At 64.2% G+C, this 115343-nt stretch carries 82 protein-coding genes, 1 tRNA gene and 7 pseudogenes (2 of these 90 running past the window's edge); 45 read left to right on the top strand and 45 right to left on the bottom strand.

Annotated elements, in window-relative coordinates; all coding sequences use genetic code 11:
• Window positions 1-752, top strand: the 3' portion of a protein-coding gene (locus K1X41_RS10805; protein WP_220174609.1) for a Sir2 family NAD-dependent protein deacetylase. 61 nt of this gene lie to the left of the window's left edge; 752 of the gene's 813 nt are visible here — the last part of the coding sequence; its start codon lies off the left edge, out of view; its stop codon occupies window positions 750-752.
• A 97-nt stretch (window positions 753-849) separates the two neighbouring features.
• Here the strand turns inward: K1X41_RS10805 and K1X41_RS10800 are convergent, their stop codons facing one another.
• The gene (locus K1X41_RS10800; RefSeq protein ID WP_220174608.1) at window positions 850-1887 is read right to left on the bottom strand and encodes a YeiH family protein; all 1038 of its coding nucleotides are present in this window, start codon (window positions 1885-1887) and stop codon (window positions 850-852) included.
• An 82-nt stretch (window positions 1888-1969) separates the two neighbouring features.
• On the opposite strand from K1X41_RS10800, the gene K1X41_RS10795 reads away from it, so the two are divergent.
• On the top strand, window positions 1970-2215 hold the full coding sequence (locus K1X41_RS10795; protein ID WP_220174607.1) for a LysR family transcriptional regulator: 246 nt from the start codon (window positions 1970-1972) through the stop codon (window positions 2213-2215).
• Window positions 2163-2900: a LysR substrate-binding domain-containing protein gene (locus K1X41_RS10790; protein WP_220174606.1), complete on the top strand. Its 738-nt coding sequence runs from the start codon at window positions 2163-2165 to the stop codon at window positions 2898-2900. Before K1X41_RS10795 ends, K1X41_RS10790 begins: the two co-directional genes overlap by 53 nt.
• Window positions 2901-3199: 299 nt before the next feature.
• Here K1X41_RS10790 and K1X41_RS10785 read toward each other — a convergent pair whose 3' ends face one another.
• From K1X41_RS10785 to K1X41_RS10775, 3 genes are all read right to left on the bottom strand, one after another.
• Window positions 3200-4573, bottom strand: coding sequence for a ferredoxin--NADP reductase domain-containing protein (locus K1X41_RS10785; RefSeq protein WP_132201338.1), 1374 nt, complete (start codon window positions 4571-4573; stop codon window positions 3200-3202).
• A 122-nt stretch (window positions 4574-4695) separates the two neighbouring features.
• The gene (locus K1X41_RS10780) at window positions 4696-5706 is read right to left on the bottom strand and encodes a polyprenyl synthetase family protein (protein WP_220175837.1); all 1011 of its coding nucleotides are present in this window, start codon (window positions 5704-5706) and stop codon (window positions 4696-4698) included.
• A 41-nt stretch (window positions 5707-5747) separates the two neighbouring features.
• The gene (locus K1X41_RS10775; protein ID WP_258566502.1) at window positions 5748-6860 is read right to left on the bottom strand and encodes a class I SAM-dependent methyltransferase; all 1113 of its coding nucleotides are present in this window, start codon (window positions 6858-6860) and stop codon (window positions 5748-5750) included.
• Window positions 6861-6967: 107 nt separating this feature from the next.
• Between K1X41_RS10775 and K1X41_RS10770 the strand changes: the two are divergent.
• Window positions 6968-8295, top strand: a pseudogene (locus tag K1X41_RS10770) (isochorismate synthase).
• An 18-nt stretch (window positions 8296-8313) separates the two neighbouring features.
• On the opposite strand, the gene K1X41_RS10765 reads toward K1X41_RS10770, so the two are convergent.
• The 3 genes and pseudogenes from K1X41_RS10765 to K1X41_RS10755 form a co-directional block, all read right to left on the bottom strand.
• Complete coding sequence (locus K1X41_RS10765) at window positions 8314-9186, bottom strand: PPK2 family polyphosphate kinase (protein ID WP_396426476.1); 873 nt, start codon at window positions 9184-9186, stop codon at window positions 8314-8316.
• Between the two features lie 172 nt (window positions 9187-9358).
• A pseudogene (menD, locus tag K1X41_RS10760) lies at window positions 9359-11108 on the bottom strand (2-succinyl-5-enolpyruvyl-6-hydroxy-3-cyclohexene-1-carboxylic-acid synthase).
• Window positions 11109-11131: 23 nt separating this feature from the next.
• A complete protein-coding gene (locus K1X41_RS10755) occupies window positions 11132-11656 on the bottom strand; it encodes a PLDc N-terminal domain-containing protein (RefSeq protein WP_220174604.1) in 525 nt (174 codons plus the stop codon).
• A 92-nt stretch (window positions 11657-11748) separates the two neighbouring features.
• On the opposite strand from K1X41_RS10755, the gene K1X41_RS10750 reads away from it, so the two are divergent.
• Together K1X41_RS10750 and K1X41_RS10745 are read left to right on the top strand one after the other, a co-directional pair.
• Entirely contained in the window at window positions 11749-12102 is a 354-nt protein-coding gene (locus K1X41_RS10750) for a DUF4229 domain-containing protein (RefSeq protein ID WP_258566501.1), read from the top strand.
• 9 nt (window positions 12103-12111) lie between these two features.
• Window positions 12112-13272: an FAD-dependent oxidoreductase gene (locus K1X41_RS10745; protein ID WP_220174603.1), complete on the top strand. Its 1161-nt coding sequence runs from the start codon at window positions 12112-12114 to the stop codon at window positions 13270-13272.
• 424 nt (window positions 13273-13696) lie between these two features.
• Here the strand turns inward: K1X41_RS10745 and K1X41_RS10740 are convergent, their stop codons facing one another.
• Together K1X41_RS10740 and K1X41_RS10735 are read right to left on the bottom strand one after the other, a co-directional pair.
• On the bottom strand, window positions 13697-15514 hold the full coding sequence (locus K1X41_RS10740; protein ID WP_220174602.1) for an ABC transporter ATP-binding protein: 1818 nt from the start codon (window positions 15512-15514) through the stop codon (window positions 13697-13699).
• Window positions 15511-17352: an ABC transporter ATP-binding protein gene (locus K1X41_RS10735; protein WP_133615388.1), complete on the bottom strand. Its 1842-nt coding sequence runs from the start codon at window positions 17350-17352 to the stop codon at window positions 15511-15513. Before K1X41_RS10735 ends, K1X41_RS10740 begins: the two co-directional genes overlap by 4 nt.
• A gap of 291 nt (window positions 17353-17643) precedes the next feature.
• Between K1X41_RS10735 and K1X41_RS10730 the strand changes: the two genes are divergently transcribed.
• From K1X41_RS10730 to K1X41_RS10720, 4 genes and pseudogenes are all read left to right on the top strand, one after another.
• Window positions 17644-19005 (top strand): sensor histidine kinase, encoded by a 1362-nt coding sequence (locus K1X41_RS10730; RefSeq protein WP_220174601.1) that lies wholly within the window; start codon window positions 17644-17646, stop codon window positions 19003-19005.
• On the top strand, window positions 19002-19673 hold the full coding sequence (locus K1X41_RS10725; protein ID WP_133615386.1) for a response regulator: 672 nt from the start codon (window positions 19002-19004) through the stop codon (window positions 19671-19673). Before K1X41_RS10730 ends, K1X41_RS10725 begins: the two co-directional genes overlap by 4 nt.
• Before the next feature lie 165 nt (window positions 19674-19838).
• Window positions 19839-20189: pseudogene (locus K1X41_RS16155) on the top strand (acyltransferase family protein); the annotation flags it as partial.
• Window positions 20190-20326: 137 nt separating this feature from the next.
• A complete protein-coding gene (locus K1X41_RS10720) occupies window positions 20327-21295 on the top strand; it encodes a hypothetical protein (RefSeq protein WP_396426475.1) in 969 nt (322 codons plus the stop codon).
• On the opposite strand, the gene K1X41_RS10715 is transcribed toward K1X41_RS10720, so the two are convergent.
• The 3 genes from K1X41_RS10715 to K1X41_RS10705 are packed head-to-tail and all read right to left on the bottom strand — an operon-like array spanning window position 21259 to window position 24385.
• The gene (locus K1X41_RS10715; protein ID WP_133615384.1) at window positions 21259-22215 is read right to left on the bottom strand and encodes a 1,4-dihydroxy-2-naphthoate polyprenyltransferase; all 957 of its coding nucleotides are present in this window, start codon (window positions 22213-22215) and stop codon (window positions 21259-21261) included. The two genes, K1X41_RS10720 and K1X41_RS10715, sit on opposite strands and share 37 nt — an antisense overlap.
• Complete coding sequence (locus K1X41_RS10710) at window positions 22212-23615, bottom strand: AMP-binding protein (protein ID WP_220174599.1); 1404 nt, start codon at window positions 23613-23615, stop codon at window positions 22212-22214. Before K1X41_RS10710 ends, K1X41_RS10715 begins: the two co-directional genes overlap by 4 nt.
• Window positions 23612-24385, bottom strand: coding sequence for an IclR family transcriptional regulator (locus K1X41_RS10705; RefSeq protein ID WP_132201316.1), 774 nt, complete (start codon window positions 24383-24385; stop codon window positions 23612-23614). Before K1X41_RS10705 ends, K1X41_RS10710 begins: the two co-directional genes overlap by 4 nt.
• A gap of 134 nt (window positions 24386-24519) precedes the next feature.
• On the opposite strand from K1X41_RS10705, the gene K1X41_RS10700 reads away from it, so the two are divergent.
• The gene (locus K1X41_RS10700; protein ID WP_220174598.1) at window positions 24520-26775 is read left to right on the top strand and encodes a malate synthase G; all 2256 of its coding nucleotides are present in this window, start codon (window positions 24520-24522) and stop codon (window positions 26773-26775) included.
• Between the two features lie 228 nt (window positions 26776-27003).
• On the opposite strand, the gene K1X41_RS10695 is transcribed toward K1X41_RS10700, so the two are convergent.
• The gene (locus K1X41_RS10695) at window positions 27004-27918 is read right to left on the bottom strand and encodes a 1,4-dihydroxy-2-naphthoyl-CoA synthase (protein WP_132201312.1); all 915 of its coding nucleotides are present in this window, start codon (window positions 27916-27918) and stop codon (window positions 27004-27006) included.
• Between the two features lie 94 nt (window positions 27919-28012).
• Window positions 28013-28750, bottom strand: coding sequence for a VIT1/CCC1 transporter family protein (locus K1X41_RS10690; protein WP_220174597.1), 738 nt, complete (start codon window positions 28748-28750; stop codon window positions 28013-28015).
• Window positions 28751-28975: 225 nt separating this feature from the next.
• Between K1X41_RS10690 and K1X41_RS10685 the strand changes: the two genes are divergently transcribed.
• Complete coding sequence (locus K1X41_RS10685; RefSeq protein ID WP_220174596.1) at window positions 28976-29992, top strand: o-succinylbenzoate synthase; 1017 nt, start codon at window positions 28976-28978, stop codon at window positions 29990-29992.
• 618 nt (window positions 29993-30610) lie between these two features.
• Here K1X41_RS10685 and K1X41_RS10680 read toward each other — a convergent pair.
• The 4 genes and pseudogenes from K1X41_RS10680 to K1X41_RS10665 all read right to left on the bottom strand — a co-directional run bounded on the left by K1X41_RS10680 (window position 30611) and on the right by K1X41_RS10665 (window position 37482).
• Window positions 30611-31812: pseudogene (locus K1X41_RS10680) on the bottom strand (cobalamin-independent methionine synthase II family protein).
• A gap of 156 nt (window positions 31813-31968) precedes the next feature.
• The gene (locus K1X41_RS10675) at window positions 31969-33768 is read right to left on the bottom strand and encodes an AMP-binding protein (RefSeq protein WP_220174594.1); all 1800 of its coding nucleotides are present in this window, start codon (window positions 33766-33768) and stop codon (window positions 31969-31971) included.
• A 5-nt stretch (window positions 33769-33773) separates the two neighbouring features.
• A complete protein-coding gene (locus tag K1X41_RS10670) occupies window positions 33774-36869 on the bottom strand; it encodes a DUF2207 domain-containing protein (RefSeq protein WP_220174593.1) in 3096 nt (1031 codons plus the stop codon).
• Window positions 36870-36915: 46 nt separating this feature from the next.
• The gene (locus K1X41_RS10665; protein ID WP_133615376.1) at window positions 36916-37482 is read right to left on the bottom strand and encodes an adenine phosphoribosyltransferase; all 567 of its coding nucleotides are present in this window, start codon (window positions 37480-37482) and stop codon (window positions 36916-36918) included.
• A gap of 123 nt (window positions 37483-37605) precedes the next feature.
• Here K1X41_RS10665 and K1X41_RS10660 point away from each other — a divergent pair.
• Window positions 37606-37679: transfer RNA gene (locus K1X41_RS10660), tRNA-Arg, on the top strand.
• A gap of 508 nt (window positions 37680-38187) precedes the next feature.
• Here the strand turns inward: K1X41_RS10660 and K1X41_RS10655 are convergent.
• Entirely contained in the window at window positions 38188-38550 is a 363-nt protein-coding gene (locus K1X41_RS10655; RefSeq protein WP_220174592.1) for a hypothetical protein, read from the bottom strand.
• 1441 nt (window positions 38551-39991) lie between these two features.
• Here K1X41_RS10655 and K1X41_RS10650 point away from each other — a divergent pair.
• The 3 genes and pseudogenes from K1X41_RS10650 to K1X41_RS16150 all read left to right on the top strand — a co-directional run.
• On the top strand, window positions 39992-40507 hold the full coding sequence (locus tag K1X41_RS10650; RefSeq protein ID WP_220174591.1) for a hypothetical protein: 516 nt from the start codon (window positions 39992-39994) through the stop codon (window positions 40505-40507).
• The gene (locus tag K1X41_RS10645; RefSeq protein WP_220174590.1) at window positions 40504-41010 is read left to right on the top strand and encodes an RNA polymerase sigma factor; all 507 of its coding nucleotides are present in this window, start codon (window positions 40504-40506) and stop codon (window positions 41008-41010) included. Before K1X41_RS10650 ends, K1X41_RS10645 begins: the two co-directional genes overlap by 4 nt.
• 444 nt (window positions 41011-41454) lie before the next feature.
• A pseudogene (locus K1X41_RS16150) lies at window positions 41455-41877 on the top strand (phenazine biosynthesis protein PhzF); the annotation flags it as partial.
• 170 nt (window positions 41878-42047) lie between these two features.
• Here the strand turns inward: K1X41_RS16150 and K1X41_RS10635 are convergent.
• From K1X41_RS10635 to K1X41_RS10620, 4 genes are all read right to left on the bottom strand, one after another.
• Window positions 42048-43247: an ABC transporter permease gene (locus K1X41_RS10635; RefSeq protein WP_258566482.1), complete on the bottom strand. Its 1200-nt coding sequence runs from the start codon at window positions 43245-43247 to the stop codon at window positions 42048-42050.
• Window positions 43244-43936 (bottom strand): ABC transporter ATP-binding protein, encoded by a 693-nt coding sequence (locus tag K1X41_RS10630; protein WP_220174589.1) that lies wholly within the window; start codon window positions 43934-43936, stop codon window positions 43244-43246. The genes K1X41_RS10635 and K1X41_RS10630 overlap by 4 nt, the downstream gene beginning before the upstream one ends.
• The gene (locus K1X41_RS10625) at window positions 43933-44640 is read right to left on the bottom strand and encodes a peptidoglycan-binding protein (RefSeq protein WP_220174588.1); all 708 of its coding nucleotides are present in this window, start codon (window positions 44638-44640) and stop codon (window positions 43933-43935) included. Before K1X41_RS10625 ends, K1X41_RS10630 begins: the two co-directional genes overlap by 4 nt.
• 443 nt (window positions 44641-45083) lie before the next feature.
• Window positions 45084-45623 (bottom strand): hypothetical protein, encoded by a 540-nt coding sequence (locus K1X41_RS10620; protein WP_220174587.1) that lies wholly within the window; start codon window positions 45621-45623, stop codon window positions 45084-45086.
• Window positions 45624-45785: 162 nt separating this feature from the next.
• Here K1X41_RS10620 and K1X41_RS10615 point away from each other — a divergent pair, with 162 nt between their 5' ends.
• Together K1X41_RS10615 and K1X41_RS10610 are read left to right on the top strand one after the other, a co-directional pair.
• A complete protein-coding gene (locus tag K1X41_RS10615) occupies window positions 45786-46451 on the top strand; it encodes a response regulator transcription factor (RefSeq protein WP_220174586.1) in 666 nt (221 codons plus the stop codon).
• On the top strand, window positions 46448-47761 hold the full coding sequence (locus tag K1X41_RS10610) for a sensor histidine kinase (RefSeq protein ID WP_220174585.1): 1314 nt from the start codon (window positions 46448-46450) through the stop codon (window positions 47759-47761). Before K1X41_RS10615 ends, K1X41_RS10610 begins: the two co-directional genes overlap by 4 nt.
• A 239-nt stretch (window positions 47762-48000) precedes the next feature.
• On the opposite strand, the gene K1X41_RS10605 is transcribed toward K1X41_RS10610, so the two are convergent.
• Window positions 48001-48654: a GntR family transcriptional regulator gene (locus K1X41_RS10605; RefSeq protein WP_133615350.1), complete on the bottom strand. Its 654-nt coding sequence runs from the start codon at window positions 48652-48654 to the stop codon at window positions 48001-48003.
• 361 nt (window positions 48655-49015) lie between these two features.
• Between K1X41_RS10605 and K1X41_RS10600 the strand changes: the two genes are divergently transcribed.
• Window positions 49016-52459 carry an SdrD B-like domain-containing protein gene (locus tag K1X41_RS10600; RefSeq protein WP_220174584.1) on the top strand — a complete coding sequence of 1148 codons (3444 nt, stop codon included), beginning with the start codon at window positions 49016-49018 and terminating at the stop codon, window positions 52457-52459.
• 792 nt (window positions 52460-53251) lie between these two features.
• A complete protein-coding gene (locus tag K1X41_RS10595) occupies window positions 53252-53650 on the top strand; it encodes a hypothetical protein (protein ID WP_220174583.1) in 399 nt (132 codons plus the stop codon).
• A 1209-nt stretch (window positions 53651-54859) separates the two neighbouring features.
• Here K1X41_RS10595 and K1X41_RS10590 read toward each other — a convergent pair.
• The 3 genes from K1X41_RS10590 to K1X41_RS10580 all read right to left on the bottom strand — a co-directional run bounded on the left by K1X41_RS10590 (window position 54860) and on the right by K1X41_RS10580 (window position 57911).
• Window positions 54860-55465: a DUF998 domain-containing protein gene (locus K1X41_RS10590; protein WP_220174582.1), complete on the bottom strand. Its 606-nt coding sequence runs from the start codon at window positions 55463-55465 to the stop codon at window positions 54860-54862.
• Window positions 55466-56202: 737 nt separating this feature from the next.
• Window positions 56203-56574, bottom strand: coding sequence for a hypothetical protein (locus tag K1X41_RS10585; protein WP_220174581.1), 372 nt, complete (start codon window positions 56572-56574; stop codon window positions 56203-56205).
• A 278-nt stretch (window positions 56575-56852) separates the two neighbouring features.
• Complete coding sequence (locus K1X41_RS10580) at window positions 56853-57911, bottom strand: helix-turn-helix transcriptional regulator (RefSeq protein ID WP_220174580.1); 1059 nt, start codon at window positions 57909-57911, stop codon at window positions 56853-56855.
• 63 nt (window positions 57912-57974) lie between these two features.
• On the opposite strand from K1X41_RS10580, the gene K1X41_RS10575 reads away from it, so the two are divergent.
• From K1X41_RS10575 to K1X41_RS10555, 5 genes are all read left to right on the top strand, one after another.
• Entirely contained in the window at window positions 57975-58928 is a 954-nt protein-coding gene (locus K1X41_RS10575) for an alpha/beta fold hydrolase (RefSeq protein WP_220174579.1), read from the top strand.
• Between the two features lie 9 nt (window positions 58929-58937).
• Window positions 58938-59522: a YdeI/OmpD-associated family protein gene (locus K1X41_RS10570; RefSeq protein WP_220174578.1), complete on the top strand. Its 585-nt coding sequence runs from the start codon at window positions 58938-58940 to the stop codon at window positions 59520-59522.
• Between the two features lie 717 nt (window positions 59523-60239).
• On the top strand, window positions 60240-61640 hold the full coding sequence (locus tag K1X41_RS10565) for a glutamate decarboxylase (protein WP_243735943.1): 1401 nt from the start codon (window positions 60240-60242) through the stop codon (window positions 61638-61640).
• A 223-nt stretch (window positions 61641-61863) separates the two neighbouring features.
• A complete protein-coding gene (locus K1X41_RS10560) occupies window positions 61864-62484 on the top strand; it encodes a hypothetical protein (protein ID WP_220174577.1) in 621 nt (206 codons plus the stop codon).
• Window positions 62477-63679: a linear amide C-N hydrolase gene (locus K1X41_RS10555; RefSeq protein WP_309478047.1), complete on the top strand. Its 1203-nt coding sequence runs from the start codon at window positions 62477-62479 to the stop codon at window positions 63677-63679. Before K1X41_RS10560 ends, K1X41_RS10555 begins: the two co-directional genes overlap by 8 nt.
• A gap of 78 nt (window positions 63680-63757) precedes the next feature.
• Here K1X41_RS10555 and K1X41_RS10550 read toward each other — a convergent pair whose 3' ends face one another.
• The 6 genes from K1X41_RS10550 to K1X41_RS10525 all read right to left on the bottom strand — a co-directional run bounded on the left by K1X41_RS10550 (window position 63758) and on the right by K1X41_RS10525 (window position 75620).
• Complete coding sequence (locus K1X41_RS10550) at window positions 63758-65857, bottom strand: RCC1 domain-containing protein (protein ID WP_220174575.1); 2100 nt, start codon at window positions 65855-65857, stop codon at window positions 63758-63760.
• Window positions 65858-66458: 601 nt separating this feature from the next.
• On the bottom strand, window positions 66459-68162 hold the full coding sequence (locus tag K1X41_RS10545; RefSeq protein WP_220174574.1) for an Ig-like domain-containing protein: 1704 nt from the start codon (window positions 68160-68162) through the stop codon (window positions 66459-66461).
• A gap of 345 nt (window positions 68163-68507) precedes the next feature.
• Complete coding sequence (locus K1X41_RS10540) at window positions 68508-70505, bottom strand: MSCRAMM family protein (protein WP_220174573.1); 1998 nt, start codon at window positions 70503-70505, stop codon at window positions 68508-68510.
• 168 nt (window positions 70506-70673) lie between these two features.
• Window positions 70674-71777: an alanine racemase gene (locus K1X41_RS10535; RefSeq protein WP_220174572.1), complete on the bottom strand. Its 1104-nt coding sequence runs from the start codon at window positions 71775-71777 to the stop codon at window positions 70674-70676.
• Window positions 71777-72853, bottom strand: coding sequence for a DUF1611 domain-containing protein (locus K1X41_RS10530; protein WP_220174571.1), 1077 nt, complete (start codon window positions 72851-72853; stop codon window positions 71777-71779). Before K1X41_RS10530 ends, K1X41_RS10535 begins: the two co-directional genes overlap by 1 nt.
• Before the next feature lie 517 nt (window positions 72854-73370).
• Window positions 73371-75620, bottom strand: coding sequence for a putative Ig domain-containing protein (locus tag K1X41_RS10525; RefSeq protein ID WP_166644274.1), 2250 nt, complete (start codon window positions 75618-75620; stop codon window positions 73371-73373).
• Window positions 75621-76184: 564 nt separating this feature from the next.
• Here K1X41_RS10525 and K1X41_RS10520 point away from each other — a divergent pair.
• Window positions 76185-77159, top strand: a complete 975-nt coding sequence (locus K1X41_RS10520; protein WP_220174570.1) for a hypothetical protein — start codon at window positions 76185-76187, stop codon at window positions 77157-77159.
• A 379-nt stretch (window positions 77160-77538) separates the two neighbouring features.
• Here the strand turns inward: K1X41_RS10520 and K1X41_RS10515 are convergent, their stop codons facing one another.
• Together K1X41_RS10515 and K1X41_RS10510 are read right to left on the bottom strand one after the other, a co-directional pair.
• Window positions 77539-77967, bottom strand: a complete 429-nt coding sequence (locus K1X41_RS10515; RefSeq protein WP_220174569.1) for a hypothetical protein — start codon at window positions 77965-77967, stop codon at window positions 77539-77541.
• A gap of 51 nt (window positions 77968-78018) precedes the next feature.
• Window positions 78019-78894 (bottom strand): 3-hydroxyacyl-CoA dehydrogenase family protein, encoded by an 876-nt coding sequence (locus K1X41_RS10510; RefSeq protein WP_220174568.1) that lies wholly within the window; start codon window positions 78892-78894, stop codon window positions 78019-78021.
• A 96-nt stretch (window positions 78895-78990) separates the two neighbouring features.
• Here K1X41_RS10510 and K1X41_RS10505 point away from each other — a divergent pair, with 96 nt between their 5' ends.
• Together K1X41_RS10505 and K1X41_RS10500 are read left to right on the top strand one after the other, a co-directional pair.
• On the top strand, window positions 78991-79659 hold the full coding sequence (locus tag K1X41_RS10505) for a TetR/AcrR family transcriptional regulator (RefSeq protein ID WP_220174567.1): 669 nt from the start codon (window positions 78991-78993) through the stop codon (window positions 79657-79659).
• Between the two features lie 58 nt (window positions 79660-79717).
• Window positions 79718-81484, top strand: coding sequence for a 3-hydroxyacyl-CoA dehydrogenase NAD-binding domain-containing protein (locus K1X41_RS10500; RefSeq protein ID WP_220174566.1), 1767 nt, complete (start codon window positions 79718-79720; stop codon window positions 81482-81484).
• Window positions 81485-81501: 17 nt separating this feature from the next.
• Here the strand turns inward: K1X41_RS10500 and K1X41_RS10495 are convergent, their stop codons facing one another.
• On the bottom strand, window positions 81502-82368 hold the full coding sequence (locus tag K1X41_RS10495; protein WP_220174565.1) for a helix-turn-helix transcriptional regulator: 867 nt from the start codon (window positions 82366-82368) through the stop codon (window positions 81502-81504).
• Window positions 82369-82559: 191 nt separating this feature from the next.
• On the opposite strand from K1X41_RS10495, the gene K1X41_RS10490 reads away from it, so the two are divergent.
• From K1X41_RS10490 to K1X41_RS15740, 7 genes and pseudogenes are all read left to right on the top strand, one after another.
• Window positions 82560-83567, top strand: coding sequence for an ABC transporter substrate-binding protein (locus K1X41_RS10490; RefSeq protein ID WP_220174564.1), 1008 nt, complete (start codon window positions 82560-82562; stop codon window positions 83565-83567).
• A gap of 25 nt (window positions 83568-83592) precedes the next feature.
• The gene (locus K1X41_RS10485) at window positions 83593-85359 is read left to right on the top strand and encodes a siderophore-interacting protein (RefSeq protein ID WP_220174563.1); all 1767 of its coding nucleotides are present in this window, start codon (window positions 83593-83595) and stop codon (window positions 85357-85359) included.
• Window positions 85356-85904, top strand: a complete 549-nt coding sequence (locus K1X41_RS15750) for an iron chelate uptake ABC transporter family permease subunit (protein ID WP_258566457.1) — start codon at window positions 85356-85358, stop codon at window positions 85902-85904. Before K1X41_RS10485 ends, K1X41_RS15750 begins: the two co-directional genes overlap by 4 nt.
• A complete protein-coding gene (locus tag K1X41_RS15745; protein WP_258566456.1) occupies window positions 85898-86395 on the top strand; it encodes a FecCD family ABC transporter permease in 498 nt (165 codons plus the stop codon). The genes K1X41_RS15750 and K1X41_RS15745 overlap by 7 nt, the downstream gene beginning before the upstream one ends.
• 56 nt (window positions 86396-86451) lie before the next feature.
• A pseudogene (locus tag K1X41_RS16145) lies at window positions 86452-87421 on the top strand (FecCD family ABC transporter permease).
• Window positions 87418-88251: an ABC transporter ATP-binding protein gene (locus K1X41_RS10465; RefSeq protein WP_220174560.1), complete on the top strand. Its 834-nt coding sequence runs from the start codon at window positions 87418-87420 to the stop codon at window positions 88249-88251. The pseudogene K1X41_RS16145 and the gene K1X41_RS10465 overlap by 4 nt, the downstream one beginning before the upstream one ends.
• Window positions 88252-88343: 92 nt before the next feature.
• Window positions 88344-90845: a helix-turn-helix transcriptional regulator gene (locus K1X41_RS15740; protein WP_258566455.1), complete on the top strand. Its 2502-nt coding sequence runs from the start codon at window positions 88344-88346 to the stop codon at window positions 90843-90845.
• Window positions 90846-91207: 362 nt separating this feature from the next.
• Here the strand turns inward: K1X41_RS15740 and K1X41_RS10455 are convergent, their stop codons facing one another.
• The gene (locus K1X41_RS10455) at window positions 91208-91666 is read right to left on the bottom strand and encodes a MarR family winged helix-turn-helix transcriptional regulator (protein WP_133616494.1); all 459 of its coding nucleotides are present in this window, start codon (window positions 91664-91666) and stop codon (window positions 91208-91210) included.
• Between the two features lie 139 nt (window positions 91667-91805).
• Here K1X41_RS10455 and K1X41_RS10450 point away from each other — a divergent pair, with 139 nt between their 5' ends.
• Entirely contained in the window at window positions 91806-93062 is a 1257-nt protein-coding gene (locus tag K1X41_RS10450) for an MFS transporter (protein ID WP_220174559.1), read from the top strand.
• 37 nt (window positions 93063-93099) lie between these two features.
• Window positions 93100-93933 carry an aldo/keto reductase gene (locus tag K1X41_RS15735; protein WP_258566444.1) on the top strand — a complete coding sequence of 278 codons (834 nt, stop codon included), beginning with the start codon at window positions 93100-93102 and terminating at the stop codon, window positions 93931-93933.
• A gap of 492 nt (window positions 93934-94425) precedes the next feature.
• Here K1X41_RS15735 and K1X41_RS16140 read toward each other — a convergent pair.
• Window positions 94426-95145 (bottom strand): annotated as a pseudogene (locus tag K1X41_RS16140) (Ig-like domain repeat protein); the annotation flags it as partial.
• Window positions 95146-95693: 548 nt separating this feature from the next.
• Window positions 95694-96368, bottom strand: coding sequence for a TetR/AcrR family transcriptional regulator (locus tag K1X41_RS10440; protein ID WP_220174557.1), 675 nt, complete (start codon window positions 96366-96368; stop codon window positions 95694-95696).
• A gap of 96 nt (window positions 96369-96464) precedes the next feature.
• Here K1X41_RS10440 and K1X41_RS16000 point away from each other — a divergent pair, with 96 nt between their 5' ends.
• The 5 genes from K1X41_RS16000 to K1X41_RS10420 all read left to right on the top strand — a co-directional run bounded on the left by K1X41_RS16000 (window position 96465) and on the right by K1X41_RS10420 (window position 101983).
• Window positions 96465-97082: a cytosine permease gene (locus tag K1X41_RS16000; protein ID WP_309478046.1), complete on the top strand. Its 618-nt coding sequence runs from the start codon at window positions 96465-96467 to the stop codon at window positions 97080-97082.
• Window positions 97066-97911, top strand: a complete 846-nt coding sequence (locus tag K1X41_RS15995; RefSeq protein ID WP_309478045.1) for a cytosine permease — start codon at window positions 97066-97068, stop codon at window positions 97909-97911. Before K1X41_RS16000 ends, K1X41_RS15995 begins: the two co-directional genes overlap by 17 nt.
• Window positions 97908-99074 carry a serine hydrolase domain-containing protein gene (locus tag K1X41_RS10430; protein ID WP_220174556.1) on the top strand — a complete coding sequence of 389 codons (1167 nt, stop codon included), beginning with the start codon at window positions 97908-97910 and terminating at the stop codon, window positions 99072-99074. The genes K1X41_RS15995 and K1X41_RS10430 overlap by 4 nt, the downstream gene beginning before the upstream one ends.
• 227 nt (window positions 99075-99301) lie before the next feature.
• Window positions 99302-100072 carry a DUF1266 domain-containing protein gene (locus K1X41_RS10425; protein ID WP_220174555.1) on the top strand — a complete coding sequence of 257 codons (771 nt, stop codon included), beginning with the start codon at window positions 99302-99304 and terminating at the stop codon, window positions 100070-100072.
• Window positions 100073-100198: 126 nt separating this feature from the next.
• Entirely contained in the window at window positions 100199-101983 is a 1785-nt protein-coding gene (locus K1X41_RS10420; protein WP_220174554.1) for a cation:proton antiporter, read from the top strand.
• A 15-nt stretch (window positions 101984-101998) separates the two neighbouring features.
• Here K1X41_RS10420 and K1X41_RS10415 read toward each other — a convergent pair whose 3' ends face one another.
• The 6 genes from K1X41_RS10415 to K1X41_RS10390 all read right to left on the bottom strand — a co-directional run bounded on the left by K1X41_RS10415 (window position 101999) and on the right by K1X41_RS10390 (window position 111725).
• On the bottom strand, window positions 101999-103408 hold the full coding sequence (locus K1X41_RS10415; protein WP_243736040.1) for a pyridoxal phosphate-dependent decarboxylase family protein: 1410 nt from the start codon (window positions 103406-103408) through the stop codon (window positions 101999-102001).
• A gap of 234 nt (window positions 103409-103642) precedes the next feature.
• Window positions 103643-105133, bottom strand: coding sequence for a sensor domain-containing diguanylate cyclase (locus K1X41_RS10410; protein ID WP_220174553.1), 1491 nt, complete (start codon window positions 105131-105133; stop codon window positions 103643-103645).
• On the bottom strand, window positions 105130-105963 hold the full coding sequence (locus tag K1X41_RS10405) for an alpha/beta fold hydrolase (RefSeq protein WP_220174552.1): 834 nt from the start codon (window positions 105961-105963) through the stop codon (window positions 105130-105132). Before K1X41_RS10405 ends, K1X41_RS10410 begins: the two co-directional genes overlap by 4 nt.
• A gap of 54 nt (window positions 105964-106017) precedes the next feature.
• A complete protein-coding gene (locus K1X41_RS10400; protein ID WP_220174551.1) occupies window positions 106018-107175 on the bottom strand; it encodes an HTTM domain-containing protein in 1158 nt (385 codons plus the stop codon).
• Window positions 107172-107990, bottom strand: coding sequence for a DUF5819 family protein (locus tag K1X41_RS10395; protein ID WP_220174550.1), 819 nt, complete (start codon window positions 107988-107990; stop codon window positions 107172-107174). Before K1X41_RS10395 ends, K1X41_RS10400 begins: the two co-directional genes overlap by 4 nt.
• Window positions 107991-108089: 99 nt before the next feature.
• Window positions 108090-111725, bottom strand: coding sequence for a choice-of-anchor G family protein (locus tag K1X41_RS10390; RefSeq protein ID WP_220174549.1), 3636 nt, complete (start codon window positions 111723-111725; stop codon window positions 108090-108092).
• A gap of 311 nt (window positions 111726-112036) precedes the next feature.
• Here K1X41_RS10390 and K1X41_RS10385 point away from each other — a divergent pair, with 311 nt between their 5' ends.
• The 3 genes from K1X41_RS10385 to K1X41_RS15720 form a co-directional block, all read left to right on the top strand.
• Window positions 112037-114577, top strand: a complete 2541-nt coding sequence (locus K1X41_RS10385) for a helix-turn-helix transcriptional regulator (protein ID WP_258566437.1) — start codon at window positions 112037-112039, stop codon at window positions 114575-114577.
• Window positions 114578-114587: 10 nt separating this feature from the next.
• Window positions 114588-115208 (top strand): GNAT family N-acetyltransferase, encoded by a 621-nt coding sequence (locus K1X41_RS10380; protein ID WP_220174547.1) that lies wholly within the window; start codon window positions 114588-114590, stop codon window positions 115206-115208.
• Window positions 115209-115319: 111 nt separating this feature from the next.
• Window positions 115320-115343: the 5' portion of an MMPL family transporter gene (locus K1X41_RS15720; RefSeq protein ID WP_258566436.1), read on the top strand. The gene runs 2310 nt beyond the window's last position; the window shows 24 of its 2334 coding nt (coding positions 1-24); the start codon lies at window positions 115320-115322; its stop codon lies off the right edge, out of view.

Here is a 115343-nt window from a genome sequence, read left to right as displayed (position 1 = left end):
GAGCCGGCGTGAGCACGGACTCTGGCATCCCGGACTATCGGGGAGCTGGAACGCCGCCGCGCACCCCCATGAGTATTGCCCAGTTCACCGACGACCCGGCGTACCGGCGCAGATTTTGGGCGGGTGCCAGAGTGGGAGCCGAGCCGTTGAGCGCGATCGATCCGAACCCCGGCCACTTCGCCCTCGCACAGCTCGAAGCTGCTGGCCGCGTTGACGGGGTCATCACACAGAATGTCGACGGACTACACCGCCGTGCCGGTTCCAAAACTGTCGTGGAGCTTCACGGCAGCGGCTCCGCCATCCGCTGTGTCGAGTGTCACTCCCGCTGGACGCGCGTCGAAGTGCTGCACTGGTTCGACGTCGGCAACCCCGGCTATGCGGAGGAACACGCGGGTGCGCGGATCAACCCCGATGGAGACGCGGAGGTGGGTGATCTTGACGGAGTGCGAGTGCCGCAGTGCCCCGTGTGCGGTGGCATGCTGCGACCGGACGTCGTGTACTTCGGCGAGGTTGTGCCGACACACGTATTCGCCGCAGCCGAGCAGCTCGTGTCCGAGGCAGGCGCACTGCTGCTCGCGGGCACCTCGCTCGCGGTCAACACCGGGGTGCGTCTCTTGCATCGCGCCGAGCGGCGTGGGATCCCGGTCGCTGTGATCAACCGCGGGCCTACTGCCGCCGACAGTCGCGCCGCAGTGCGCATCGAGGGCGGTACGACCGAGACGCTCACCGCGCTGGCCCGGCTACTGCTCTAGCCGGAGTACCCGGATCTGGAGTGCGGCTCCGCTGTCGGCACCGTGGTTCAGCGTCAGTTGCGTTCCGGATCAGGGCTGGGTGCTCGCGTCGCTGCGCCTAGAGTGCGCCCGTCGCCGCCATGACACTGAGCGTGGTCACCGCAACGAGCAGCGAGAGGATCCCTCCCAGCAGCAGCGGTTTGAGGCCGGCAGTACGGATCGCGCCCAGGTCTGTCGAGAGCCCGATTCCAGCGAGGGCGGTAGCCACAAGAAACACGCTCACAGTGGTGAGTATCCCCGATGCGGTCTCGGTGATTGCGCCAAACGATGTGAGCGTGGCGACGACCAGGAACCCGATGAGGAACCAGGGCACGAGCTTCAGGATCCGAGCGGGGGTGAGCCGCTCCGAGCTGCCAGTGCGGCGGCCCTCGAGCACTGCGAGGCCGACGCTGATCGGGATGATCATGAGCGTGCGTACGAGTTTCACGACCACGGCGAACCCGAGCGCTGAAGCGCTAAATACGCTCGCGGCGGCGACCACCGAGCTCGTGTCATTCACTGCGGTCCCGGCAAACAGGCCAAAGGCGTGCGGACTCATGCCGAGCGCATGCCCGATCACGGGGAAAATCAGCACCGCGAGAATGTTGAACAGGAAGACTGTGGAGATCGCATAGGCAATGTCGGCACTCTTCGCGCGGATCACCGGCGAAATCGCAGCGATTGCTGAAGCGCCGCAGATCCCGGTGCCGACGCCGAGCAGCACGCGCAGATCTCGATCCACTCCGAGGACGCGCCCGATCACCCAGGCCCCGAGCAGGCACACCGCCAACGAGCTGAGCATCACCGGCAGCGACTCAGCGCCCACACGAATAATGCTCGCGAGTGAAAGCTGCGCGCCCAGGAGAACGACGGCGCACTGCAGCACAAACTTCCCCGCATAGCCGATCCCTGGCGCGAGCCGCGCGGCTGGCTTCCGGATCATGGCAACCAGGACACCGATCACGACAGCGGGAATCGCCGAGCCGACGAGTGGCACCCACGCCCCGATTACGGTGGCGATGGCGGCGATGAGCGCGCACAGCAACACCCCTGGAAGCACGTCGATGCCACGGCCGGCGAGTCTGCTGGGCAGTGTGGGAATTGGGGCGAGCTGCATGGCTCCAGTCTCTCGGACTGCCAAGCTGCCCGGTACCGGGCAACTCATTGGGGGATCCAAGCAGAGCTTGTATCCTGAGGGGGTGTCCTCACCCGATCTGATCGACCTACGCTGTTTCGAAGCAGCCATTCGCACGGGCAGCATCTCCGCTGCTGCCCGCGAACTCGGGGTATCGCAGCAGGCCGTCTCGGCGCGGCTGCGAAGTCTTGAACGGCTTGTTGGCATCACACTCATCCAGCGCTCCCCCTCCGGAGTGGCGCCGACGCCCGCTGGCGATGCTCTGCTCGCCTGGGCAGCGCGAGGTACTCGCCGCGGCCGCCAAACTTGACGAGGGCATCGCGAGCCTCGCGGGCCACGCCGGGCGCTCCGTTGCCATCGGCGCCAGCCAGACTGTTGCTGCGCACCTACTCCCCGGCTGGCTACTCGAATTGCGCCGTGCACAGCTCGCCGCGGGCCGCTCACCGAGCGAAACCGCACTGCGGACCGCGAACAGCACCGAGATCGTCGCCGCGGTGCGGGCGGGAGAGCTCGACCTCGGGTTCATCGAGTCGCCCGATGTGCCTGCCGGGCTGGGGTGTGCTGTGGTGGGCCGGGACCGAATGGTGTGCGCGGTGGCGCCGGATCACGCCTGGGCCGAGCGCGACAGTGTGTCCCTGGGCGAGGTCGCAGCCGTGCCGCTCGTGACCCGCGAGGTTGGCAGCGGCACGCGCGCCGCGTTCGAAACCGCGGTGCGCCAGCTGGAATCCGGATCTGCGTCGCCCGCACACGCTCTCACTCCTGCGCTCGTGCTGGCCACGGAGGCCGCCGTGCGCTCCGCCGTAGCTGAGGGAGTCGCCCCGGCGGTGCTGAGCGAGCTGACCGTGCGCGACGATGTGCGGCTCGGCAGGATCGTCGCGCTCCCGTTCGCCCCGGATCCGCTCGAACGCCCGTTCACGGCGGTGTGGCGCGGCTCGGCGCGCGACCTCGCCGGGCCTCGGCGCGAGCTCGTGGCCCTCGCCAGTCACAGGCGCTGAGTCCGGCACCTCCTGCTGAACGAACTCCGCCCACCTCGCGTGCCGCACCCGCCTCGCGTGCCGCACCCACCTCGAGTGCCGCACCCGCACGTGCTCACGCAGGAAATCCGAGCTCACGCAGGATGGATTCGGGGAATCGTTTCTGCGCGAGCTCGGATTTCCTGCGTGAGCTCAACAGCGGGCGGCCTGAGCTCAACAGCGGCTACTCAGCGAGGCTGAGCTCAACGGCGGGCGGCTTGAGCCCAACAGCGGGCGAGCGGTGCCCGGCGCTACGCGCCGCCACTCGCCATCACTCGGTGTTACTCGCCGCGGGAGACGCGGGTCATCTCATCGCGCGGGACCACCTTGATGCGTGTGCGGCCAGCTTCCTCGCCCAGCGCGAGCTCGTGCTCGTCCAGCCGACGCCAGCCCTCGATCGTCGTGTACGGCACCTGACGCTCGTGCAGCAGCGCCGGGATCGCGTCGGTCTCAGCAGTCTCCGGCGTCCACCACGTCGCTCGATCCTCGATCAGGCACTCAAGGGTCTCCATCGCATCGGACTTTGTGTGCCCGATCAGGCCGATCGGTCCACGCTTGATCCAGCCCGTCGCGTACACGCCCGGGATCTGGTGTCCCGCAAGATCCTGGACGCGGCCCTGCGTATTCGGGATCACGCCCTTCGCATCATCAAACGGGATCTCATCAACCGGGGACCCGAAATAGCCGACCGCGCGGTACAGCGCCTGCATCGGAATGATCTCGAACTCTCCGGTGTCGATCACGCCACCCTGGCCGTCGGGAGCCGTGCGTTCGATCTTGAGTCCAGCAACGCGGCCATCCTCAACAACGACCTCGACCGGCTTCGACCAGAAGTGCATATGGAGCCGCCGCGAAGCGTGCTCGCCCGATGCTTCACGCTCGCGCTGCTCATCGCGCCACTTGTTCATAATGCGCGTGATCACCGTGATCTGCTTATTCTTACCGAGCACCTCGTCGGCGTACGCATCGTCCTGATCAAAGTCCCGCTCGTCGACGATCATGTCCACGTCGCGTACCTCACCGAGTTCACGCAGTTCGAGCGGCGTGAACTTCACGTACTTCGGGCCGCGGCGTCCGAAGAGGTGAAGATCCTGGATCGGGTTCTCCTTGAGTCCCGCATATACGTTGTCGGGAATCTCAGTGGGGAGCAGATCATCAGCGTGCTTGATCAGCATGCGCGAGATATCGAGAGCGACGTTGCCGTTGCCGATCACGCCGACCTCTGCCGCCTCAAGCGGCCAGGTGCGAGGCACATCGGGATGACCGTCGAACCAGCTCACGAAATCGGCTGCACCGTACGACGACGCAGCATCGATGCCGGGGATGTCCAGACCGGCATCCCGGATCGCGCCTGTCGAGAAGATCACCGCGTTGTAGTGACGCTTCAGATCCTCAAGTGTGATGTCGCGGCCATAGCGCACGTTGCCAAAGAACCGGATCTGCCCGCTGTCGAGCACGTCACGGAGCGCCGTGATGATCCCCTTGATACGGGGGTGATCCGGTGAGACACCATAGCGGACGAGCCCGTACGGCGCCGGGAGTTGCTCAAACAGATCGATTTCGACTTCGAAGTCACGCTCGGCCTTCAACAGCAGGTCCGCAGCGTAGATCCCCGCGGGACCTGCCCCGACAATCGCCAATCGCATCTTGCTCATCGCACTCCTACTTCCAGTTTGTGCCGTCAACGGTATTCTCCGCACGGCTCGGTACGTCCTGCCGCCCGCACACTCTCGTGCGGATCAGTATTGCTCTGCGCGCTCAGACCGAACGCGCGTGGTCATCCCTCGCGGGACACGATCGAATCAGCCATGCGCTCAAGTGCGCGCTTCACGGGTGACTTCGGCAGCACATCGAGTGCAGCAACAGCCTCGGCTGCCCAACGCCGCGCCGTCTCCTCAGTTTCGCGCGTCACTTCGTGCGCGCGCAGCGCCTCAACCGCAGCGTCGAGCACCCCGGCGTCAGCGCCGCCCTCGATCGCGGCAACACCTGTTTCAATCTGCTCGAGGAGCTCAGCATCAGCGCCGCCGGCCTCGGCGCGCTGCTGCAGGAGCAGCAGCGGCAACGTGGCGACGCCGGCGCGCAGATCAGTGCCAGCGCGCTTGCCAGTCTGTTCTTTCTGCGGCGAGAGATCAATCACGTCGTCAATGAGCTGGAAGGCGACGCCGATCCGCTCGCCGTACTCCATCACCGGATCGGCGAATTCGGCGGGACCGTTGCCGAACATGACCCCCATGCGCGCAGCGGTCGCGATCAGCGCGCCCGTCTTATCTGCGAGCACCTGGATGTAGTGCGCGATTGGTTCATCTTCTGGCTGCGGCCCCACGGTTTCGTGGAGCTGGCCTAGGCAGAGGCGTTCAAACGTCTGTGCCTGGAGGAGGATCGCTTCTTCACCCATCCCAGACACAAGTGAGGACGCACGAGCAAACAGCAGGTCACCTGCGAGGATCGCGACCGAGTTCGACCACACGGTCTGCGCGGCGGGCACCCCGCGGCGCAGCTTCGCATCGTCCATCACGTCGTCGTGGTACAGCGAAGCAAGGTGGGTCATCTCGACGGCCTGCGCAGCGCGGCGCACGAGCTCGTTGGGCCCCTCGCCGAGCTCACTGGTGAGCAGCGTCAGCATCGGCCGAATCCGCTTTCCGCCTGCCCGCATCAGGTAGCGGGCGGGCGCGTCAGCCACGGGGGACGCGAAGCGCAAGTGCTCCATGAGTCCAGACTCGATCAGCTCAAGCTGTTCCTGCAGCACTTTGGCGTGACGCCGATCCTGCGCACCGCGGAACAACCGCATCGGCAGCGCCTGCGTGGCAGTGTCTTCCGCGATGGGGCGGCTCACTCGGTACCTCCGGTGTCATCGGACGTGCCGGTTGCGGCCGTCTGGGGTTTGGCTGACGCGGGCTTCTTCGCGGCAGGCTTCTTCGCAGCCGGCTTCGCAGATGTGCCCCGGGCCGCGGCAGACTTCGCAGCCGTGGATTTCTGTGCGGCAGCAGGCTTCTTCGCGGGGGCCGCAGGCTTCTTCGCGGAGGCCGCAGGCTTCTTCTCGGCGGCAGCGGGCTTCTTCTCGGCGGCAGCAGGCTTCTTCGCCGGAGTAGCAGCGGGTTTGGCTGTCACGGATTCGTCTGCGGGGGCGGACTCTGCTGCAGCAGATTGTGCAGCCGCAGGCTTCTTCGCGGCTGCCTTCTTCGCAGCCGGCATCTTGGTGGCGGGCTGCTCCACCGCGGCGGCTGGGCGCGCCTCTCGTGGCACGAAGCCACGGTGCAGCGCCACAATCCCCAGCGTCAAGTTGCGGTAGGCAACCCGTTCAAAGCCGGCATCGCGCAACCAGCCAGCCAGCGCATCCTGGTTTGGCCATGCCTCGATCGAGTCGTTGAGGTAGCGGTATGCGTCGGCTGCGTCGCGGTTCAGCGCGGCAGCCACGCGAGGCAGGACGTGCCGCCCATAGAACGCGTAGGGCCCGCGTACGACGGCCGACGGGGGTGTCGAGAACTCAGCGATCACGATCCGGCCACCCGGTTTCACTACACGGAACATTTCCACGAGCGCCGCGCGCGGATCGCTCACATTGCGCAATCCGTAGGAGATTGTTGCAGCGTCAAAGCTGTTGTCCTCGAAGGGAAGCGCGGTCGCATCGGCGTGTACGAACTCGATCAGCTCGTTGTCGGCGTGCCGTTTCCGCCCCTCTGCGAGCATGCCCTCCGAGAAGTCTGCGGCCACCACGTTCGCCCCGTGTGCGGCGAGCGCAGCGGACGAGGTGCCCGTACCTGCCGCGAGATCGAGGATCCGCATGCCCTTCCGCGGCGCAACGGCCTTCGTCGTGGCGATACGCCAGAGGCGGTCGTTGCCAACGGTGAGCACATCGTTGATGAGGTCGTAGCGGGGCGAAACCTCATCGAACATGCTGGAAACGTCTGCGGCGTGCTTGGTCGCGGTGTCGGGTCGGATCACCCCCCTATGGTAGCCCGTCTCCCCTGTGCGCACAGCGGGGAGTCTTCTCGGCGCGGCCAGGATCGGGGTGAGAGGTCCTGCTCAGCCCGGAGGAGTACATTGGTCGGGTGACGAGTGAAACCGCCGTACCCCGCTTGCGCGCGGTCACCCGACCCCTCGATCGAGCGCCGGATCTGCTGGCGCTCGCCGATCCGTCCGATCCACTCCTGTGGCACCGTGGAGATCGCGGCTGCGTGGGGATCGGCGAGACCCTGCGCCTGCACTTTCGTGGCGCAGAGCGGTTCCGCGACGCCGCGACTGCCTGGCGAAAGATCGCCACAGCCGCCAGTGTCGACGACCCGGTCTCGCTCCCTGGCTCAGGCCTCGTCGCCCTCGGAACCTTCGCATTCGCAGATTCGAGTGCCGCCGAGAGTGTGCTGATTGTGCCGCGGATCCTCGTGGCACGCCATCGCAACCGGTGGTGGATCACGGAAACGACTGCTGCACCAGATCGTGCCGGCGACCACGCCGATCCTGAACTCGCAACCGAAGGGTTGGCCTCCGTTCCCGCTCCCCAGGCGGCTGGTTCGTGGCCGGGTGTCGAGTTTGTTCCACGGCAGCTCCCTGGCGACCCCGAGACGGCAGGCTCAGTTGACTCCTATCTCGATGGGGTGCGAGAGTCCGTGCAGCGAATTGAGCGTGGCGCAGCCGAGAAGATCGTGCTCGCACGGCAAATCGAGGGCCAAGTTGCCGCAGGATCCGATCTGCGTGTGCCGCTCACACGACTCGCGGAGCGTTACCTCGACTGCTGGACCTTCGCAGTAGACGGCATGATCGGGGCGAGCCCGGAAACACTCATCCGCTCAACCAACGGCGCCGTCTCAGCACGTGTCCTCGCGGGTACCCGTGCGCGCCACGCAGACGCGCCCCAGCGCGATGCGCAAGCGCGCGACGAGTTGCTGACCAGCAGCAAAGAACAGCACGAGCACGCATTTGCCGTGCAGAGCGCGTAACCGCGCTGTCGCCTCATGTGCGCGAGCTGCGGACGAGCGAGGAGCCGTTTCCGCTCCAGCTGCCAAACGTATGGCATCTCGCGACTGACCTCGGCGCGAGCCTGGACGAGCACAGCTCCGCGATCGAGCTCGTCGGTGCGCTGCACCCCACCGCAGCAGTCGCGGGCACGCCGACCGCCGCTGCGGTCGCCGCAATTGCCGAACTCGAGCCGTTCGATCGTGGTCGCTACTCCGGAGCCGTCGGCTGGATCGACGCAGCCGGCGACGGCGAGTGGGTGATCGCGCTGCGCTGTGCCCAGCTCGGCGCCACTGACCCGACCACCGGCGTGCGCTCTGTCACCGCGAGTGCAGGCGGAGGGATCGTGGTGGGATCAGATCCGGAGCATGAGTTCGGCGAGACCGTCTCAAAATTCCGTCCGGTCACTGAGGCGTTTGCGGCGTAGCGTGCTGCGGGGCAAACGCTAGTTCGGCCAGCTCAGGCCCAGCGTCGCCTCGACCCGAGCACGCTCTGCGGCAACGTCGAAGTCGACCGCCGGCCACTCTGGCCCGATCCGCTGCAGCTCTGAGATCACAATCCGCTGCACCGCTGCCCGGGCGTACCACTTTGCGTTTGCCGGGACCACGTACCAGGGTGCGTGCGGGGCGGCCGTGCGCTCGATCGCGAGCTGGAACGCATCCATGTATTCAGGCCACAGGAGGCGCTCGTCCACGTCGCCAGCGTTGTACTTCCAGTGCTTCTCCGGGTCGCCCAGCCGATCGAGCAGGCGCGCAGCCTGCTCTTCCGGAGAAATGTGCAGCATGATCTTGACGATCCTGACTCCGTCGTCTGCGATCCGACGTTCAAAATCAATGATCGCACCGTAACGGCGCTCGATTTCCTCCGGAGGCGCAAAACTCCGAACGCGCTGGATCAAGACATCTTCATAGTGGGATCGGTCGAACAACCCGATCAAACCGGGACCCGGCACGTGCGGCTCAACCCGCCACAAGAAATCATGGGCCCGCTCTTCTTCGGTCGGCGCCTTAAACGCCGCGAGGGCGAGGCCGTATGGTTCCAGCTGGGCGAAGACGTGGTTGACGATGCCGCCCTTGCCCGCAGCGTCCATCGCCTGCAGCACCACAAGCACACGGTCACGAGCTCCCACGCGACTCTGGGCAAAGAGTTTCTCCTGGAGCTCGCGCACTTCCTGTGCAGACCAGGCAAGTTCGGCTTGACCGCCCCGCTTGTTGGCATTCGTGCCAGGGGTCGATCCGGGATCAACCTCGCGCAGCGAGAACTCCTTCCGCACTCGCAAGAGCTCGGTCACGTCGTCGGTCCAGAACTTGTGCGCCATCGTCATCTCCCCTGTTGTGCACCCCACTGTATGGCTTGGGCGCGGTCAGCGCGACGCTTCCGAAAGGAATGTGGCTGCAGCGAGTCGCGGACCGGCGCAGGGCGGGCCGGTCAGGGCAGAGCAGGACAGGGCAGGGCAGGCCGGGGCCGACGAGCCAGGCACGCAAGCAGCGCTAGCGTGCGAGCGGGGCCTCGACCAGGCACGGCCCGGTCACCGGTTCGGTCAGCAGTCGCTCGAGTTCGCTGCGAGTTTCAATTCTGCGGTATTCCCAGCCGTAGGCAGCGGCGAGCTCTGCAAGCGCCACGCGCTGCGGCGCAAACATCACGCGGTCGAAGGCCTCGCGATCTGCGGCGCCCGCAACCTCGAGTCCGTCAAAGATCGTCCCGCCGCCATCGTTCCCCACAATGAGTTGGATCCGGATCGCTGTCTCCCCTCTGGCAGCAGCAGCGACCCAGCGTCGTGGAGCAGGGCGAGGTCGCCGATGAGCACGCGGGTAATTCCGGCCGCACGCGCAGGATCGGCGTCCCCTTGACTCGCAGCCGCAACGCCGATTGCCGTCGCGATCGTGCCATCGATCCCCGCGAGCCCGCGGTTCGCGTGCACGGTGAGCTTGCGACCGGCAGCGAGCGCGTCAAGCACACGCACGAGACGTGAGGCCGCGAGCACGAGGCGGTCGTGCGGCCAAGTGGCGCGCCACACCGACTCCGCAAGCAACTCGCGCGTGATCGGCTCGCGCATCGTGGCGACCTCAGCGCGCGCATATGCGTTGCGCTCCTTGTACCCCGTGGCGGTCGCGGCGGAGAGATCTGGCTCGTGCACAGTGGTGCGCGCGCGTTGCAGCTCCCGATCGGGGAGCACCCAGAGCCCGAGCCACCGGTGCAGGGTGCGCGGACTGAACCCTTCGGCCACCGTCGCCTCGCGCACAATGCGAGCTCGATTGCCCGGGTTCACGTGGTCAACCCCGGGCCGGTGTGTGGATCAACCACGATCACCTCAACGTCTTCACGCAGCAACAGCGCGGTGACCTGGCGCGTCAGCGTCGGGTGGCCGAACACGACGGCACGCTCGGTCAGCCCGCCGATCTCCGGGTCATCGAGCAGCGTCGCGTAGCCCGTGATCGTCTCACGCCCAAAGCGCGCGCCGCTCACCACCTCCGCGAGCAGCGGAGCTCCAGCCGCGTGCGCGAACGCCTCAGCCTCGGGTCCAGCGTCGGCGCCAGCGATCACGACGGTGAGGGCGTCGCCACCGTGTTCGTAGCGCTCGCTCCGGTCAAAGCCGGGGTGCGGATCAGCGCGCAGCGCGGTGCCCGCCACGGCTTCTTCACGCGCCGCGGCGAAGCCGTCAGCAATCATTGCGTCGAAACCGGCGGTGCCGGAGAGCGGCTCGCGGAATGCGAGGTTGAGGTGCACGGGGCCTGCGGGGGCCGCGCCAGGCGCACCGGTGGCTGCGGCGAGCGCCCGCGACGCAAGCACGCCGGGATCCCGCACACCGTCTCGTCGCAGGTCGCCGCTCTCCGAAAACTCAGGCGCAGGCACGTCGAGCATGAGCCGCGTTGCGCGCAGCAGGCCCGGCTGAGCGGTGGTCTGATTGCTCCGGATCCCGCGCAATTCCGCTGGACGGTCCGCAGTGAGGAGCAGCATTGGGACGCGGGCCTCGTATGCTTCGAGCGCTGCGGGCAAGAGATTCGCCACCGCTCCACCGCTCGTCACGATCACGGGTGCGGGGATCCCGGTTTCGCGCGCGATGCCGAGCGCGAAGAAGCCCGCTGAGCGCTCGTCGAGCCGCACGTGCAGGCGGATCGCTTCGGAGCGTTCAGCCGCGGCGGCCGCGAGCGCGAGAGCCTGAGAGCGGGAGCCCGGGCACACGACGACGTCACGAACGCCGCGGCGGATCAGCTCCCCGAGGAGTTCAACCGCAAAGATCGAGGCCGGAGCAGGAGCAGCGCTCACGGTTTCGGTGCGTCGCCATCGGCTCGAGTGCCGCCCTCGCGCCGATCGGGGTCGCGCGGGCCGGGCTCGGGGGCCTTCGGCTGTTCGGTCGGATCATCCGTCATCGCTGGCCGCTCAGTTTCCGGAGCGTCAGCAGCGTCGGTGTCGCTCGCCTCACTGCGATCCTGCGACGGCTGGACCGGGTTTACCGGCTCTTCACCCGGGAAGGTTTCACTGTCGAGCTCACGCAGGCGGTCTTCCAGATCGCGCATGTGCGCGTCGAGATCAGCATCCGACAAGCGAGTCGCCGTGAACCGTGGGTCATCATCTGGAGCGGACTGCCGTACGGGCGGACGTGGCTGCCCCTTGCCGATGAGGAACCAGAGCACACCGCCGATCACGGGCAGGACGACAACGATCAGCACCCAGACCGGCTTGCTCACGCCGCGGGCACGCGATCCATCAGTCATCGCCGCGTCAACGAGCGCGTACAGCGTAAACGCCACGGCGATGACGATACCGATAATCACGAATCGCACCATACTCCTCATGGTACTCGTCGCCGCTCACGACCCGCTGGACATCAGCCGTTCACTTCAGCCCGAGCGCAGGAGCCCCGGGTAGACTCGGGCGCGTGAATAACCCCCGCACCGCCTGGATCGTATACACCGTGCTGCGTCTGCTCTTCTTCGCAGTGCCGTTTGCCGTGCTCTTCGTGCTGGGCATCTGGCCCTGGCTGGCAGCGATCTTTGCGGCGCTGATCGGGGTTTCTCTCTCCATCATTTTCCTCTCGCGTCCGCGCGATACCGCGTCGGAGAGCATCTACGACTGGCGCAATCGAGAGCGCACTCCCGACAGCATCGTCGAGGACGAAGCCGTCGAAGCTGGAGCAGCGCTCCAGTCGAACGAACCGGATACTTCCGCTGAAACTTCTGCGGCTCACCTGGACCCCCGCGGCGATTCCTCCGCGCCGAGGGAAAGCGCCTAGGGCCGCCCCGTGAGCGAGCGCTTCGACCACATCGTCGTGGGCGGGGGCGTCATGGGCCTCGCCGCAGCCTGGCAGCTCGCGTTGCGCGGCCGCAGCGTCGTGCTGCTCGAGCGATTCGGCAGGGGTCACACCCGCGGCGCCTCACACGGCGCCACGCGCAACATGAACAACGCGTATGACGAAGAGCTCTACTTGGATCTCTACGACGAGGCCTTCGCCCTCTGGGGTGAGCTCGCTGAGGCCTCAGGCGAACAGCTCCTCACGCTCTGCGGGCTCGTCACCCACGGCGATCCAACGGCCGTCACGAACGCTCACGCTGCCCTTCTGGCGCGGGGTGCAGCAACCGAGATCATCACGCCGGACGAGGCGGCCGCTCGCTGGCCCGGAATGCGCTTCGAGGGTGCGGTCCTCGTGAACCGTGACGCTGGGCGTGTGCACGCGGCCACGGCACTCGAGGTCTTTGCCGCAGAGGCCAGCAGGCACGGCGCAGACCTTCGCTTCGAGCACCGCGTCGCGGAGATCACGCTCACAGAAGGCGGCGCCGTGGTGAGCGGAGCGAACGCGGCAGGAGAATCGTTCCAGCTCCAGGCCAGCGGGGTCGTGGTCGCCGCTGGTGCGTGGAGCCGCGAATTGCTGCGAGATCACGTGGTTCTGCCACAGCTCACCGTCACTGAGGAACACCCCGCTCACTTTCAGCCGCAGCCGCGGTTCCGGGAGCCAGGGGCCGAGACCTGGTGGCCCTCGTTCAACCATGTGCGCAGCATGCAGGATCGCGACGAGGACAGCGACGGCGCCCGAGCACGCACCGGGTCGGTCTACGGAATGCTCACGCCCGGTGAAGGAGTCAAAGTCGGGTTCCACGCTGTGGGTGACGAAGTCGATCCCGACGATCGCCGCTTTCGTGCTCCGGACCTCGCGCGCGCCGCGCTCCGCGACTATGTGGCGGAGTGGTTCCCCGGCCTCGATCCAGACACGGCTGCGGAGATCAGTTGCACCTACACGTCAACGGCCTCCGGGCGCTTCGTGCTCGATCGAGTAGGTCCGATCACGGTTGCAGCCGGGTTCTCCGGCCACGGCTTCAAGTTTGCGCCTGCGATCGGCCGAGTGCTTGCTGACGCCGCGCTCGGCGTCGCGTTCCCGCCGGCCCCGTTCCGCCTCGCCGCGCACTGAACGCGCGACGACGCGGAGCGCGCCCCCGCGCCCTTCACACCCGCAAGCCCCACACCCGGCCGACCCCTGCACCCTGCAGCCTGCCCCGTGCACCCTGCCCCCTGCCCCCTGCCCCGTGCCCCGTGCACCCTGCACCCCCGCTCGCCCCGCTCGCCCCGTCGTGTGAGCGCAAGTGGCTGAATAGACCGGGGTATTCGACCACTTGCGCTCACAGCAGGATGGGCACAGGGAGCATGGGGATGGGGATGGGGATGGGGATGGGGATGGGGATGGGGATGGGGATGGGGATGGGGATGGGCACGGGCACGGGCACGGGCACGGGCACGGGCACGGGCACGGGCACGAAGGATGCTCTCGCACGGGATCACGGGAGCGGGATCACGGGAGCGGGATCACGGGAGCGCAGGCGCCCCCGCGATGAGGCCTACGCCTGCGACGCCTCCCACCCTGCATTGAGCGCGGCATAGCGCCCGCCAGCCGCGATCAGCGTGGCCGGGCTGCCGTCCTCTACCACTCGGCCGTGCTCCATCACGAGCACCCGATCGGCGATCGCGACCGTCGAGAGTCGGTGCGCGATGATGATTGCCGTGCGATCCGCGAGCAGCCGCTGCAGTGCATCCTGCACGAGCCGCTCGCTCGGCAAATCCAGCGACGCCGTCGCCTCATCCAGGATCAGCACGCGCGGATCAGCGAGGAAGGCGCGCGCAAAGGAAATTAGTTGCCGCTGGCCGGCTGAAACTCGCCCACCGCGCTTGTTCACGTCCGTGTCGTAGCCCTCGGGGAGTGCGGAGATGAATTCGTGTGCTCCGACGGCCGTCGCAGCCGCACGGATCTCCGCAACGGTCGCATCGGGCCGCCCCAGCGCAATATTCTCGGCCACTGTCCCGCTAAACAGGTACGCCTCCTGGGTCACCATCACGATGGCACGGCGCAGATCAGCCGGATCCAGTTCACGCAGGTCCACTCCGTCCAGGGAAACACTGCCCTGAGTCGGATCGTAGAACCGCGCCACGAGCTTCGCCAGCGTCGATTTCCCCGCGCCGGTCGTCCCAACGAGCGCGACGGTCTGGCCCGCGGGGATCACGAGTGAGCAGTCGGTCAGCACGGTCCGGCCGGCGCCGTAGCCAAAGCTCACGTCTGCAAACTCCAGCTCGCCACGGGCCTCAGGGAGGCTCGCTGGCACCGCTGGATCCTGCACCGACGGATCCTCTTCGAGCACGCCCGACACCTTCTCGAGTGCCGCGGTGGCCGATTGATAGGAGTTCAGGAACATGGCCACCTCTTCGATCGGTCCGAAGAAGTTGCGCACGTACAGCACCGTGGCAAGCAGCACGCCAATGGCGAGGCCACCGTCGATCACGCGCAGCGCTCCCCAGAACAGCACGATCGCGATCGTCACATTCGCGAGCAGGATCAGGCCGGGATCTAGCACGCCAAAGAGTCGGAACACACGGAGATTCGCACGCCGGTAATCGTCAGATACCCGCGCGAATTCGTCGCGGTTGCGCTTCTCACGACGGAACGCCTGCACGGCACGGATCCCGGTCATGGTTTCGACGAACTGCACGATGAGCCGTGCGCTGACAACGCGCGTCGAGCGGAAGCCCTTCTGCGATTCCACCACGAACCAGCGCATGAGGATCACGAGCGGAATCCCCATGCCAAGGAGCACGAGACCGCTGCGCCAATCGATCAAGAACAGCATGAGCAGCGTGAAACTGCCAATCAAGATTGCGTCAATGAGCTCGTTCAGGCTGCCGTCAAGCAGCTCCTGGATCGACTCAAGATCGCTCGTCTGCCGCGCAATGATGCGGCCGGAGGTATAGCCCTCATGGAACTCGAGGCTGAGGCGCTGAGTGTGCCGGAAGATCCGGGTGCGCAGTTCCATCATGACGGCCTGTGTGAGCTTGGCGATGAGCACGACATACCAGCCGACGAATGCCGCCCCGACACCGCCCGAAACGAGGAACGCGAGACCCACTCCAATAGCCGGCCCCCAGTCGCCCTGGTCAACAGCGCGCGGGAGTGCCTCATCGATGCCAAAAGCGATGAGCGTCGGCCCGATCGCGCGCATTGCGGTGGATACGACGATCACGATCGCCGTGAGGAGAATCAGGAGCTTCAGCGGTTTGAGGATCGAGCCAAGCAGGCGCAACGAGCGGCGCCGGATGGCACGGCTTTCCTCTCTGGTGTACTGGTCGCGGTCTTCGCCGCGGGTACCGCGAACGGTCTCGGGGCTCATGCGCGGTCCTCCGTCTGGTCAATCGTTGCAATCAAGTAGCGGTAGTGCTCGTTCTCACGCAGCAGCTCAGCGTGAGTGCCGACGGCCTCAATCCGGCCATCCCAGAGCACCGCGACCCGATCCGCCATCGCCACCGTCGAAGGACGGTGCGCCACAATCAGCGCCGTGGTGTTGGCGAGCACGCGCCGCAGCGCAGCCTCGACGAGCGCTTCAGTGTCGACATCGAGAGCAGACAGCGGATCGTCGAGCACGAGCACGTCGGGGGCAGCCGCCACCACGCGCGCGAGCGCGAGTCGCTGCCGTTGCCCGCCGGAGAGCGACAGCCCCTCCTCCCCCACTTCGGTGTCAACGCCGTCAGGCAGCTCAGTCGCGAAGCCGGCCTGCGCAACGTCAAGCGCCTCAGCGAGCACTGCGTCAGCTTCTGGGCTCATCGGATCGAGATCCGCTCGCCCGAGCAGCACGTTTTCACGCACCGAGGCGGAAAACAGGATCGGCTCTTCAAACGCGACGCCGATCCTGCGGCGCAATTCTTCGAGCCGCAACTCGCGCACATCGACGCCGTCGAGTTCCACCGCACCACCTGTCACGTCGAACAGCCGAGTCGGCAACGTGGTGAGTGTCGTCTTCCCACTCCCAGTGGTGCCCACCACAGCCATCGTCTCGCCCGGCCGCAGCACGAGGTCGACCCCCGTGAGCAGATCGGGCGCACCCGCCGCGTCCGGGTAGTGGAAGCGAACACCCCGGAACGCGAGCTCGCCGCGTGGCTCCGTGATGGTGCGAGGCGTGGCCGGATCCGTGATCGTGACCGGTGCGTCGAACACATCGAAGACGCGATCCGTCGCGGTCCGCGTATCAATCAGCAGCGAGTAAAGGTAGCCGAGCGAAGACATGGGCCACTGCAGCGCAGCAGCCATAGCGAAGAACGCGAACAGCTCACCAACGGTCAGGAGGCCGTGCACAGCAAGCCAGACGCCTGTGATGAAGCAGGCACCGAGGGCGAGGATCGGCACCAGCTCGTGCGAGAACCAGAGCAGGCCCATCTCGCTCGCCTTGCGCATTTCCGTCTTGCGCAGCGTCTCTGCGCGGCGTGTGAACTGCGAGAGCGCGTGGCTTCCGCGCCCGAAGGCCTTCAGCACACGAATCCCGTGCACACTTTCCTCAACCGCAGTCGCGAGATCGCCGGACTGATCCTGGCTGCGCCGCGAGAGCACGCCGTAGCGCTGCTCGAAGCGGTAGCCCAGGATCCAGAGCGGGATCGAACACGCCACGAAGACGGCGCCGAGCGCCCAGTGCCAGCGAAACAGCAGGACTGAGCCGATCACGATCGTCAGCACATTGATGAGCAGCAGGATCAGCCCGAACGCCAACCAGCGCCGGATCGTACCGATGTCCTGCATCATGCGGCTCAGCAGCTGCCCCGACTGCCATCGATCGTGGAACGCGACCGGCAACTGTTGCAGTCGCTCGTAAAACGCCTGCCGCACTCGATACTCGATCCCCGCGGCCGGAGTCATCACGAAGCGACGGCGCAAGAACACCATCAGCGCCTCGACCACTCCGAGGGCGAGCACCGCGAGCGTGGCCCACAGGATCTGCGTGCGGTTTCCCGAGGTGATGGGTCCGTCGACGGCCCACTGCAGCACGAGCGGAATCAGCAGGCTCGCGACAGCGGCTCCGAGCCCGACCAGCGCACCACCAATGAGGCGGGGCAGCGCCGGGCGGGCGAAAGGGAACAGCCGCGCGAGCGCACGTGCCGTGGACAAGCGAGGGGCCGTCCCGGGTTCCGGAACGGGTTCGTGATCGTCAGCAGACGAGGGTGAAGCGTGAAAAACAGTCATGATCCCTGAAAAGAATGCGCACGCGAAGAGGTGCGGAAGAGGCTGGAAACAAAAGGTGTGCGGCGGGCCAGATGGCGGGCCGCGTGAGAACTAATGTCCGGTCAGCGGGGCGCCCGGACGAGGAAGATCAAATGCGATGCGGTTGATGCGTTCCATGATCTTCTCCTCTCCGGGTCGTAGGGATACCGTCAATAACCCTATCCAGATGGGAGATTGCCACGCAAGCCTCAGTTTTGGGTGATCGTGGCGCTGCCCCCGTTGCGGTGAGGCTCGGCGCGGTAGCCTTGCCGCATGTTCCTCTCGCGACGCCTGACCCCGTGGGTGTGGGCCGGCGCCGTTGCTGCTGCGCTCGCGCTGCTTGCGGTGACCGCATCGCTCGGAGCCACGGTGTACGGCATGCCCGTTGCTTCGAGTCTCGCGTGTGGCCTCGCCCAATCCCTCGGCGTGCTGCTGTCGCCACGTTTCCCCCGCTGGGCACTCACCCTGGTCGCGATTGCCGGGCTCAGCGTAGTGACACTCGCGCAGCCCACCCCGACGGCGCCGTGGCCGATCCCGGTCGCCACGCTGCTGGCCACGCTCTTCGTGCTCGCTGCGGCCTCACTGCACGGACAGTGGATCGCTGCAGCAAGCGCCGCCGTGATCGTCGGCATCACCGCCAGTGGCGTCGCGTCGGCCTTCGGCTCGGATATTCCCGTCGGGCCTGTCATCGCGAATCTGATTGTGAGCCTCGCACTCTTCGTTGCGGTCATCGGAGGCGCGACACTCGTGCGCGCAATCCGCACCACTCGCGGCGAGCTTGCGGCAGTGAAAGAAATCTCCGAGTTGGAGCTCGCCCGCCGCCAGGTCGTGGAAGAGCGGACCCGGATCGCGCGCGAGATGCACGATGTTGTGGCACACGGCATGTCAGTGATCCAGGTGCAGGCCGCCAGTGCCCGCTATCGCTACCCCGAGCTGAGCCACGAGGTCGCCGACGAATTCGACGCGCTCGCCGCGACCGCCCGAACCGCACTGGGCGAGATGCGCTCACTTCTCGGTGTGCTGCGCGCCGACAACGACGCCGAGCAGGCGCCGCAGCCTGGACTCGCGCAATTGCCTGAACTCGTTGCCCGGTCCCGCGCCGAACTCGTCGATCGGGTGCCGGCGCACGTGCGCTCCGGCGTCGATCCAGTGTGCGAACTCGCTGTCTATCGGGTGGCGCAGGAGTCGCTCGGCAATGCGGCCAGACACGCGCCGGGCGCTGAGACCAGCGTGGAACTGGCAGCGGCGCCTGCTGCCGTTGCTGGAGCGCCAGCCCGCCTTCGCATCACGATCGAAAACGTGGCACCGGCCCAGGCCTCCGGCGCTGCAATTCTCACCGCAGACACCAGTGGACACGGTATCCGTGGCATGCGTGAGCGAGTCGCCGCGCTCGGCGGCGAGCTGAGCGTAGGGCCGACCGAAGCTGGCGGCTTCCGGGTCGTCGCGATTGTGCCGGTGTTGCCAGGGGCACCGCGGGCGCTCGGTGATTCGGAATCAGTGATCGAATCTGCCGCAGCTATCGAGACCGGCCAAAGCATCAACTCTGGTTTCGTAGCCGGGCCCGATCCGGCAGCTGATCCTGGGCCACAAGTCGCCGCACCCCGCTTCCCCACTGACTCGGAGCCAGCCACATGACCGTATCCATTTTGATTGCCGACGACCAGGGAATGGTGCGCGCTGGCTTCGCCGCAATCCTCGATTCCCAGGCGGATTTCACCGTCGTGGGCCAGGCAGCTGACGGGGTCGAGGCTGTCGCGCTTTCGCATCAACTGCGCCCGGATGTCGTGCTCATGGACGTGCGGATGCCGGGCATGAACGGGCTTGAAGCGACGAGGCTGCTGATGGCACCGACACCGCGCACCCCGCACGTGCCCAAAATTGTGATCCTCACCACGTTCGATATCGATGAGTACGTGCACGATGCCCTCGCAGCTGGCGCAAGTGGGTTCTTGCTCAAGGACGCGCCACCGGCGGACCTGGTGCACGCAGTGCGGGTGGTTGCGGCAGGGGACGCGCTGCTCGCGCCGAGTGTGACGAAGCGGCTCCTGCAGCGGTTCTCAGAGCAGCGTCCGCCGAGCGACCAGCACGCGTTGCGGCTGGCGGAGCTCACTGAGCGGGAGCGCGAGATTCTGGTGCGGATCGGGCGGGGAATGGCGAATGCCGAAATTGCAGCCGAGCTGTTTATCGCAGAGCAGACGGTGAAATCGCACGTAACGCGGATCTTCACAAAGTTGCGGCTGCGGGATCGGGTGCAGGCAGTGATCCTCGCCTACGATGCCGGGTTAGTGTCGCCGGATCGGTAGCAGGACGGGCGGCTAGGCGGCCTGCACCCGGCCTGGCGGCGAGCACCGACACGTTGCGGTGCCCACCCCCTACCCGGGTAGGGGGTCAAATGCGCTCCGCAGAGTGATGCAGCGGGCGTGAGCTGCGCGAGACGGTACTTCCAGCACACCGGAAGGACCGTCCCCATGACTCTCGTCGCCCCAAGCTCTGCCGTCTCAGCAGCAGCACACCCCACCAGCACCACTGCCCCCGCCACGCGCGACCGCGCCACCCGCGACCGCGCCGTCGATCTCGTCCGCGCGGCCTGCTTGATCGCGGTCGTGACGGTGCATGCGCTCATGGTTGGCGCGAGCGTGAGCGGCGGCGATGTCGTGCTCGAGAACGCCCTCGAGGGCTGGGATCTGTTTACCCCGTTCTCCTGGTTCGCACAAATGATGCCCTTGTTCTTCATCCTCGGCGGCTTCGCATCCGCCACGCACTTCCGACGGATGCGGCAGCGTGGGATGGGCGCAGCGGACTATGTCGCGCTCCGGCTGCGCAGGCTCCTCCCGGTGCCGCTCGCGGCGGCGCTCGCGGTCGCGACAGTGCTTGGTGCGATGACCCTCACCGGGCTCTCCCCGAGCTGGTCGCGACGGCGGGGTGGCGAATCAGTCAGCCCCTGTGGTTCCTCGGCGTGTATGTGCTGTGCTCGGCGTGTGTGCCGCTGGCACTGCGTGCCCACGAACGGGCACCGCGGTGTGCGCTCGCCATGCTCGGCGGCGCGGTGCTGCTCGTCGACGGAGTGCGCTTCGCAACAGGCATCGACGCCCTCGGCTTCGCGAATCTGCTGTTCGTGTGGTTGTTCGTGCAGCAGCTCGGATTCTGGCTCGCGGACGGCCGGGCACCGAAGCTGCGGCTCGCCGGGTGGGCCGTCGCAGGGATCGTGGCGCTCATGCTGATCGGGGCGAGCCCCGTGAACCTGTTTGAGGCACTGAACCCGCCCACAGCGCCGCTCGCACTCCTGGGGGTCGTGCAGTTTGCGGTGTTCGCCCGACTCCGTCCCCGTCTGGCCCAGTGGGCTGAGCTCCCTCGCGTGCGCACGGCCTCTGACGTCATCAACGGCACCGCGATGACGATCTACTCGTGGCACATGCCCGTCGTCGTGCTGCTGGCCGGTGTGCTGCTCGGTGTCGAGCCGCTCCTCGCTGAGGGCGCTGGCACACTGTTGCCCGTTCCGCTGTCAGCCGAGTGGTGGGCCAGTCGTCCGCTGTGGCTCGTCGCCGCTGGCCTCGCAGTTGCTGGGGTGGTCGCTCTCGTCGCTCGACTCGAGCGGCGACCGGGCACGGTGGCGGCAGGATCAGCATCCGGATCCGGCGCAGGGTCCCGAGCCGATTCCGGCGCAGGCTCCCGAGCCGATTCCGCAACAATCGCCGGTCCAGGGACTCGGGACTTCGCAGCCCTCAGCACAGGCCGCGCCACGCTCGCGGTGCTCAGTGGGGCAGGAGGTGTCCTCGTGATTCTCGCCGCGACCGGGGCGCTGTGGGCTTGGCTGGTCGGCGTGCTCATGTTGTGGATCGCGATCCAAATGACACGCCCCGAGCCTGCGGCCCGATCACTCCCAGTGCGTCAGAACGCGAATCCGATCCCCAGCAGCACGCCGTAGGCGAGCGCCGCGAGACTGGTGAGCTGCAGCACCAAGATCAGCTCGCGCGGTGTTTTCGCGGTGAGCACGATCAGCACGCACGGAAGCACGATGATGAGCACGAGCCACACGAGCAACAGACCGGGGTTCGCAAAGCCGAACAGCGCGGGCACCGCAAACGGCAGCAGCACGCAGAGTACGAACAGGATGCGCGACGCGCGATCCCCGATCCGCACCGAGAGCGTATTCTTGCCCGCCAACCGATCGGTGGGGATGTCGCGAATATTGTTGACGACCAGCACGGCCACCGCGAACAGGCCGACTCCCGCGCCAGCGAACCAGGCCTCCTGGGTCCGCACATCAGTCTGCAGCCACACGGTCCCGACAGTTGCAACGAGACCGAAGAAGATGAACACGACGACTTCGCCGAGGCCCGCATATCCATACGGGCGCTTCCCTCCCGTGTAGAACCAGGCAGCGATAATCGCGACGACTCCGAGCCCGAGGAACCACCAACGGCCGCTGAGCACCACTGCGACAACACCGGACACTGCAGCAAGCCCGAAGAAAATGAGGGCAAGCATGAGCACGCGCTTGGGATTCACGAGACCGGAGCCGGTGAGGCGCGCCGGCCCTACCCGGAAGGCGTCGGTGCCTCGCACCCCGTCCGAGTAGTCATTGGCATAGTTCACCCCCACCTGGAGGAACACCGCGACGGCGAGCGCGAGCAGTGTCAGCGGCCACGAAAAGCCCTGCACCATGTGCGCGATCCCAGCTCCCGCTGCGACGGGAGCCACGGCGAGCGGGAGCGTGCGCAGTCGCGCCCCACCCACCCAGTTGCGCCACGTGATCCTGGGCTCTGCGCCACCGGAGACACGTCGCTCGGCCGCTGCTCGCACAGCGGGATTGCCCGACTTGCGTCGATCCTTCGCCTGGTTCACGCCTGTTCCTCTCCTGCTGCGCGGTGCGCTTGGTCTCCTGTGTGGCCTGGCACGCCGACGACATCAGTTGCCTCGATAGCGTCGGCTGCTTCGACGGCGTCAGCGGCGTCAGCGGTGTCAGCCGTGCCGACGGCGTCAGTCACATCGGCGCCTGCATCCGGCGCTGCATGTTTGGGGGCCCGGCGCGTCTCGCGAAAGCTGTCGCGCAGTCGGCCCAGCCACTCACCCAGTGCGATCAGATCTGGTTTGCCTCCCGCAAGGCGCGGGATCTCAGGCGTTTCGGTGACCCACTCCGGCAGGGCGGCAACGCCGAGACGGGCGCGCACCTCCTCGCGGACCCGCTCAAAGCTTGCGTGCGCTGCATCCGCGCCAGCGTCGCTTTGGGCCTGGTCAGATGTCTCCAGCACAAGCGTGACGCGCTCGCCCCATTCAGGGTGTGGTGCGGCGAGGGCGACCGCGCTCGCCCAGCCAGGCTGCTCACGCACCACGCGCTCAACCTCATCGAGTGAGACGTTAATCCCACCTGAGATGAGCACACGGTCGATCCGGCCCGTCACGGTGAGCATGCCGCCCAGGAGCTCGCCAGCATCGCCGGTGCGATACCAGCGCGTCTCGGTGCCAGCGCTGTCGGTCTCGGTGATGAAACGATCAGCGGTCAGCTCGGGATCCCCGACGTAGCCGAGCGCCAGAGCCGATCCCGCGAGTTGTACTTCGCCAGCGCGAATCCGCACCAGAGTGTCGCCGATCTCAACGCCATCGTAGACACACCCCCCAGCAGTCTCGGTCATGCCGTAGCTCCGTTTGAGTGCCACACCAAGTTCGTGACAGCGCTGGCGCAGCGCGACCGTGATGGCCTGGCCCCCCACGAGCACTGCATCAAAGCGCTGCAGAATCGCTGCTGCCTCAGGGTCTGCCGCGGCGTGATCCAGCAGTCGAGACAGCTGCACCGGCACCAGCGAAACATAGCGTCGTTCAGCAGTCATCAGTTCGGCAGCGGCGAGCAGGCGCGCCGGATCGAATGCCCCGTCGACGAACACGGGTTCCTGCTCGGCAATGGCGCTGCGGATGAGCGGCTGAATACCGGAGATGAGGTTGCTCGGGAGGGGAACGAGCCACTGACCCGGCCCGCCAAACGCCTCGTGAGTTGCGTTCGCACTCGCGCGAAGGGCCGCTGCGGACAGCGCGACGGCCTTCGGGATCCCGCTTGATCCGGAGGTGCGCACCACGAGCGCCGTGCCCTCCGGGAGCGGCGTGTGTTGCAGTGCGAGCACCACCTCGGGACTCGTGTCCGGTGCGAGGGGAAATACCGGCGCACCACCAGCGAGGGCGTCTTGAAGCGCTGCGATAAGCCAGGCGCGATCCTCAGTGGGGATGGCGCGGAGTCCGTTGGGCTGTGTCACCCCTCCAGGGTACCCGCTGCCCGCGTGAGCTCTTCGACCGCACGCTTCACGATCGCGTCGGTCATCCGTGCGCTCGGGCCCGAAATGGAGAGCGCCGCTGGGGGCGTCGCGCCCGGCACTGCTACCGCGATGCAGCGCACGCCCACCTCCTGTTCCCCGTCATCAATCGCGAAGCCGCGGTGACGTGTGTCCCGCAGATCGGCAAGCAGGGCGGGAACGCTCACCAGAGTGGTTGGCGTGTAGCCCGGGAGCCCTGTCCGGTTCAGGATCTCTCTGACGCGACGCTCTGGCAATGTGGCGAGCATCGCTTTGCCGACCCCGCTTGCGTGTGGCAGCACTCGTCGACCCACCTCAGTGAACATGCGCATCCGGTGTCGCGAGGGAACCTGTGCGATGTAGGCCACGAGATCTCCGTCGAGCACTGCAAGATTGGCGGTCTCCTGCGCGATGTCTTCGAGGTGCACGAGTGCAGGGCGCGCAGACTCGGCGAGCGGCGGAGTGGCGCGCTCCCCGAGGCCGATCAGTGTTGGCCCCAGCCCGTAGTCGCGGTTGTCGCGCTGTCGGGCCACTCCGAGATCGAGCAGGGTGCGGAGCAGCCGGTGGGCGGTTGGGACCGCGAGTCCGGCGCGTGCTGCGACCTCCGCAAGCGGCAGCGAAGCATTCGCTTGGGCGAGGACCTCCAGCACCGCGAAGGCACGGGCGACCGATTGCACGTGTCCCCCCGATGCAGCGGGCAGCGTGTGCGCCTTGGAGCTCTCGCGTTCACTCATGACTCCACTATACGGAATGGATACTCCATTTTATTGCGCACCCTCCTATCGTGGAGCACAGCCGAGCAGATCCGCGAGAACGAACCACCGCATCGCGCTCTGCCCCACCACGTCCCCGCAGCATTGGAGCTCGTATGACTGCCTACGCCCCCCGCGCCGACCTCTCCGTCGCGAAACCCATCCTTGCGTTCGCCGAAGAAAGCCTCGCTGCACACGGGCTCAACGCCGAGGAATTCTGGGCCGGAGTCAGCGCGATCGTGCACGAGCTCGCGCCGCGCAACGCCGAACTGCTTCGCAGGCGGGATGCACTCCAGCTGCAGATCGACGAATACCACCGAGCCACTCCGGGAATCCCGGACCCCGCAGCGTACCGCGCGTTCCTCACCGAAATCGGCTACCTCAGCGCCGTGCCACACGAGGTCCGCGTCACGACCACACACGTCGCGCCAGAAATCGCCCTGTGCGCCGGGCCCCAGCTTGTCGTGCCGATTCTCAATGCGCGCTTCGCGCTCAACGCAGCGAACGCACGCTGGGGTTCACTCTACGACGCCCTCTACGGCACCGATGCGATCCCCCACGAAGGCGACCTCGCACCTGGCGCGGGCTACAATCCGGCCCGCGGCGCCGCGGTGATCGCACGCGGCCGCGAACTGCTCGACCTGATTGCGCCGCTACAGGCACTCGAGGGGATCTCCCTGAACGCTGAGGTGCCCAGTGCACCCGAGTGGTCACACTCAGCGGCGACTCGCTACTCAGTGCAAGACGGCGAACTGCGAGTCGAACTCGGAGACTTCACCGTCTGCGCGCTCGCCGATCCGGCCGCCCTCGTCGGATACACCGGATCCGCCGAATCCCCAGACTCGATCCTGCTCGTGCATCACGGACTGCACGCAGAGATCGTGATCGACCGAACCGGCCAGATCGGATCGAGCGACGCCGCCGGGGTGCAAGACATCGTGCTGGAAGCTGCGCTCACTACGATCATGGACCTCGAAGACTCGGTCGCAGCCGTCGACGCGGAAGACAAGGCGCTCGGCTATCGCAACTGGCGCGGGCTCATGGCGCGCACGCTCTCCGAAGAAATCACGAAGGGCGGCACGAGCTTCACCCGCAGCATGGCCGCTGACCGCACCTATCTCGCACCCGGTGGCGGCACCGTCACGCTCCCCGGGCGCTCGGTGCTGTTCGTGCGGAACGTGGGACACCTCATGTACGGTGACTCGATCCTCGATCGCGCGGGAGCAGAAACACCCGAGGGGATCGTTGACGCCATCATGACCGCGCTGGGCGCGCTCGACGACCTGCGCGGCGACCTCGCGAACTCGCGTACACCCTCGATGTACATCGTGAAACCCAAGATGCACGGACCAGACGAAGCGGCCTTCACCGCTGAGCTCTTCGCCCGCGTAGAGGCGCTGCTCGGTCTGCCTCCGCTCACGCTCAAGATTGGGATCATGGACGAAGAGCGCCGCACGTCCGCAAACCTCGCGGCCTCAATCGCGGCGGCGGCTGATCGCGTGGCGTTCATCAACACAGGATTCCTCGACCGGACGGGCGACGAGATCCACACGTCCATGCATGCCGGACCGTTCCTGCCCAAGGCCGCCATCCGCACTGCCCCCTGGCTCACCGCATACGAGGCGCGCAACGTGACGATCGGCGTGGAGTGCGGCCTCACCGGACACGCCCAGATCGGGAAGGGCATGTGGGCGATGCCGGATCTCATGGCGGCGATGCTCGAGCAGAAGATCGGACACGTGCGCGCGGGAGCCTCCACCGCGTGGGTGCCCTCACCCACCGCCGCGACGCTGCACGCGATTCACTACCACCAGGTCGATGCCTTTGCGGCCCGAGCCGAAGTGTCAGGGGACCGATCCAGCACCGGCACTGGCGCTGGCGCTGGCGCTCCAGACTCGCTTGCCACGTTGCTGCAGGTCCCGCTCGCCGAGCCCGCCGATCTCGACCCAGCGACAGTTGCGGCCGAACTCGAGAACAGTGCTCAGTCGATCCTGGGGTATGTGGTGCGCTGGATCGACCAGGGTGTCGGCTGTTCAAAAGTGCCCGACATCAACGACATTGGCCTGATGGAGGATCGGGCGACGCTCCGAATTTCCTCACAGCTGCTCGCCAACTGGCTCCTGCACGGGGTGATTACCGAAGACGAGATCGATGCGGCGCTGGTGCGCTGCGCGGCCGTGGTGGATCGTCAAAACGCGGCCGATCCCCTATATGAGGCGTTGCTCGGAGCGGACGGGACGACGCCCGGGCTGGCGTTCACCGCCGCGCGCAGGCTCGTGCTTGAGGGGGCTGCGCAGCCGAGCGGCTACACCGAGCCACTGCTGCACGAGCTCCGGCGCGCAAAGAAGGCCGCGCAGGCGCAGAGTCGTTGACCCGTGAGGAGTGGCGCCCCGAAGCTTCGCACTGCGACAAGATTCGGGGCGCCAGCCCTTCCGTGCACTGACGGGTTGAGGCCGGTGTCTGCATACCGATCGACGCCTCCCAGTGAGCCAGCCAGCCAGTCAGCCGGTGCCGGTGCCGGTGCCGGTGCCCTAGCCTGGCGGCCCAACCGCCCAGCCACCGGCCAGCCAGCCGGTGCCGGTGCCGAGCTGGCCCAGACCCTAGTAGTGGTACGGGAACGGGCTCCAGTCAGGCTCGCGCTTCTCGAGGAACGAGTCGCGACCTTCAACCGCCTCGTCAGTGCCATACGCGAGGCGAGTGGTCTCACCAGCGAACAGCTGCTGGCCCACGATCCCGTCATCCACCGCATTCATGGCGTACTTCAGCATGCGGATCGCAGTCGGAGACTTGCCCAGGATCGTGCGCGCCCAGGCAATTCCGGTGCGCTCCAGCTCCGCGTGCGGCACGACTTCGTTGACGGCGCCGATCTCGCGCGCCCGATCAGCCGAGTACTCCTCCGCGAGGAAGAAGATCTCGCGGGCCATCTTCTGCCCCACCTGACGGGCGAAGTAAGCACTGCCGTAGCCGGCATCAAAGGAGCCGACGTCAGCATCCGTCTGCTTGAACTTCGCGTGTTCACGCGAGGCAATCGTGAGATCGCACACCACGTTCAGCGAGTGCCCTCCGCCAGCGGCCCAGCCGGGGATCAGCGCAATTACCACCTTCGGCATGAACCGGATCAGCCGCTGCACCTCGAGAATGTGCAGCCGCCCAGCACGCGCCGTCGCCTCAGGCCCCACCGTGGTCTCGTCGTCGGAATACTTGTAGCCGTCGCGGCCACGGATCCGCTGGTCGCCGCCCGAGCAAAACGCCCAGCCACCATCCCGCGGCGAGGGCCCGTTGCCCGTCAGCAGCACCACGCCAACCTTCGGGTTCACCCGCACGCGGTCAAGCGCGTCATAGAGTTCGTCGACGGTGCGCGGCCGAAAAGCGTTGCGCACTTCGGGTCGGTCAAACGCAATGCGCGCGATCCGGCCATCACGGCTGAGGTGCGCGGTGATGTCGGTGTACCCCACCGCCCCCGGGGCGACTTCCCACTCGGCCTGGTCGAAGAGATCGGAAACCTGCTGCGTCATACCCCCAGCCTATTCTGGGCGGCGACGGATCGCGGTCGCTCACTTCCAGGTTCGGCGCGGTTCGCTGCCGTGCGTCTCGCTTCCGGAACGCGGATCAGGACACCGCAACGCCGAAGAGCAGCCCGATCACGTAAGTCGCGAGCATGGTCGCCACTCCCATCGTCACATTGCGCAGGATCGCTGGCCGCTTCGGGGAGCGGCCGAGTGCAGCGCTGATCCAGCCGGTCAGGAACAACCCCACTACGACCCCGACCGCCGCGACCCACACTCGATGCTCCCCCACGGGGAGCAGGATCATGAGGAGCGGGATCAGTGCGCCAACGGTGAACGAGACGAAGGAGGACAGCGCGGCGGCCCAAGGACTCGTAAATTCCTCTGGATCGATCCCGAGCTCGACCTCTGCGTGTGCCGCGAGCGCGTCACGCGCGGTGAGTTGCACTGCGACCTGGAGCGCCAAATCCTCGGTGAGACCGCGCTGCTCGTAAAATCCAGCGAGCTCCCGCAGCTCTTCCTGAGGTTGCTCGGCGAGCTCGCGTGTCTCTTTCGCGATCAACGCGCGTTCGGTATCACGCTGCGTACTGACGGACACGTATTCGCCGCCGGCCATCGAAAATGCGCCCGCCACGAGCGCAGCGAGTCCCGCGGTCACGATCGCGACCAGGTTGCCGGGCGTGGCTGCCGCAACGCCGATCACCACGCCGGCCGTCGAAACGATACCGTCGTTTGCGCCAAGCACCCCCGCGCGCAGCCAGTTCAACCGCTGCCCCACGTTGGTGTCGTGCGGTTCGTGCGGGGGCTGCCCGGGGACCGTGCTCGTCTGCTCGCTCGCCATACCCTGATTCTCGTCCGGGAGCCGCCCGCCCGCAAGCTTGGTGAGGCGCCCCTTCACCCGGTGAGGCGCGTATGCGTGTCTCACCTAGGTGCGCATGCGCACCCAAGGTACTCGTGGGCGTCCCCGCCTAGGTACACATGCGCCCGCCCCTCAGACGCTGGAGGTCAGACCGGCTTTCCGCGCCGGCACGGTAAGTTCGCGCATCGCCCTCCGTAGACTCGGAGCATGACGCATCTTCCCGCCGAGATTCCCCCGCTCGCCGAGGTGTTCGACACCATCCGCGTCGTCTCGATCCCCACCAGAACTCGGTTTCGCGGGATCACCGTGCGAGAAGCGGCGATCTTCGACGCGCCTCGCGGTCCGAGCGAGTTCTCCCCGTTCACCGAATACGCGGATCCTGAGTCAGCGCAGTGGCTCGCCGCCGCGCTGGACTTCGGCTGGTGTGAGCAGCCGGCGCCGCTCCGCGACCGGATCGATGTGAACGCCACGGTCCCGGCGGTTGCGCCGGAGGAGGTAGCCGGGATCCTCGCCCGCTTTCCCGGTTGCCGCACCGCAAAGGTGAAGGTTGCGGAGCGGGGCCAATCGCTCGCCGAGGACGTCGCCCGAGTGCGGGAGGTGCGAGTGCTCATGGGTCCAACCGCCCGTATCCGGGTTGATGCCAACACTGGGTGGTCTGTGCACGATGCGGTTGCGGCGCTCACGGCGCTCGCCCAGTTCGACCTCGACTACGCTGAGCAGCCCTGCGCAACGGTGCCAGAACTCGTCGAGGTGCGGCAACAGCTGGCTGCAGCCGGAGTGCCGGTGCGGATCGCCGCAGATGAAAGTGTGCGGAAGGCAACGGACCCGCTGGCAGTGGCCCGCGCGGGCGCGGCCGACCTGATTATTGTGAAGGCGCAGCCGCTCGGCGGGGTCTCGCGGGCCCTCGAGATCGTGCGGGAGGCTGGCTTGCCAGTGGTCGTCTCGAGTGCACTCGACACGTCGGTGGGGATCGCGATGGGCGCGCAGCTTGCGGCGTCGCTTCCTGATGGCACGCTGGCCGGGGCCTGCGGGCTCGGCACCGTCGCGCTGCTCGACGGCGACGTCACGGAGACTTCTTTGATCCCGGCGCAGGGGTCGATCCCCGTTGGCCGGCCGGTGCTCTCTCCGTTGCTGCTCGATCGCTACGCGGCGTCGCCTGAGCGCACGGCCTGGTGGCGCGAGCGTGTGGCCCGCTGCCACGCCCTACTCGCTGCGCACGGGTAGGGCGCCGTCGCAGTGTACGAGGCTGCGCTGCGCGCTGGGCGTTGGGTGATGGGTGCTGGGCACTGGTGCTCAGCCCTGGGTGCTCAGCGCCGGACTCCTGCGCCAAGCACTCAACGCAACTCTCTGATCCCGCGCGCTCAACGCAACTCCCTGGCCCTGAACTCATCCGCCCAGTTCGCTCATGGGTCGAAGTTCGGGGCTTCCCAGAGCTGAAGTCCCGAACTTCGACCCATGAATCGTTTCACCGCAGAGAGGGGTGCGACGAGACAGGCAGGCCTACCCGAGCCAGGCCAAGCCAGCCACATCACGAGCACGAGCACGAGCACGAGCACGAGGTGCCGGGGCGAGACGCTGGACCCCGGCGCTGCGCGCTCAACGCATTTCCCTGATGCTGCGCGCTCAACGCATCTCTCTGGCCCTGAGCTCATCCGCCCAGCACACTCATGGGTCGAATTTCGGGGCTTCCCAGAGCTGAAGTCCCGAACTTCGACCCATGAATCGTTTCACCGGAAATTCCGGTGCGAGAAGACAGACAGGCAGGCAGGCAGGCAGGCGCACCCACGCACCTCCCTCGCTCAAGTCCGTGCGTCACTCCCGCAGCGTGGAGCGAGCGGCGCTCTACACTCGCGCGCGACGAGCTCCCTCGCCGAGCGCCTCAAGCTTCGCCCAGGCGATCTGGGGTGCACGCGCCCGCCAAGGCCGCAGTCGGTCGCCGCGATCACACGCTCCGGGCCGACAATCTTCGCAAAGCGCTCAATGCGCTGCGCGACGAGGTCGGGGTGCTCGACGAGGTTGGTCGCGTGGCTCACCACGCCAGGCACGAGAATCAGGTCGTCTGGGATGAGGTCGCTCTGCTCCTCCCACACGGCCCACTCGTGCTCGTGGCGGGCGTTCGCAGCTTCGAACGAGACCTGGCCAACGTTGGCGCTGAGCACCGTTCTGAGGATGTGCTTGAGCTCGATGTCGGTCGTGTGCGGGCCGTGCCAGGACCCCCAGCACAGGTGCAGGCGAATCTGCTCCTTCGGGAGCCCCTCGATCGCCGCGTTGATCGCATCGATTCGGATCTGCGTGAATGCGAGGTAGTCTTCAATGCTCGGCTCCGGGTTGATCTGATCCCAGTTTTCAGCGATCGAGGGATCGTCGAGTTGCAGGATCAGCCCGGCGTCGGTCACTGCGCGGTACTCCTCGCGCAGGGTCTCGACCCATGCGTCAATGTGCGCCTGCTCGCTCGGGTAGAACTCGTTCTCGATCCGGGCGGCAGAGCCGGGTGCGATTGCCGTGAGGAAGCCGCGCTCGCCCGGCTGCAGTGCGGCGACGAGATTTCGAGTGTCATTCGCGATCGCGGCCTGGCCGGTGTACCGGATCGGGCCTGTTGTGGCGGGGAAGGCGGTCGCGTTCTTGCCCACGCTGATCCCGCTCTGCGGATCCTGGTACGCCTCTGAGAACGTGCTCCAGTCGCGGCGATCGGGGAAGGTGGTCAATCGCACATTGCCCGGTTCGGAGCGCACGGGCTCCTGGCTGAAGATGTCCTTCCCCGTGAGTTCGAGACCCGCAGTGCGCTGGAAGGAGTAGGTCCACCAGGCACCGTAGTCGACAGCGTTCGACATCGCTTTCCCGAACTCACCATCGCCCGGCTGCGTGATCCCGGCCTCACGCTGGCGCTCCACCACGTCCCGTGTCGCTTCGGCGACGAGCGCCTCAAACTCGGGAGTGGACTGCAGCGTGAAGCCGTCCTCTGCGAACGTGCGGGCCGCGTTGGCCTCGATCAGGGCCTCCGTGCGGGGGAGGCTGCCAGCGGTGGTGGTCTCAATACGGGTCATAGCTCGAAGCTATCGGCGGCTCACGGCCCGGCCCAATTCGTGACGATTGATGACGCAGTGGGCACGAGCGGCGGAGGGTCTGGCCGCTGCCAGGGATGCTGCCAGCGGTGCTGCCAGTCCTCGCTCAACCGCCAGATCCTGACGCCCCGCAGCTCGCTAGCCTTTGAGCCCGGGGAAGTCCTCTTCACGCCACTCGCCTGCGGTCCGCTCACCGGCGGCAAACGAGGTTTCCTCAGCCTGTCGCAGCTCGACACGGCGGATCTTGCCCGAGGTGGTTTTGGGCAAGTCGGCGAACTGTACGCGGCGCACACGCATGTACGGCGGCAATGCCACGCGAGCGTGTGCGAGGATCTCGCGGGCAGTCTCCTCCGTTGCCGGCACTCCTGCGGCGAGCGCGACATAGGCCTTCGTGACGTTGAGCTTCGTCTCGTCCGGTGCGCCGACCACGGCTGCCTCAGCGACGGCCGCGTGCTCCAGCAGTGCGCTCTCGACTTCGAACGGCGACACTTTGTAGTCACTCGATTTGAAGACGTCGTCCGTGCGCCCCACGAAAGTCAGCACACCGTCTTCGTCGCGGCGAGCTACGTCTCCCGTGTGAAACAGCCCATTCGCGGTCGCGCGGGCCGTCGCTTCCGGGTTGCCGAGGTACTCGGTCATCAGGTTGATCGGCGCGATACGGGTGGCCGCAGCCGCTCCTGACGCGTCCACTTCACTCACAGTAGGGTCGGGGTCCCGAGCCACGATCCGCAGGCAGTTCTCGCCCTCGACCGCCTCGGCACCGGTCACCGGATCGATCAGCACCGCGTCGACGCCTGGCAGCGGCTTCCCCATCGCGCCCGGCACGATCGGGTCGCCGGGCATATTCGCGATGAGCGCCGTCGTCTCGGTCTGGCCGTAGCCGTCCCGGATCTCAAGGCCCCACCACTCGTGAATGCGGGCGATGACCTCGGGGTTCAATGGTTCCCCGGCGGAGACGACCTCTCGGAGCGCGCGCGGCTTCGTCGCGAGCTGGTGCTGGATCAGCATGCGCCACACGGTTGGTGGGGCGCAGAACGTGTTGACCCCAGCTCGGTCCAGTTCTGAGACGAGGAACTCAGCGTCGAAGCGACCATAATTCGCGACGAAGATCGTGGCTCCGACGTGCCACGGACCGAAGAAGCTCGACCAGGCGTGCTTGCCCCAGCCCGGAGCACTGATGACGAGGTGGGTGTCGCCGGGGCGCACGCCCAGCCAGGACATCGTGGTGAGGTGCCCGAGCGGGTAGCTCGTGTGCGAGTGCTCGACGATCTTGGGCAGACTCGTGGTGCCCGAGGTGAAGTAGATCAACGCGGGATCGCCGCTCAGTGTCGCTTTAGGAATGCGTCCGGCGCCAGCCGCACGCGATTCTTCGTAGTGCTCCCACTCCCACAGCGCCGCGCGCTGCTCTTTACTCGCATCGGGCAGGCCGAGGCCGACCCCAATGCCACGGTAGCTGCCCGGCACCTCGGAGAACTTCAGGGCGTCTTCGGGAGCGGCGAACACCCAGTTCACGCGGCCTCGGGCCACACGATCTTCAAGCTCTGCCGCACCCAGCACGACTGAAGTGGGGAGGATCACGATGCCAAGCTTCATCGCGGCGAGCATGATCTCCCAGAGTTCGACGCGGTTGCCCAGCATCAGCATGGCGACATCACCCTTGCGAGCACCCGTCGCGCGTAGCCAGTTCGCCACCTGGTCAGAGCGGCGCTTGAGCTCGGCGAAGGTGAGCTTCTGCTCGCTGCCGTCCTCCTCCGCAATCCAGAGCGCGACAGTGTCGTTGTCCTGCGCGATCACGTCAAATACGTCGTGTGCCCAGTTGAATTCGGGGCCCACGTCTGGCCACTGAAACTCTGCGCGCGCACGTGCTGGGTCACCTGCGCAGGCGAGCAGCTGGTCGCGTGCGGCGAAAAATGCGGCGGTGGCATCGATCTGGGTCATGGGGTCTATTCTCCACCCGCCCGGCCGAGGCGGCGAACCAGGACGACGAACTGGACGACGACTGCAACCCACGTCACCCCGGAGAGGATAAACGCGCCGGTTCCCTGCGCATCGCTGCTGGCCATCGGGCCAACGATCCACCAGAACAGCACACACTGGGCGATGAGCAACAGCGGGATCCCGAGGAATCCGACCAGACTCAGTCCCAGTCCTGGTGCGCGCCGTCGGAGCGCAGCAACGGTGGTGATCGCGATGGCCGCTGCGAGCACTCCCCCCGTCAGCCACATCATCATCGCGTACGGGCGGTTGTATGCGGCGAGCGCGCGTTGCATCGCCCCCTCCTCAACGCCCGCAAAGGTATCTGCCGGGAAGTCGAGCCGCGCACCCAGCTCGGTGTAAGCCCCCACCTGCAACTCGTACGCGCCAAAGTTGTCGTTGACCTCAGGATCGACAGCGAACGAGCCGCCTTCCCCGAGCGCGTCGATCTCACGCGTTTCCACAGCATCGGCGTCAAAGATCAGCACGAGCGCGCCATCTTCGCGGAGAGTCTCTGCTCCGATCCGGAGCTCTCTGCGCTGCCCCGTGTCGTCATACCAGGAGGACTCGACCTGCCACGGGAGTACGGCGTTTCCGACTGCGCCTGGGATGCGCGGGAGGTCGAGATCCAGATCGATCCAGCCGCCCCCACGCAACTCTTTCGCGAGTTCGGGGGCCACAGTGAGTTCCAGCCGGAGCGGGCGCACGACTGCGGAGCCGTCGTACGGGTTGCTCGGATTCGTGTAGTACTCGTCTTCCCAGGTCTCGAGCCAAGCCGCCCAGCGCACCTGCTGAGCTTCGCCCACACCGTCTGACGCCGCGACCGCTGCGCCGTTCAGCGTGTAGCGCACTTCGATCTCATGTGTACCTTGAAGCGCGTCCTGGAACTGGGTCACCACGACGTGGCTGCGCGGCTGCGCAATCTCGCGCACCGGTGCGGCCGCGCCGTCAATGGTGACCGAGGTGAGATCGAAACCGAGATCCTGGCCCAGATACTGCGTCGACCACTCCCGCGCATACTGCGGCACGCGCGAGGAGCCGTCGGCGAACACCACAGTCAGAAGCTCGGTGACCTCCAGACGGGCTCCGCCGTCCGCACCGCGGCCGAGCTCCGCCCGCACATCGAACCCAGCGGTTTCGGTGTACAGGGTGCCGGGGAGGTTACTCGAGTCCTCGGTGTAGTGCTCCGTGTCGTCGTAGGGCGGCGATACGGTCGATACCGTCACGATCGCGCCCGCCAGCACGGCCAGCGCTGCGCCGAGCGCGAGAATCGCGGGGAGCGGCAGGAACCGGGAGCCACGCCAGCCGTTCGTGATCGACGGATCCCCGGTCTCCTCGATCGCGAGGGCCGCGACCCGCTTGCCTGCGCGCCTGGGGGAGGCGAAGAGCACGGCATACGGCAGCAGCGGGTCGGTGAGCGGCCCGCGATCCAGGAGTCGCGTGGCACGAGCGAACACGTGCACGCCTTTCAACTGCTGCACGGCGAGCGCACCCGCGCGGGTAAGCGGGCGCGGGCGACGCACCAGCACGAGTGAGATGATCGCAAACACGGTCGAGAGCAGCACGAACACCGCCGGCCACCAGACGACTGACAAAATAACCTGCTCTGAGAGCTGGCGCAGGAGCCCCCACTGGAACAGCGTTATTGCGACGGGCGCGAAGACGAAGAAGTCGCGCACGTAACTGTCAGGTACCCAGCGCAAGCCTCGGTCGACAACCTCGTCCGGGCGGCGCCAGCGTGAAGCGGCCTCGCGCACGGTTGGAAGGTTGCCCCAGCGGCCAGCCCGTCGGCTTGCACGAGCGAGTCGAGAGAACCATCGCTCCCGTTTCGCGCCGCGACCGGGGACGTCAGCGAGCTCCGCGACCAGCTCAGCGTGCGCTGCTTTGCCGAGCAGCGCAGCCGCGAGGTCTGGTGAGAGCTTCTGTGGTGGCTCGCTCCGTGCAAGGTACCAGGGGTCACCTGCGTTGTCGGCCCAGACCACTCGTCTGGCGGCCGCCGCGAAAAGCGCGAGAGCCGCGAGGACGCCCAGCGGGAGGAGCGGGCCGTAGCTCTGCCACCAGAACAGCGCCGTGGTGTCCGGTTGTGTGAAGGTGCCCTGCTCGAAGCTTGCTCTGATCAGGATGTCCGGGTAAGGCGGGAGGCTCTGATCATTGCTGAAGCTGTAGCGCACCTCGGATCCAGACGTGGAACTGGGTTCCGCCCCTGAGCTCGCTGGGTCCTCAGGCGTCAGCCACTGGGTGGCGCTCGCGAGCAGCCAACCGACGTACGCCTGAGGCTTCCGAATCAGTGCTGCGTCCAGCTCAGCCGGCAGCGTGAGCGAGACCTCGATCCCCTTGGTGGCCTGCGGCCAGAGGGGGCCGAACACCGGCCAGTCCCAGGCGTCAACGATGCTGCCCGTCGCGTCATCGGTGGCGGTGACGATGAGATTGTGGAGCTGGTACGAGACGGCGATCTCGTGCTCCCCCTCAAACTCGGCCCCGTCGGGTTGCGTAATCCGAATAGTGGTGGTGGTGGAGCGGCGTTCAATTTCGGCCGTGACCGGGGTACCGTCCACGGTCACTTCCCCGAGCTCGAACTCGGCGTCGTGCCCCGCGAATTCGGTGACAAGAACCCGCTCGACGCTCGGTTCGGGACCGTTCCGGAAGTCCGCGGTGTACCGCTCGGAGATCGCTGCCGCAAAGCCACCCGATGCGCCACGGGTGACGTCATACTCGACGCTGGCGTCACGCGCCACCCAATCGACCTCATCTACTTTCGCTGAGGCAATGACATCGTCGAAGTCGAGCGGCTTGTTGATGATCGGGCCGAACAGCAACAGGATCCCCACCGCTGCAATCAGGGCCCAGAAGATACGGAGCGCATTGCGCCAGACAGCGTCGCCGCGGGCTCGCAGCCGCGCCTCGACCCCGGTGAGGACTCGGGCGAGCCAGCGAAACAGCGGGGTGTGCTCGGGAGCTGGGTCAGGGATCCGCCCGGAGTTCAGCAGTTCCGGGTCGCTCCCTGCGAGGTCGAAGAAGTCTGCACCGGGCAGCCCCCGGCGTGCTGGCTTCGCGTCTTTGCTCATAGTGCTGGTTCCCCCCGAACCTGTGCCAGACCTCGGACCAGATCCGCTAGCTGTGGAAGACGGTGTGGAGCTGCGGGTCGTTGAGCGCTGCACGGCCGCCGAGATCTTCGATCTCGAACAGCACCGAGGTCCCTGCGACCTCGTATCCCAGTTCGCGCATCAGCGCGTGCGCTGCGATGAGAGTGCCGCCGGTGGCGAGTACGTCGTCGATCAGGAGCACCCGGGATCCGCGAGGGAAATCATCGTGCGCTTCGACAACGGCGACGCCGTACTCGAGTGCGTAGTCAACCTGCGCGGCAGGTCGGGGCAGTTTGCCTGCCTTGCGGACTGGCATGAGCCCGGCACCGCTCGCGTATGCGGCGGCGCTGGCGAACAAGAAGCCGCGGGCTTCCAACCCGGCAACAACATCGAAGGTGCCCGCGAAGGGTGCGATCAGTGCATCGACCGTGGCGCGGAATGCTGGGCCGTCCGCGAGCAACGGCGTGATGTCGCGGAACAGGATCCCGGCTGCGGGGTAATCAGGAACCTCGAGGATCAGCGACTCAGCGCGCTGAAGCGCCGCAGAGTTCGGCGTTGGTTGCGAGCTGGCGGACGTACTGGGGTTTTCAGGCACGAGGACCAGGGTACCGTGCTCACCTCTGCTGGTGGGTGCGTTCCGCACACGCCCGGGATCCCCGCCCGAATTTTCGTTTTCGAATCCGCTCGTGTAATGTCTTTCTAGTTGGGAAACCAACGGGCGCCCCTAGCTCAGCTGGATAGAGCATCTGACTACGGATCAGAAGGTCGGGGGTTCGAATCCCTCGGGGCGCACACAGTATCTGAATCCCCCGTCGCGAAAGCGGCGGGGGATTCGTCGTTTGTACGCAGATGATCCGGTCTGCTGCACTGGAGATCGAATCTCTCGCTATTCTGCAGCGGTAGCGTGCCGCCGTCGACGACCAGGTGAGTCTCCCCCGCGATTCGTTTGGGCAAACTGAGATGCAGATTGTTCCGATCACCATTTCTCAGCGCCCCGATGGGTCGCTTGTTCTGATCGGGGGCCCCAGGGTCTGCATTGCGGGCACGTGCGCTCATGGCTGAGCTCACTGAGCACGAAGCTGCGAGCTCGAGAACACACGAAGAGGTCGAGGAGCTCAAGGTTCTCGAGACAGAACAGTAGCCCCGCAGCCGAACTCACTATGAGGCAGAAACAACTCGCGATCAATTTCGTTGCAGTTGAAGCGGAAGCCCGTGCAGCGAATGGGCGAGCGCCAGGCGACGACCGCACCAGACAGAGGCCTTGTGCGCGCATCGCCTGTCGCTGCTTCCCACGGCAGAGCTACAACTTGTCGGTGTCCTCTAAGTACTGTTGATTCGCTTCAACAGCTCGCCGAGCGGCGGTGACTCGGTCCCGCATGAGCGAGGGCCCCACGAACATCACCACAGCGAGAAGAGTCGCGGCGATCCAGCCAGTGATCCAATACAACGCGACTACGGCGACGATCGAACCGACCCAGTAGTACCACTTGCGGTACAGCCGCGGACCCCCTCCGCGCTTCCAGGAATCGGCGTATTCCAACGCGAGCGGAGCGAGCTCGGCCCGGCTGACGGCATGGCCGAGCTGCACTGAATCCAGAATCTCTTTCCGATCTTCAGGCGCAAGAGCCTGAAGCCGAATCTCAACTGACTCTTGTGCGGTCACCGCCGAACTCCCTGACTAGTTGAAGACTCCACAGGTGGCGAGCACGCCCACGCAGCAAGTCCATACGCGAGGAACGTATCCGGGCCAGGTTGCCCCACATCCGCCGGCACAGACCGGGCAGAAGCCCGCACCACAAGCTGTCCAGTCATCGTAGCTCCCTCGCGCAGCGGCCACGCCCACGGGCCTCAGCTGACCAACACTCACCGTCTCCTCACCGCTCTGGCCTAGTACGACAGCGTTTGGAGGCTTCGACGCAAGCGACCGGATCAGTGCGAGTCGTTTCTGGATCTCGTCATCGAGCGTCAGAACACCACAGACTCAGCGCCGACGGATGCTACAACGTTGTAGCGGGGGAAGCGAGCGAAGCCTTGTCAGATGAGCCGTGCTGCAAGTTCTTGCATCTCTGTTGACTGCTTTGCCACAGCAGTGATTGGGGCTGCGCTCTCGCCTGTAACCCATTCGACAGGTGTTGCAGGACGGGAATGTGCGGACGCGCTCGCACTCGACAGTGCGCCCGCTGCAATGATTCCACCGACCACCACCCCAGGAACGGCGCGAAGCAGGAAGCGCCGTTCGGTTGAGTGGACTTGCTGAGAATGTTTGTAGGACTGACCGATTGCCGAGAGGATTCGTCGCGCATCCGCAATTCCAAAGATTGAGACGAGCTTCATGGCCACACTCGAACCGCTCCGTTTGTGGACGACATCGCCGTCGGCACGGCAAAGGGTTGGTGTCCAAGCCGCGGACCCCAAGCTTGAGGACGGCTTCCTCGCTGATCACTCCCGCGATGCAGGTGACCCGATGACCGATCGAACTGCTTGGCGGACCTACCAAGATGCTCAGCCGTAGCGTCAGTGTTTGTTGGGTTGAAGCTGGCGCGGGGCAGGTGGAAGGGTCCCTGCGCACCTGCGCAGGACGGTCTCGGCAACTACGAGTTCACAGCTGCTCCGAACGAGTTGTGGCCGCCTGACATTCAGTCCGGGCCGAATCATATGTACGTCACATTGATAGATTTTGTATTTCATTTGTCACGTTCTCGCCCAGTCGGCACAGGTACTAGATAACACGTAACCGGGAGCGAGAAGCCATGAATTTACAGCAAGACGCTGCGGATTTTGACGCAAGATTGAAGCGACAGGCACGAGTCACTCCAGAGATTAGTGAGAGTACATGTCGACAACTGGTGAGTCGCGCCGAGGGTGAAGCTCGGACTCGTCAAAAGCGAATCCGTATTGGACTTATCGGATCGTTCGCTGCGGTAGTTGCGCTTGGCGTGCCGTCCGCAGCTGTCGCAAACGTTGTGTTTCAGGCCCAGACCGGACGAATCAATGCGAGCGAGGAGCAACAGCTCCAACCCTCAGTCGATGGACCGGGCGGTGAATCTGACGAGGGCGTCTTTGACCCCGGCAGTGAAGGGGCGCCGGGGGCGGAGTGGATTGACATGGGTGCCAGTGACCTCGACCAGTACATTGCTTCTCGTGCGCCCAGAGATATCGCACTGCCAGATGGTGTGACTTGGGACGATGCGCTGGCCCACTTCTTCAGCAGATTTGATCAAGACGCGTACATTGCCTCAAATGACCTGGGCGGGAATGGGCAAGTGCAGGCTGAAAGCCTCGTCATCGACATCATGCTTGAGAACCAGGCGAGACGCGAGTGGCTCACGGCCTGGTTCGACGCCTACAACCGCAAGGATGGGGCGATGATGAGCAAAGCGGGACTTGTGCTCAGTCAATCAGCTGATTGGCCGGCTGAAGCGGCAAGTACGCGTGGAGCTTATCTGGAGCAAATGCACGAGTGGGGGCGCCTCATTGCAACTGGGGACTACGAAGCTGCGCAGGCTTTTGCCACCTACCACGAGTGGAGCGAATTCTCAGATGGAAAAGACTACTCGGTAGTCACCGGAGACATATTGACAGGCGCACGTGTGGTCGTTCCGGAAGAAGGAAATTCGTGAAACGCGCCACATTCCAGAGCGTCTCCGATACTGACACCTTGAAAGACTCCCTGGCGCGAATGGTGCCAGAACTCGTGGGGTACTTCAATCGGCGGCTGGGCAATTTGGACGATGCCTCGGACGCAGCAGGAGACACGCTCGTCGAGGTCCTCCGTTCTCCCCAGAAGATTCCTTCTGACCCCATCCGCTTTCGGCAATACGTGTTCGGAATTGCGCGTCATGTACTGGCCCGTACTCGGCGTGGCCGGATCCGGAACAATGAGATTGCTGATCGGTTGAAGGCTGAGCTCAAGGGTTCTGAACAGTACGCTGCTATTCCTGAGGATCCACTCCTCGCCGACGCAATCGGGCGTCTCGGGGGGAAGGATCAGGAGCTCCTACTTCTGGTCGCGTGGGAAGGGTTCAGCATCGTGGAGGCGGGCGCCACGCTCGGCCTGAAGCCTGATGCTGCAAGGAAAAGATACTCGCGACTCAAACAAGCACTCAGGGCTCAACTCGGGTGAAGGACGATAGCGTTCCCTCTCCCTCTGTGCGATGAGTGTGCCTTTCGGGAACACCTTCTGACTCGCGGGTCTTCCGAAGTCGCCTGCTGCTCCGAGGCATGCAGACAGCAAAGAGTCTGCTACACGTTGAGGTGAGAGTTTGCTCAGGCAGCGAGCGCGATCAGGCAAGGCTTGTCTCTGCAGCCACGCCAAGTACGCGGCATACGCTTCAACGGGTTGCGAAGACTCACCTGGCGAATGTGCTCGAGTGGATACCGCTCCCCGGACAAGGCCATCGAGGCCACTCCGCAGGTCAGTTCGTGCAATCGGTCTTGTCATGGCGCTCCTCCGAATATCTCCGTACTTTCATCCTGATCTGTCTGTGATAACGAGGGCGTAAACACTGGCCGCGGCACGTCACAACCGCGGCTTCATCCCGGCGTGGCCTTGCCGTGAAATGATCTCCTGTCCTTCCGAACGCCACCGCGAACCCGCTCGGGCCCGGTAAACCCGGCAACAAGGGCTGCCATCACGGATATTCTGGGCGTCGACCCCCAGCACGTTGTTGACGCAGAGTGGCTCGACAACGGTCCCGGTTGGGTCGGGGTCCTGCTCGACACCTCTGCAGCGGTTCTCGCTCTGCAACCCGACGCTTCTCGCCATCCTGGCCGGTGGGATATCGGAGTCATCGCTCCGCAGAGCGAACCCTCAGAGACAGCATTCGAGGTAGGCGCGTTCTTTACCGAGGGGAACGAGCCGCTTCGTGAAGATCCTGTTACGGGGCGCCTGAACGCTGCGGCGGCCGAACGGCTGATTTCCACTCAGCGAGCCCACGCACCATTCATCGCCGCTCAAGGCACCGCGATGAACCGTCAAGGCAGGGTCTATATCGCACAGCGTGACGGTCACGTGTGGGTCGGCGGGCGCACAGACGTGGTAGTCCGCGGGACGCTCACCACGAGTGAGACCCGGTGGTCCCCGGCCGCCTGCGTGCGGTCAACGACCTGGGGCTGGTCCGCACCCATCGGTGCGGACCAGCCCCAGGTTGAGCGTTGGCGTCAGATACTCAGCGCCGCCGTGGGCGGTGTTCGCGCTGCGCGCGCGGCCGGGTACAGACCAGCAACCGCCCCAATGCCCAGGGTGCTTCCTATCGCTGCCCCAAAAAGCCCTGGCGGTACAGAAAAGGGCCAGCCGTTGAGGGCCCCGACTACTGCGACAACGAGGGCGCCCAGTACCGACCCCATTACTCCGCCGAGGGCTGAAAGCAGCAGCGCTTCAGAGAGGAATTGCCGACGAATGTGTGCTCGAGTCGCCCCCAGAGCACGGCGCAAGCCGATCTCACGCCGCCGCTCAAGCACGGAAATGATCATCGTGTTCGCCACCCCAATGCCCCCCACGAGCAGGGCGATTGATCCCAACCCAACCAACAGGCCAGTGAAGGCTTGATCTGCAGCGAACTTGGCTGCGAGTGCATCCGATGGGCGAGAGACTGCCACTTCCTCTGGCGCTTGTGGGTTCACTGATGCTGGCAGCAGGTCGCGTACCTGATCGACAAGCTGCTCGTCGACTCGTTGATACACCGTGGATGGACTGCCATCAAATTCGAACATCGACGTTGCTATATCCAGGCCGATGAGCGCCGCGAGATCCAGCTCGGGAGCCAAAGGCGACGCGGCAAGGATTCCCACGACAGTGAAATACTGCCCACCCAACCAGACTTGACTACCAACGGTATGTATTCCCAAACTCGTGGCCGTGTCGGCCCCCAGAACGACCGCCGGGTACGCAGCGGTGGAAGAGTTCAGCCATGACCCGGTGTCCATCTCCGTCGCGGTCACATCGAGCAGGTCGAGATCCGTCGCGAGTACCGAAATCCCACCAGTCTCAGATTCGTTGACGAGTTCGCTGCGATAGACGTTCACGTTCAGCTTCGCAGTCCCGCTTGCGCTCTCTGCACCGTCCATCTGACGTGCCTTCGGTATCGTGCTGGGTGGAAGCTGTGTCTCGTCTCCAAACATGCTGGTGTTCGCCTCAGCAGTCAGAAGGTTCGTGCCCAGTGCATCGAGCTGAGCATTGAGCTGTGCCTGACTCGACGTGGAAATTCCCACGACAGCGATCATCGCTCCGATCCCGATAGCGATCCCGAGCGCAGACAAGACTGCTCGCAGAGGACGGGTGCGTAACCCGGAACCGCCGAGATGGACAATATCCGAGAACCGCAACCGTGAGCGCAAACGTACTCCGGTCATCGTTTTCATGTGTGCACTCCCACCCGGGAAGAATCATCGACGATTCGCCCATCTTTAATGGTGATCTGGCGGGGAAACTTCTTGGCCAGCTCGACATCATGTGTAATCACGACGACCGTGGTGCCTTGCCGATTCAGCAACTCCAAGAGCTTCACGATGGCCATTCCCGATTGGGAATCCAGATTTCCCGTCGGTTCGTCCGCGAGGAGTAGGAGGGGGTCACCGACAATCGCGCGCGCGATCGCCACACGCTGACGCTCACCACCAGAGAGTTGGTGCGGTTTGTGGTCGTGTCTGTGCCCCAAGCCCACCCGGTCGAGCGCTTTCCGGGCACGACTTCGACGCGCGCTCCGAGGCTCACCGAGGTAGAGCAAGCCATCAGCAACGTTGTCGACCGCGGTGACGCCGTCGCTGAGATGAAACTGTTGGAAGACGAAGCCAATGCGATGCGCCCGCAGTGCGGAGAGCTCCTGGTCACTGAGCGTTTGGACATCGGCGCCACCGATTCTCGCGGTGCCAGCGGTAGGCCGATCCAGCGTGCCAATGAGGTTCAAGAGGGTTGACTTGCCAGAGCCGCTCGGCCCGACGATTGCAACAAGTTCGCCCTCCTGCACCACGAGATCGACCCCAGCACATGCGCGCACAGGTGGCTCGCCATAGGACCGTTCGACGGCGTTGAGCTCGATGATCGGAATCATGAGCCTGGCACCACAACTTCCATCCCAGCTTTGATCTTTTCGCCGGATACTTCTACGCGTCCGCCAGCAAACAGGCCCGTCGTTACCGGAACCTTCGACGTGGTCCCATCCGCATGAGCTGTCTCAACTCCAAACCCGCCGTCCGGCAATGCAATCAGCGCCTCCACTGGCACTGAGAGGACTCCTTCACGAGTCTCCGAGGGGACGTCCACTGTCACGTTGGCTTTTTGGATACCTTGGGCATCCTCCGGTGTGTCGAGCGTGACTGTGAGGGGGATCACCACAGATTTTGAGCCGTTCGATTCACGCTCGGTGGGCTGACCGATACCCGTGATCTTTCCCGTCGTCGCAGCCCCGCCGGGCAATTTGATTTCGACAGGTGTGTCAAGCACGGCCAGTTTCTGGTCGCCGAGCTTCAAGTCGGCCGTGACGGCCTGTTGTAAGGCGGAGAGCTTCACCACTGGAATACCAGGCCCGACCCGGTCTCCCACGCTGGCGAGGACATCCGCGATGCGAACGCTCGAAGCGCTAAAAACGACACGTCCCAGATCAATTCGGCCGGTCTCTGCTTGGCCGGTGGATTCTTGCCAGAGATCGATGGCATTCTTCGTATTCCAGTCAAACTCCTCGTCCGGTGTGTATCCGAAATGCCCTGCCGCGCTGAGGTTCTCCTCTAATTGCTTCACATCAGGGCCATCCGACATCCCAGTTTCAAACGCTCTCCAGGCGGGGAGAGCGCCATTGAATAGGTAGACACCCTGATTATCGACAGAGAACAGGACGCCCCCATGATCAACGGTGCTGCCGGCTGCTGGCGTACCTGTGAGCGTGCCAGCGATCTCCGACGCCTGATCCCTGGTCTGTGCAAAGTCGAGAACACCCGGTATGGTCCGTGACCCGGTCAGGGTCCCTTCCTCGACCGTGGCGGTGTCCAGCGTTGGCTTGTCGGATTCCAGAGTCGGTTCCGACGCGCTTGCGTAGGCCAAATATGAACCGCCACCGCCCAATCCGACAAGGAGTGCGATCCCGGCAAACCACAAGAGCCGTGTGCGCCGTCTCTGGCCGGCACCGTCCTCTTCTGTAGGAGATGCGGCACTGAGCTCATGCGAATCACGGACATTCGACGTCTCCGACGTGCGACGAAACATCACTGCTCGACCCGAGTTGCTGCCTGGCCGCCACCGCACTCTTCCATAACCTCCTGGGGAGCATCCGACGGGAACGACAGCGTCTTACCGTTCGGGTCGGGGTCGGGCATGTCATAGCCGTTCTCTCGGTAGCATTCCGCGGCCTCCGTCGCCCACTTCAAGAACTCCTTGTCCGCGGCTGCCTGCTCTTCCGGCGATGGTGCCGGCGGATCCCCAAGCTTCTCCTGGCACGTTTCCGAAGCAGTCTGCATCGCCTCAGGATCAACGTCTCCCTGCGTCGACATCGATAGTCCGCCGCCAGCACTTTCTTCTGGGTCTGGATAGTCAATCCCCTGTTCGCGCATGCACTCGGCGTAATCGAGTTGCCAGCTCATCGTGTCGCTGGTCTCCGAACTATCGGTCTTGGATCCTCCGGTTTGGGGACTCTCCGTCTTCTCTTGGCCGCCCGGCGCGCAGGCGGCAAGGCTCAACGCGAGAAGTGGGACTGCAATGAGTGCTCCGGCAGAAGCGCCACGGTGACGGTTTTTGCTGATGAACATGGTGGTCTGTCCTTTCGTCGAACAGCGGAAGTGCTGCGTTGGGAACAGTTCACCAACTGGGAGGTAAAACCAGGGTTCAGTCGAAGCTTTACCCCATTCTTATGCGGAGAATGCTTGACTTATGACTCCCCCTCCCCCCCCCCACCTATCCGTTGGAGTGTCATGCGCACATTGATCGTCGAGGACGAGATTTACCTGGCCGAAGCCATTCGTACAGGTCTTCGGCGCGAGATGATGGCAGTGGATATGGTCCACGACGGCCACACAGCAGTGGAGTACCTGTCTGTAAATGACTACGACATCGTCGTGCTTGACCGAGATCTTCCGGGTCTCCACGGAGATGATGTGTGCGCTTGGGTCACTGCACATCGCCCAGAATGCCGCGTCCTGATGTTGACGGCCGCCCATTCGCTCCGCGATAAGGTGGCGGGGTTCGAGCAGGGCGCCGATGACTACCTTGCGAAGCCCTTCGCGTTCCCTGAACTCATAGCGCGGATTCGGGCGCTTGGCCGAAGGGCCGGAGCATCCCACCCACCGGTGTTGGAGGCAGAAGGGATCCGGCTTGATTCCTTTCGCCGGGAAGCGTATCGAGACGGCAGGCTGCTTCGCCTCGCAAACAAGGAGTTCGCAGTGTTGGAGCTTCTCATGTCCGCCGCTGGCGGGGTGCTCAGCACAGAGACCCTGCTGGAGAAGGCCTGGGACGAGAACGCCGACCCATTCACGAACACCGTCCGAGTGACGCTTTCCAATCTCAGAAAGCATCTCGGCGAGCCCGGCTTGATCCACACCGTTGTCGGATCGGGATACCGATTTGGGGCCGCAGAATGAAAGCTTCCACAAGCGCACTCGGGCCGAGCTTCCTTCGTGCATGGCGCCAACGGTTCACCATTCGAACCCGGCTCACGGTTGCCTTCACGGCGCTGCTGGGCGTCGCCGGAGCTGCCATTGTGTTTACCGTCACGGTATTCATGCGAACAGTGCCCGAATACGTCACTGTTGGCGTCCAAGAGGAGCGATCAGGAGACTTCGCTTCCGCACCCGACGTCGGTGCAGCGTCCCTGCGCCTCGGAAGCGATGCTGCTCCAGCGCAAGGGATTGTCCTCAGAGATCCGGCCGCCATCCTCAATACCTCGTTCGTCGTTTCCCTGATCGTTCTCGCAGTCCTCGTCGCCACTGGTGCCGCCGTGGCGTGGGTGATCTCAGGGAAGATGCTTCGCCCGCTTCAAGCCATTAATCAAGCCGCCAAGCTCGCGAGCACCGGGTCGCTCGATCATCGAGTCGCACTGCAGGGCCCGAAAGACGAACTTCACGACCTTTCCGACACGTTCGACATGATGCTCGGGCGGCTCGACGACGCGTTCCAAACGCACCGTCGTTTCGCTGCGAATGCCTCTCACGAACTCCGGACACCGCTGGCTGCGACAGAAACGATGCTCGAGGTGGCATTGTCCGACCCGAATATCACCGCTGAAGAGCTCCGCACTGTGGCCAGTCGCGTGCTCGAAACGAATCGTCGAAATGCAGAGACCGTCGAAGCGCTTCTCGCGCTCACAGAGATCGAGTATCTGCCAAGGACCCACGAGCCGGTCTCCCTCCACACGCTCATCCAAGACGTCCTCGCCTCGACTCGCGGGGAAGCCATGGCGATGGATCTCACGCTTCAGGTCACTCTCACCCCCTGCATGGTGGTTGGCGACGAAGCCGTCCTCCGCCAGGCACTGACGAATCTGATCACAAATGCCATCCGCCACAACCAGCATGGCGGCGTCGTGGAGATTGCCGCCTCTGATGCGACCGACGAGGTGCAGATACTCATCGAGAACACCGGCCATCCCCTCACAAACGAACGCATTCAGCAGTTGCGGGAGCCATTTGCCCGCGGTGACGGGCGTGTTGAAGGGGGACGTCGCGGGCATGGCCTGGGCCTGGCGATCGCCACCACAGCAGTGGAAAGCCATGGTGGCGATGTGTGCCTGACCCCCCGGACTGGGGGCGGCATGACCGCCCTGATTACCTTCCCCACTTCGACGGAGATAGACCTCCCGGCACCCAGGTGCGGGGAGGTGCTCACCAGCAAAGTCACCGCGCGCACGGGAGCAGACACCTCGGCCGAGCTCATCACTCAGGCTGACACGTAGCGTTGAATGCCGGACAACAGTTGGGACCATCACGACGCCTGTCGGGTTTCTTGCTTGAGGTGTTGAACCTCCGCTCGAACCTGTGCGTCATTGCGGCGAAGCCCAATCCTGCGATGCTGGCTTCCTCAGCACCTTGACAACCGGATACCTTGGGGAACTCCTCTACAAGCTCAATTGAAATTGGCCCCGGTTCCACGCCGCGCTGAACGTTGATTCTGAGACGACGAAACAACACATACTCAGCGAGTCGGTGCCGAGAGCCGAAAGACGTGTTCGATCGCGAGTTCGGCGGCGACGGCATCGTCATGTGCGACGGCCGCTCTCAACTCTGGGTACCCCTCCCGGAGGCTCTCCCAGTCTGTACTGCTGTCGGTGCGAGTTGCTGCGAGTTGAAAGGCGAGGCTATCAATCGTCTCGCGTGTAGCGCGCACCAGTATGTGGTTCGGACAGAAATCTATGAAGAGGTCAACAAGCTCCCACCCACGCTGGCCATGAGTGAGCGCATCCTGGGCTTGAACGAGTGGCATGAGATTGTCGAGTGCCGCGAGGATCGTCTCCCGCTGAGGGGCAGTGAGGTCTGGGACGGTGATTCGCACGACACCCCCCATGAGGGCTCCGAGCGTTTGTAAAATGGCGGTTCGGTCCTCGGGCCTTGGCCTCGCAACCCGGGTGTACCGCTGAGGGACCATCTCCACCAGTCCGACACGTGCAAGATCGTTGAGGGCTTCTCGAATAGGCGTGCGTGAGACACCGAGCCATCCTTGAAGCGCTGCATCGTTGAGCGCTTCTCCAGGTTCAAGCGTTCCATCGAAGATCGCAGCCCGTATCTTTTCCTCAGCAACTTCGCGAAGTGTTTTTCTGGATTCTTTCGACGGTGTAGTGGGTACTGGCATTTCGACTCCTCAAGCCGGTGCAACGTGAGCAAATCAGTATCGCCGAGTTTGGTACCGCGCTTCGGCCTATCCACACAACCTATATTTCAGCACAGCCTCAAACTCTGAGAGACAGCGCGATCTCCCTGGTTCTCCGGCTTCCTGGCGAGATACAGCGCCAGCAATCTCCCACGAGATCCGCGGCCCGTGCAGGAGCGGTGATCCCTCGACATTTTGCAAAGTTTCGAAATTGTGATCTTCTGATATATTATATACCGGCGCGTGTGTACGCGGCCACGATTGGGGGGACCAAATGTTATCTAGATTGCTCGGAGGAACTTCAGCCGCACTGGCTGTTGGTATAGCCCTGTTGGGTGTCGCAGTGCCTCAAGCGGCTGCCACAACCTCCGGCGACGCCTCAGTGTCGCTGGCGACAAGTGTTGAAGAAGCTATTCCCGACTCTGCTGACGGTGACAGCGGCTCGGCCAACACGAGGAACCCGGCAGCCGCGGAGAATCACACAGCGGAGGACGCGGGGCCCGAAGACATCGTCACCGCGCTTGCGGTATCCATCGATATGGACATCAGCGTGAACCGCGACGGGATGGGCAGCTTCAGCGACGCAGGAGACATCGGCCCGGGACTGGATGACAGTGCGACCAACGGGATTGTGCGCACCGGCGATTCGATCGAGTACAAGGTGTCCGTCAACGCATTTAATGGCACCGCGATCAACGAGATGTTCACGCTCGAAGCCCCAGCAGGGACGCAGTGGGTTCAGCTTCCGCAGGCGTGCCTGGCGAGCGGTTCGGGCATTAGCGGTGGAACTCTCACGTGCGCACTTGGAGACCTCACAAACGAGACGATCTCTGTGCCCGTGGTCCTCAAGGTCACGAACGACCTTGTGAACGCAGACACCGTGGCGATCAGCGGCACTGCCAAAGCGGACAACATCAGCGATTCGGTGAGTATCGACTCAAGTGCCACCAGCGTCTCGGCCCGCCCTGCTTTTGATCTGCGCAAGAAAGACAGCTACATCACCGATGTCAAGGTCAAGGACGACGAGAACGGTACCCCCGGCGTCGTCTACACGTTCCCAATGGTCGTGCAGACCGGGCCAGTAGATCCCAAACACCCGGAGTACCCGAACAATCTCGGCACCGAACGTTTGACTGACACAGTCACATTCACGGACGACATCTCCAAACTTGTCAACGGCAAGAAATCGCCGAGTGCAAAGCTATTCACCGCTGACGGCCAACCAGCGGCAGCACCGAACGTTCACAAGCCCAATGGAGAGGCACCGCCGATCTGGAATGCCCCACGAGGCGGCATCGCGAACGGTTCGGACACCTCGGTCGCAAATGGCGGCACCATCACTGCATTCCAACCCACTCCGGGTGAGAATATCGAGATCACGCTCGCGGGCTTCGATTCTTCACTGAACCACGTGCCCTCGAAGAATGCCGGAGGCGGGCAGATCCCCGCCAACACACAAATCATCATTTCAAATTATCTCCGCATCTGGATCCCGAAAGCGGAACTCGATGCCGAAGCACAAGCAGCGCCGGGTCGCACGATTCCGGTGAGCAATACGTACAGCGGGTTCGCTCCCGTCTCCGCCTCTGGGCAGCCCAATTCGGCGGAGAACTTGGCGAACAATACTGTCGACCTGAACTACACGGCCACTGATGGCGCGACGCTGGGCGGGTGGAAGAACTACTCGGGAGTCATTGGGTCGGGCTTTAACCCGTCGGGTAAGAACAACCGGCCAAATGTTACACCTGGGGACAAGTTCGTCTCCGAAGTTGGCATTCAGAACAACTCAAACAATGACGCCACGAGCACCGTGGTTATCGATACCTTTGACGCCACCTATCAGCGGGTCCGCTCCTCAGGGAATGTCGCGAACGTGATCCCAGGCGGAACCACGAAGTACGCATCAAATGGATTGACTGATGCCGAAGAGCTTCAAAACTTTAGTGGTCAAGGTGTGACCTGGTATGAGGACCCGGATGATGTCCCGGGAGGCCGGGCGGCGATCAACGCAGTGCGCTGGGAGTTCGACCTCGACGCAAAAGACGCACACGGGCTATACATCAATTTGTACGCCAAGGAAGACGCGCCCAAGGACGCCTACTTGCGAAACTTCATGAGTTTCGCGTCACCAGATGTCACACCACCTGGCGGGAATCCCGGCGATCGAGTGTTCGATACTGGCGATTCGGATAAGGCCAACGGCGTCCAGGCTGACTACCTCACCGTTACCCCAGCTATCGCCCGTGTAAATAAGCAAGTCATTGACATTGGCGGCACCATCACCAATCCCGGAGACACGACGCAATTTGGTCAAGCCGGGACCCCCATCAGGTATCTCCTTACCCCTACGCTGACCGCGGCAACTGACAGTGCCACTCGCTACCCGTTCACGGTGGAAGACACACTTCCCGTTGGACTGAGCTACGCCGGCAACGCCAGCGCCGAGCCCGACGAGATCGTCAACAACGCCGACGGTACGACCACGCTGAGATGGAACTACACTGGCATCGAACCAAATCAGACCATCGATCCAATCGCATTCGATGGCTTGGTCGATCCCATGTCGCATTCCGGCAGAGTTTTGACGAATAAGGTTCAGGTTGTCTCCACAGCCGATACCAGTGCAGCAAATCTTCGCTCCAAAGAACGCGCCATTACAACCCAAGCGTCGGAGGGACTTGCCATTGTCAAAACAGCCCCCACCGCTGTGGTCATCGCGGGCGACAATGTGACGTGGAATGTCCAGTACCACAACACATCATCTGAGGAATTGACGAACATCGACATTATTGATGTCTTCCCCTACCTTGGTGACGGTCGAGGCCCGGCATCCAATTTCCACGGCAAGCTCGAACTGAATGCAATCTCGGCTCCGCCGGGATCGAAAGTTCTGTACACCGACGAAGCTCCTGCAAACATCAGTATCGATCCCAACGACGCCTCGAATCAGCCAGGTGGATCCACCACGTGGAGCTCATCGAAGCCAGCAGGCGCCACTGCTGTCCGGGTAGTCGACGTCGATGGGATCGGCAGCGGGGAAATGAACCAGTTCGAAGTGTCATTCACCACTGTCGGATCACGCCAAAGCGATCTGTGGACGAACCATGCAGGCGCTCGTGCCGAGCAGCTCACGCTCCCTGTACGCAGCCAGGATGTCCCCGTCACCGCAGTCTCCGGATCCATCGGCGACTTTGTCTGGTACGACAAAAACCACAACGGTCTACAGGATTCCGACGAGGAGAATGCACCCGGCGTGATCGTGAAACTCAACGGGCATGATGATCGCGACACGAAAGTCAACCGTTCAACTACGACAGACACACACGGCAAATACAGCTTTGATGGTCTTCGGCCCGGGAAATACACCGTCAGTTTTATCGCGCCTGCAGGTTTCGGTTTCACCACACAGGGGGTCGGCAACGATCCCAGCATCAACTCTGTGGCCAATACAGCTGGCATTGCCGACAGCATCGCACTCGAAGTGACCGAGAAAGACGGGGTCATTGAGGCTGTAGAGAGCAATCTCGACCAGGATGCGGGTCTCATCGAAATCGGCCCAGTCGATCCCACTGATCCCGTCGATCCCACTGAACCGACTGTCCCGGGCGAGGTGACCAACCCGATCAATCCAGCCGACTCTCTCCACGGGACCGGTTCAGCCACATCAGTGGCAAATGGCCCCGGTGGTCTCGCGTCTACAGGCTCGCAGGCTCCCTGGTTCCTCGCGCTGCTTGCATTCGGCATCCTGATCGCAGGCGGTGTCGCTGTTCGTCTCGCGCGCACGTAGCCAAAACTGAGCTCTCGGTTGCGGGCGGCACCTCCCTCCGGTCGCCCGTAACCGAGCGCATTGCGCCGTGAACAACGAGGCGCTTTTGTTCTCCGAGAGAACATCGAGCCGATACCCGTCGCCTGGGGACTCGACGCAGTACAGACTTGTGAGCGCCCAACCCTCACGAATTCGTGCCGATACAGACGGTGCCAATGGTTCAACCCGGGTCTACTCGGAAGCGCACCTCGGGTGCGGAAACACGATCGATGTTGGTGTGCTGTTCCCCGGCGGCGAAACGGCCGTCGCGATGGTGATCACGCGAAAGCGCAAGATCCCGGGTACATCGGCCAGCGCACCGGAAGAGGTGAAGCTCGAGCCGCTACACCGCTCAACCAGAGGAAAGGGTTGCCCCCGGGGTGATCTCCGAGGGCCGCATTGTCCCAAACCTTCGAAGTTGGGCCACTCGAGATGAGTTCCGGATCCCGGTCGCGACCCGGATCGAGCTCACTGACCACCGCCGCCGGCAGGCACGACCTCGTAGGTTGACGCCCATTGAATACGAAGCCATCATGAACAAGCAGGTCGCGCTCGCTGCCTGACACGATTGTCACCTGTTCGTGCAGTAGACACCTCTGTCTCGTCGCCTGGGCACGTGTCCCTGCAACAATCACCGTCAGTGGAAACTATGAGCGAATGAGCATGAGCGTCAGCACCACCAGGACCGCGCGACCACACACCTCAAAATCGAGGGGTCTGGTGGTGCTGGTACTCATTGGCGCAGCAACAGCACAAACGGCTTACTCGCTGAGCATGGCCACCGTAGTTTCCACCCCGAGAGCTGCAATTTGGGCGATCATTCCCGCCGCACTCATCATGGCGGCACTTCTCGGAACACTCCTCAGAAGGCCCGGCCCCAGCCCTAAAATCGTGGGCCTCGCGGCGCTCATCTCAGGTATTGCATACGCCATCGCCTATACGCTCGCCCCAAGCTTCGTCGCTACGATCTCTGCATTAGCTGATTCAGGGACAGGCATTGCTTCCCTCGACTTCACCAATTTTGGCGCTGGCATCACCTACATGCTGATGTTCATCACATTCGTCACAGGCGACACTCTGGTCGCAATCATTCTCAGCTTGATCGCCGGGTATGTCGTCCGACGCATCACGACCAACCCTGCCCCTGCCAGCAGATACAACAGACGACGCTAACTCATTCCGGGTGTGCGCCTCGTTGCACGTGCGCACCAAGTCTTCCGACGCCGACACGCTTGGCGGCACACCGACACGTGGCTCAAGCGCGCACAGAATCTAGGTCGGTTCAATTCCCGTGCGGGTCATTTCTTGGACGACTGTGGTCGCACGGTACTGGTCGGTATTTGTTGCGGCTCATTGGGTGGCGCGATCGTTTGAGAGGCAGGGTCGAATCATGCATGAAGCTTCTCGATGCGCCCAGTTGTCGTGGTGCTGCGAACGGTGGTCTCGTACTCGTAGGGGCCGAAGTGGTTCCTCAATCTGACACCGGTGGAGATGCGATCGAGGCCTCCGATCCGAACCCACCGGTGGGGCTCATAGCCGAGCTCGAACAGCAGGGTCCAGAAGTAATGTATGAGACTTCGCAAGGTTCACGTGCGCCCTCCGGGAGTGCCGTCGGTGCCTGAAGTCGTCATGGCGTGTTCCATTCGGCACGGGTGATGGTGTGGTCGCTGAGGAAGTAATCGATCGTTGGCTGAGAGTGCGGCAGTGAACTATGAGCGTGTGCGCGGATCGGATGCAGCGTGCAAGCGCTTGACGTCGCACTCGGACCTTTCCTCAGGTTGAGAGACACAGGCCAGGATCTTGTCAGCTAGTGCACCAATCCGTAAGAATGCATGAGTCCATACTCAGCGACCTTGGGTGTTCCGCGGCTCACCGAGTGTGGAAGCTGCGAGACGCATGAAATGGATACGTCGTGTGAACGTTTTGGGGTCTGAGTAACCGTCTCGGCAGCCGAAGGGGCTCGCAATACACCAACGGAGATTCTCCCGAATTCGCCGCCTTCGTTCGTGCAATCGGGTTCCCCTCTCAGCTCGAACGAGCGGTGCGTGCCCGCAACCTTTCATCGCGCAGTGCGCCTTCCGTTCGTGGCCAGAACGATTCCCTGAGCGTCTTCGCCCCTCACAACGATTGGATCACCACGATGCGGCGCGCGAGTGCAGTCCGGCACTCCTCAATCGGTCGAGTGGATTGAGATCCACGATCCTGCAGAGATCAGAAATCCAGGGCATCGGCACGGGCCACTGAAGTAGCTGAAATCGGGCGAGCGCTGAGCGCCGTCACGACACCTCAGATGCGAGAGCCTGCAGCGAGCACGGCGATGCCCTTTCTGGATTGTGACGCAACCCACACCCGGAGTTTCAGGAGCACCATGACACGATCAAATCACGCCCTCTGATCCATGGCTTGAAACTGTGTGAGCACAGCGACACTCGCGAGCCAGAAGAGTGCAGCGCTCGCGGCGATTAGCTCCAACCAGCCCCCGAGTGCGGTCGTGCTCCCTGCGAGGGACAGCAGCCCTCCGGTGACGGAAGCAAGGATAACGAGCACGATGCTGGGCGCAGCGATCAGCGTGTACCGACGTCCGATTCCAAGTGTCTGCAGGATCGCTATCCCTGCGAGCGCGAATCCGAGGACAGCGGCCGAAGTATGAATGAGATCTTGTATTTCTGCCCCCTGGCTCAGGGGCAGCGGGCAGCCTGTGCTGCACGGGACACTCGCAGCGACAGCGAACATCGCACTGGTGATGAGCAAGGTCGCTCCAAGAGGTAAGCCGCCGAGTCTTCCGCGCCAGGAGGTGAGCCCCCAGAGCCCCACCGCGCTCAGTGCTCCGCCCGCGGCCACCATTCCGAGAGACGTGTTAAAAGCGGAGGCCGTGATTTCGCCATGCGCGCCCAGGCCACTGACGTAAGTATCACCGGCGAAGGTGATCCGGGCTGACCACATCATTCCGAGCGCGAGCAGCACAAGACAGGCGCCTGAGAGCCGCATGGTGGAGGCTGCTGGACGTCTGAGCCACGGAGTCAATGTATATGGCTGAACGTGTAAGCGACGGAAGATGCGCATGCCTCCATGCTAGAAAAAACACGCTCAAGAAGCATCGTTCTTGGGTGCCCAAATAGGTGGTACTACAGTTCAGTGGGGCCGAACCGTGGCCCACCCCGGGGTATTCGCGCTCACCGCTGGCCCAGATGCACGCTGAGATTGCTGTGTGACCGGGCAGCGAAACTGAGCGGTGCATTGAAGCTGGTCTTGTGCTCGATCAGCGGCAAAGCCGCGGGCACGCCTGCCTGCGACGCCGTCGCTCGATGCGCTCACTTCCCCAGCGAGAGACGTGCTGCAGCTGCCGTGCCGCGCGATCCGGCCCTGTCCTGCGCCCACGTGCACGGTACCGTCAGCGGCACGGTTCGCAAGGAACGGGTTGAGGATCTCCACGTCCTCAATGCTTGCAAGGAACCTGTCTACTAGCTACACCTGCGTTCGGTTGTCCCGCTCAACGACGAGGCTTTGGGGATCGACGTATTCAAGCGAACCTGCTGCGGTGGTGGTGGTGCTCATCGTCAATCGATCACGCAGCTCTAGGTGGAGCTTTGATCAGCGAAATCGGCTTCGACTCTCGCACACTCGCGAGGTCCTCCGGTTTCACGCGGCCCCAACACAAAGCCCCGCTCCCGGAGAGTTCCCAGAGCGAGGCTCACGCGTTGTTGGCGGCTGTCCGGTGGCGGCTGCTATCCGATGAACAACACTATGGGGGTGATGGCACAGTACCCAAAGACCACGAGTCCAAGAAGAGTGTTGAGGACAGAGAATACGAGGACCCGTTCGCGGTCTTTGATCTGCACGCAGAGGACAATGAGGCCCAGAACCAGCTGCACCAAGGCGATGAGCGCAATGAGCACCATCCAAAACGTCACTGCTTCCTGTGCCCCATCCCCAGCGAACGACATACTCACGTTGCCGAGATGAGACAGGATCCCCACAATGCAGATGATGTAGCCAATGAAAGACAGGGTGAAGACCACCCCTTGACGTTCGACATACAAGTTGTTTTCTAAGAATTTGAACACGTCAGCCGGCTTCCGTTTCTCTCGTTGAGACATTCTTGCAGAGCGCGGGAAGGTCTGGTCATGTGTGCTGGCAGCGGGAAAGTGACGGAAGGAGAAGCTGGCGATGTGCTTGCGACGTGCTTCCGCCCCTGAACGGCACCGCAGCCCTCAGCACCGCTGTCCTCTGCAGGCGGCCCCTCATATCGCTGCGCTCGACACTCCCGATCCTGAGTGCGGAGCACTCCTTGCTGGGCAGGTGTTGCGTTCGCCTCGGAGTCCACCACCGTATAGGGCCCGAGCCTGCCGAAACGTCGGTCCGGCACGACCCAGGCTCAGGCCCCAGACCCAGACTCGGGCCCAGCCCCAGATGCCAGCGGAGGACCCTCGTGATTTCGATCAGCGACACCGGACTCCGGGGGAGTGTCGCCGGGGCGCTCGGTGTATCGATTCGTGAGTCCCGCACCGATCACCGCCAATTGGGTGCGCACGGTGTGCGGGCTGGTGATTTCGAGCCACTCAACCAGTCCAGCGAGATGGCCGGCAATCCCATACACGCTCGGCGCATAAATCACCACGGGTACGCGACCGTCGCGTGCAGCCGGGCCAATCTCGAGCTGGTCTCCGACTGCGGCCTGGAGGAAGCCGATCCCTGCGGGGTCGCAATTGGCGTGCACCTCGACGACTGTGCGGTGGCGTTCGGCTTCGGCGGTGAGATCGCGCCAGCTTGTCGTGAGATCAAAGTCCTCGGTTCGATGAACGGGGGCATCGCTGAGGGCCACAGACTTGACGCGATCCAGGCGAAAAGTACGCCGGCCGGTCTCAGTGTGAGTAACGAGATACCAGCGTGCACCCTTGGCCACCAGCCCCAGGGGATGAACCGTCCGCTCGGATTCCTTGCCCGCACTGTCGACATAACGAAGCTGCGCTTGCACACCCCGAATGACGGCATCCTGGAGGATATCCAGGAACGGCGGTGGGGCGCTCGCCGCCGTTGCCGCTCCCCACGGCTGCGAATCCACAATCAGGGACGCCGCCGCTGCCTCGGCTTGTGTTCGAAACGTCTCAGGCAGGGCTCGGACGAGCTTGCGCAGGGCTCCCTTCACCTCAGAGTCGGCACCTTGCGCTGCTGCCGCTGGCCCTGCGGCCTGGAACAGCGCGCGAGCCTCGCCCGCGGTGAGGCCAGACAGGTCAGTACGCCCACCGCCCAGGAGACGCCAGCCGCCAGAACGACCTTGGATCGAATAGATGGGGATCCCGGCCATACCGAGGGCGTCCAGGTCGCGACGAGCAGTGCGTTCAGAAACTTCCAGTTCGTTGGCGACCTCCGCGGCGGTGACCTGTTCACGCCGTTGCAGCATCAAGAGGATGGCGACGAGGCGATCCGATTTCATGTTTTTCATACTTCCAGAAAAACCGGTCACTAGATGACCTGTTTAGAGAACTACCTTGGAAATATGAACACCTCAACACCTGAACTGCCCTTCCCTGAGCCCGCTATCATCTCCGTGAATGGCGTTGACCTCGAAGTCTTTGAGGCTGGCCGAGAGAACACGGGAAACCCCATTGTGCTCTGCCACGGCTGGCCCGATCTCGCATTCACCTGGCGCCATCAAATCCCGGCACTTGTCGCTGCGGGGTATCACGTGATCGCCCCAAACCAGCGCGGGTTTGGCAACTCGTCCACGCCAGACGAAATCGTCAGTTACGACATTGAGCATCTGACAGACGACCTCTGCGGCCTGCTCGACTATTTCGGGTACACGAGCGCGACCTTCATCGGCCACGACTGGGGAGCGTTTGTCGTGTGGAGCTTCACGCTGCTGCACCCCGATCGGGTCGACAGGGTCGTGGCGCTCAGCCTCCCCTACCTCGCACGCGGCGAGATGCCGTGGCTCGATTTCATGGAGGCAGCGTTCGGAAGCGACTATTATTTCGTGCACTTCACCAAGCAGCCAGGTGTTGCTGACGCGGTCTTCGATGCGGATCCCGCGCGATTTATCAATAACCTCTATCGGCGGGACGAGCCGCTCACGCCGCCGAAACCGGGCATGGCACTGATCGAAATCGCACAGGACGACTCCCCACTTGGCGATCCGCTCCTCTCCGAGCGTGAACTGGCAGTCTACGATTCCGCGTTCACGCACTCAGGGTTCACGGGCGGCATCAATTGGTACCGCAACCTCAACCGTAACTGGCACCTGCTCGCGGAAGCCGACCCGGTGATCCATCAGCCCGCGCTGATGATCTACGGGCTTCGCGACACGGTGGCTCGTTCGGAACACCTCTCGGCGTTCGTTCCCAACGTTGAAGAGCTCAGCCTTGACAGCGGACACTGGGTCCAGCAGGAACGGCATCGTGACACGACGAACGCGATTCTCGAGTGGTTGGCCAAAAACCCAGCCAGCTAGGAGACAGAAATGGTCAACCCGCTGTTGTTTACCCATGCAAACGCATTCGACGAATGGCTTGAAGCGCACCACACCCAAACGACTGAAGCGTGGCTACTCTTCCACAAGAAAGGCTCCGGAAAAGCCAGTCTGACCTGGTCTGACGCAGTCGATGTAGCACTCTGCTTTGGGTGGATCGACGGGCTCAGAAAAAGCGTTGACCGTGACAGTTACCAAGTGCGGTTTACGCCTCGCAAGAAAAATAGTGTGTGGAGCTCCGTCAACATCAGAAAAGTTGAGACCTTGATGCGGGCGGGCAGGATGAGGCCAACAGGGCTGGCACTATTCGCCGGCCGCACAGACCCGCACGGGTACTCATCTGAGACACGAAAAATGACGCTCAGCCACGCCTACGAGCAGCAGTTCACGGAACATCGGACGGCCTGGGAGAACTTTTCTCAGTTCGCTGCGTCCTATCGGCGTGACTCCGTGTGGTGGGTCATGAGCGCAAAGAAAGAAGAGAAGAGGCTGAAGAGGCTGGATATTCTCATTTCCTGCTCGTTCCAGGGGCAGCGAGTTCCCGTGTTCAGGGCCCGAACTGCTCCGACCTCCTGAAACTCTCGGCCCGCTGCTCCAACAATCAGCGGAATCTCTCCAGGGTATGTGCGCTGGGACGCGAGGACCGAGTTGAGACTCTCCGCAGCTTCGTTCCCTGCGACGAACTCGTCCGTGAGGTCGACCCCGAGCAGACGCTGTGCCCGAACACGAGGCTCCGCGGGTCGCCGTGCGCGTCCCAACTGGCTGGGGTGGCGCGGCACACGCCCGTGTTCACTCTCTCGCGGCCCCGCTCCAGCCCGACTGGGATGTCGAGCCTGTGCCCGCGCTCGAGAGTTGCACAGGCTTTCTCAACCGAGAATCGGCGCTGACGCGCGAACCTCTCGGAGCGGACGGGAGAGGCCACGCACACCGGACCATTGTGACGGCTTTCAGCGCTCCACTCGCAATGAACATGGCCAATCAGCTCACCGTCGGCGCCTGGCTCGCCCATCCTGACTAGGGTCCCCATCCCGTGCTTTTGTTCTGCACCTGTGCCAGGATCAGACACAGAGCCACGACGGTGTGGCCGCAGGGCCCGAGCAGAGGAAGTGCTGGAGTTGGCTGGAGATGAGACACGAGACGTCGATGCAGCACGGCGTTCGAGTACTTGGATCAACTCTCACGAGCTGCGAGCGCAGCTGGGACGCCCGGCACCGATTCAGACTGCCGAATCTGGTGAGGCCGCATCACCACGATCTGTCACGTACGAGCCGAACGTCAAGAATCGAGGATACTGTGTCTGAGTTGTACCGAAACGCGACTGAGCAGTCCAACTCTGCAGAGCTGCAGATTAGCCCCGTCTTTGCTCGGCCAGGGGAAGCCACCAGCCTGCCGAAGTTCAAGATGCCAGACGGCATGATGTCGGGAGATACTGCCTATCAAATCATCCATGACGAGGCGATGCTGGACGGGAATTCTCGCCTCAATCTCGCCACGTTCGTCTCCACGTGGATGGATGACAGCGCGCAGAAGCTGTATGTCGAGTCTGCTGACAAGAACATGATCGACAAGGACGAGTATCCTGCGACAGCGGCGATCGAGGATCGTTGCTGGCGGATACTCGCGGATCTCTGGAACGTTCCAGATGCCGCGGACACGATCGGCACTTCGACGATCGGCTCGTCCGAGGCCTGCATGCTGGGTGGACTCGCACTGAAGCGCCTCTGGCAGGAACGCCGCCGGGCCGAAGGCAAGGCAACGGACCGCCCAAACCTGGTGCTGTCGGCCGGAGTGCAGGTCGTGTGGGAGAAGTTCTGCAACTACTGGGATGTCGAAGCGCGCTACGTTCCGGTGACTGAGGAACACCTGGTGCTGGATGGATACGAGCTCGAAAAGTACGTGGACGAGCACACGATCGGGGTGGTCGCTATCCTCGGCCAGACGTACACCGGCCTCTACGAGCCCGTGAAAGAGATTGCGGCGAAGCTCGATCAGATCGAGGCTGAGACCGGTCTCGATGTGAAAATCCATGTCGACGGTGCCTCCGGAGCGATGGTGGCCCCGTTCTGCCAGCCTGAACTTGAATGGGACTTCACGGTCGCACGCGTCAATTCCATCAGCACCTCGGGCCACAAGTACGGTCTCGTCTACCCGGGCGTGGGGTGGGTGGTCTGGCGGAATACGGCGGCCTGCCCAGAGAGCCTCATCTTCCACGTCAGCTACCTCGGCGGAGACATGCCCACTCTGGCGCTCAACTTCTCGCGCCCGGGCGCGCAGGTGCTGCTGCAGTATTACCAGTTCCTGCGGTTGGGACGGGAGGGGTACCGGGAAGTGCAGCAAGGGTCGATCGACGTCGCGACGTATCTCTCGTCCGAGATCGGAGCAATGGAACCGTTCGAACTCATCAGCAGAGGCGACACAATTCCCGTGTTCGCGTGGAAGCTCACACCGGGCGAGCGCAACTGGGATCTCTACGACCTTGCGGATCGGCTTCGCATGCGTGGCTGGTTGGTCCCCGCGTATCCCATGCCGGACAACCTTGCCGACCTCGTCGTTCAGCGCATTGTGGTGCGCATGGGACTCAGCCGAGACCTCGCCGAACTGCTCCTCGCCGCACTCACCGAAGAAGTCGCGTTCCTCGAGAATCTTGAGGCGCCCATCCCCCGTGAGAAACAACGCAAGAGCTTCACCCACTAAGCGCAGACCGTCGGGCTCCGAAGCGCCGGTCATTTCTTCTCTCCAGAATCCGTGCACACCGACGTTCGTTCCTCCTCCCTCCTGAGATGCTCGGGGTCCGAGACCAACTCGGATCTGGAGGCCGGACACACTGCGATCAGCGTCACTTCGACAGTTGGAACATATGCCGCATCGACAGATCACTGACTCCCCGAGAGCTCGCACTCCCGTGCTCACTCCCACTGTGACGAAACAGAGCTGGTCCTTCATGATCGGATCTGCCCTGTTTGCGTGTGGCGCGGCGGTCAGCATTTGGGGGCTGGGCAGCGCCGATGCCACCAATGTGTTGTGCTTTGTCGGCGCATGGTTCTTCACAGCGGCTGGCCTGATGCAGGTCGTTTTGAGCGGGAATGCCGTCGAACCCGGGAACAATGCCGCAGGGAGAATGCTCAATGCTGCCTGGCTTGCAGCTGCGACCCAGAGCTTCGGCACCATCATGTTTAACATCAGCACGAGCGCGGCCCTCACCGCGAAAACAGTGCGGGCCGAAGAACGCCTCGTGTGGAGCCCCGATGCTGGAGGGTCGGTTGCATTTCTCATCAGCGCCGTCTTCGTCTATGTCGCGTACTACCGGGAACACGAACGGTTGTGGGACCCCCAGGCTTCCGGCTGGTGGGGAGCGCACATCAACATGCTGGGATGCATCGCGTTCGCCGTTTCCGCCGCAGGTGCAGTTATCTCCAAGACTGGATCCGCTGCGGACGCGACCCTCGCGAGTTGGGGAACTTTCAGTGGCGCGCTCTGCTTCTTCCTGGCGTCCATGATCGCGCTCCCCCAGCTCGGGTGGAATCGACGCAATGCATGAGTCTTCCGCGCAGATTTCACATGCGCCCAGGACCGACCACCCACCATGGCACACCCACCATGGCACCCCGACCATGATGACCAAGAACACACCCGAGAAAGGACGTGCAACCCATATGTGCACACGAGTTGTTTGGCCTGACGCAAACGGATCGGTCATTGTCGGCCGAAACATGGATTTTCATATGGACCTCTTGACCAACCTGTGGAAGTATCCGCGAGGAATCGAGCGCACCGACGGCGTACACGGCACTCTCGCTTGGAAAGCAACATACGGCAGCATCGTCGCGACCGCGTTCGACCTTGTTGCCACCGACGGCATGAACGAAGAGGGCTTCGCCGGGCACATCCTGTGGTTGGCCGAGTCAGATTATGGGAAGCCCGAGGCTTCAGCAACTCAGCTCAGCCAGGCCATTTGGCTCCAGTATTATCTGGACAACTTTGCGACTGTTGCGGAGGCCGTCGCCTGGACAAACGACACACAGGTGGAAATTGCTCAGCTGTTCGATCCGACCGGCCACCTGGTACCGACCCTGCATCTCGCAATCAACGATGCGACGGGGGACTCCGCGATCATTGAATACACCGATGGCAAGCCTCAGGTCTACCACAGCCGTGACTATAAGGTCATGACAAACTCACCGACTTTCGACAAGCAGCTGGAACTCGTCACGCAATTCGACGGCCTCGGCGGAGACAAATCTCTTCCCGGGTCCACTCTTGCCAGCGATCGTTTCGCTCGGGCCTCCTACTACGTCGAACACCAGGTGCAGCCGAAAACCCAGGTCGACGCGATCGCGGCGATGTTCAGCATCATCCGGAATGCCGCGCAGCCGTTTCGAACTCCCGAGCCCGGGAAACCAGACGCATCGCAGACGATCTGGCAAGTCGTGCTCGACCTGACGAACAAACGCTACGTCTTCGAATCCACCACTCGGCCAGGAATCGTGTGGGTGAATCTCGACGAGCTCAGTTTCTCCGAGGGATCGAAGGTGCTCAGGCTTGACCTTGTGAGCCGCCTCATGCTGGAGGGCGGACTTGCGGGCAACGTCAGCCACAGCTTCTCCGATGTGGGAGAAGCAGCCACCCAGGTCTTGGCAACCGGCACCCAGGCGCTTGAGTTCGTCGCCAAGAAACAAGACGAGTTCGCCGAAATTCAGGAAGTTGTTCAGAAGCTCGTGGGCGCGAAGAAGTAGTTCACCTGGAGTCGTGTGGGCACCCGTGCCCACACGGGTGCCCACAAGACTGACTCTTTCGCGGTGCTCCGCTCGATGTCACGTAAGCTCGGGGCTCGGTCTTCGGGGCCTCGGGGCTCGATGTTCGGGACCGGGAGCGGGGATCGAGGATTGGGAGCCGGACACGGAGCAGGCAGCGCCGACCACCGCGGCACAGCTCTCAGACTCGATCATTTGCCCTGCGGGCTTGGCCTGCGGGCTTGGCCTGCGGGCTTGGCCTGCGCGATTTCTCGCGCGCAGAGCGAGTGTCGAGACCACAGCTCCGGAAAGCGTGAGGGCCGCTGCTGCCCAGACCGCGAGCGCCATGGTCTGTCCCGTCTTCGCAAGATTCGGGGAGTTCGAGTCGGACTGTTGCGGGGTTGCGACCTTCGGTGGCGTGGTCGGTGGCGTGCTGGGCGGGGTGGTCGGCGGCGTAGTCGGCTTCAGCGCGCTGCGCACTTCAAGAGTTGCTGGTTCGCTCAAGACCGTGCCCGCCGTGTTTGATGCGACCGCCCGATACTGGACTCCGTTGTTCGCGTGGCTCCCCCGTACCGTCAAGACGCGAGAATCCTCCGAGAGAGAAGCGGCGGCACTCGCAACAGTCGGACTCCAGGTCCGCCCCTGATCGGCAGACGCTTCCCAGGCCACGTCTGGAACCGGCATCCCTGTCGTCTGAACCTCGAAGGTCGCAGTATCGCCGGCCAGTACGGACTGGTGGGCGGGATTGGTGACGGTTGGGGCGACAGTGGTGGGCAGGTACGTAAATGCCGCTGGGTAGCGCACTGGCTGCTGCACTTCCCCGTTGTGTTCCCATTCCACCACCACGTCCACGACCCCCGGTGCATGCGCCGGGGTTTTCACCTGGATCGTACCGTCGCCATTGTCAGTCAGGTCGTCTCCGTACTCCTCATCAAACGAAACCGCCGTAACCGTGACCGGCGGGGTCGACACCTGGACCGGCCGGTTTTCGTCTCCCGTGGCCCCGGCACCGAGTTGTCCACGACTGTTGTCCCCCCAGGCGTAAGCATTCCCTCGTTCATCAAGCGCGACGGTGTGTGCCTTCCCCGCGCTGATCTGAACCAGCGACGCCCCAGCGGGCAGGTCCACTTTGGCCGGCGCGTTGCGTGCGACCGTTCCGCCGTCGCCGAGTTGCCCGGCAGCGTTATACCCCCACGTGTAGGCGTTTCCGTCATCTCCAATTGCGGCTGAGTGGAGAAATCCGCCTGCGGTGTGCGTGAAGCTGACACCTGGTGGCGTCAGGACAGGCACTGGCGCGCTGCGCCGATCCACGGTGGTGCCATCGCCCAATTGCCCATATTCGTTTAAGCCCCACGCATATGTCCCGCCATCGTCCCCGATCATGCTCACATGGAATCCTCCTGAGGCGATCTCAGTGAGCGCCAGCCCATCCGGAGTCTCGACGAGCTTCGGCGTGCTGTACAGGGTAGAAAAAACGTTGCCCCAGGCATACACTTTCCCGTTGTCGCCGAGCGCAGCGGATGCCCCACTCCTCGGAGCGACCTTGACGAACCGCACTGCGTCTGGCAGCTGAACGGGCGTGAGCGGGCTGGAATACACGTGGTCCCGTCCATCTCCCAACTGCCCAAAGGCGTTGCCTCCCCAGCCATACGTGTTTCCGTCGCTACCGATCGCTAACGCATGAGTGTCTGACATGCTGACCTGCACGAACGCCACTCCAGCGACCCCCGGCACCAGTGTCGGCACACTGTGCTGACTCGGAGATCGGTACCCAAAACGGCCTTGGATGTTCAGTCCCCACGCGTATGCGTTGCCGTCGTCTCCCAACGCCATCGACCCATCGCGTGACGCATCGATCTGCACAAATCGGACTCCCTGCGGCGGCAACACCTGCACGGGTGTATCGCGCGAAGTTGTACTGCCATCGCCAAGTTGCCCGTACTCGTTATCGCCCCACGAGTACAGCTTGCCCGCGTTGTCAAGCGCGAGCGTATGCGTTGATCCGGCGCTCACCTGGGAGAACACCAGGCCGAGCGGGGCGGGGAGCACCACCTCCGTGCCACCGGTGTCGGGGCCCTCGCCGGGCGATGGGCTTGCAAATGCGGGCGCCGTTCCGCCGCAGAGCAGTAGGCCCAGTGCGGCCGCCGCCACGGTCAGACGGTTCAGCATTCGCTTCGACATGTTTTCTCCAAATCAGGGGGTGCAGCGGCCAGCGCGTGCGCTTGAGGTGCATTCGCTCACCTTCTCGGCACCAGACACGAGCGCTCACGACAACACCCGACGGAGCGGGTACGTGCGCCGAGGTTGCGTGGGTATTCACGGCGCAACGCAGGCACTGGTGTATCTATGCTCGGTTGCACGAGGGGTGCATAGGTAGCAGCGCAGGCAAACTAGGGATGGATCCTGCTCAGCCGCGCTGCAACGTAGGTGGAGGTTGAGCTGTCATCGAGTGCACTCTGTGCGACCTGCACCGCGAGGTGCACGCACGCCAGCACAGCGCTCTCGCGGGTCGTGGCGTGCGGATCTCACTCATGGCCGGTGTGCGCGCACAGCTGCGTGGTGACTATCGGGTGGCTATCGCGATGAGACCAGCGAGCCGCGATCCGCGACCCGCGACCCGCGACCCGAAAGGGCCGCCCGAGTGCAGCACCGCTGCCGCACCGGCGGCGCTGCACAGCTCGAGCCGTGAGTGGTCCCTGTCATTCAGATCAGCCCCGTTGAGCGAACACTGGGACCCGTCGCGCGGAGGCGACGGGTCCCAGAGGATGGACGAGAGTCGCGTTTACGCCCGCGGATGCCGGCTGAGGCGACGCGAGCCGGCGAACAGCACGGACGCTGCGAGCAGCACAGACGCTGCCCCCAGCGCGAACAACGGGTGTCCTCCGGGTGCGCCTGTCTGGGCAAGCGAGGGCTGGGCGGGCTGTCCTGGTTGCTCCGGCCCAGGGTCCGGCGCTGGTCCTGGCTTCGGTTCCGGCTTCGGTCCTGGTTTCGGGGCCGCGTCAGCCGTGATCTCTGCAGTGATCGACATACTCGATTTCAGCGCGTTGGGGTCTTCAGTGGGGGTGAATCGAATCTCGACGTCGTGCCGGCCTTCTGCAAGGCCCCTCAGTTCGACATCGGCGGCCCCTTCGGCCAGCCATACAGGGTCTCCGAGTGGTTCTCCTGCGACGAAGGCCTGCACGTATCCAGCCGCTGCGGAGCCACTTGACGCGGTGACCTCCTCCGGCGCAGCACGCAGCGCGCCCTTCGCTGCCGATGCAGGTCCAGCCGCGGGATCGACCGATGCGCGCACCAGCACACGGGCGGGATGCGCGGGGGTGCCCGCGACAACTGCCACGTCGCTCGTGATCCACGTAGGAATACCCTGCACCGTGAGCGAGACCGGCTCACTGCTGGACTCGGTGAAGCCCGGCTCGGGGAGGAACTGCACGGTGACATCATGTGTTCCGAGGCCGAGCTCGGAGCCCCCCAAAGGAACTGAGTAGCGCGAGACGCCGTTGCCCGATTCTGGATCCACGTCCTGGGCCTGAGCCATCGTCACTGCGACCGCTCCATCAATGAGCACTTCGATACTTCCAACGGGATCCTGGCTCGATCCCAACGTCTCGTTTGTGACGGTGATGTGAAGGTCAGTGGTGTCGTCGGCGCGGATCTGTGAAGGGTCAAGACGCACGTCGACACTCGTGTCAAGCGGATCGATGTGGATGGGAGTGCGCACGGAATCCGAAGGTGCCATATTGCCATCGGCGGAGCCCTGGTACCGCACCCAAAGCGTCTCGCCGTGAGCCGGGAGCCGCACACCAACAAAGTCGACACGGCTTCCCGCTGAGGGATCAGTGGCAGCTTCGAGCGCAGCTGTTGCAATTTCGGTGTCATCGAGCATAAGGGAGGCACTCCCGGTGGGCGTGTACCCGGGGACGAGCACCGATGCCGCGACGTCAACGGTGGCAAACGCATGTTCAGCGGTCGGTGCCGCAGTCACCGCGGTGGTTGAAGCGAGCGGCGCTACCGTGAAGCGGTACGGGCTGCTCTCAGAGGGCAGTGCACCCGCCGTTGTCGGCGTCGTTGCCTCAAACCCCGGAAATCTTGCGACGGCTGAGTATTCGCCCGCGTTCGGCACTTGTGAAGTGGCGAGAATTCCGGAGAATCGTCCGGATCCGATGTAGATCAGCGGAGTCTGACCGACATTCTCGCCGTTGAGCCACAGCTCGGCGAACTGGCCGGAGAGGTTCGAAGCGGCGTCGAGCTCGACTGTCACAGAAAAGAGGAACGGCGCCCCATACGCTTTCGGAATCAGAATGGGATTCAACCGAGTGGTCGAATTCACAGGTGCGGGTGCGCCGAGTTGCTGGGCCTGCACCAGCGGCATGGCTCCCGTGGACGGCGCGGCGAACGCGGGAGTTCCTGCCACACCCCACAGTCCGGTGAGCACGAGAACTGCTCCAGCGCTGAGGCCCAGCAACGAACGGCGGTGTACATGGTGCACGAGTGACCCTTTCTTGGGAACCGAACAACCCCCACTGGATACACTAACCCCAAACTTGGATTGAATGCACATTTAGCTGGCACCGCGCTTCGCTCCCCGCCCCGCACACCCCCTGAAGCCGCCAAGCGAGCATCCGTACGATCGAGTGCTCACCGAATCCGCTTCCCTGTGACACATGAGGCCTACACCGCACCACGGCACAGCCCGCACAGCGCTCGCGCACCACGGTGAACCGACGGGCTATCCCACGGAGTCACACCGCCACAGTGCCCCCGCGGGGCATGCCATACTCGTGCCCCGCAACAGCGCCCATCGAGCGCTGCCGGCGTGCAGCCCCGGGCGAGACTAGCGCTTGCGGACCGCCCGCACCACGAGCGCCCCAGCACCAAGCAGGATGAGGGCCCCCGCAGCGATACCAAGCATCGGCACCAGTGCGGATCCGGCTCCCGTTGACGCAAGTCCCTTCCCGTGCGCCACAGCCTCAGTCGGCACGGTTGGCACGGTGGGCGGGCCCGTTGGGGGCACCGTGGTCGGCGGCGTTGTGGTCGGCGGTGTCGTGGTCGGCGGCACCACATCCTCGACGATGAGCACAAAGTCTTGATCCACCACGGCTTCTCCCGCCGCTGTGATCGTTACCGTGCGCGTCCCTGCACCACTGACCCGGTATCCCTCTGGTGCGGTCACGGTGATCGTGTAGCTTCCGGGCAGCAGCCCCCCAAGGTCATACTCACCTGCCGCATCGGTGGTGAGAGCTGCCTGTCCGTTCGGGCCGTCGATGAGGATCCCCACCCCGGCACGCGGAACACCTCCCGCGACCACGGTGCCCGCGAGCGAGCCGGTACGTCGGAGCGCAAAATCAATCCCTGTGACGCTGCTGCCTGCCACCACGGTGGTGCGCGTCAGGGGTCCATCCGGGACGGTGCCGTCCGGCGCGGTGACCGTGATCACGTACTCGCCGTCGATGAGACCGGGGAACGAATACGATCCGTCGGTCGCGGTCACAGTGCTGAAGGTGCCGCCTGGCCCCGAGGCCGTCACGGTGACCCCGGACGCAGCGCTGCCGGCTTCGGTGACCTGGCCGCTCAGACTGGGCAGCGCGGAAATCACAAAGTCCTCACCGGTAATCGGCACCTCTGAGCCGGGCGGCACTGTGAATGGCGGAGCCACCGTCTGCAGGTTGAAGCCCGGCGGCACCGTAAGCTCTGGCTGATACGTCCCAACCGGCACCGTGTCAAACAGGTAGCTCCCATCAGCAGCGGTCGTCACGCTGCCAACCCCAGGTATCGTCACCGTCGCACCCGGGACAGGGGTGCCATCTGACTCGGTCACGATGCCAGAAACCGCAACCGGCACGATGTCGCGGACGTTGAAATCAACTGTCGCATCGGCTTCGGAGAGATTTGCTGGCTTCCGCGCTGGGCCGTCAACGATCTGACCGGACGGAGCCTGCACGGACACGGTGTACCCAGCGGATGCCTGCACTCCAGGGAAGCTGTAGCCGCCGCCCGCAACCGTGACTGCAGTAGCCACCACGGCACCCGATGGATCGGTGAGCGTGAGCGTTGCGCCACTCCCGTCTCCGCTCTGAGCGGTCACCGTGCCAGCAATGTCGCGACTCAATGCCGTGAACCAGGTTTGGTAGACGGGGAACCCAGAGCGTCGCGTGAAGCTGAACGTCAGCGCGCTGATGGGCGCGACTGGCTCGAACCAGGCTGCCGCACCGTTAGTGTCGGCTGCTGCATCGTTCCCCAGGAGCGTGAGTGTGGCCGGATCCCACTGCGGCACATCAGCCGCATCCCCCGCACAAGAAGGCTTGCCTGCCAGCCCGGGCGCGCAGTAATTGAAACCGCCGCGGAACCCAAGCTGTGCTGCCGTGAGCGCGACCCCGTCAGGGCCAACCGCACGGATCTGAAGCTGATCGGCATCGATGTCCCCGAGCACAAACGCCCAGTTTGACGTGGGGGTGGGCTGCGCAAACGTGTAAGTCGTGGACGACGGCGAGGCCGAGTTGTCAGCTTTCGGACGCAGATTGAGGTAGGGCAGGTTCTTACTCGAACCATACTTCAGGCCGACTGGTGTGGATGGGGCGAGCCACGTGCTCGCACCAGAAATGACACCAACCTGGCCTGCGCGGGAATCCGTCTTCGCCTGAGCGGTAATCGCGGGAGTACCGGGAAGAGTGAACCCTGTGGAGTAGGCACCCCCCACACCGGTGAGTGGATCCCACTCTGCCCAGGAAGGAGTGGTCACTGCGTGCGCCGGCGCGATACCGCCCCCGAGCGTCAGACCGATGAGCAGAGCAGCTGCAATTGACGCGACCGTGCGCCGCCGAGTTTCCCCCATGTGGATATCGTATGTCGCGGCCCCGTGACGCACCAGGCCCGGCGACATCATCCGTCATCGCTCCGAGACCACGCAGCGCCGTCTGGACTTCACGTTTCGAACGACGCTGCTGCACGGCTTTCACACCCCACCGCTGCACAGCATCAGAAATTCCTGACCAATGATGAGCTACGCGGGAACACGTGTTGGACCCGAGTGAAGTGCTGCGACACCGCTCAGCAATTGTGTGTCCACGGAGCGTGAGTGGACTGCCCGCAACAGTGAGCTGTATCCGATGTGAAAGCGCACCTCATCGCCGACCGACAGTGCAGCTGCGCCGATGTCGAGGGCAAGGTGATCGCTGCTCATACCCAGGAGGCGGTAGCCGTCCACCGCGGAGATACTCTCGAGAGCTGCATCTTGTCGCCCGATTGCCACGATGGCCTGGCGAACGATGCCCGCGGTGCTCCCGACGGGAGCAGGGCCAAACGCCGTCGTAGCGAGGCGGTCACCCCACGGCTGGGCTGGTTTTGTCTGGATTTCTATCACTTCTCCAACGAGTGACATCACGTCGGGAGAGAGTCCAGGAAGGGGCTCACCGCGCACCGGGTCTGTGCCGAGCAAAATGGCTTCCCCCAGCCGCAGCTCGTTCACCCTGCCGGTGTCCGCCGTTGCAGACACCCATCCCAGGTTTGCGGAATTGCCTCCTGAAACGGTATCGAGGGCGACGCCAAGCGAGAGTTCTATGCGGCAGGCGAGTTCTGACAGCTCTCCCATGTTCCGATCTCCAGGGATCACCCCGCTCATGCACGCAAGGTTCGCTCCGATCCCTGCAAGCGTCAGACCAGGCAGGCGGAGAACGGCACGGGCAACGGCGACGAGATCGCTGGCTGGAATACCATCCCGAAGATCACCCAACTCTGCAACTAAGACCACACGATGCTTCATATGAGCCGCCAGTGCCGCTTCCGACAGCGCCTGCAGCACCGTGAGTTCAGTGTTGAAACTGAAATCAGCGAGTTCAACCACTCGCGACACCTGGCTCAATATGGGAGTTCGGACGAGCGAGATCGGGGCCCCCACACCTGCCCTTCGGAGTGCCTCCAGATTGTCGATGCGTGAGTCTGCAATGCCATGCGCCCCGCCACGCATCATCGCGGCCGCGACGTGGGGTGACCCGGCGACCCCTTTTGTGACTCCTACGACACGGATGCCACGCGGGGTGAGGGTGTTGGTGAGAGTTCGAGTGTTGTTCTCGATCGCATCGAGATCAATCTCGAGTCGGGGGGTCATCAGCCCGCACGCGAGGTCGTGCTGCGTGTGAGCACAGGAAATGCCTGAAGCACGATGCTCGCGAGCTTCGCGGCTGGCCGCGTGAGCGGATCCGTCGTGGGCAGGCCAAGGTCTCGCTCGTAGTTCACAATCGTCGCTCCGACTTCGCGGTCGCTCATCCCCTCATGATTGATGGTGACACCGATGACGCGGGTGGGCGAGAATGCTTCGATCAGGGCGATCTCACTCGCCACCGTCGGGACCGCACACATTGGGAAATCATCTCGGACTGCTCGCTGCGGAGCGTGCTGCACAATCACTGCATCGGGGATGCTTCCGCGCAGAATCGTCGCCGAGCTCAGGTACGCGGGGTGGCTCAGTGCCCCTTGCCCCTCGATGACGATCACATCGGGAGCTTCGGAGTGAAAGGCCGCAACGATCTGGGCCTCAACCTCTCCAGAGCAGAACTGGGGCAGGATCGCGTCTAGTGCGACGCCGTACGGGGAGCCTTGCATCAGGGCTGTTTGCCCGGTGCCGACGAGCACTGCGTTCACGCCCTGCGCGCGTAGCGCCTGCACGAGCAGTGTCGCTGTGGTGCGTTTTCCAATGGAGCCGTCTGTGCCCAGCACAGCGATACGCGGGCAGGTGACCGTGTGAATGTCACCGGAGAACATTTTGAGTTCGTGCGTGGGTTTCGGCCGTCGAATGTCAGTAATCGTCACATTTGCGGCCTGCCCTGCAGCGATGAATTCAGGATCATCATTCAGGAACTCGTGCAGACCGCTCACCAGGTGGAGTCCAGCAGCGATACCTTCGAGAAAAGCCGTGCGCTCATCGTGCGAGAGCATGCCGTCTGCAGGAGCCAACCCGCAGATCATGTAGTCGAATTGAACACCCGTGCTGGTCAGTGCTTCCGACAGGGAGGCATACACGGGGACCCCATTCACTTTTCCATCGAGCACGAACCCCGCGTCCTCGCCGGCGTGCGTACTGTCGATGACTGCTCTGAGGTCGTAGCGCTCCGAGGAGCGGACCAGACCGTTCGCGGTTTTCCCGTCAGATTTTCCGAGTTGACCTTCGCAATAGACCACCGTCATGACACCCCGAGGTGGGTCACACTCCGGAGGCGCAGATTTCACCGTAGTTCGAACTGTGGCGTATGGAAGATTCTTAATCGGCTGCATGAGCATTCCTCCGAATAGATCAGAGGAAGCACCAGGATTGGAACGGTGCAGAGGCACTCTCGCGATTCGCTCTGAGGCCGGCGTACGCCAGCAAGGCTGAACGTAACACGGGCGCCTGTGTGCATTCAAAGGAAGCACGAGGCATGTACTGAGGAACATCACGTTTGAGTGGGACGACTCACGAGCGTGACCACCCCGCCGCATTGCATCTTTCGCATCGGCACGTAACGCAGTGAGCGGCTGTAAGCGCCGAGCGTTAAGACTCGACTTTCCGTTTCTGCACGTCGCTGGAGTTGCCTGAGCCCCACCGCTCCCGGTGAGAGCAGGAGAATGCAATCTCGCAGATTGCACGACACGACCCGCACACTCGTGAGAGTGAGCGGGTCGTGTGGTGTGATGCGGTGCAGTGCGTGAGTCAGCTGCTGGAGCGCTATGCGCGGTAGTCAGTCACCAGCCGATAGATAAACGCCGCCATCGCCTCACGCGACAACTTGGCCTTCGGCCAGAACTCTTTCGTGTTCCCCACCGTATTCCCCGTGGTGAGCATCTCCGAATACATCCACGAGATCTCCGTGTAGAACTTCATCCCCGGCTTCATATCAGCCAGCGGAGACACCTTCGGAGCCGTGTAGTTCTTTGGCGCTTCCAAGCGGTAAATGAACGCCGCCATCGCCTCACGCGACAGACCATCCTTTGGCTTAAACAGCGGCTTCCCTGTCACCTGCGCCGTACCAGTAGACAGCTTCGCTTCCCACATCCACACGATCTCCGCGTAGAACGCATCCCCCGGCTTCACATCAGCAAACGGGGACACCTTCGGGGCCGTGTAATTCTTGGGCGCTTCCAACCGGAACATGAACGCCGCCATCGCCTCGCGAGACAGATTATCCTTCGGCTTGTAGAGCGGCTTCGCGGGCGGCTGAGGCGTACCCGTGGACAACTTCATGCAGTGCATCCAGTCGATTTCGGTGTAAAACTTCTGTCCGAAAGCGACATCGGCGAAGACCGGTTCTCGCCGCGCTGGCACGCACGCGGGGGCTGGCGGGGCCACCGAAATACGGTACTCCTTCGAGTCGGTACCCACCGAGTTCTCGGCAGAGATGGTGACGTGCGAGGTTCCCGTGGTCGATGGCGTGCCTGAAACACGTCCGCTGTCGCTCAGCTTCAAGCCGGCGGGGAGTGTGCCAGCCGTCACTGTGAACGTGATCGGCGCGGTGCCGGTTGCACGCACTTGAGCGGTATAGGGCGTCCCGACCGTTCCGCCCGTGAGGGTCTGTGTTTGGATCTGAGGAGCTTCACCCAGGGTGAGTTCCACCTGAACGGTGTACTCACGCTCGAGAGTGTTTCCATGACGATCTGTGGCACGAACAACGATCGGATGGTTCCCCACCTGAGTGGGAGTGCCGGACAGTACCCCCGTTGCGCTGAGCGAGAGTCCTGGAACTTCGCCGGACGAAAGTTCATAGCCTGCCGGGGCGACGGACGTCTCAGGATCGACGTACCCGTCCGTGGTGGCGAAGGAAAAGCTATAGGGCGCGTCCGTCGCGGCGGCGGGCGGCGTGGAGTTCGTGAAGTCTGCACTCTGCACGGGATATGTCACTCGCGCAGAGAACGCTGGCCCACCCGGCACGATGGGTTGTGAGACGCTCACCGCGAGTTCGGTTGCGTCTTCTGCCAGGTCCCGCCAGATCGCGCCTTCCCCATTGTTCGTGGGGTCCGCTTCCGCAACCACCGTTTGGCGCTCGCCAAACGGCATCGAGAACGTGTCAGCGACATCAATCTTTGTATAGCTCGGAGCCTTACTCGGCACGAGGACGGGTGCACCGATGACCGTTTGGTTGCCAAATCCGACTCGACGGATCTGGGGCCAGGCCTCGAGCACTGACATGTCAGAAATGAAGTTGCTGTTGACGTTGACCGTGTCAAGCTTCTCAAGCCCCCGAAGCGGCTCGAGATCACTGATCCGTGCGGAGGGCGCGGAGATCGTGAGCATCCGGGAGAGCCCCGCAAGAGGTGCCAAGTCCGAGATTTCCGTGTTCTGAAACCAGATTTCCTGGAGACTCGTGACTTCGCTGAGCGGTTCGAGAGTCGTAATCGAGGTGTACGCCACCTGCAGCCAGGCCAGTGCGGTGTTTCCGCGAAGCGGTTCCAGAGAACTCACGTCGGTGAAGTTGATTTCGAGCCAGTTGATCGTGGTCAACGAGGAGAGCGCCGATATGTCGGTGATGGGGTTGTTCGAGATCGTCAATTGCCGAAGTCCTGTCAAATTCGACAGGGGTGCAAGAGACGAGATGCCATTGTTGTCGACGTAGAGGCTTGAGAGATTCTTCGCGAACTCCAGGCCGCTCAGATCTGTGATTCCACTTCCCTTGCTCTTCAGCGTCTGAAGCCTGGAAAGGTCCCGGTAGGTGATCGTCCCCGAGCTCACCCCGATCTCGCTGCCGATTGCCGAGCGGAGCACAGGATCCGGGAAGGTGATGGGATCGTTCGGTGATGGTTCGTCAGCGCGCGCATTCGTGCGCCGTGTCCCAAGCTCTGCGTCAGTGACGGGATCTGGCGTGCCCCCGAGGCCCTCGTCCGACGGGAATGGGATCTCCTCGAGCGCCCCCACTGCCTGGGCCGGTGTGGCCGGTCCCACCGACGACAGCACCGCGATACCCGCCAGCAGAGTGGCCGCCAAGGCCATACTCAACGCACGGAGGCGAGCTCTGGATCGATCAGATTCTCGTGTCAAAATACCGAGAAACCTTCCTGTGAATGTAGCTGAGTCGCAGCTCCAATTACCCCGGTCGTTTGAGTATCTGGCAGCCAGAAAGTCAGGAGTCCCGCGACGGGAATCGCTCAACAAGCTACGCTGCGCTCGCACCGACTAGGTACGCCGATTCCCGCAGTAGGGGCCTACTGCACACCGCTGAGGGTGCCGCTAAGTAGAACAGTTCGACGTAAGTGCCGGTTGCGACATCGAAGTGTCGGCATTCGCGCTCAACGGTTGCCCTGCTGGCGCTCAGCCGAAGCGTGCAGCCCACCCCTGGATCAGTGTGTGGCCCGAGAAGGCTGCGCCGACACGTCACCTGCTGCTGGGCCGGGCCGCGCTGCGAGCTGAGGAACGTCCGCGTGCGTGCCAGCTGGGTTGCCCCCTGCCGATGCAGCAGGCGCGCGCATGCGATGCCCTCGCGACACAGCAGGAACCTCATTCTGTGGGGGCGGTGCGCAGTATTGTAGTCAAAAAATGAGCGGGGATGAAATGAATACAGTGGATTGTCTAGCGAATACCGGGGCCTCCCCATGGGGGCCGCTATTTCTCGGCGCAGTGGCGGTCGTGTTGATCGCTCTCGGACTGATTGCAATGCGTGGACACAAGCGCCGAGGCCGCGCGGCAGCACTCGGCGCGCTCGCGCTCATCGGCGCACTGGCCTTGGCACCGCTCGCGCCCCCGACAGCCGCGCAGGCCGCGACCGGAGATTGCACCCCCTCGGCAGCGCAACCGACGACAACGCAGACACCAACTCCGACACCAACACCGACGCCGACACCCGATCCAGAGGTGACTCCGGTCACCCCTGTTGCCCCGACTTCCGCCCCGGTGTGCGGTGCGCCCCCGGTCATCACCACGCCACACAGTGACTACTTCACCTACACGACCACGCACGTCGGATCGGTCGCGACCGTGACCGCTCGTCTGAAGCCGGGACTCGACGCATTCACCGTCGATCCGGAAGCGAAAACGGCCTGGACCTTCGACCTGTCCTTTACTCCAGTGACGGTGCTCACCCCAGAAGACCTGGCTTTCACCTTCGATGGCTCCACCGGAGATTTGGCCCACGCAGATACCGCAGCATTCCTGGAGGCGCAGAAGGCTCCGTTCACCTTTGCAGTTCAGGCGGACTACCGACACACCTATGGAGTGTTCAGAGGCGGCGTCCGACTTCCTGAATACGGTGAGACGACTCAGCCCACGTCTTACACTGCACGCTACACAGCGTCTCAGTCCGGTCAGACGATGAACCTGGCCTACGTCGATGCTCAATTCGACGACGGCTACCCGAAGGCCATCGCCTACTTCACGGCTGACGGGTCGATCCCCGAGGACACCGTGGTGGGCATCGTCGAGGAAACTGCTCATGTGAGTTTCGCACAGTTGGGGGTGGCCTACGTCAATGAGTGCGGGATCACCAATACGGTCACTGCGACCACCCCGTATGAACTCCCCAATCCCTAGGGGGTGTGAACTCGGTCACACGCCCTCCCCCGCACGCTGGGGAGAACCGGGCCGCTGACACGCATCGGGAGGTCTGGGCGCACTGGGAAATTTGGGCGCACCAGTTTGCCGGTGCCTCGCGGATCAGGCAGTGCGCATGGCGGACCACCTGGTTCGCCAGCAGCGACCGGCTCGTGCTGCACTGGGAGGAGTGCAGCACGAGCCGGGCCGGGAATGCGTCGGGGTACGCAGAGGTATCACGGACCGCCGTTTCAGCACACGCGCAGTTCGGTGCGCGGATCATCGTTTCAGCGCACGCGCCCCTCGGCGCGCCTCGAGGGGCGCACCGCTCACGTGCAGGGTTCGGGCCCCGAACGCGGGCTGACACCGCGCGCTCCGATTACGATTCCCGCAGCGACTGGGATTCCGGCCGCGGCCCTGACCGCCGCACTCGCGTCGCGAGCCAGATCAGCAGCGCACCGACGGCCCAGACGGCAGCGCCCCACATCAAGGTGTTGGCGGCGAACGCCCCCCAGTCGTATTCGGCCGGGGCATCCCATGCACTGTTCCCGGTGAGGAGCATGCGAACATCGCTCGGGTAGGCCGCTTGCGGGCTCGCTGTCAGATCCTGCGCAATCCACGGGATGGGAGCGCCAAACTGGACGGCGGCAAGCTCCGAGGCCGCGGAGACGGGCACTCGCTGCACGACGCAGATCCACCAGCTCACCACGGCGCCCAGCACCGCAGCAGCCAGGAGTAGCGCCCCGGTCCCGGATCGCGCCATTCGGCTGTGCTTCGCTGCGCCCTGTTCCGCCGCCGCTTCGCCCATGCGCTCCACGTTACCGCGGTGCCGGGCGGGCGAGCATCCCTCGCCTCGCTCCTACTCCCCGTATGTGTAGAACCCCTCGCCAGTCTTGCGGCCGAGTTTTCCGGCCGAAACGTAGCTGCGCAGCAGCTCGCGCGGACCCTCGGGCAGCGTGGGCGTCTCGGCGGCGTAGTGCTCTTCGATATCGAGCACCACATCGAGGCCGACCTGATCCATGAGCGCAAAGGGGCCGGCTGCGAGCCCCATGTTGGCACGCATGATCGCGTCAACGTCCTCCGGCGTGCTCACCCCCTCAGCAACGACCGCGAGCGATTCACGCTTGATCGCAGCCCAGATCCTGTTGAAGATGAACCCCGTGCTCTCAGCGTGCGCAATGAAGGGTGCGAGGCCATAGCGGCGCAGTTCTTCTGCGACATCTTCGAGCAGCCCCTCCGAGGTCTGCCCATCGCTCATGAGTTCGACTGCCATGCTGGTGGGCGGCATGGCGAAGTGCATGTTGAACACCCGTCCGGCGTTCGTCACCTCGTCGATGACATACCGTGAGGCGTAGGACGACGAGTTCGTCGCGAGCAGCGCGTCATGGTCAGCGAGTCGATCGAGGTCGCCAAAGAGTGGGCGCTTAATCTCGAGCTTTTCCGGCACTGCTTCGACCACGAGCCATGCTCCGGAGAGTGCGTCCGCGACCTGCTCGACCGCGGTGACCGTACCTGCTGTCACCACGGTGCCCTGCTGGTGCAGGCGTTCGGTGAGCTCTGGGAGCGATTCAGCAATGTACTCGAGTGCGGCGGTTCGCTGCGCCTCCTGCAGATCCGCAATGCGGACGTCTGATCCGCCTGCCGCGAAGACGGCGGCGATGCGTCGGCCCAGCGTGCCTGCGCCGACGATGACGATCGGGCGGTCAGCGGAGTCGGTGGGGAGTGAGTAGTTCACGATGCTCCTCAATGGGGTGATGCGCTCACCCCGCTTGTTCGATACAATTCGTATTGAATTCATTATGCATCGAATTTACGTGAAAGGGAACCGGCCATGACGAAGGGCGACGCAGCAGGCGAGACCGAACACGCCGACAGGGCCACCCAGCCCACCACGCGAGCTCGAATCCGCACCCGAGCGGCCCTCATCGATGCCGCCGAAGCAATCTTCACTGAGCGCGGCACCCCGACGGCCTCCATTGACGAGATCTGCACGCGCGCCGGATTCACTCGCGGCGCCTACTACTCAAACTTCCGCACCGTTGATGACGTCTTTTTCGCACTCTACGAGCGCAAAACTGACGCGCTGATCGCGGGCATGGCCGGATTCGACCAGCATCTCCCCACCGCCGAGCGCACCGACACGGCCGTGCTCGAGGTGGCAGCAGACGAGATGCTTCGCGTGATCCCCGCAGACACCCAGTGGTATGCCCTCCGCGCACTCTTCGGCCTACGCGCCGCGTCCGATCCCGACATGGCAGCCGTGCTCCGCACACACGGTGAAGCACTGGAACACCACATGGTGCCAATTCTTGAGGGGATCTCGCGCATCGTCGGAGGTGAATTGATTACCGATGGCGCAGAGGCCACCCGGATCGTGATCGCCTGTCACGTCGGATCTGTCCTCCAGGGCCCGTTCGTCGATGACCCAGCTCGGCTGCGGCGCGACGCGATCCTCACAGCGCTCCGCGGAGTGCTCACCACCCACGCAACATCACACTGACCGGCCACCAGACTGGCGCAGCAGCGCGAGCGACCGCAAAAGAAAGGGAGAACACAACATGACTGCACCACGCGTAGCCATCATCGGAGCCGGGGTCATCGGGCTCTCCTGGGCCGAGCTGTTCCACGAGCGCGGATGGGACGTCGCAGTATTCGACGTCTCTCCCGACGCGGTGCCACGCGATCGCGGCTTCGAGATCGCGGCCTCCATCGCTGACGCGGTGCGCGGCGCGACACTCGTCCAAGAAAATGGGCCGGAACGCCTCGCCGTCAAGCGAGAGCTCCTCGCGCACATCGCAGCGGCTGCCACAGACGACACGATCATCGCATCCTCCACGTCGAGTCTGCTCCCCTCGCTCCTCGCCGAGGGCAACTCGCGCGCCGCACAGATCCTCGTCGGCCATCCGTACAATCCACCACAGATTATGCCGCTCGTTGAGATCGTCCCTGGCCCGGCCACTCGCACCGACATCGTGCAAGAAGCAGAGCGCATCTATCGCGAGATCGGCAAAGTGCCCGTCGCCCTGCGGCGCGAGATCCCCGGTTTCGTCGGCAACCGCGTACAGAAGGCGGTGCTCGATGAAGCAATGTGGCTCGTTACGCACGGGGTCGTTGACGCGCATGCCTTCGACGTGATCTTCCAGGAGTCGCTCGGCCTGCGGTGGGCGTCAATTGGCGTCTTTGAGGCCTCCCATCTCGGCGGCGGGCCTGCCGGACTCCGACACATCATTGAGCACGTCGGTGCCGCGCTCGACGCGATTGAGCTGCAGCGGCCTGACCTGTCTGAATCCGATCGCTCAGCGATTGTGCAACAGGTCGAGTCCGCGTACGGCGTAGCCGACACCTACCCGGCCCGCGCGGAACGGCGTGACCGAATCACGCGCGCGGTTCGATCGACCGTCGGTGCTGAGCAACGACGAGCGACGCTGTACGCGCTCGATCTACTCGCCGGCAGCGTGAATCGCGTCGACCCGTTTACGGGCACAGTAACCCCGCTGCACGCTGGTCTCACAGAGGCACCCGACGGGATCGTAGTGGATCCAGCAGCCGGCACCGTCACCTTCACGTGCATGGGAGCACCTGATGCCCCAGCGGCCCGCGGTGAGGAGCCCACCTTCACCCGAGCCAACGGATCCTTGCAGCGAATCCCGCTCGCTGGCGGTGCACCACAGGTCATCGTTGAGCGCGGTAGCTTCGTCACCGGGAAGCAACTCGCCGCCGATCCCGCCACCGGGCGTCTCTATTGGAGCGACCGCGAGGGCCGCGGGATCTACCGCGCCGAGGCCGATGGCAGTGGTCTCACGCGACTGGTGGATACGCGCGGTACCGGACCGAGCGAGGTCGAGGACTGGTGCGTCGGCATCGCGGTCGACCCAGTTGCAGGCCTGCTCTACTGGACCCAGAAGGGCGGGGCCGACGCGGGCCAGGGGCGCATTCTCCGCGCAGGAATCGAGATTCCTCGTGGTGAGGACGCCGCCACGCGCAGTGATATCGAAACGCTGTGGCAGGGCCTGCCTGAGCCCATCGATCTGGAGCTCGACACCGCTGCTGGCATGATCTATTGGACGGACCGCGGCGCTGGCCCCGAAGGAAACACACTGAATCGCGCCCCGATCCCCGCCCCAGGTCAGCGCGGGGCTTTCCCAACCATCCTGTCCAGGGGCTACCGCGAGGCCATCGGACTCGCGCTCGATCCGGTGCACCACACAGCCTACGTCTCCGACCTGTCCGGCGAGATCCGCGAGGTGCAGCTCGGGAGCGGGGCCGAGCGAGTCATTGCCACACTGCCCGGCGCGGCGACCGGGCTCGCACTCACCTGGGAATAGGGAAGAACGGGTCAAGATTAGGAAGCGGCGCGGCGACTCCCGTAGCCCTCATTCCACGTCGGCGCGCTCACGGCGATCCACCGGTCAAGCGCGCCGACGGGATCTCGCGCAAGGTCGTCGCGAGCGATGCCGGTCTCGCGGCTTAGCGCAGTGAGCAGGCCCGGCCGCGTCGCGTAGCCGGCAGCGCGCGCGGCCGCCTGGAGCGGCGCTCCACCCCGGAGCTGGGCCACTGCGACGTTGAGGCGTGCTCGAGCACGCCAGCTCCGAAACGATAGCCCGGTCTCCTCGCGGAATAGGCGTTGGATGTGTCGCGCGCTCGTTCCCGCGCTCGCCGCGAGCTCTTCGAGGGTCGCCGCATTCCCGGTCCATGATGATCCGGGAACGGCGCCGGCCCCACTGCCTGTGCCCACTGCCCCTGCCACCCCCGCGAGGCTTGCGCGAGCCACCAGCCGCGCAGCCGGGTGTCTCGGTGAGACGAGCGAAAAGCAGTCCTGCCGCATGGCGTTGAGGACTTCATCGAGCGCGACGCGGAACCGGTGCACCTCAGCACTGGTGCGCGGGCCTGCGCCCAGTATCGTCGCCACAATCCGGCTGAGATCCGGCACAATACCGAGCAGCTGAATACGCGCCGGTGGAATCGTGTGGGGCGACAGGAACGGGCCAAACACGACGCTCTCCTCTGAATACTTCGCAGAGTGTGCAACACGGGGCGCGAGCCACAGGTTCTCACGCGGTCCCAACCGCATCGCGCGTCCTTCCACCACGAGATCAGCGGTGCCACTCACGACGTGGATCAGGTGCGGCTCCTCGTGCACGTGGGTGTCGTGGCCCAGAAATCGCACGGCGTTTTCGGGAACCACCGAGAGGAGATCAGCACGCAGCATGATCCCCGCTCCGCCGGATTCCGGTGATGTCGTGTTTGTGCACACGCGGTGTCAGGTTTTGTCTGTTACGCATCGGTTTCACCCTCCCAGCACTCGCAGCTAAGTGTAGCCTGACTTACATCATATGAATGGGGCCTGCGCTCGCGCACTGCTCTGCATCGCCACTCGTTCACGATCCGAAGTGAGAAGTTATGTTCCCGCGTTCCCGAAAGCCGTCCATCGCGTTTGCTGCAGCACTCCTTGGCGCATCGCTCCTCTTCACTGGCTGCTCAGCAGCTACGGCCCCCGAGGCCGCACCGAGCGCGGTCGCCGAGCAGACGGAACGCACGGTCACGACCGAGCAGGGTGAGGTGACGGTGCCAGCAGTGCCGCAGCGCGTGGTGGTGCTCAACTACGCCCTCGCTGGCTACCTGTACGACCTCGATGTACCGGTGGTGGGCACCACATCAGAGGACTTCGATCACGAGCCAGAGTTCTCCGAGCTCTGGGGCGAAGGGCCGAAGGAAAACAACACCGAATTCATCACCTGGGGCATGGATGGATTTGATCTCGAAGGGGTCCTCGAACTCGAACCAGATCTGATTCTGGCGGGCGGCCTCGGTCTTCCCAACGGCCTGGCGGCAAAAAGCTACGACCAGCTCTCGCAGATCGCGCCGACCGTGATCGTCGGAAAGGACCTCGCCACCTGGCAGGACCAGTTCGCATTCATCGCGGACGACGTACTCGGGCGCAGCACCGACTTCGAGGACCGGGTCACGGCGTACGACGACCGTGTCGCCGAGGTGAAAGCCGCCATCGATGTGCCCGCAACGCCTGCGTCAGTGCTCACGATCACCTCAGACGGCACCCCCTATCTCCTGTTCGAAGACGCAGGGCTGCCACAGGAGCTCGAAGCGCTCGGTTTCACCGCTGCACCGCTCGTGCAGGAGCACAACCTTGAGCCGTACAACCCGGGTGGAGACATGGCAACACTCTCCACCGAGCAGGTCGGCCAGCTCCTGGCGGACGTCCCGACCCTGTTCATCACAGGCTTCAACACCGACACCACCGACGTCGCAACGCTCGCGGAGAACCCCGTCTGGGCAGGAACCCGCGCGTTTGCCGAGGGACACGCCTACGATCTTCCGTACTGGACGGTGCGCGGCGACTACGACAAGGCCCTCGCGCTGCTCGACATCATCGAAGAGCAGTTCTCCTAGGCTCACGCGGCGCGGACTCCCAGACATGGCGCATCACGATCTCATCATTCACCCCCTCGTCCTCCGGCGTGTTCACGTCGCCAGAATGCAGGACATCACACCGCGCATGCGCAGGGTGACACTGACCGGCACGCAACTCGGGGCATTCACACAGGACGGAATGAACTTTCCGGCCTTTGCGTCCCCCGGATTTGATGACCATGTGAAACTCATTTTCGCTGCGGACGGAGATATTGCTTCGGCGCTCCCGGTGCAGCTCGCCCACGGGATCGAGTGGGGGCCGTCCGAGTCACGGCAGGGGCGGGACTACACCCCTCGTCGCTTCGATCCTGTGACGCAGGAACTCGACCTCGACTTCGTGCTACACGGGGACGGGCCAGCTGCGAGCTGGGCCAGGGACGCACACGTGGGCGATGAGCTGTGGTTCGCCGGCCCGAAGTCGTCGACCGTGGTCCCCGCTGACGTCGACTGGGTGCTGCTCGCCGGTGATGAGACCGCAATTCCAGCGATCATGCGGTTTCTCGACGAGCGCCCAGCGAACGCACCTGCACGAGTCATCATCACGATCAGCGAGGAGTCTGCCCAGCACGCATTGCAGCTGCGTGATGAGGATCGAGTCGAGTGGGTGGTGGCGGACCCCACCGATGAACGTGCACTCGCGGACGCGATCACACGGCTCGCAGCGCTCCCCGGCACCCCGTACGTCTGGGCGGCGGCCGAGAGCCGTGCACTGCTGCAGGTGCGCCGGATCGCGCGCACACTCGGCGCACCCAAATCACACACCAATATCACTGGCTATTGGCACCAGCGCGTCGGACACGACGAAACAACGTCGCAGCCCCTCGTTCCCGTGCTCCCTGAACAGCCCGTGATGTGGTTCGCAGTGCGAGCGGCCCTGCAACTGGGCATACTCGACGCACTCGCGGCCGAACCGCTCCTGCCCGCCGCCCTCGCTGATCGATTGCGTATCCCCTCGGCAGCGGCGCTCGCTCCACTCCTCACCCTGCTCGCGCAGGGTGGAGTATTGACGTCGCTCGATGACGGCCGCTACACACTCGACCGGCTGGGCGAAGAGCTCAGCGAAGATGAACACGGGCAGGAGCGATTCACCGGATTTGCAGCGGATCAGGTACTCACGCTCGCGGCGCTCCCCGACGCCATCGCCGAGGGAGGATCGGCCTGGCAGCGCTCCCGCGGGGTCTCGCTTCGCACCGCGGTCGAAACGGAGCCCGAGTACTTTGCAGAGTTGCTCGAACAGGCCGGCAGCCTTCCCCACGTATTGACGGGCCTGATCCACCACCCCATCTGGACTGGTGCCGCGACGATCGTCATCACGGGGCCGGGCGCGGTCCACATCGGCAGCGTGCTGAGCGGCGCGACCGAGGCAGACTTCACGATTCACGAGTCCACCGGCCCCCTTGAGGCCCTGCGCGCTGAAGCTGGCGAGCGCGACTGGCGCTTCAGCTCCCAGCTTCCGCCGGATCAGGACCTCGCGGTCACTGCACTCGCGTTCGGACACCGGAGTGATACGGAGGTCATCGCGCTCTTGCGTGCGCTCGCGGTCGTTGCTCCGCGCGCTCTGCTCATCGAGCGCTTCACCCCGGACGGACTCAGCGAAGCGGCAGATGCCTCGCACGCGCTCGTTGACTTCGCGGCGATCGGCGCCCCAACTCGCACTCCAGGCGCCACACTTCGCCTCGCCGCTGCGGCTGGGTGGGTTGTCGGTGCGCGGCAGAAACTCGGGTGGGGGATCGAGCGTGTCGAGCTGAGCCGCGCGGCACAGCGCTCGTGACTGTCGCGCCCCCGGCCACCGTGACACGATCGGCTGTGCGCTTCCGGCGCAGAGCAGCCTGGCTCGCACTGTCCGCGGTGCTGCTGCTCGCCGTGAGCGCAGCGAGCATCGCGATCGGCTCGGCCGCACTCCCCCTGAGCACAGTGTGGTCGGCTTTTACCGCACCGGACGGCGGTATCGACCACGCGACGATCCTCACACTTCGAGTTCCCCGCACACTGCTGGGGCTGCTCATCGGTGCCAGCCTTGCTGTGGCGGGTGCACTCATGCAGGGTCTCACGCGGAATCCGCTGGGCGATCCCGGCATCCTCGGGGTGAATGCCGGAGCTGGCTTCGCAATCGTCCTCGGGGTGTCCGTGTGGGGAGTGACGCGGATTTCCGACTATTTGTGGTTCGGGTTTCTCGGCGCAGTGGTGGCCGGGGCCGTGGTGTATGCCGTTGCCGCGCGCGGCCCCGGTGGGGCGACGCCGCTGCGACTGACACTCGTCGGCGTTGCGCTGAGCGCCGTCCTGATGGGGTTCTCTTTCACACTCTCGCGATGCTAAACACCCAAACCTTTGACCGGATGCGGTTCTGGGGAGCGGGCACCCTCGCCGACCGCCCGGATGGCACGATCGCCGTGATTCTGCCGTTCATCACGGCCGGCCTCCTCCTCGCGATGGCCTGCGCGCGCGGCATGAACGCCCTCGCGCTGGGCGATGATCTCGCCCGGTCTGTTGGATCACGGATCGGCTGGACGCGCGCTCGCGGCATGCTTGCCGTGACACTCCTCTGCGGCGCAGCGACGGCAGCAGCTGGGCCGATTGGGTTTATTGGCCTCATGGTTCCACACGCGGTGCGTTTCCTCGTCGGACCTGATCAGCGGTGGATCCTGCCGTTCTCACTCGTGCTTGGCCCAGTTCTCGTGCTGTCGGCCGATGTCCTGGGTCGCATCATCGTGGCACCGGCCGAATTGCAAGTAGGCGTCGTGACCGCATTCCTTGGCGCCCCCGTCCTCATCGCGCTGGTGCGAGGCACGAAAGTCGGTGGATTGTGAGCGGAATCGCGGTGATCCGCGTCGGCCGCTTCAGCCGCCGCACCACGAAGCGCGCGATGGCTGTGCAGGCGCTCCTCTTCGTCGCCATCATCGCGTGCACCCTCACGGCGCTCACGCTCGGCTCCCGCACGCTGACGATCGAGCAGGTATTCCAGGCGCTTGTGCCGGGGGGCAACAGTATCGACCGCATGGTGGTGCTGGAGTGGCGCGCGCCACGCGCCCTCGCCGCAGCGCTGTTCGGGGCCTGTCTCGGCATCAGTGGCGCAGTGTTTCAATCGCTCACGCGGAATCCCCTTGGCAGCCCGGACATCGTGGGGCTCAACACTGGCGCCTACACCGGCGTCGTCGTCATGCTCCTGCTCGGCAACGCCGGCTACGGCGCGCAGGCCGCCGGTGCGATCGCTGGCGGGCTGGGCGCGGCCGCCGTAATCTACGTGCTCGCGTATCGACGCGGCATGGGCGGCTTCCGCCTCGTGATCGTCGGCATCGCAGTCTCGGCGATGCTCTCAGCGGTCAATGTGTGGTTTTCGGTGCACGTCGATCTCGCGCTCGCGGCCGAGGCCGCCGTGTGGGGCGCTGGGAGCATGCACGGCGTCGAGTGGCCGATTGTCTTCGCCTCCGCAGCGATCGCGCTCCCACTGTTGTGCTGCCTTCCACTGCTCACGTTCACTCAGACAGCTCCAACTCGGCGATGACACCGCGGCGGCGCTCGGTGTGCGGGTGGAGCGCAGCAAGGTGTTCGTCGTGGTCGTCGGAGTGGCGCTCACGGCCCTGGTCACCGCTGTCGCCGGCCCGATCGCCTTCATTTCGCTCGCGGCGCCGCCGATCGCTGCGCGGATGACCGGCCGGGCAGGAGCGCTCGATCTCACGAGCGCGGCGCTCGTCGGAGCCGTGCTGCTGACGTCCGCCGACCTCATTGCTCAGCACGCACTCCCCAATGCCACGCTTCCTGTCGGCGCGGTCACGGTGTGTCTCGGCGGGCTCTACCTCATTTGGCTTCTCTTCCGTGAAGGCGGTCGCTCATGACAGCTCATCCCCGCGCCAGCGATAGCACCAGCGACAGCGATCGGCTCCGTCCCCGGCATCTCAGCGCATCGGAGCTCTCCGGCGGGTACGATCGCACCGTTGTGCTCCACGACGTCACAGTAGAGATCCCCGCCGGCTCGTTCACCGCAATCATCGGGCCAAACGCCTGCGGAAAGTCCACACTGCTGCGCATGCTCGCGCGGCTGCTGAAGCCGAGCTCGGGAACGGTGCGACTCGATGGGATCGATATTCGCGACTACGCAGTGAAACGGTTTGCCCAGCAGCTCGGCCTCCTCCCACAGGCGCCGATCGCCCCGGAAGGGATCTCGGTCGCTGAGCTCATCGCACGAGGCCGTCACCCGCACCAGGGTGTACTGGCGCAGTGGAGCCAGGAGGACGAGCGCGCAGTGGATCGCGCGATGCGCGACACCGGCGTGCTGACTCTGGCGGAACGACCGGTGGCCGAGCTCTCAGGCGGGCAGCGACAGCGGGTGTGGATCGCGATGTCGCTTGCTCAGGAGACACCCATACTGCTCCTCGATGAACCGACCACCTACCTCGACATCGCGCATCAGCTCGAAGTCCTCGAACTTGTCGCGCGGTTAAAATCCGCTGGCCGCACCATTGTTGCGGTGCTCCACGATCTCAACCAGGCGGCAAGCTATGCGGATCACCTCATCGCGATGCGCGATGGCGTGGTGGTAGCGCAAGGCCCGCCCCGAGAACTCATCACCGAGACAACTATCGAACGCGTGTTCGGCTTGATTTCACGTGTCATCTCCGACCCGGACACTGGGGCACCGATCGTGCTCCCCCGCGCACAGGCATAGCGAGAAGTGCGTCACGCTCACTTTCCCCTCGCCGTGCGATGATATCCCTAGGGGAATGAGTACCCCTACTCGCGAAGTAGGTAGGAGCATCCATGTTCGTGTTTCGGCAAGCAATTGACGAGGCCTTCGTCGCACTCCAAGCCGGACAGAATGTGCGGCTCTCAGGCAAACGGTTGGGGGGACGCACCACGCTCCTGAGTTCCGTCGTCACCGCACTCGAAGCATCCTCAGTTCCGGTTCTCGGGGTTCGAGGAAGTCTCGTGGGGAGGGATCAGGCGGGATACGGTGTGGAGCAGATCCGCGCGAACCTGGGCTTCACCCTCCGCACGAAAGATGCCATGAGCGCTGTCGATGGGATTGCCGGTGCTCTCGGAGCGAACTGGGTGATTGCCGTCGATGATCCTCACCTGATCGACCCCCTCACTCTGCGAGTACTCTCCGCAGTTCGCAATCAAGCGGGGCTCCGATTCATCTCAACAGAGGTTGTTGGCCGACCGCAAGATCGAGACTTCCCCGCTGCATGGCCCGAGCGCCTCATTCGTGTCCCTGACCTCGATCTCCCGGCGACTGGCGCACTGCTGCATGATCTGCTGGGCGGACCCATCGACCCACTTGTTGCCGCTCGTCTCTATGGCAAATCAGGCGGAATCATCGGCATTCTCGTGGCGCTGGCTGAAGCAGCCAGGAATGATGGCCTCCTGGAGTCTGTCGACGGAGTGTGGCGCGGGGTCTCTGGCTCGCTCTGGAGCCCCAGCGTTGCGGCACTGCTAGATGGCTTGCTCGCAGAGCTTGACCCCGCTGAAAGCTCACTGATTCGATGGCTCGCTGAAAATGGCCCGGTCGATGTGTCACAGCTCGTCGACGCGCATGGCCAAGACACCGTGGAGCGCGGGCTCGAGCTTCGCTATGTCTCGCCTGCTGGATCAGAGAACTCCATGCAGTTGCAGGTGTGGCCTCCGGTGCTCGCCACCAGGTTTGAGGACATCCCCCGAATTGTGCGCCAAGAGCGCGCCGCCATGCTTCAGGACCCCAGCGCGGCCGCGCCGGTGCGCAGCGCCCAGCCCGGGCTCGGGAACGAGCTGGCGCTCCTTGCGCGCTCGTTCCGCATGCACGACGCTGCAGCCCTCGAACAAGCACTCGCTGCGTGGACGAGCGATCCTTCCCCGAAGAACGCGTCGGGGTATCTCTCGTTTGCGTTGGGGAATCGGAGCGAACGTCGAACAGTCCTCCGGGTCCTCTCTGAAACGACGGAGGGCTCCGCTTCGCCAGACCTCAACGACGTTGATCTCCTGTTCCGGCGCGCTCAGTGGCTCATCTTTGACGAAAACACTCCGGCCCTGGCACAGTCACTCTTTGCACACCACGCCGCTGCCCACCCGGGGCTGGCAACGACACTGGATGCGGGCCTCACCGTGCTCCTCGTGCTCCACGGGGACGCAGCGCCAGCGCACTACCCCGCTCCCACCACACCGCCCACTCCCGTGGTGCAGCTTTCACGCATGTTCTTGGCGCTCATTGCTGGAGATCTGTCGACCTGGGATGATGACCTGAAAACCACAGCCTCAATGCCGCAGATGGATTGGCTGCAGGATTACGCCACACCGCGAATTTCTTACCTCCGGGGTTCGGTCTCTGAAGCGCTGGAGCTCGCGCTGCAAAAGCGATCGCTCGCCAAAGACAGGCTCGATCGCTCTGCTTTCGTAGTGCTGAGTTACCTGGCGGTGCTCTGCGCGCACCATCTCGGGGACTATGCACTTATTAGACGACTACTCTCTGAAGTCACCGTTATCGGCCGGCCGCGCCCGGTACTCGATGCGTTCTATGGCGCCATATTCGTGATGGGCGCCATGGATGCGCACTTCTCGGGGCGACATCAGGTTCGGGAAGACATGTTGCTCGAAGCAGCATCGGTCTCACCTGAGGTTGGACCTTTTCTCGGCATGGGGCTCGACTTCACGAACGCGATACTGGAGGCAGGGTCGGACGCTGAACGCTTCGACGAGGCCATGGCTACCGCCGTAGCGGCCCGGGTGAAAAAGGGGTTCATTGTCGGCGCCATCCAGACCGCGCTGACCGCGCTCACGATTAGCTGGGGCGATCACACCGCTGATCAGCTCGCCACCGCCTACGGAAATGGGAATCTTCCGCTCTTCACGAATGCAGTTGCGCTGTGCAATGCGCTCCGCACGAACAAGAGCCCTCAAGAGCTGGAGCAGTGGGCGCGCAACGTCCACATTGGCGATGACTCCCACATTCTGACGCAGCTCCTGGGATCGTCTGCGCGGCGGGCTGAACGCGAGGGTGATTCGGGCAGATCGGCCGCGCTCCTGGGTGTGGCGGCGCAGTTCTTTGGGCGCGCCCCGGGCGAGAACGAATTGACGCTGTCAGATTCCGCGTCGCAACCGGACCTCGTGACCAAACGAGAGCGGCAGGTCGGAATGTTGGCGGGGAGGCTCACGAACACCGAGATCGCGGAGCGCTTGGGAATCAGCAGTCGGACCGTAGAGAACCACATTGCCAATGCCCGGCGAAAGACACACACGGCCACACGAATCGAGCTGGCCGACGTCCTCCTGTCGCACTTGACGCAGTAGGGTGCGACACCCGCAGCATTGCGGGCAGTGGGGCAGTCGCCGTCTTCCGCCGACTGCCCCACTCTTGCGCCGAGAACACCAGACAAGCCCTTGGGGGGGGATAGGGGGATGGCTCAGATACTCGAGGCGCAAGCGCCCAGCCAGGCCGGTAGACCGTGTTCTGGCTCGCTCCAGTCAAGTGCATAGTGGGCCCACTAGGTGCGGGATACAGGCTGCTGAGTACCTAGATCCGTAGCTCCTCGGGCGAAGATGGGTGCCCCACCTCTTCGCATAGGGGAAGCGCGTTCCACGGCGCGATACCCCGTCCGGGCGGCATCCCGTCCCGAATCAGGCAGCCCGTCGATCGCCGCTCCGAGGGGCCGTCACTCCAGCTCGGCCAGAACACTCGTTTCCTGCAACGCATGCACGACGGGCGCGAGCTCCGGTCGCTCCTCAGCTTGAGCGAGCGTTTGCTCGAGCGTTTCGTCGTGGATCGGGTGCGCGCGGCGATAGAGTTCGAGCCCGGTCGGCGTGAGCTCGGTATAGATGCCCCTGCGATCGTCAGCGCACAGGATCCGCGTCAGGAGCCCGCGGTCTTCGAGCCGGGTCACCAGCCGCGTCGTCGCACTCGCACTCAACGCCGTCGCTCTGGCGAGCTGCTGCATGCGCATGTGCCAGCCGTCCTGGCGGCTCAGCGCGTCGAGCACGGTGTACTCAACGACCGAGAGTTGCACGGTATCACCGAGCGCACGCTCGAGCGCTGCCTCGATGAGCGAGTGCAGGGCCGCAAGGGTGCGCCAGCCGCGGGCGCGGATCTCGACGGCGTCGTCGGCAATGCCCATGATCCCCAGCCTTCTCGACCCGTGACGGGGTCGGTCCAAGTAGTTGCTTGCGCGGACTAGTTGCGTGTGCAATGATTACATTCGGCATCGCAATATGCCGCGTTTGCAACTACTTTACCAGAAGAACGGGAATCAGCACATGCCATTGGCGCTCATCGCACTCGCACTCGGGGCCTTCGGAATTGGTCTCACCGAGTTCGTCATCATGGGGCTTCTCCCAGACGTCGCCCGTGACCTCGGGGTCAGTGAAGCCGCGGCCGGCTGGCTCATCTCCGGCTACGCCCTCGGAGTCGTGATTGGCGCGCTCGGCCTGACCGCTGCGACGACCAAGCTTCCGCGCAAACCCGTCCTCCTCGGCCTGCTGGTGCTGTTCATCCTCGGCAATCTCCTGACAGCCATTGCCCCGGGCTACGAACTCGCGATGGTCGGCCGGATCATTGCCGCGCTCAGCCACGGCGCATACTTCGGGATCGGTTCCGTTGTTGCCGCGAGCCTCGTTGCGCCACAGAAGCAGGCCGGAGCCATCGCGATCATGTTCACCGGACTCACCGCCGCCAACGTCTTCGGCGTGCCGTTCGGCACGTTCCTCGGTCAGGAGTACGGCTGGCGCGCGCCCTTCTGGGTGATCTCGGGAATCGGGGTCCTGGCCTTCGCTGGCATCGCCCTCCTGGTGCACGCACCGAAATCGAACACCACTCAGGTCAGTCTCCGCTCCGAACTGCGCGCCTTCCGCTCCGGGCAGGTGTGGCTCTCACTCATCGTCACAGTGCTCGCGTTCGGTGGCATGTTCGGCGCGTTCACCTACATCGCATACACGCTCACTAGTGTGACCGGCTTTGCAAGTGCGACCGTCCCCTGGCTCCTCGTGCTGTTCGGTGCCGGACTGGTCGTCGGCAACTGGGCGGGCGGACGCCTCGCGGATCGCAGCATCGATGGCACGCTCATCGCATTCATCGCGATCCTCACCCTCGTGCTGGTCTCCTTCGGGCTGCTCGCCAGCTCACAGCCCGCTGTCGTGGTCATCCTCGTGCTGATGGGCGGCTTCGGCTTCGGCACGGTGCCCGGCCTCCAGAGCCGCATCATGCGCTACGCGGGCGGCGCGCCCACGCTCGCCTCTGGCGCAAACATCGGTGCATTCAATGTTGGCAATGCCCTCGGTGCGTGGGCCGGTGGTGTTGGGATCACAGCGGGCCTCGGCTACACCTCGCCGATCTGGGTCGGTGCCTCCTTTACCGCCGTCGCCCTCATCTTCATGAGTGTCGCGGCCGTGGCCGCGCGCCGACAGACAGTCCGCGCCACGGAGGCAGCTCCCCAGACTCTGCGCTCCCAGGATCCGAGCTCGATGCCCGTCTCCGCGCACCCCACCCCCGCACCACTCACTTCTCAGACCCCGTAACCCCTGACCGCTCTCCGCACCACCCGAAGGAGCCCGCATGACCCTCCCCCATATTCCTACTGTCACTTTGAACAACGGCATCTCGATGCCGCAGCTCGGCCTCGGGGTGTTTCAAATTCCCGATGATGAGACCACCGCGGTCGTTTCGGGCGCGCTTGAGGCGGGCTACCGCAGCATCGATACCGCCGCGGTGTACGGCAACGAGACCGGCGTGGGCCGGGCACTCGCCTCCTCGGGCATTGCCCGCGAAGAGCTGTTCATCACGTCAAAGCTCTGGATTTCTGAGCACGGCTACGACGCGACCCTGCGGGCGTACGACGCCTCACTCGAGCGGCTTGGCCTCGAGCAACTCGATCTTTTCTTACTCCACTGGCCGGCGCCCGCACTGGAAACATACGCTGAGAGCTGGCGGGCCCTCGAATCCCTCGCGTCCGACGGGCGCGTGCGCGCCGTTGGGGTCTCCAACTTCGAACCGGCGCACCTGGCCCGGATCGCGGAAGACAGCGCGCTCGTGCCCGCGGTCAACCAGGTAGAACTCCACCCTGCGTTCCAGAACCGCGCGGTCGTCGAGGCGAACACCGCACGCGGCATCGTGACCGAGGCGTGGAGTCCGCTCGCGCAGGGCACGGTGCTCGCCGACGCTTCCGTCGCCGCCATCGCGGCACGCTACGAGAAGACCCCCGCGCAGGTAGTGCTCCGGTGGCACCTCCAACAGGGCCGAGTGGTCATCCCCAAGTCGGTCACTCCCGAACGCTACACCGCAAACCTTCACGTGTTCGACTTCGAACTCACGGCGACGGAAGTGGCTGCGATCGACAGCTTCGAGCGCGGCGGCCGGATCGGCCCCGATCCGGCCGTGTTCAACGGGTAGCCGGGCTACTCGAGCCCTCCGCCCCGGGGCCCGGTTGCTGCGACCACCCTCCGAGCGCACACCGTTCCATCGGCGGACCATGCCCGGCCGGGCGGACCACGGTTCGCGCACGCTCAGTGCGGAGAGCCCGGTCCGCACGGAAGGCCGAGGTCCAGGCGGCGCAGCAGCTTCGGGCGAGACCTCAGGTCTCGCCCGCCTCCGACGGGCGAGCACAAGCGATCCTGCACCCGCCAGCAGCACCGCAGTTGCGAGCGGGATCGTCACGTCAGCTGCTCCGGTCGCTGCGAGCCGCCCCGCCGCAGGGAGGGTCGGCTGCACTGCTATCTTCGGGGCTGCAGCTGGCTTCGGTTCGGGCCGCTCGGGGTTGCCCGGCTCGGGCTTGGGCTCGGGCTTGGGCTCGGGCTCGGGCTTCGGTGCCACCCCGCCGGCGACGACAGTGAGCGTCGCTCCCAAAGAGCGGGGGGAAGCCATGTGGTTCACATCTCCCGTGTACGCCGCTGAGATCACGTGCTTGCCCGCCGGCAGGGCGGTCGTCTCCAGCTTCGCAACTGCTCCGTTCAGCTCCACCACGCCAAGCGACTCTCCCCCCGCGAAGAACTCGACGTTGCCGCTTGGCGCTCCCCCCGCCACCGTCGCCGTGAACACCGCCGGATCGCCAACGCCGACCGTCGCGGCGGCGGGCGCAAGCGAGGTGCTCGTCCCTGCTCGCTCGATAGATGCCGTTACGGCAGGAGAGCTCGCGTCCCGATACGCACCGTCACCTGCGTAGCGGGCAGTGAGTTCGTAGGACCCAGCTGGCAGGTCAGGCAGCTGGAGCTCTGCGCGCCCAGCGTCATCCGGCTCAAGCGCAACGGTGCCGAGGGTGTTTCCCCCGGTGAGGAACTCAATCATCCCACTCGGGCTCCGTCCGTCGAACACCGAGAGCTGGGCGGCGATCGTGACGGTATCACCGAAGGACGCTGGAGTTGGCGACACCGTGAGCCCGAGCGTCGGGCTGTACAGGTTCGTGAACGTCACGGTCATGGGAGTCACGTTGCCGGTGCCATCTGAGACGCTGACCACCCAGGTATCGATCCCGGGGCTGGTCGCGCGGTAGGAGTACACGCCGTCATCATCGAGCGTGAGCGTGCCATGTGTCGAGGGGGTCAGAATTGCATAGCTCAGCTCTTCCCCATCAGCATCACTCGCGTAGTCCGCGAAGGATCCGTGCACCGCAGCTCCGAACACCCCGATCAGGCTGGGGTCAACCACGACAGGAGCATGCTGAGATGGGAGGGTCGAGCAGTTGCCTGAGGCAGTCCAGTTGATGTGCTCGGGCAGACCGTTTCCCGCGAGGGTGGTAATCGAAAACGTAATCGGGTTTCGCGTTGGTGCTTGGGTATAGGCGAGCGAACCACTCGTCCCAGATTGAACCCCTCCGAGCGGGAGCCGAATATCTGCCCCGAACAAGATGTTTCCATCTCCGTCAGTGACTCGGGTCTGGTATTGCTCCGCCCCTTGTCCGGTATTGTCGCGATCGACCTGCGAGGCTCCGTAGGTATAACGCGCCCCCGCGCAGCCGAGCACTATCGATTTGGGGTCGGAGAACGTGATCGCTTGAGCAGGCGCAGCGAACACGATGCCTCCGACGATCAGGGCGAGTATTGCGGCGCCAGCGCCAAGCTTTTTCTGCACAAATTAATCATAGTCCAAAATTACCCACTATCCCGGAGTCTGCGCACGTCGGGGCGGGAGACACACAGCCCACAAAGAGCGGCGGGTCACACGGCCCCGCCCAGGGCGGAGGCTGCTCCACGATCCCGCCCCTCGACCTCAACAGCTGCCACGCGGGCACGCAGTTCCTCAACCGGCACGCCAACCGCCCATGCAGCCACATCCGTGACGAAGTGCACATAGGCCGGGTGGTGAAACTCCCCCAGATTGTTCACGTATGCACCCCGCCCATCAATGGCAGTGAAGATCCTGACACACGCTCCCAGCGTGTCTGAGCACGCAAACTCTCCCACCGCGACTCCATCATCCAGGAGGCCCACGAGCTCCCTCCGATCGAGGCTTTCCTGCTCGGCGAGCGCGAGCGCGAGATCGGACCGGAAGCGCGAGAGGTTGCGCGCATTGAGCCAGAACCGCGCAAGCTCGTCGCCGGCACCATCCTGGACGCGTCGTATCAACGTCGCCAGGCGATCTGTCGGCGTGCCCTTCGCAGAGAACAAGACCTCTCGCTCGCCAGAAATCGCCAGCTCAAACGCTGCCACGACCAGCGCCTCGGCCGACGAGAAATAGTGATGGACGAGACTGGCGCGCACCCCCAGCGGCTCCGCAACAGCCCGCAGCGTGACGCATTCAAGCCCCCGCTCAAGCGCGATCGATGCCGCCTGCCTCAAAATCTCCTGGCGCCGCTCGGTGGGATCTTTTCGCGTCCGCGCACTTGACACCATGCGAGACATTCTATTTGATAAGAGATCAACACACTATTGAACACTCTTACAATAGAGTGCACCGCAGTCCGGTCCCTCACTCAAGAAAGCATTTCAATGCCGAAATCATCATCAGCGGCGGCACCCGCCACCCCGCCCCATCCGGACTCTCCCGCTCACCCCGAGACTCGCGGGATCGATCTCGTCAGCGATTCTGAGCGGCACGGCCGCGCACGCGACCTCTTCGCGGTATGGGCAGCACCCAATGTGAGTGTGCTGAATTTCACCATTGGCGCCACGCTCACGTTGGTGCTCGGCCTCGAGATCTGGCAAGCATTACTCGTCATCATCGCGGCCCAGCTACTGTGGGTGCTCCCCGGCATCGTCGCTGTGAGCGGCCCCGCCGCCGGCACGTCTGGGTCCGTGATTCAGCGCGCAATCTATGGCATCCGCGGCAACAAAGCAGTCATTGCTATCTACGGCTGGTTCATCTCAGGGGTATTCCTCGCCTTGAACTGGGTGGCGTCCTCCTTCATGGGCGCGGAACTCCTAGTGCGGCTCGGGTTCCACAATCGCACGCACGCACTGATCCTGGTCACCATCGCGGTCGCGGCCGTGACAGTGCTCGTCGCGGTCTACGGCCACGGACTCATCCTTCGCTCCTACACCTTCGTCACGATCGCGCTGCTCGTGATCTTCCTGTTGGTCACCGCTTTCATTGCCCCCCCAGATTGATCTCGCGTTTACGCAGGCGGAACCACTGAGCGGTCTCGGTCTGTGGTCAAGTCTCACGATCGGTTTCGCCATTCTCGCGTCAACGCCGCTCTCGTACTCCAACAGTGCAGACCTCGCCCGCTACTTGCCGCGAAGCACAAAACCGTCACACATTGTCGCGGCCACCGCACTGGGCGGGGCGGTCCCAGGATTTTGCTTCATTGTGGTTGGAGCCGCCCTCGGCACCACCGTTTCGAATGCCGATGCGTCCGTGGGAATCGAGTACGTGCTCCTTGACATGCTGCCCACCTGGCTCGGTCCACTCTTTGTGCTCGGCGTCGTCATCAACACCGTGGCACTCAACGGCATGACAACATATACGGCGAGCATGGCGTTCCAATCGATCGGCGTGCCAATCAAGCGCATCCCGTCGGCCGTGCTGATCGGCACGCTCGGAACGATCTTCACGATCATTCTCGTCCTCTCCACAAGTCTGCTCGGCGCTGTCAACCTGATGCTCCAATTCCTCATCATCATTTCGGCGCCCACCATGGCGGTGTACGTCACTGACATCCTCTTGCGACGCAACCGATACGACGGTGACGAGCTGTTTGACGAGCGCCCAGGCGGCGCATTCTGGTTCTGGCACGGTGTTGGACTCGCTGGGATCACGGCGGTCACCGCTGGGGCTGGCGCATCGGTACTGTTTCTCTCGACCGACATCTGGACCGGGCCTCTCGCGGTCGCCGCAGGCTACCTTGACCTCTCCGTGCCTGCTGGGATGCTCGTCGCCGCAGCTACATACGTGCTCCTCGCTGCGAAATCGATCCGGCAGGGGGCAGCCGCGTGAGCGAATCATTCGACCGGCCCACGCGACACCCGGGAGCCGCGTTGCACGAACCGACGCTCGACACGTGGCAGGATCCAGAGCACAATCAGTGGGCGTTCGCACACCTCACCGAAGTGGTGCCGACCGCCACAATCTCACGAGTACCGCCCGTACACGCTGTCACCTCGCGACTCGGTGGACTGGACCGCCGCATCACTGATCTCCGTGCACAGCTGGAGGCCACCCACACCGACGCTTTCCTCGTGCTCCGCGGCAACTCCGTGATCGCAGAGTACGCCAGAGCGGGATTCAGCACCGATAGCCCCCACCTCCTCATGAGCGTCTCGAAGTCACTCTGCAGCACCGTCGCTGGCGCGCTGATCGACGCACACCTCCTCGACCCCGCTGCTCCCATCACGAGATATGTTCCCGCATTGAAGGATTCCGTGTACGACGGACCAACAGTGCAGCAACTCCTCGACATGGAGATTTCAGTCAACTACTCAGAGAAATACACTGATCCCGCTTCTGAAGTCCAGACTCACGATCGTGCAGCCGGCTGGCGCACGCGCCACGACGGGGACCCCGCGACGAATGCAGAGTTTCTCACCACATTGCGCGGCAGGGGGGCGGTCGGCGAGTTCCAGTATTGCTCTGCGCACACCGACGTACTCGCATGGATCATCGAGCATGTGAGCGGCTTGCGCTACCCCGAAGCTCTCTCCACCTATGTCTGGTCAAAACTGGACGCGGATCACGACGCATCTATAACCGTCGATGCCACAGGCTTCGGGTACGCGAATGCTGGTGTCTCGTGCACCGCTCGTGATCTCGCCAGAGTGGGACGCATGATCCTCGATGGTGGGATGGCCCCCGGTGGCCGGGTCGTGAGCACAGGCTGGGTGGACGCACTGTTCCGTGGCGGGTCACGTGCGGCAATGACATACGACGGCTGGCTGACAGCCTTTGCCACGGGCAGCTACACCCGGCACTGGTGGTGCACCGGGAACGCGCGCGGCAATATCTCAGCGATAGGAATCCACGGCCAACTTCTCTGGCTCGATCCGCCCACCGACACCGTCATCGTCAAGCTCTCTTCTTGGCCGCAACCGGATGAGGCAAGCGATCACGCCGCCCAGACTCGCCTGCTGCTTGCGGTCTGCGCAGCCCTCGACACTGCGTAGCGGAAGACGAGCGGGGGACAACTCCCCAGCGCAGCGCTGAGTAGCGCCCCTAGCCGAGAGCGCAACAGCACTCAGCCGGCACCGATCCTCCCTGAGGAATCGCATTGCGCTACCCGTTTCCGAGCCGAATGCGCTCCCATCGTGTGCGGCGGCTGGAGAATAGGCGAGCCAGCCCCTGCGTGCGCCCCTCCCCGCGCGCAGTTCCGTCCACACGCAAGAAGAAGTCAGTGCTCAACACTTCCCTCCCCTCAGATAACTGCGCACACCACACCCACATCGATTTCCCGATCGGCACTCGCGACGCGAATCTGTTGGCACTCGGACTCCAGCAGCTCAGCAGATCGGCGCAGCCATGGAACGATCCCACCGCCGCCGCCATGAGCGAGGAACAAGCCACCGCAATCCGTGAATGGTGGGGGTTCCACTCTCGCGCAGATCTCGCGCAGGTGGTGACCTGGCTCAGCACGCAGCGTCGACGCCGTGAGCACTGGCAACAGCTCCTCGCGCTGCGTGACCGAGCGGCGCGGGCCAACGGCGGACAGCGTCCGTGCACTGCCGAATGGCTCTCACTCATCGCACAATCCGGAGGTACGGGGCTCGGTGATGAACTCGACTTCGTGCGATCGGTGGCCTACTTTGAGCGCAGCTTCGGACACGCAGACAGCGTCCTGTACCCCACCCAAGCGACAGTGACCAGCTTCGACGGGTATGCACTCGGCCAGGCAGCGGCGATTCCGATCTGGGGTGTTGGCCTCGGTCTCATCTCACCGGATGAAGCACTGGAGCTTGTCGAACAGGTGAACGAGATCGCACGCACCGAGTTCGGCTCCTGGCAGCAGTTTGGGTGCAGTTACGCACTCGGCCGCGCAATGCACTGGAGCGATGGGGCAGCCGCGGCACACCATGTTCACTTTGCCGCCGAGGCGGTCAGCTCCATGGAATCGGCGCTCGACCCCGCCAGAGGCGGCCCATGGGCCACCCTTCCCTGGTGGGTGTGAAGCTGCAAAATCGCTCCCTGTGCCCACCCACTCAGTAGGCTCTGTTCAGGAGAACTCTCGCGAGGCGACCGCGCGTCGCCCCGCGAAACTGAATGAGCGGGTCACCCCGCGGCAAGGAGCGCACCAGTGGAACTACTGATCATTGGGGTGCTGGGAATGCTGGGCATCGCAGGCGCGAGTCTCATCGCCCCGAAGCTCCGGATCCCTGCGCCGCTGCTGCTCGTGCTCGTGGGTATCGTCATCAGTTTTCTCCCCTTCGTCGCTGAGTTCGAGATCGATCCGGAGTGGATCCTCGCGGGCATCTTGCCGCCGCTGCTCTACTCGGCGTCCGTATCGATGCCCACCGTCGATTTCCGACGCGAGTTCAAGACGATCAGCGGCCTCTCGGTGGTGCTCGTCGTCATCAGTGCCGTTGTCCTCGGCGCTCTCTTCTCCTGGCTGATTCCGGGCCTCGGCCTCGCCGGCGGGATCGCTCTCGGGGCGATTCTGAGCCCCACTGATGCTGTCGCGACAACAATTGTCAAGCGTGTGGGGGTCTCACCACGGATCGTCACCGTGCTCGAGGGGGAAAGCCTCCTCAACGACGCCACCGCGCTCGTGCTCCTACGCTCCGCAATCGCGGCTTCAGCCGCCTCAGTATCACTCTGGGGTGTGCTGGGTGACTTCGTCTGGGCTGTCCTGATCGCGGCCGCGATCGGCTTCCTCATCGGAATCGTCAATCTGTTCGTGCGCAAGCGTGTCCAGGACGCAACGGTCAACACCGTGATCTCCTTCACGGTCCCCTTTCTGGCCTCGCTCCCCGCTGAGGCGCTCGGCGGCTCCGGACTCGTCGCCGCAGTGGTGGCCGGACTCGTCACCGGGATGGGATCCGTCCGGTTCCTGAAACCTCAGCACCGGCTCTCCGATGAGCAAAACTGGCGCACGGTCGAACTCCTCCTCGAGAGCACCGTCTTCCTCGTGATGGGGCTGGAGCTCTCGAAAATCATCAACGACGTACAACGGGACGGTGCTGGCGTCTGGACCGCAGTCGGGCTCGCAGCCATCGGACTCGGAGTCGTGACGCTGCTGCGCGCGCTCTATGTTGCGCCCCTGATCGCCTCTATCGGACGCACACAAAAGCGCGGGGAGCGGATCAAACCCACACTCGACAAACTGCAATCGAAGCTCGACCACGCCGGAGACCAGGACATCAAGCTCGAACGCGATGGACACTCCCGCACCGTTCCTGCCAAGCGGCTCTCGCAACTGCGCGGCCGAGTGCAGCGCAAGTCAGCAGACATCGATTACTTCTCGAAGAAGCCGCTGGGCTGGCGTGAGGGGACAGTGGTTGCTTGGGCAGGAATGCGTGGCGTGGTGACGCTCGCAGCCGCACAAACGCTCCCCGCCGAGACTCCCAGTCGATCACTGCTGATCTTGGTGGCGTTCCTCGTCGCTGGCTCGTCCCTACTCATTCAGGGCGGCACCCTGCCGTGGCTGGTGCGAGTGGTGCGCCCCGCGGCACCAGACCCCGAAGAAAACGCCGCAGAGCGGGCGGAACTCATGGAGCTTTTGCTCGAGGTGGCCAGGGACCAGGGGGCCTCAGCAGCGGGGACATCTCATGAGAAGCCACTGCCCGAGAAGCCCCTGAACCACGATCCACACCCGTCCCAGGAGGGCCACGACCCGGCCGCCGATCTCGCGGATCATGAGGCCGTTGAACTTCTCGGTGCTCTCAGCGCAGGAGCTGCCGAACGCCAGGAACGTATCAATCGTCGCTCCCTGCGCCTGAACATCCTGCTTGCGCAGCGTGAGCTCCTCCTCGCGTTGCGCAAAGAAGCGAGGTTTAGCTCCGCAACGCTCTCGCATGCCCTCGCCACGCTCGACGCCGAACAGGTCGCGCTTGAAATGCGTGGCGAGGCCGAGGGGCACTAGTCCGCGAACGGCCCGCTAACGCAGCGTGTCCAGCAGCACCGTCAGCTGCGCGAGCGTGGTGCGAGGGTTGAGCACAGCGAACCGCAGGTTCGTGACACCGTGATGCGAGCTCGGGGTCACAAATGCGGTCTGGGCATCGAGCAGCTTCTCTGACCACGACGCGTAGTCCGCGGCTTCCCACCCGATCCGCTCAAACACGACAACGGACAGTTGCGGATCGCGCACCAAACGCAGCTCCGGCCGGCTCCGAATCTCGTCGGCCACCTCGTGCGCTACAGTGAGCGCGTGCGAGATCGCCGCGCGGTAGGCACCCGCACCATAGGTGCTCAGTGAAAACCACAGCGGCAAGCCGCGCGCCCGGCGAGTGAGCTGAATCGCATAGTCCGAAGGGTTCCACTCCGGGGCCTCGTTCAAGGTGTCGAGATACGCGGCGTGCTGGGTGTGCGCACGGCGTCCGGTCTCAGGATCGCGATAGAGCAGCGCGCACGAGTCGAACGGCGTGTACAGCCACTTGTGCGGATCAACGATCACCGAGTCCGCCTCAGCGACGCCATCGAATCGAGCGCGGGCGAGTGGCGACAGGATCGCCGCAAGCCCGTACGCACCGTCGACGTGGAACCAAAAATCGTACTCTCGTTTCAGGTCCGCAACGGATCGCAGATCATCGACCAGCCCAAAGTTCGTAGATCCGGCGGTCGCGACCACGGCAAACACGGCATCGCCGTGTTCTTCGAGGGCAGGCCGCACATGGTCCCCGTGCAGCACACCGTCGTCACCCGTCGGCACGGTGACGACGGTGACGTCCATCACGGCCGCAGCTGAAGCGATCGAGGAGTGTGCTTCCTCGCTGCAGACCACGATCCATTCCTCGGGCCGAGACTTCCCTGCAGCGCTCCGTTTCCGCTTGGCATCGTCACGCGCCGCAACCAGTGCGGAAAGGTTGCCTGTGGTGCCACCCTGCACGAAGACGCCACCCGCGGACTCCGGCAAACCGAATTCCCCGGCGAGCCACCGGAGCGTCTCATTCTCGGCATGCACCACGCCGGAGCCTTCCATCCACGAGCCGCCGTAGAGCGCAGTCGCCGACACCGCCATGTCGAAGGCCTGCGCGGCTTTCGTCGGCGCTGACGGGATGAACGCGAGGTACTGCGGGTGGTCCGTGGAGATGCACGCCGGGGAGAGGATATGCTCAAAGACCGACAGCGCACGGTCGGCCCCCATACCGTCTTCTGAGATCTGCTCGTTGACCAACCGCGACAGTTCCTTCTCGGACATCGGCTTGTCGAGGGGGATCTCTGACGCGAGCAATCGGCGGCGCGAGAAATCGATCACACGGTCTATCAGATGCACGTTTTCTTCAGTGACCTCGTGCATGCGCGCGGCACCAGCGGTACCCGGCATCGGGCCGGTGGAAAAGCTACTCATGAGTGTTCCTTTTCGGGCTGCGAGTATTCAGTGGTGTGCTCAGGACTCCAGTGTCGTGTTCCAGCGTGCTGAGCGATCAACAAACAGTTGCACAGTGCATCATGTCCGGCAGCCACATCGACTGCCGGCACGAGCGTGTGCGCACCGTTGCAGACTACGCGGTTCCAGGCCAGGTTGGCAGAGCCAGCAGCACTTTCCTCACCCGGAGCTGGTCTTGTGTCCGCGGCACGGGTGTCACTCGCCCCATTCCCGCACCACGACCGCATTCTTGCCACCGTACTTCGCGGCGTACATTGCGGCGTCTGCAGCGTTCATGATCCCGTCCGCCGTAGGGTGCCCGACGTGATCCGCGGGATCCCACCGCACAACGCCCACGCTCGTTGAGAGGCTCGCGCCATCCGCAACGTCGTCAATCGGGGCACCCACCGCCGCTCGGATGCGCTCCGCCAACGCGGTGACTGCGTCTCGAGACGCGTTGCTCACCGCCACAACAAACTCATCGCCTCCCAGCCGGCTCACCGTATCTCCTGCACGGCAACTGGACCGGATCCGCGCAGCGACGAGGCGCAAGACCTCGTCACCCACGCTGTGACCTGCTCCATCATTGATTGCCTTAAATCCGTCAAGATCGATGAACAAGACCGCGCACGCCTCGCCTGTTCGCGCGGCGGTCGCAAGCAACTGGCTCAGCCGTTCAGCAAAGAGCACGCGGTTCGGAAGCCCGGTCAATCCGTCGTGCAGCGCCCGGTGCCGAAGCTGCTCCTGCAGTTGCAGATGCTCGATCACGCGCTCAGCTTGCAGCCCGAGCGCGTGCACGATCTCGAGGTCATCAGCCTCGAGCGCGCGCGAGCGCCGAAATCCACAGATGATCTCTCCCAACACCTGATCATCGACCCCAGGCCCGCGCACAATGGGGGTGAGCAGCACGGCTTCCACCCCGTTGGCGCCGAGCTCCGCTGCCATCTCGGGCAGCGCACTGCGAATCTCAGCCGGAGTGCGGCACACCACCTGTGTCGCCCGCGACGCGAAGCCACCGCCCAGGGCCCACCCTGCCGGCAGCTCTCCCCACGTTTCGATTCGCCGTTCAGAATGAGTAGTGGCCCGGTCACGGAGGGGGACGCTGCCGCCCAGATGGGCGGCCACTTGATCCTCGCTCTTCGGCTCCGCCACGATCCGGACCGCGGTCCACGCCGCATGCGTGGCACGGCTCGCACCAACCACCAGCGCCTCCGCAAGGTCGCTGATGCCGCGCGCAACGGCGAGCGCGCTCGTTGCTTCCTGAAGCAGTGCGAGCCGCTCATGGGCTTCATCAGCCGCACGTCTCGCCGTGACGAGATCGCGCTCGAACGAGATCCGGCCACTCACGTCGAGCGCCGCAATGTACACACTGTGCGACCCTGCAGCGTCGCGGTGCAACTCGGCATTGCAGAGCACCGGGCGCTCGACTCCTGCGGCATCGCGGAGGTCCAGGACCACTTCGCGTGCGTGCCCGGTCGCGAAAAGCTGCGGCATGATCCGAGTCTCATAGAGCAGCCGCGCACTCGGGGTCAACCATTCAATGAGGTTGCGCCCGCCAAGGTCAGGGGCGTCTTCTGAGATCCTGAGCCAGGTGCGGAGCGCACGATTGTGCGCCAGAATCGCGCCGTTCAGATCCACTGCGAGAAGCGCGGCAGGGCTGTGTTCAAGGAGCCGCACGTGTTCGGCCGCTGCGTGGCCAGCGATCACAACGCCGCCCGGATCTGGTCGATGATCAGTTCTGGCTCAGTGAGGTGCACGAAGTGGCCAGACGAATTCAGGAGAACAAGCGTCGCGTTCGGGATGCGATCTCGCAAGTATGCGCCAATATGTGGCGGACATATGATGTCTCCACTCGACTGCAAAATCACGCAGGGCACGTCAATCTCCGGCAACCGGGTGCGCACATCGCTCAGAAACACGACCCGAGCAAAGTGCTTCGCCACTCGCTGCGGCGTTGCGGCGAACAGCTGCCGCACACGATCCGCGACCTCTGGGCGATCATCACGCGCGGTGACGGCGGGGGCCAACGACGCTGCCCAGCTGGGTTGATTCGCGTCAATCGCGTCGATGAGTCCCAGCACGTCTGCACGACTAAACCCGCCGACATATCCGTCATCATCAACATAGCGTGGAGACGGGCACACCATCACGATCCGCGCAAAGAGCTCTGGCCGTCTGAGCGAAGCCAGCGCACCAATCATGCCGCTCGCCGAGTGCGCGACGAGCGTGACCTGCGCCGCGCCGACTGCATCAAGGACCTCGATCAGGTCAGTGGCATACCCGTCATAGGAGTCATATCGGCGTTCATCATACGCAGCAAGATCGGAGTCGCCAGAACCCACATAGTCGAACAGAATCACCCGGTGGTCGGCGACGAACGCGTCCGCAACACGGGCCCAGGTGGTCTGGTTCGTGCCATAGCCGTGAGCGAACACGAGCGCGGGCGCACCCTCTGGCCCGCGCACCGTCACTGCGTTGCGCCGGATCACCTCGGAAGCGGTCAGCGCCGAAGCGTCCGCCCGTACGACTCCGCTCACAGGATCCCCCTCACCCGAATGCACTCTCATCGAGAGTATGCCACGGCCAGTGAGCTACGGGCGAGATGAGGGTTGCGCTTCCCGCTCCTCAGCGATCTCCTGCGGCAGCTCCGGAAGAGGCGGCGCTGGAGCTGGCGTCACCGCCGGCATCGCAGTCGCGGCCCCAGCCGTGGCCGACACCCCGGCATCAGCATTCGCTGGTGCGCGAGACCCCCTGCGCGCTTTCCACGGCGCACGGCGCACCCACGCCATCGCACTCTCCCAGCTCCGGTCACGAATGAAGATCATGTCGCCAAGGATCATCATGAGCGAGAACCACGGTAGCGCGAGCAAAATCCCGATCGATGCGTGCATCCCAGTGACCAGAATCAGGCCGCCGATTCGTGTCCACCGATTCAGCAGAAACAGCGGGAACAAGAGCTGGCCGTAGACACTCAGCCAGGAAGCAATGTAGACGGCGGGGGTGATTTGCCACGCGAGGTGGTTCAGCCACGGGAACATCGTGAGTTCCTCAAGTTGCAGCGGGTAATACGAGGCGACGCCGGACACCCAAGTCGTACCCTGCAGTTTCCACAGCGCGCTCGTCACGTAAATGACGCAGAGCTGGTAGCCGATAAGCACTACCGCGAGGTTGTTCGCCAGAATAGGGACCCAGCGTGGCAGGCGCCACGCGCCAAATCCGAGCGCCGGGTCTTCCTCCCCTGTCCGCGCTCTGCGCCGCGCATCGAGCGACCACCGCCTGGACGTGTCGGCGAGCAGCAGGAACAGCAGGAAAATGCGAAACGTTTGGTAGTGCCCGGTGTTGAGAATCACCGGATTCGTGGCTGCAAAGCCGAGCCACAACATGACGAAGAGCGGGGAGACGATTCGCATCCGCCACCCCAGCGCATAGACGACCGCCACTCCCATCAGCACAAGGATCTTCACCAGCAGCAACTGATCGGGATCGTCTCGCGAGAACAGCAGCGGGATCGGCCACACGTAGTCGTTCACTGCAGAGTTGCGGAACAGGGCCTCGCCCCAGCGCGAACCTTGCCCGAACGAATAAGAGAAGTTGGGAAGGTACATCGCCAAGATCGTGACTGTCATCGCCCCGAACCCGATTCGCATCACCGCAAGACCGTAGCTCGCTTTCCGCGCGTCGAGGAGCCAGTGCAGGAATCGCTCCCACACGCGCGTGACCGGGTTTCCGACTACTCCGACCGTGCTCATGATTGACCCTCCCCTGCCTGCTCAGCCCACGCGCGGAAGGTGCGTGTGAACGCTTCGCGATCCTGCCCTGGCCACTCCATCGGTGGCACCCACCCCAGGTCGGTATACCGCGACGGTGGACGCTGGGCGTCCGGATCACGGCGATCGGCCCAGCGAATCACCGGATCGTAGACGGCTCTCGCCTGGACGCCAACAATTTCGCCCTCTTCGCCCCACATCGCGTGCGCTACCTGCGTAGCGTAGGAGGTGACGTAGTTGTCGGCACGGATGAACTCGCTGACGGCTGCCGCGTTAGAATCATCGGCCGCAAGCAGCGCGTCGTTCAGCGCATAAAGTTCCTTGCCGTCGAGGTGATTCTCCGCTGCGACCTGTTTCTGAGCATCGCCCAGCGCAGAGTACGCGGCCATCAGTCGCTCGGCACCCACCACTGAGAGCTGCTTTCGCAGCGTCTTCCGATAGGCCTCGGAAAGCTCGACATGGGAGGCATTGATCCAGTCCGTACGCACACGTTCACCGTCGGGCTCTTCCACCCATGCCCGCACCCACAGCTGCCGATCCGTATCTGCGGGATCGGGGGCGAAGATCTTGTAATCCTGCACGAGGTAGGGGCGAATGTAGCGATCCGCCACGGCCCCCGGCAGCACACCGTACTTGAGCTCTTCCGACGGTGCGTTGTACACGGCGGTGAGGAACATGTGTCCTCCGAGCAACACCACTGCGGCGCCAGCGATCACTTTCGCGGCGAACGGCAGCCGAGGTCTGTCCGTGCTTCCCTCGCTCGCCCGCCGTCGCGTGCTCACATCTTGATCGACCATGATCGTCCCCTTGCATCGGTCACTGCTGCTCAGCTTAGACAGCAGTGGCCCCCAGCTGCTACTGCCGCTGGGGGCCACCTCTGTGGTACAAGCGGGACGCTACTCGACGTCTGCGCCGAGCGCCCGCTTACGGCGCGGCGCGAGCACCAGCGCACCACCCGCGAGGAGCGTCAGGAGCGTGAACGGAATCAGCAGACCCGTGTCCAGACCGGTGACCGCGAGGCCACCGTTCTTCACTCCAGTGCCGACCGGGACGGTCCCGGTCGCCGCGATCACCGAGATGGTGGCCTCGGCCGTGCGGCCGCTGCCCAGTCCCTCAGCCGTGTACTTCGCCGCGCCGAGCGGGGTGGTGACCGGCACGAGCATGATGGCTTCGAAGCCGCCACTCGCGTTCGCCACCACCGGCTGGATCTTGCCGTTCGCGAGGGTCAGATTCACGTCCTCACCTGGCACAAATCCCGCACCCTTCAAGTTGACCAGGTTGCCCCGAACCACCGTGCTGGGTGTTGCGATGAGCGTCGCCCGCTCAGTGCCAGGATCAGTGCCTGGCTCAGCCGCGGGATCCGTCGCCGGGTCCGTACCTGGATCCGTTGCCGGATCCGCGCCCGGATCGGTCGCCGGGTCAGCGCCCGGATCAGTTCCGGGATCGGCCGCTGGGTCAGCAGTGGTATCCGTGCCCGGGTCCGTACCGGGATCCGTACCGGGGTCAGCGGTCGTATCCGTGCCTGGGTCAGTACCCGGGTCAGCGGTCGTATCCGTGCCCGGATCAGTACCCGGATCAACCTTCGGGTCGGTGCTGGGCTCCGTACCCGGGTCCGTACCAGGGTCAGCACCCGGATCGGTACCGGGGTCAGCGCCCGGATCGGTACCCGGGTCAGCGCCCGGGTCCGTGCCCGGATCAGTACCTGGATCCGTACCTGGGTCAGCGCCAGGATCGGTGCCGGGATCAGCACCCGGATCCGTACCGGGATCGGTGCCCGGGTCCGTTCCGGGATCCGTGCCCGGATCGGCACCAGGGTCAGTGCCCGGATCAGTACCGGGATCCGTGCCCGGATCGACACCAGGGTCAGTACCTGGATCGGTACCAGGGTCAGCGCCCGGATCGGTACCCGGATCAGTACCGGGATCCGTACCCGGATCCGTACCTGGATCCGTACCTGGGTCTGCGCCCGGATCAGTACCTGGATCGGTACCAGGGTCAGCGCCCGGATCGGTACCGGGATCAGCACCAGGGTCTGCGCCCGGATCAGTACCGGGATCAGCACCAGGGTCTGCGCCCGGATCGGTACCGGGATCAGCACCAGGGTCAGTGCCCGGGTCGGTACCAGGGTCCGTGCCCGGATCGGTACCCGGGTCTGCACCCGGCTCTACTCCGGAATCCGTGCTGGGCTCGGTGCCGGGATCGGTACCCGGATCGGTTCCTGGATCGGTGCCAGGGTCGGTACCCGGGTCGGTTCCTGGATCCGTGCCAGGGTCCGTGCCCGGGTCGGTTCCTGGATCCGTGCCAGGATCAGCACCCGGGTCCGTACCTGGATCGGTTCCGGGGTCCGTTCCCGGATCGGTTCCCGGGTCCGTACCTGGGTCAGCGCCCGGATCGGTTCCGGGATCAGTGCCAGGGTCAGCACCCGGGTCGGTACCAGGGTCAGTGCCCGGGTCCGTACCAGGGTCTGCACCCGGGTCCGTGCCAGGGTCTGCACCCGGATCAGTACCGGGATCCGTGCCCGGGTCTGTACCGGGATCAGCGCCAGGATCAGCGCCAGGATCAGCACCCGGATCGGTACCGGGGTCCGTTCCCGGGTCTGCACCCGGATCCGTTCCGGGGTCCGCACCCGGGTCTGTACCGGGATCAGTACCAGGATCAGCCCCGGGATCCGTGCCCGGATCCGTTCCCGGGTCTGCACCGGGATCCGTGCCAGGGTCTGCACCCGGATCGGTACCGGGATCAGTACCGGGATCAGCACCGGGATCCGTACCTGGATCGGTACCAGGATCCGTGCCCGGATCGGTACCAGGATCTGTTCCAGGATCAGCACCGGGATCCGTGCCAGGGTCTGCGCCAGGATCAGTACCCGGCTCAGTGCCGGGATCCACCGCGAGCGGCTTGACCGTGGACGAGCCCAGCTGCAGCGCAACCGCACCGTTCGGGGTGACACCGGGGAGCACACTCACGTTCAGTGCGCGGACCGTGAAACTACCGGCCCCCAGATCGCCAACAGCGGGCTGCTGGTTGATGGTGATGTTTGCGACACCGCGCAGCACAGGCCCGACCCCGTCAGTGAGCAAGCCTGTGACGATGGGGCTCAGTGCAGTGGTGAGCGTGGGCTGCAGAGTGTCGAGCAGTGTCACCACCGTGCTGTCGAGGGCACCGCCGATACTCGTCACCGCTCCGCCAAGAAGGTTCACGATCGGTTGCAATACGGTGCCGACCGGGATGTTGGCAACCTCAATTTCGCTCGTGTCAATCACGGGGGCAGTATGCCCGGCCGCGCCCGTGAATCCGCCCAGCGTGCCCGAGATCGTGACGGGGGCATTGACGAGATTTGCCGGGGGCAGCGGGAAGATCTCGACGCCAACCGAGACCTGGATACTGACGTTCACTGGCACGTTGTAGATCCCGACGCGCAGGAGATCGACAGCCTTCGAGATCAACGAGTTTTCACCGGCGCCGGTGAGCGCATCGGTGACACCGTCGAGGATCGCGTTCACTGTCGCACCATCGAGTACCTCGGTGTTCGCGGGAAGAGTGCTGAGGCTGTCAGCCCCGGTGCGATCCACAACGAGCTCGCCGAGGTTCACGCTGACCGTGCCTGTGCTCAGGTCAACGACCACACTGCCATCTGTGTTCGATAGCGGCTCAGCGAGCAGTGAGGTGCGGATCTCATCGAGCAGCGGGGCCGTGTCGATCGAGGCGCTGTTCAGCGAAGCGTCAACGAGCGGAAGTGCGCCGATCGTGTCCACCAGAGTGCTCAGCGTGCCCTCGATTGCTCCGCCCGGCCCGAGGAGGTCCTGCACCGGTTGGAGGGCTGACTGGAGCTGCGTGTTGAGCTCGGTCGTGAGGCCCCCGACCAGCGGACTGTGAAGATCGAGGCTGAGATCGGTGAGCATGTACTCACTCGTTGTCGGCGCGGTGCCCGTGGTCACGGCGCGAGATCCGAGTGCCCCGATTTCGATGGCGGCCTCGTCGACGAGTGAGTCGACGAATTCCGGGGCGAGGATCTGCGAGAGGAGGGCGTTCGCATCGAGCTTTGCGGTGCCGTACTGGCCGCTACTCGCGGCGTCGACGTTGAGCGATCCGTCAGAGTTGATGAGGCCGGTTGAGGCAGTCGATTCCGTGGCACTCGGCGAAGCGCTGTAACTCGAGATCGCTCCCAGATTTCCCAGCCGGAGCAGTCCGGGAGAAGCGTCATCCGGCTTGATCAGCGGCACGGAAAGGGTGCCCAGTTGCAGGTCTGCGAGTCCGCCAAGCACGCTCACGTTGAGTGGATCGGCCGGCGGCGCCGGAGTATCGGGGAATCCCGATTTCGTAGTCGCGGCTCCTACGACGTCGAGGCCGAGGCCCTCTGCCCAGAGCCAGTGCCCGTGCGCCGCGGAGTCTTCCGGTGCGACGTAGCTATCTGCGAACGCGGCCGGCACCGCCCCGTAACCGGCTGCTGCCATGACGACGGCCGCTGTCCCCAGGGCGAGCCCACGGAAGCGGCCGCGGCGACTGTGGGTCGCCGGTTTCTGTTGATTCAAGATCCCCTCACCTTCACTCAAAGGAGTACGTGACCGCGCGTATCGAGGAGACGGGAACCGCACATCGACTACGCAGCTTGGTGGGGAGCCTATGGTTTCGCTGGGTGTCGCACCTATCGCGCTCGGTATCCCTGAACCCGAATGATTTGACCACTGAAAAGCTGTGAGCGCACTACTGAGAAACATTGCGCACTCACCGAGCGGGCCTCGGCTCGAGCTATCCCTTTTCTCCCCGGCCCGCTATGCTCACGTTCAGAACGGCCATCGCAAGGTGTCGGCAACCGAGCGTGGCCCGTCGGAGGGGAACGACGATGGGAATAGCTGGCGCGAATATTCGCGAATCGGTCAGTACCGAAGTCCTCAAGCTGAGCCTGGAAGGCGCAAGCGTCCTCGTCTCAGGCCCGCTCGGCTCAGGGAAGAGCCACCTGTTGCGCGGTGTCGCGCGCCGCCTCGAGCGCGCCGGCGCTCTGGTGCAATCGGTGGACTGCGTTGCAGAGGACGCCCCCGACGCCGTCGCCTCGACGGCCCCCGATGCAGTGCTCGTGCTCGACAATCTTGAGCGCGCCGACGGAGCGCTGTTACAGGCGAGTTTTGAACGCGTCAGGCCCGAGCAACCCCTGTTGATGTCGCTCACTGTTGGCCCCCATCACGCGGCACTCATGCACACGCTCGACACGATTGCAGGCTCGTCCCCACGGGCGCGCTCACTGATTGAGGCCGTACGCCGTGTCGAACTCGAGCCCGTATCACCGGCCGGCATTGAACGGCTGTTGCACGAGCGTTCAGAACACCGCCTCAATTCGGCAACAGCGCACCTGATCACAACGCTCGCAGCCGGGCGTCCTGGCTGGGCGGTTGACCTTCTCAAATTGGCAGAGCACGGATATCTCAGTGCCCGCCCCCGGCCAGGAATCATTGAAGCACCGCACAGTGAGCTCGATCTGCCCGCGCTTCGTGCGATCGCCAGGTCCTTCGGGTCCGTCTCAGTAGCGGCGGCAACTGCCGCACTCGCGCTCTCAGAGCTCGGCCCGATCGACCTTCCTGGAGCGCGCGATCTCGTCGGAGCAGAGGCAACCACTGAACTCACGAACCTGGGGGCACTGGCAAAGGAGCCGGGCTCCGAACTCTTCTCCGTACCGGCCTTCATTGCAACCGCGCTCCGCCCGCATGCCGACGCAGAGCTACTTGAACAGCGACGGGAGGCTGTCGCACTCCGGCTCGTCGCGCAAGAGGCACTCGGCATTCCGCTGTCCGAAGCCGAACTACTGCTGTGCGCCCGCTCTCTGCGGACACGAACCGCAGAGAGCGAACCGGGGCTCCTCGGCCGAGCCCGGTCCCGCGTGCTCCAGCGGGCAGCAGCAAACCTGATCTCGTTCAATGGGGAAATTGAGGCCCGCACGTTCCTCCTGCGTTCTGGGGCGCTCGAGGACGAGCCGGACCCACTGCAGCATGCCCGCATGCTCAGCGCCTTGGTCGGGCCAGCTCCGGCGCTCGAAGCACTCACCCTTGCACCTCGCCCAACAAACACCTCCGCGCTGCTCCTGCACGAGTATCTTGCGGCCCGGTTCGCCGCCGAACTTCGGGGGAACAGCCCCAGCGCAGATGCGATCCAGCCCGGTTCCCTCCCGGAGACCGCTGCGAATCACGGTGTGCCCGACGCTGCCTCCCCCGGTCAGAATCCAGCCCAGGATCCACCCCCACCCCTGTCTGAAGATCACACGTTGGCACTGTGCGCTGACGCGACCACCGTGTTTCGGCTCTGGAACGACACCGCGAATATCGATGGGGAGACTCCCAAGCTGTACCCGATCGCCCAGCGCAGCTCATCACCGGAGGTGGCTGCGCTGGCAACGGCTCTGGCCGATCTTGAACTCGTCTGGCACGGGCAGCTTCCCCGGGGGTCATGGCTCGCAATGGGCACACCGATCCCCCACCCTTCACGTGATGCGACAGACCTCACTCGGACGATCTCGGGCCCCCTCTTGCTCGCACACGCCCTCACGGTGTTGCTCGCAGGCGAGCAAGCACTCCGAGGCGAGGAACTGCTCGCTGCGGTGGAGCACACGTCGCCGCGCGATTCCCACAAACGCTGGCTGCGGCACATCCTCGCCGCGGGGAGCGCGCTCGTGTGTGGCGATCTAGACCGAGCGCACCTGGAGTGGGAACTCCTCATCAGTACGGCGCCACGATTCACGCCGCTTCGGCTGCGCAGCTATCTCGACCACATCGGTGCGGCGATCCGAGACGGGCGCGACTCGGCCGTTGCCCCGGCGGCGCCGCTTGCTGACACGCTCGCCGAATCAATTCCCGAGCGAATCACTCGCTACCTCTCGGGGCGACACCATGCACTGGATACCGCGGCATCGCCGGCGGAGAACCCTCTCACCGCACTCCCTGTCGTGCGGCTCGCAAATGCGCACCTGCAGGCCGCACACGACCAGAATCCGGCCGAACTCCTCCGAGCTGCATCGCGCCTCATGCGACTCGAACTGTGGGCGCCGACCGCGTTCGCGTTGCGCACTGCCCGAATGATCTTCCTGAGCAGACGCGCCGTCGGTGGCGTGCAGCAGTGCGATGACAAGCTCGCAGAGCTTGAAGATCGCGTCAGTCGCTCGGTGCCGTGGTACCGCGAAGGTTCTTTGCCAGCGGCGTGTCACACGCGGTTAACGCCACGGGAGCGGGAAACCGCAGCGCTCGCCGCAGAAGGATTCTCCAACCGCGAGATCGCGAGCCGGCTCGGGTGCGGAGTGCGCACCGTCGAGTCGCACCTGGCTCAAGCGCGAGCGAAGCTTGGCTCCCCCTCCCGAAAGGAACTCGCTGGGAGGCTCGCGGCGGTCGGGAGCGGAGAGTAGGCTCCTGAATGTGAGCACACCCAAGCTTCCCGTCCGATTGGCCACCGTCGCGGACCGCGCCGCGATCACGCGGGTGCTGGTCCCAGCGTTCTGGGACGATCCCGTGTGGGGGCCGATGTTCCCCGCCCCAGATGAATCGGAGCGCCGCCAGCAGGCGAGCGGCTTCTGGGATTTCATGGTGGGCGAGGCCTTGCACTACCCCGACACGTACGTGGCGGTGGCGCCAGATGGAACGCTGGCTGCGGTGGCCGTCTGGTATCCCCCGGGTGCCGCTGAGATCCGGGAGGAAATGCTGCCGGCGTACGACGCGCTCACGCTCGAGCTCCTGGGCGCTGCAGGCGCAGCCGCAGTGCACGACTCCGGGGAACGCTTTGACGCAGAGCGACCGCGGCAGCCGCACGCGTACTTGAATTTCCTCGCGGTCGCGCCCGAATGGCGTGGGCACGGGATCGGTATGGCGCTGCTCAGGGAAACTCGGGCACGCTACGACGCGGCCGGGATTCCGAGCTATCTGGAGTCGACGAACCCCGGGAACGACCTCAGGTACGAACGCGAGGGGTACCGCCCCCACGGCACTGTGGTGTTCGCCGACGGCGGCGCAGCCACCACATTCTGGCGCGACGCACCCTGATCCGGCTCTGGATGCAGAGCACAGTCCACCTGCGCCATCATCCATTCGGGTGATCTGAAGGTCATCCTCCGCGCCGATGTTTCGCCCGCCCCACCCTGGTGGAGTGAGAGCATGGCACTCACACCAGCGCGTAGG

The organism is Leucobacter luti, assembly GCF_019464495.1.
Lineage (GTDB): Bacteria > Actinomycetota > Actinomycetes > Actinomycetales > Microbacteriaceae > Leucobacter > Leucobacter luti_A.
Note: the sequence above shows the minus strand (reverse complement) of the source record. Positions and strands in the feature narration are given on the sequence as shown.

Excerpts from the sequence above, each read along its gene's own strand:
- K1X41_RS10800 (WP_220174608.1), bottom strand. The coding sequence starts at position 1,887 with ATGCAGCTCGCCCCAATTCCCACACTGCCCAGCAGACTCGCCGGCCGT.
- K1X41_RS10790 (WP_220174606.1), top strand. The coding sequence starts at position 2,163 with ATGCTCTGCTCGCCTGGGCAGCGCGAGGTACTCGCCGCGGCCGCCAAA.
- K1X41_RS10785 (WP_132201338.1), bottom strand. The coding sequence starts at position 4,573 with ATGAGCAAGATGCGATTGGCGATTGTCGGGGCAGGTCCCGCGGGGATC.
- K1X41_RS10780 (WP_220175837.1), bottom strand. The coding sequence starts at position 5,706 with ATGCGGTTGTTCCGCGGTGCGCAGGATCGGCGTCACGCCAAAGTGCTG.
- K1X41_RS10765 (WP_396426476.1), bottom strand. The coding sequence starts at position 9,186 with ATGGCGCACAAGTTCTGGACCGACGACGTGACCGAGCTCTTGCGAGTG.
- K1X41_RS10755 (WP_220174604.1), bottom strand. The coding sequence starts at position 11,656 with ATGGTGCGATTCGTGATTATCGGTATCGTCATCGCCGTGGCGTTTACG.
- K1X41_RS10740 (WP_220174602.1), bottom strand. The coding sequence starts at position 15,514 with ATGAGCCCCGAGACCGTTCGCGGTACCCGCGGCGAAGACCGCGACCAG.
- K1X41_RS10735 (WP_133615388.1), bottom strand. The coding sequence starts at position 17,352 with ATGACTGTTTTTCACGCTTCACCCTCGTCTGCTGACGATCACGAACCC.
- K1X41_RS10730 (WP_220174601.1), top strand. The coding sequence starts at position 17,644 with ATGTTCCTCTCGCGACGCCTGACCCCGTGGGTGTGGGCCGGCGCCGTT.
- K1X41_RS10725 (WP_133615386.1), top strand. The coding sequence starts at position 19,002 with ATGACCGTATCCATTTTGATTGCCGACGACCAGGGAATGGTGCGCGCT.
- K1X41_RS10705 (WP_132201316.1), bottom strand. The coding sequence starts at position 24,385 with ATGAGTGAACGCGAGAGCTCCAAGGCGCACACGCTGCCCGCTGCATCG.
- K1X41_RS10700 (WP_220174598.1), top strand. The coding sequence starts at position 24,520 with ATGACTGCCTACGCCCCCCGCGCCGACCTCTCCGTCGCGAAACCCATC.
- K1X41_RS10695 (WP_132201312.1), bottom strand. The coding sequence starts at position 27,918 with ATGACGCAGCAGGTTTCCGATCTCTTCGACCAGGCCGAGTGGGAAGTC.
- K1X41_RS10690 (WP_220174597.1), bottom strand. The coding sequence starts at position 28,750 with ATGGCGAGCGAGCAGACGAGCACGGTCCCCGGGCAGCCCCCGCACGAA.
- K1X41_RS10685 (WP_220174596.1), top strand. The coding sequence starts at position 28,976 with ATGACGCATCTTCCCGCCGAGATTCCCCCGCTCGCCGAGGTGTTCGAC.
- K1X41_RS10675 (WP_220174594.1), bottom strand. The coding sequence starts at position 33,768 with ATGACCCAGATCGATGCCACCGCCGCATTTTTCGCCGCACGCGACCAG.
- K1X41_RS10670 (WP_220174593.1), bottom strand. The coding sequence starts at position 36,869 with ATGAGCAAAGACGCGAAGCCAGCACGCCGGGGGCTGCCCGGTGCAGAC.
- K1X41_RS10650 (WP_220174591.1), top strand. The coding sequence starts at position 39,992 with ATGGGTGCCAGTGACCTCGACCAGTACATTGCTTCTCGTGCGCCCAGA.
- K1X41_RS10635 (WP_258566482.1), bottom strand. The coding sequence starts at position 43,247 with ATGAAAACGATGACCGGAGTACGTTTGCGCTCACGGTTGCGGTTCTCG.
- K1X41_RS10630 (WP_220174589.1), bottom strand. The coding sequence starts at position 43,936 with ATGATTCCGATCATCGAGCTCAACGCCGTCGAACGGTCCTATGGCGAG.
- K1X41_RS10625 (WP_220174588.1), bottom strand. The coding sequence starts at position 44,640 with ATGTCGGATGGCCCTGATGTGAAGCAATTAGAGGAGAACCTCAGCGCG.
- K1X41_RS10620 (WP_220174587.1), bottom strand. The coding sequence starts at position 45,623 with ATGTTCATCAGCAAAAACCGTCACCGTGGCGCTTCTGCCGGAGCACTC.
- K1X41_RS10615 (WP_220174586.1), top strand. The coding sequence starts at position 45,786 with ATGCGCACATTGATCGTCGAGGACGAGATTTACCTGGCCGAAGCCATT.
- K1X41_RS10610 (WP_220174585.1), top strand. The coding sequence starts at position 46,448 with ATGAAAGCTTCCACAAGCGCACTCGGGCCGAGCTTCCTTCGTGCATGG.
- K1X41_RS10605 (WP_133615350.1), bottom strand. The coding sequence starts at position 48,654 with ATGCCAGTACCCACTACACCGTCGAAAGAATCCAGAAAAACACTTCGC.
- K1X41_RS10595 (WP_220174583.1), top strand. The coding sequence starts at position 53,252 with ATGGCCACCGTAGTTTCCACCCCGAGAGCTGCAATTTGGGCGATCATT.
- K1X41_RS10590 (WP_220174582.1), bottom strand. The coding sequence starts at position 55,465 with ATGCGGCTCTCAGGCGCCTGTCTTGTGCTGCTCGCGCTCGGAATGATG.
- K1X41_RS10585 (WP_220174581.1), bottom strand. The coding sequence starts at position 56,574 with ATGTCTCAACGAGAGAAACGGAAGCCGGCTGACGTGTTCAAATTCTTA.
- K1X41_RS10580 (WP_220174580.1), bottom strand. The coding sequence starts at position 57,911 with ATGAAATCGGATCGCCTCGTCGCCATCCTCTTGATGCTGCAACGGCGT.
- K1X41_RS10575 (WP_220174579.1), top strand. The coding sequence starts at position 57,975 with ATGAACACCTCAACACCTGAACTGCCCTTCCCTGAGCCCGCTATCATC.
- K1X41_RS10570 (WP_220174578.1), top strand. The coding sequence starts at position 58,938 with ATGGTCAACCCGCTGTTGTTTACCCATGCAAACGCATTCGACGAATGG.
- K1X41_RS10555 (WP_309478047.1), top strand. The coding sequence starts at position 62,477 with ATGCATGAGTCTTCCGCGCAGATTTCACATGCGCCCAGGACCGACCAC.
- K1X41_RS10550 (WP_220174575.1), bottom strand. The coding sequence starts at position 65,857 with ATGTCGAAGCGAATGCTGAACCGTCTGACCGTGGCGGCGGCCGCACTG.
- K1X41_RS10540 (WP_220174573.1), bottom strand. The coding sequence starts at position 70,505 with ATGGGGGAAACTCGGCGGCGCACGGTCGCGTCAATTGCAGCTGCTCTG.
- K1X41_RS10535 (WP_220174572.1), bottom strand. The coding sequence starts at position 71,777 with ATGACCCCCCGACTCGAGATTGATCTCGATGCGATCGAGAACAACACT.
- K1X41_RS10530 (WP_220174571.1), bottom strand. The coding sequence starts at position 72,853 with ATGACGGTGGTCTATTGCGAAGGTCAACTCGGAAAATCTGACGGGAAA.
- K1X41_RS10520 (WP_220174570.1), top strand. The coding sequence starts at position 76,185 with ATGAATACAGTGGATTGTCTAGCGAATACCGGGGCCTCCCCATGGGGG.
- K1X41_RS10515 (WP_220174569.1), bottom strand. The coding sequence starts at position 77,967 with ATGGGCGAAGCGGCGGCGGAACAGGGCGCAGCGAAGCACAGCCGAATG.
- K1X41_RS10505 (WP_220174567.1), top strand. The coding sequence starts at position 78,991 with ATGACGAAGGGCGACGCAGCAGGCGAGACCGAACACGCCGACAGGGCC.
- K1X41_RS10500 (WP_220174566.1), top strand. The coding sequence starts at position 79,718 with ATGACTGCACCACGCGTAGCCATCATCGGAGCCGGGGTCATCGGGCTC.
- K1X41_RS10495 (WP_220174565.1), bottom strand. The coding sequence starts at position 82,368 with ATGCTGCGTGCTGATCTCCTCTCGGTGGTTCCCGAAAACGCCGTGCGA.
- K1X41_RS10490 (WP_220174564.1), top strand. The coding sequence starts at position 82,560 with ATGTTCCCGCGTTCCCGAAAGCCGTCCATCGCGTTTGCTGCAGCACTC.
- K1X41_RS10485 (WP_220174563.1), top strand. The coding sequence starts at position 83,593 with ATGGCGCATCACGATCTCATCATTCACCCCCTCGTCCTCCGGCGTGTT.
- K1X41_RS15745 (WP_258566456.1), top strand. The coding sequence starts at position 85,898 with ATGCTAAACACCCAAACCTTTGACCGGATGCGGTTCTGGGGAGCGGGC.
- K1X41_RS10465 (WP_220174560.1), top strand. The coding sequence starts at position 87,418 with ATGACAGCTCATCCCCGCGCCAGCGATAGCACCAGCGACAGCGATCGG.
- K1X41_RS15740 (WP_258566455.1), top strand. The coding sequence starts at position 88,344 with ATGTTCGTGTTTCGGCAAGCAATTGACGAGGCCTTCGTCGCACTCCAA.
- K1X41_RS10455 (WP_133616494.1), bottom strand. The coding sequence starts at position 91,666 with ATGGGCATTGCCGACGACGCCGTCGAGATCCGCGCCCGCGGCTGGCGC.
- K1X41_RS10450 (WP_220174559.1), top strand. The coding sequence starts at position 91,806 with ATGCCATTGGCGCTCATCGCACTCGCACTCGGGGCCTTCGGAATTGGT.
- K1X41_RS15735 (WP_258566444.1), top strand. The coding sequence starts at position 93,100 with ATGACCCTCCCCCATATTCCTACTGTCACTTTGAACAACGGCATCTCG.
- K1X41_RS10440 (WP_220174557.1), bottom strand. The coding sequence starts at position 96,368 with ATGGTGTCAAGTGCGCGGACGCGAAAAGATCCCACCGAGCGGCGCCAG.
- K1X41_RS16000 (WP_309478046.1), top strand. The coding sequence starts at position 96,465 with ATGCCGAAATCATCATCAGCGGCGGCACCCGCCACCCCGCCCCATCCG.
- K1X41_RS10415 (WP_243736040.1), bottom strand. The coding sequence starts at position 103,408 with ATGAGTAGCTTTTCCACCGGCCCGATGCCGGGTACCGCTGGTGCCGCG.
- K1X41_RS10400 (WP_220174551.1), bottom strand. The coding sequence starts at position 107,175 with ATGAGCACGGTCGGAGTAGTCGGAAACCCGGTCACGCGCGTGTGGGAG.
- K1X41_RS10395 (WP_220174550.1), bottom strand. The coding sequence starts at position 107,990 with ATGGTCGATCAAGATGTGAGCACGCGACGGCGGGCGAGCGAGGGAAGC.
- K1X41_RS10385 (WP_258566437.1), top strand. The coding sequence starts at position 112,037 with ATGGGAATAGCTGGCGCGAATATTCGCGAATCGGTCAGTACCGAAGTC.